Origin of the sequence: Pseudaminobacter soli (ex Li et al. 2025), from assembly GCF_029892515.1 — a bacterium.
Lineage (GTDB): Bacteria > Pseudomonadota > Alphaproteobacteria > Rhizobiales > Rhizobiaceae > Pseudaminobacter > Pseudaminobacter soli_A.
Map to the genome: position 1 here is coordinate 571,166 of NZ_JARXVF010000002.1, position 115,343 is coordinate 686,508.

Annotated in this window: 90 protein-coding genes, 8 pseudogenes and 1 riboswitch (1 of these 99 cut by a window edge); of the genes and pseudogenes, 44 read left to right on the forward strand and 54 right to left on the reverse strand. The window is 60.9% G+C overall.

Translation table 11 applies throughout. The features are described from left to right. The 9 genes and pseudogenes from M2281_RS13505 to M2281_RS13545 all read right to left on the reverse strand — a co-directional run. A protein-coding gene (locus tag M2281_RS13505) for an AraC family transcriptional regulator (RefSeq protein ID WP_280821662.1) crosses the window boundary here: on the reverse strand, positions 1-256 show its start. Its footprint begins 605 nt before the window's first position; only the first 256 of its 861 coding nucleotides appear in the window; its start codon is at positions 254-256; the stop codon falls past the left edge of the window. A 116-nt stretch (positions 257-372) separates the two neighbouring features. Beyond that, a complete protein-coding gene (locus M2281_RS13510) occupies positions 373-885 on the reverse strand; it encodes an invasion associated locus B family protein (RefSeq protein ID WP_280821663.1) in 513 nt (170 codons plus the stop codon). A gap of 174 nt (positions 886-1,059) precedes the next feature. After that, a pseudogene (locus tag M2281_RS13515) lies at positions 1,060-13,035 on the reverse strand (autotransporter-associated beta strand repeat-containing protein); the annotation flags it as partial. 888 nt (positions 13,036-13,923) lie between these two features. Next, the gene (locus M2281_RS13520; RefSeq protein WP_280821665.1) at positions 13,924-14,928 is read right to left on the reverse strand and encodes a 1-aminocyclopropane-1-carboxylate deaminase/D-cysteine desulfhydrase; all 1,005 of its coding nucleotides are present in this window, start codon (positions 14,926-14,928) and stop codon (positions 13,924-13,926) included. Positions 14,929-14,965: 37 nt separating this feature from the next. Then, a complete protein-coding gene (locus M2281_RS13525; protein ID WP_280821666.1) occupies positions 14,966-15,652 on the reverse strand; it encodes a helix-turn-helix domain-containing protein in 687 nt (228 codons plus the stop codon). Positions 15,653-15,664: 12 nt separating this feature from the next. Continuing rightward, the gene (locus tag M2281_RS13530) at positions 15,665-16,381 is read right to left on the reverse strand and encodes an amino acid ABC transporter permease (RefSeq protein WP_280821667.1); all 717 of its coding nucleotides are present in this window, start codon (positions 16,379-16,381) and stop codon (positions 15,665-15,667) included. Beyond that, a complete protein-coding gene (locus M2281_RS13535; protein WP_280821668.1) occupies positions 16,378-17,085 on the reverse strand; it encodes an amino acid ABC transporter permease in 708 nt (235 codons plus the stop codon). The genes M2281_RS13530 and M2281_RS13535 overlap by 4 nt, the downstream gene beginning before the upstream one ends. Positions 17,086-17,154: 69 nt before the next feature. After that, positions 17,155-17,952 (reverse strand): transporter substrate-binding domain-containing protein, encoded by a 798-nt coding sequence (locus tag M2281_RS13540; RefSeq protein ID WP_280821669.1) that lies wholly within the window; start codon positions 17,950-17,952, stop codon positions 17,155-17,157. A 47-nt stretch (positions 17,953-17,999) separates the two neighbouring features. Continuing rightward, entirely contained in the window at positions 18,000-18,785 is a 786-nt protein-coding gene (locus M2281_RS13545; protein WP_425537722.1) for an amino acid ABC transporter ATP-binding protein, read from the reverse strand. A gap of 241 nt (positions 18,786-19,026) precedes the next feature. Between M2281_RS13545 and M2281_RS13550 the strand changes: the two genes are divergently transcribed. The 5 genes and pseudogenes from M2281_RS13550 (at position 19,027) to M2281_RS13570 (ending at position 20,858) form a co-directional block, all read left to right on the forward strand. Further along, positions 19,027-19,551 (forward strand): DUF4142 domain-containing protein, encoded by a 525-nt coding sequence (locus M2281_RS13550; protein ID WP_280821670.1) that lies wholly within the window; start codon positions 19,027-19,029, stop codon positions 19,549-19,551. A gap of 9 nt (positions 19,552-19,560) precedes the next feature. Continuing rightward, positions 19,561-19,878 (forward strand): cupredoxin domain-containing protein, encoded by a 318-nt coding sequence (locus tag M2281_RS13555; protein WP_280821671.1) that lies wholly within the window; start codon positions 19,561-19,563, stop codon positions 19,876-19,878. A gap of 31 nt (positions 19,879-19,909) precedes the next feature. Then, positions 19,910-20,095 (forward strand): annotated as a pseudogene (locus M2281_RS13560) (hypothetical protein); the annotation flags it as partial. Between the two features lie 68 nt (positions 20,096-20,163). Beyond that, positions 20,164-20,409, forward strand: a complete 246-nt coding sequence (locus tag M2281_RS13565; protein WP_280821672.1) for a type II toxin-antitoxin system Phd/YefM family antitoxin — start codon at positions 20,164-20,166, stop codon at positions 20,407-20,409. Then, the gene (locus M2281_RS13570; RefSeq protein WP_280821673.1) at positions 20,406-20,858 is read left to right on the forward strand and encodes a PIN domain-containing protein; all 453 of its coding nucleotides are present in this window, start codon (positions 20,406-20,408) and stop codon (positions 20,856-20,858) included. The genes M2281_RS13565 and M2281_RS13570 overlap by 4 nt, the downstream gene beginning before the upstream one ends. 217 nt (positions 20,859-21,075) lie before the next feature. Here M2281_RS13570 and M2281_RS13575 read toward each other — a convergent pair whose 3' ends face one another. The 4 genes from M2281_RS13575 to M2281_RS13590 all read right to left on the reverse strand — a co-directional run bounded on the left by M2281_RS13575 (position 21,076) and on the right by M2281_RS13590 (position 25,922). Next, positions 21,076-22,485, reverse strand: a complete 1,410-nt coding sequence (locus M2281_RS13575) for an NAD-dependent succinate-semialdehyde dehydrogenase (protein ID WP_280821872.1) — start codon at positions 22,483-22,485, stop codon at positions 21,076-21,078. A 205-nt stretch (positions 22,486-22,690) separates the two neighbouring features. Then, the gene (locus M2281_RS13580; protein WP_280821674.1) at positions 22,691-23,896 is read right to left on the reverse strand and encodes an MFS transporter; all 1,206 of its coding nucleotides are present in this window, start codon (positions 23,894-23,896) and stop codon (positions 22,691-22,693) included. 41 nt (positions 23,897-23,937) lie between these two features. Further along, entirely contained in the window at positions 23,938-25,248 is a 1,311-nt protein-coding gene (locus tag M2281_RS13585; RefSeq protein ID WP_280821675.1) for a sensor histidine kinase, read from the reverse strand. 14 nt (positions 25,249-25,262) lie between these two features. Further along, positions 25,263-25,922 (reverse strand): response regulator transcription factor, encoded by a 660-nt coding sequence (locus M2281_RS13590; protein ID WP_280821676.1) that lies wholly within the window; start codon positions 25,920-25,922, stop codon positions 25,263-25,265. 155 nt (positions 25,923-26,077) lie between these two features. Between M2281_RS13590 and M2281_RS13595 the strand changes: the two genes are divergently transcribed. From M2281_RS13595 to M2281_RS13630, 8 genes are all read left to right on the forward strand, one after another. Then, positions 26,078-26,359: a PepSY domain-containing protein gene (locus M2281_RS13595; RefSeq protein ID WP_280821677.1), complete on the forward strand. Its 282-nt coding sequence runs from the start codon at positions 26,078-26,080 to the stop codon at positions 26,357-26,359. Positions 26,360-26,362: 3 nt separating this feature from the next. Beyond that, positions 26,363-26,902 (forward strand): cytochrome b/b6 domain-containing protein, encoded by a 540-nt coding sequence (locus M2281_RS13600; protein ID WP_280821873.1) that lies wholly within the window; start codon positions 26,363-26,365, stop codon positions 26,900-26,902. Between the two features lie 148 nt (positions 26,903-27,050). Then, positions 27,051-27,755 (forward strand): VIT1/CCC1 transporter family protein, encoded by a 705-nt coding sequence (locus tag M2281_RS13605; protein ID WP_280821678.1) that lies wholly within the window; start codon positions 27,051-27,053, stop codon positions 27,753-27,755. Between the two features lie 279 nt (positions 27,756-28,034). After that, entirely contained in the window at positions 28,035-28,916 is an 882-nt protein-coding gene (locus tag M2281_RS13610; RefSeq protein WP_280821679.1) for an MBL fold metallo-hydrolase, read from the forward strand. A gap of 5 nt (positions 28,917-28,921) precedes the next feature. Continuing rightward, positions 28,922-29,263: an ArsR/SmtB family transcription factor gene (locus M2281_RS13615; protein ID WP_280821680.1), complete on the forward strand. Its 342-nt coding sequence runs from the start codon at positions 28,922-28,924 to the stop codon at positions 29,261-29,263. A gap of 4 nt (positions 29,264-29,267) precedes the next feature. Then, positions 29,268-29,696: a YeeE/YedE family protein gene (locus tag M2281_RS13620; RefSeq protein WP_280821681.1), complete on the forward strand. Its 429-nt coding sequence runs from the start codon at positions 29,268-29,270 to the stop codon at positions 29,694-29,696. A 2-nt stretch (positions 29,697-29,698) separates the two neighbouring features. Then, positions 29,699-30,130, forward strand: coding sequence for a DUF6691 family protein (locus M2281_RS13625; protein ID WP_280821682.1), 432 nt, complete (start codon positions 29,699-29,701; stop codon positions 30,128-30,130). Between the two features lie 173 nt (positions 30,131-30,303). After that, complete coding sequence (locus tag M2281_RS13630) at positions 30,304-31,086, forward strand: sulfite exporter TauE/SafE family protein (RefSeq protein ID WP_280821683.1); 783 nt, start codon at positions 30,304-30,306, stop codon at positions 31,084-31,086. A gap of 123 nt (positions 31,087-31,209) precedes the next feature. On the opposite strand, the gene M2281_RS13635 is transcribed toward M2281_RS13630, so the two are convergent. Next, complete coding sequence (locus M2281_RS13635; RefSeq protein WP_280821684.1) at positions 31,210-31,920, reverse strand: hemerythrin domain-containing protein; 711 nt, start codon at positions 31,918-31,920, stop codon at positions 31,210-31,212. Positions 31,921-32,056: 136 nt separating this feature from the next. Between M2281_RS13635 and M2281_RS13640 the strand changes: the two genes are divergently transcribed. Then, positions 32,057-32,533: a hypothetical protein gene (locus M2281_RS13640; RefSeq protein WP_280821685.1), complete on the forward strand. Its 477-nt coding sequence runs from the start codon at positions 32,057-32,059 to the stop codon at positions 32,531-32,533. Beyond that, positions 32,530-33,867: a GAF domain-containing protein gene (locus M2281_RS13645; RefSeq protein WP_280821686.1), complete on the forward strand. Its 1,338-nt coding sequence runs from the start codon at positions 32,530-32,532 to the stop codon at positions 33,865-33,867. Before M2281_RS13640 ends, M2281_RS13645 begins: the two co-directional genes overlap by 4 nt. Positions 33,868-34,106: 239 nt before the next feature. On the opposite strand, the gene M2281_RS29135 is transcribed toward M2281_RS13645, so the two are convergent. Genes M2281_RS29135 through M2281_RS13665 form a run of 4 tightly spaced genes read right to left on the reverse strand, consistent with a single transcriptional unit; the run spans position 34,107 to position 35,392 of the window. Next, positions 34,107-34,370, reverse strand: coding sequence for a helix-turn-helix domain-containing protein (locus tag M2281_RS29135; RefSeq protein WP_342394255.1), 264 nt, complete (start codon positions 34,368-34,370; stop codon positions 34,107-34,109). Positions 34,371-34,430: 60 nt separating this feature from the next. Then, on the reverse strand, positions 34,431-34,601 hold the full coding sequence (locus M2281_RS13655) for a hypothetical protein (protein WP_280821687.1): 171 nt from the start codon (positions 34,599-34,601) through the stop codon (positions 34,431-34,433). After that, a complete protein-coding gene (locus M2281_RS13660; protein ID WP_280821688.1) occupies positions 34,594-34,902 on the reverse strand; it encodes a hypothetical protein in 309 nt (102 codons plus the stop codon). The genes M2281_RS13655 and M2281_RS13660 overlap by 8 nt, the downstream gene beginning before the upstream one ends. Next, positions 34,895-35,392 carry a MucR family transcriptional regulator gene (locus M2281_RS13665; RefSeq protein ID WP_280821689.1) on the reverse strand — a complete coding sequence of 166 codons (498 nt, stop codon included), beginning with the start codon at positions 35,390-35,392 and terminating at the stop codon, positions 34,895-34,897. Before M2281_RS13665 ends, M2281_RS13660 begins: the two co-directional genes overlap by 8 nt. A gap of 724 nt (positions 35,393-36,116) precedes the next feature. On the opposite strand from M2281_RS13665, the gene M2281_RS13670 reads away from it, so the two are divergent. Further along, positions 36,117-37,817 (forward strand): tetratricopeptide repeat protein, encoded by a 1,701-nt coding sequence (locus tag M2281_RS13670; protein ID WP_280821690.1) that lies wholly within the window; start codon positions 36,117-36,119, stop codon positions 37,815-37,817. A 161-nt stretch (positions 37,818-37,978) separates the two neighbouring features. On the opposite strand, the gene M2281_RS13675 is transcribed toward M2281_RS13670, so the two are convergent. The 4 genes from M2281_RS13675 to M2281_RS13690 form a co-directional block, all read right to left on the reverse strand. Then, on the reverse strand, positions 37,979-38,572 hold the full coding sequence (locus M2281_RS13675; RefSeq protein ID WP_280821691.1) for a histidine phosphatase family protein: 594 nt from the start codon (positions 38,570-38,572) through the stop codon (positions 37,979-37,981). Between the two features lie 139 nt (positions 38,573-38,711). Further along, positions 38,712-38,960, reverse strand: a complete 249-nt coding sequence (locus M2281_RS13680; protein ID WP_280821692.1) for a hypothetical protein — start codon at positions 38,958-38,960, stop codon at positions 38,712-38,714. Continuing rightward, complete coding sequence (locus M2281_RS13685) at positions 38,951-40,081, reverse strand: ribonucleotide-diphosphate reductase subunit beta (RefSeq protein WP_280821693.1); 1,131 nt, start codon at positions 40,079-40,081, stop codon at positions 38,951-38,953. The genes M2281_RS13680 and M2281_RS13685 overlap by 10 nt, the downstream gene beginning before the upstream one ends. Positions 40,082-40,104: 23 nt before the next feature. Beyond that, positions 40,105-42,987, reverse strand: a complete 2,883-nt coding sequence (locus tag M2281_RS13690; RefSeq protein WP_280821694.1) for a ribonucleoside-diphosphate reductase subunit alpha — start codon at positions 42,985-42,987, stop codon at positions 40,105-40,107. A 104-nt stretch (positions 42,988-43,091) separates the two neighbouring features. Next, positions 43,092-43,303, reverse strand: a riboswitch (cobalamin riboswitch). Between the two features lie 358 nt (positions 43,304-43,661). On the opposite strand from M2281_RS13690, the gene M2281_RS13695 reads away from it, so the two are divergent. The 3 genes from M2281_RS13695 to M2281_RS13705 all read left to right on the forward strand — a co-directional run bounded on the left by M2281_RS13695 (position 43,662) and on the right by M2281_RS13705 (position 47,308). Continuing rightward, positions 43,662-44,357: a hypothetical protein gene (locus M2281_RS13695; RefSeq protein ID WP_280821695.1), complete on the forward strand. Its 696-nt coding sequence runs from the start codon at positions 43,662-43,664 to the stop codon at positions 44,355-44,357. A gap of 248 nt (positions 44,358-44,605) precedes the next feature. Further along, the gene (locus M2281_RS13700; RefSeq protein WP_280821696.1) at positions 44,606-46,039 is read left to right on the forward strand and encodes a basic amino acid/polyamine antiporter; all 1,434 of its coding nucleotides are present in this window, start codon (positions 44,606-44,608) and stop codon (positions 46,037-46,039) included. A 15-nt stretch (positions 46,040-46,054) separates the two neighbouring features. Further along, positions 46,055-47,308 (forward strand): arginine deiminase, encoded by a 1,254-nt coding sequence (locus tag M2281_RS13705; RefSeq protein ID WP_280821697.1) that lies wholly within the window; start codon positions 46,055-46,057, stop codon positions 47,306-47,308. Positions 47,309-47,383: 75 nt separating this feature from the next. Here the strand turns inward: M2281_RS13705 and M2281_RS13710 are convergent, their stop codons facing one another. Beyond that, positions 47,384-48,712: a hemolysin family protein gene (locus tag M2281_RS13710; protein WP_280821698.1), complete on the reverse strand. Its 1,329-nt coding sequence runs from the start codon at positions 48,710-48,712 to the stop codon at positions 47,384-47,386. Positions 48,713-48,982: 270 nt separating this feature from the next. Here M2281_RS13710 and M2281_RS13715 point away from each other — a divergent pair, with 270 nt between their 5' ends. The 4 genes and pseudogenes from M2281_RS13715 to M2281_RS13730 all read left to right on the forward strand — a co-directional run bounded on the left by M2281_RS13715 (position 48,983) and on the right by M2281_RS13730 (position 55,230). Continuing rightward, positions 48,983-51,805 (forward strand): xanthine dehydrogenase family protein molybdopterin-binding subunit, encoded by a 2,823-nt coding sequence (locus M2281_RS13715; RefSeq protein ID WP_280821699.1) that lies wholly within the window; start codon positions 48,983-48,985, stop codon positions 51,803-51,805. Next, a complete protein-coding gene (locus tag M2281_RS13720) occupies positions 51,802-52,347 on the forward strand; it encodes a (2Fe-2S)-binding protein (RefSeq protein ID WP_280821700.1) in 546 nt (181 codons plus the stop codon). Before M2281_RS13715 ends, M2281_RS13720 begins: the two co-directional genes overlap by 4 nt. 5 nt (positions 52,348-52,352) lie before the next feature. Beyond that, positions 52,353-53,645, forward strand: a complete 1,293-nt coding sequence (locus M2281_RS13725; RefSeq protein ID WP_280821701.1) for a c-type cytochrome — start codon at positions 52,353-52,355, stop codon at positions 53,643-53,645. 191 nt (positions 53,646-53,836) lie between these two features. Beyond that, positions 53,837-55,230, forward strand: a pseudogene (locus M2281_RS13730) (ISNCY family transposase). Here the strand turns inward: M2281_RS13730 and M2281_RS13735 are convergent. Next, a complete protein-coding gene (locus M2281_RS13735; RefSeq protein ID WP_280821702.1) occupies positions 55,217-55,954 on the reverse strand; it encodes a hypothetical protein in 738 nt (245 codons plus the stop codon). The pseudogene M2281_RS13730 and the gene M2281_RS13735 overlap by 14 nt on opposite strands. A 313-nt stretch (positions 55,955-56,267) precedes the next feature. Here M2281_RS13735 and M2281_RS13740 point away from each other — a divergent pair. Next, positions 56,268-56,699, forward strand: a pseudogene (locus M2281_RS13740) (transposase); the annotation flags it as partial. An 87-nt stretch (positions 56,700-56,786) separates the two neighbouring features. Here the strand turns inward: M2281_RS13740 and M2281_RS13745 are convergent. The 4 genes from M2281_RS13745 to M2281_RS13760 form a co-directional block, all read right to left on the reverse strand. Further along, the gene (locus M2281_RS13745; RefSeq protein ID WP_280821703.1) at positions 56,787-58,316 is read right to left on the reverse strand and encodes a response regulator; all 1,530 of its coding nucleotides are present in this window, start codon (positions 58,314-58,316) and stop codon (positions 56,787-56,789) included. A 2-nt stretch (positions 58,317-58,318) separates the two neighbouring features. Next, positions 58,319-58,666 carry an Hpt domain-containing protein gene (locus M2281_RS13750; protein ID WP_280821704.1) on the reverse strand — a complete coding sequence of 116 codons (348 nt, stop codon included), beginning with the start codon at positions 58,664-58,666 and terminating at the stop codon, positions 58,319-58,321. 43 nt (positions 58,667-58,709) lie between these two features. After that, complete coding sequence (locus M2281_RS13755; RefSeq protein WP_280821705.1) at positions 58,710-59,474, reverse strand: transporter substrate-binding domain-containing protein; 765 nt, start codon at positions 59,472-59,474, stop codon at positions 58,710-58,712. A 126-nt stretch (positions 59,475-59,600) separates the two neighbouring features. Then, complete coding sequence (locus M2281_RS13760) at positions 59,601-62,318, reverse strand: hybrid sensor histidine kinase/response regulator (RefSeq protein ID WP_280821706.1); 2,718 nt, start codon at positions 62,316-62,318, stop codon at positions 59,601-59,603. A gap of 384 nt (positions 62,319-62,702) precedes the next feature. Between M2281_RS13760 and M2281_RS13765 the strand changes: the two genes are divergently transcribed. Both M2281_RS13765 and M2281_RS13770 read left to right on the forward strand, forming a co-directional pair. Beyond that, the gene (locus M2281_RS13765) at positions 62,703-63,128 is read left to right on the forward strand and encodes a transporter substrate-binding domain-containing protein (protein WP_280821707.1); all 426 of its coding nucleotides are present in this window, start codon (positions 62,703-62,705) and stop codon (positions 63,126-63,128) included. Between the two features lie 367 nt (positions 63,129-63,495). Further along, positions 63,496-63,831 carry a hypothetical protein gene (locus M2281_RS13770; protein ID WP_280821708.1) on the forward strand — a complete coding sequence of 112 codons (336 nt, stop codon included), beginning with the start codon at positions 63,496-63,498 and terminating at the stop codon, positions 63,829-63,831. A gap of 106 nt (positions 63,832-63,937) precedes the next feature. On the opposite strand, the pseudogene M2281_RS13775 reads toward M2281_RS13770, so the two are convergent. Then, positions 63,938-64,061, reverse strand: a pseudogene (locus tag M2281_RS13775) (IS6 family transposase); the annotation flags it as partial. Positions 64,062-64,284: 223 nt separating this feature from the next. On the opposite strand from M2281_RS13775, the gene M2281_RS13780 reads away from it, so the two are divergent. From M2281_RS13780 to M2281_RS13810, 7 genes are all read left to right on the forward strand, one after another. Beyond that, a complete protein-coding gene (locus M2281_RS13780) occupies positions 64,285-66,294 on the forward strand; it encodes a CocE/NonD family hydrolase (protein ID WP_280821709.1) in 2,010 nt (669 codons plus the stop codon). 15 nt (positions 66,295-66,309) lie between these two features. Continuing rightward, positions 66,310-67,260 carry an ABC transporter permease gene (locus tag M2281_RS13785; RefSeq protein WP_280821710.1) on the forward strand — a complete coding sequence of 317 codons (951 nt, stop codon included), beginning with the start codon at positions 66,310-66,312 and terminating at the stop codon, positions 67,258-67,260. Then, positions 67,253-68,131 carry an ABC transporter permease gene (locus M2281_RS13790; protein WP_425537723.1) on the forward strand — a complete coding sequence of 293 codons (879 nt, stop codon included), beginning with the start codon at positions 67,253-67,255 and terminating at the stop codon, positions 68,129-68,131. The genes M2281_RS13785 and M2281_RS13790 overlap by 8 nt, the downstream gene beginning before the upstream one ends. Next, complete coding sequence (locus tag M2281_RS13795) at positions 68,128-69,093, forward strand: ABC transporter ATP-binding protein (RefSeq protein ID WP_280821712.1); 966 nt, start codon at positions 68,128-68,130, stop codon at positions 69,091-69,093. The genes M2281_RS13790 and M2281_RS13795 overlap by 4 nt, the downstream gene beginning before the upstream one ends. Continuing rightward, positions 69,090-70,115, forward strand: a complete 1,026-nt coding sequence (locus M2281_RS13800; protein ID WP_280821713.1) for an ABC transporter ATP-binding protein — start codon at positions 69,090-69,092, stop codon at positions 70,113-70,115. Before M2281_RS13795 ends, M2281_RS13800 begins: the two co-directional genes overlap by 4 nt. A gap of 1 nt (position 70,116) precedes the next feature. Then, positions 70,117-71,679 (forward strand): ABC transporter substrate-binding protein, encoded by a 1,563-nt coding sequence (locus M2281_RS13805; protein WP_280821714.1) that lies wholly within the window; start codon positions 70,117-70,119, stop codon positions 71,677-71,679. A gap of 112 nt (positions 71,680-71,791) precedes the next feature. Then, complete coding sequence (locus tag M2281_RS13810) at positions 71,792-72,472, forward strand: TetR/AcrR family transcriptional regulator (protein ID WP_280821715.1); 681 nt, start codon at positions 71,792-71,794, stop codon at positions 72,470-72,472. A 41-nt stretch (positions 72,473-72,513) separates the two neighbouring features. On the opposite strand, the gene M2281_RS13815 is transcribed toward M2281_RS13810, so the two are convergent. Beyond that, positions 72,514-74,052 carry a trimethylamine methyltransferase family protein gene (locus tag M2281_RS13815; protein WP_280821716.1) on the reverse strand — a complete coding sequence of 513 codons (1,539 nt, stop codon included), beginning with the start codon at positions 74,050-74,052 and terminating at the stop codon, positions 72,514-72,516. An 11-nt stretch (positions 74,053-74,063) separates the two neighbouring features. Then, positions 74,064-76,118: an FAD-dependent oxidoreductase gene (locus tag M2281_RS13820; RefSeq protein ID WP_280821717.1), complete on the reverse strand. Its 2,055-nt coding sequence runs from the start codon at positions 76,116-76,118 to the stop codon at positions 74,064-74,066. Positions 76,119-76,727: 609 nt separating this feature from the next. Between M2281_RS13820 and M2281_RS13825 the strand changes: the two genes are divergently transcribed. Further along, positions 76,728-77,117 carry a GNAT family N-acetyltransferase gene (locus M2281_RS13825; RefSeq protein WP_280821874.1) on the forward strand — a complete coding sequence of 130 codons (390 nt, stop codon included), beginning with the start codon at positions 76,728-76,730 and terminating at the stop codon, positions 77,115-77,117. A 543-nt stretch (positions 77,118-77,660) separates the two neighbouring features. Continuing rightward, entirely contained in the window at positions 77,661-78,377 is a 717-nt protein-coding gene (locus M2281_RS13830) for a DUF1614 domain-containing protein (RefSeq protein ID WP_280821718.1), read from the forward strand. Positions 78,378-78,423: 46 nt separating this feature from the next. Here M2281_RS13830 and M2281_RS13835 read toward each other — a convergent pair whose 3' ends face one another. The 3 genes from M2281_RS13835 to M2281_RS13845 are packed head-to-tail and all read right to left on the reverse strand — an operon-like array spanning position 78,424 to position 83,874. Beyond that, entirely contained in the window at positions 78,424-81,684 is a 3,261-nt protein-coding gene (locus M2281_RS13835; RefSeq protein ID WP_280821875.1) for an error-prone DNA polymerase, read from the reverse strand. Next, positions 81,684-83,198, reverse strand: a complete 1,515-nt coding sequence (locus M2281_RS13840; protein ID WP_280821719.1) for a Y-family DNA polymerase — start codon at positions 83,196-83,198, stop codon at positions 81,684-81,686. The genes M2281_RS13835 and M2281_RS13840 overlap by 1 nt, the downstream gene beginning before the upstream one ends. Further along, a complete protein-coding gene (locus M2281_RS13845; RefSeq protein ID WP_280821720.1) occupies positions 83,116-83,874 on the reverse strand; it encodes an ImuA family protein in 759 nt (252 codons plus the stop codon). The genes M2281_RS13840 and M2281_RS13845 overlap by 83 nt, the downstream gene beginning before the upstream one ends. A gap of 336 nt (positions 83,875-84,210) precedes the next feature. Between M2281_RS13845 and dinB the strand changes: the two genes are divergently transcribed. Next, entirely contained in the window at positions 84,211-85,299 is a 1,089-nt protein-coding gene (gene dinB, locus M2281_RS13850; protein WP_280821721.1) for a DNA polymerase IV, read from the forward strand. A gap of 311 nt (positions 85,300-85,610) precedes the next feature. Continuing rightward, complete coding sequence (locus M2281_RS13855; RefSeq protein ID WP_280821722.1) at positions 85,611-87,017, forward strand: MFS transporter; 1,407 nt, start codon at positions 85,611-85,613, stop codon at positions 87,015-87,017. 225 nt (positions 87,018-87,242) lie between these two features. Here M2281_RS13855 and M2281_RS13860 read toward each other — a convergent pair whose 3' ends face one another. Together M2281_RS13860 and M2281_RS13865 are read right to left on the reverse strand one after the other, a co-directional pair. Continuing rightward, the gene (locus M2281_RS13860; protein ID WP_280821723.1) at positions 87,243-87,821 is read right to left on the reverse strand and encodes a TetR/AcrR family transcriptional regulator; all 579 of its coding nucleotides are present in this window, start codon (positions 87,819-87,821) and stop codon (positions 87,243-87,245) included. After that, positions 87,818-88,354 (reverse strand): dihydrofolate reductase family protein, encoded by a 537-nt coding sequence (locus M2281_RS13865; protein ID WP_280821724.1) that lies wholly within the window; start codon positions 88,352-88,354, stop codon positions 87,818-87,820. Before M2281_RS13865 ends, M2281_RS13860 begins: the two co-directional genes overlap by 4 nt. 352 nt (positions 88,355-88,706) lie before the next feature. Here M2281_RS13865 and M2281_RS13870 point away from each other — a divergent pair, with 352 nt between their 5' ends. Next, positions 88,707-90,644, forward strand: a complete 1,938-nt coding sequence (locus tag M2281_RS13870) for a hypothetical protein (RefSeq protein ID WP_280821725.1) — start codon at positions 88,707-88,709, stop codon at positions 90,642-90,644. 258 nt (positions 90,645-90,902) lie between these two features. Next, positions 90,903-91,373, forward strand: a complete 471-nt coding sequence (locus M2281_RS29140) for a chemotaxis protein CheW (RefSeq protein ID WP_342394256.1) — start codon at positions 90,903-90,905, stop codon at positions 91,371-91,373. A 253-nt stretch (positions 91,374-91,626) separates the two neighbouring features. Here M2281_RS29140 and M2281_RS13885 read toward each other — a convergent pair whose 3' ends face one another. Beyond that, positions 91,627-91,860: a hypothetical protein gene (locus M2281_RS13885; protein ID WP_280821876.1), complete on the reverse strand. Its 234-nt coding sequence runs from the start codon at positions 91,858-91,860 to the stop codon at positions 91,627-91,629. 175 nt (positions 91,861-92,035) lie between these two features. Between M2281_RS13885 and M2281_RS13890 the strand changes: the two are divergent. Then, a pseudogene (locus tag M2281_RS13890) lies at positions 92,036-92,227 on the forward strand (HdaA/DnaA family protein); the annotation flags it as partial. 35 nt (positions 92,228-92,262) lie between these two features. Here the strand turns inward: M2281_RS13890 and M2281_RS13895 are convergent. After that, entirely contained in the window at positions 92,263-92,691 is a 429-nt protein-coding gene (locus tag M2281_RS13895) for a hypothetical protein (protein WP_280821726.1), read from the reverse strand. A gap of 793 nt (positions 92,692-93,484) precedes the next feature. Here M2281_RS13895 and M2281_RS13900 point away from each other — a divergent pair. Next, positions 93,485-93,826: a hypothetical protein gene (locus tag M2281_RS13900; protein WP_280821727.1), complete on the forward strand. Its 342-nt coding sequence runs from the start codon at positions 93,485-93,487 to the stop codon at positions 93,824-93,826. Positions 93,827-94,739: 913 nt separating this feature from the next. Here M2281_RS13900 and M2281_RS13905 read toward each other — a convergent pair. Next, positions 94,740-95,525, reverse strand: coding sequence for an HpcH/HpaI aldolase family protein (locus M2281_RS13905; RefSeq protein ID WP_280821728.1), 786 nt, complete (start codon positions 95,523-95,525; stop codon positions 94,740-94,742). Between the two features lie 73 nt (positions 95,526-95,598). After that, on the reverse strand, positions 95,599-97,080 hold the full coding sequence (locus M2281_RS13910; RefSeq protein ID WP_280821729.1) for an aromatic amino acid ammonia-lyase: 1,482 nt from the start codon (positions 97,078-97,080) through the stop codon (positions 95,599-95,601). 218 nt (positions 97,081-97,298) lie between these two features. Here M2281_RS13910 and M2281_RS13915 point away from each other — a divergent pair, with 218 nt between their 5' ends. Continuing rightward, on the forward strand, positions 97,299-98,087 hold the full coding sequence (locus M2281_RS13915) for a DNA-binding transcriptional regulator (RefSeq protein WP_280821730.1): 789 nt from the start codon (positions 97,299-97,301) through the stop codon (positions 98,085-98,087). 28 nt (positions 98,088-98,115) lie between these two features. Here M2281_RS13915 and M2281_RS13920 read toward each other — a convergent pair whose 3' ends face one another. From M2281_RS13920 to M2281_RS13930, 3 genes are all read right to left on the reverse strand, one after another. Beyond that, a complete protein-coding gene (locus M2281_RS13920; protein WP_280821731.1) occupies positions 98,116-99,006 on the reverse strand; it encodes an amidohydrolase family protein in 891 nt (296 codons plus the stop codon). A 78-nt stretch (positions 99,007-99,084) separates the two neighbouring features. Continuing rightward, a complete protein-coding gene (locus M2281_RS13925) occupies positions 99,085-99,894 on the reverse strand; it encodes a hypothetical protein (protein ID WP_280821732.1) in 810 nt (269 codons plus the stop codon). A 12-nt stretch (positions 99,895-99,906) separates the two neighbouring features. After that, positions 99,907-100,557, reverse strand: coding sequence for a flavin reductase family protein (locus tag M2281_RS13930; RefSeq protein WP_280821733.1), 651 nt, complete (start codon positions 100,555-100,557; stop codon positions 99,907-99,909). A 253-nt stretch (positions 100,558-100,810) separates the two neighbouring features. Between M2281_RS13930 and M2281_RS13935 the strand changes: the two are divergent. Beyond that, positions 100,811-100,996, forward strand: a pseudogene (locus M2281_RS13935) (hypothetical protein); the annotation flags it as partial. A gap of 181 nt (positions 100,997-101,177) precedes the next feature. Here M2281_RS13935 and M2281_RS13940 read toward each other — a convergent pair. Next, positions 101,178-101,702, reverse strand: a complete 525-nt coding sequence (locus M2281_RS13940; RefSeq protein ID WP_280821734.1) for a VOC family protein — start codon at positions 101,700-101,702, stop codon at positions 101,178-101,180. A 209-nt stretch (positions 101,703-101,911) separates the two neighbouring features. On the opposite strand from M2281_RS13940, the pseudogene M2281_RS13945 reads away from it, so the two are divergent. Beyond that, a pseudogene (locus M2281_RS13945) lies at positions 101,912-102,159 on the forward strand (IS481 family transposase); the annotation flags it as partial. Positions 102,160-102,261: 102 nt separating this feature from the next. Here the strand turns inward: M2281_RS13945 and M2281_RS13950 are convergent. The 10 genes from M2281_RS13950 to M2281_RS13995 form a co-directional block, all read right to left on the reverse strand. After that, a complete protein-coding gene (locus M2281_RS13950) occupies positions 102,262-103,356 on the reverse strand; it encodes an amino acid ABC transporter permease (protein ID WP_280821735.1) in 1,095 nt (364 codons plus the stop codon). A 3-nt stretch (positions 103,357-103,359) separates the two neighbouring features. After that, the gene (locus tag M2281_RS13955) at positions 103,360-104,508 is read right to left on the reverse strand and encodes an amino acid ABC transporter permease (RefSeq protein WP_280821736.1); all 1,149 of its coding nucleotides are present in this window, start codon (positions 104,506-104,508) and stop codon (positions 103,360-103,362) included. A 141-nt stretch (positions 104,509-104,649) separates the two neighbouring features. Then, complete coding sequence (locus M2281_RS13960; protein WP_280821737.1) at positions 104,650-105,684, reverse strand: amino acid ABC transporter substrate-binding protein; 1,035 nt, start codon at positions 105,682-105,684, stop codon at positions 104,650-104,652. Between the two features lie 736 nt (positions 105,685-106,420). Further along, positions 106,421-107,629 carry an NAD(P)/FAD-dependent oxidoreductase gene (locus M2281_RS13965; RefSeq protein ID WP_280821738.1) on the reverse strand — a complete coding sequence of 403 codons (1,209 nt, stop codon included), beginning with the start codon at positions 107,627-107,629 and terminating at the stop codon, positions 106,421-106,423. Next, a complete protein-coding gene (locus M2281_RS13970; protein WP_280821739.1) occupies positions 107,626-108,441 on the reverse strand; it encodes an NAD-dependent epimerase/dehydratase family protein in 816 nt (271 codons plus the stop codon). Before M2281_RS13970 ends, M2281_RS13965 begins: the two co-directional genes overlap by 4 nt. A 3-nt stretch (positions 108,442-108,444) precedes the next feature. Beyond that, complete coding sequence (locus tag M2281_RS13975; RefSeq protein ID WP_280821740.1) at positions 108,445-109,647, reverse strand: pyridoxal phosphate-dependent aminotransferase; 1,203 nt, start codon at positions 109,645-109,647, stop codon at positions 108,445-108,447. Continuing rightward, a complete protein-coding gene (locus M2281_RS13980) occupies positions 109,644-111,263 on the reverse strand; it encodes a hydantoinase B/oxoprolinase family protein (RefSeq protein WP_280821741.1) in 1,620 nt (539 codons plus the stop codon). Before M2281_RS13980 ends, M2281_RS13975 begins: the two co-directional genes overlap by 4 nt. Next, positions 111,260-113,356: a hydantoinase/oxoprolinase family protein gene (locus M2281_RS13985; RefSeq protein WP_280821742.1), complete on the reverse strand. Its 2,097-nt coding sequence runs from the start codon at positions 113,354-113,356 to the stop codon at positions 111,260-111,262. Before M2281_RS13985 ends, M2281_RS13980 begins: the two co-directional genes overlap by 4 nt. After that, on the reverse strand, positions 113,353-115,023 hold the full coding sequence (locus tag M2281_RS13990; RefSeq protein ID WP_280821743.1) for a thiamine pyrophosphate-binding protein: 1,671 nt from the start codon (positions 115,021-115,023) through the stop codon (positions 113,353-113,355). Before M2281_RS13990 ends, M2281_RS13985 begins: the two co-directional genes overlap by 4 nt. Positions 115,024-115,129: 106 nt before the next feature. After that, a complete protein-coding gene (locus M2281_RS13995; RefSeq protein WP_280821744.1) occupies positions 115,130-115,318 on the reverse strand; it encodes an FAD-linked oxidase C-terminal domain-containing protein in 189 nt (62 codons plus the stop codon). Positions 115,319-115,343: the final 25 nt, after the last annotated feature.

The window sequence follows — 115,343 nt, forward strand, 5'->3', positions numbered from 1 at the left end:
TCGTAAGGGGCTCGCCTCCGGCAGGAACGATACCAAGCGCGCCCGCGGGCACGTCGAACTCCTGAGTAACGCTGCTACTTACAGAAGCCCTCACGTTCTTTGCGGAGGTAAAGAAAACGGTCGCGTAGTGGCTCTCTGCAACGAAGGACAGCGAGTCGCCGGAGCGGATCGAATGTGTAGCCCCCCCGCTGACCGTCGCAATCCGGCTGCGATCCTTGTCTGGAATAAAGTCGAGTACATTGCCGATAATGTTCATGGAGAGACGCCGCTGCGGTATTCTCTGCTGGCAGTACCCCTGAGACCATCAGCAATGCACTTTGGTTTCGTTCCGAAGTGACTTTCGATGCGGCCGCCCCCCTCGGCCTTTTCCCGTCACTTGCCCGTGTTTGCGCCCAACTCGACCAAACGCTGATACGCCGGCTTGAAGCCCTTGAGCGAGATATCCGTCTTCACCTGCTGGCCGGAAATTGCGGTCATCAAGACGCTTGCCGCCTCGGCGCTTCCGAATTTCTCGATCACCTCTTTCGGCAATTCGATCTCAGCCACGCAGCCGGCAGGTAAGCATGTACGGTAGGGACCTTGCAGGACGTCCTCGTCGCCGATCTGAACGCGAACGCCCTCCGACAGGAGCAGGCCGAACGGCAAGACCAAAGTCGCCTTGGCGGCCTGTTCGGCCTTGCCGATGGCAAACATCAGCACGCGCTGGCGTGATTCCTGCTGGATGAGCTCCTGGCTCATTTGGCATGTGCGCTGCGACTGTTCGCCTTCCACCCTGCTCACGCACTGCACCGTCCAGGCTTCATAGGTTTCGGACAGTGATGTCGGGCCCTGCGTACTAATTGCCTCTTGGGCCATGGCATTTGAGGCCGTCAGCGCGCTGGTCAAAACGAACAGCAAGTGCCGTGCAAGTTTGGATCTTCCCATGATGTCTTTCGTACCCGTCCTTGGGGGATTGTCATTGGCGGGGCCAAGTTGCCGTAAACATGGCCCCAGAAGTTGCGATTGGGCGCGGCAGCCTTTCAGACACGCCGTGCCGATCCTGTTCTTGCGTGTCGGAGACTACCAGCGCATGCGGAAGCCGACCGTGCCGCCTATAGCATTGTTGTTGCCAAAGTTCTCCAGGCTCGTGTTCACTTGCGCCTCACCATAGAGCGAATATTTGTCGTCGGCCCAGTTGAGCGTGCCGCCGACGCCAATGCCCCCATGCAGACGGTCGTTCCGGCTTGAGAATGCGGACCCCGCAACATCCACCTTCGACGCACCGGCAAAGCCATAATAGAGATTGGCGATGCCGTAGAGATGCGTAGAGGCCAGGCGTCCTTCTGAATCCCGCCATTCGACGTCGTGGTTGACGGCCATGCCCAGGCGACTGACGAGATTGCGGCTTTTGCGCAGAGAGACGTCGGCCCCAAAGACATCGGTAAAGTCGTCGAACTGCACCGCCGAATAGGTGAGTTGGGCCTGCGGCGTCAGCGACCAGTTGCCGCCAAGCTCGATCCGCTGACCGGCTTCGATGCTGAGGCTGTAGCCCACGCCGCCATTGCCGTCCACGAGCTTGCGTCCCGCCGTCGCCGACCGGAGATCGCTGTTGAACCAAGTGACTTGCGCCAGACCATCCACATAGAACCCGTTCTCGCCATACCAGGTCAGCGTCGCACCCAGGCCATAGCCGGACGTGTCTATGCTGCCGATGCCATAAGGCGACCAGACGCCAGATGAGCCGGTGCCATATTGGACATACAAGCCGCCGATGAAGCGCCCCGCCTCATTCTGTAGAAGGAGGCCATCAATGCCGGTCTGGAATTTCCAGGTGCTGGCATCATAGTTTGCGTTGCTCGTCGAGGCATTCGGCTCGAACTTGGCGTGCGCAGCCTCGATACGTGCCCAGACGCCGTTGCTGTTGGTAACCCTGTCTCCCTTCGCGTCCGCGTTTGCGCTCTCCGGCCGCGTCCCCCAGACCCGGTTGCCGATGCGCTGCTGCAAGGTGCCGGGTTTGTTGAGCTCCTGAAGCGAGCCCGCATAGCTTTCATAAAGCGGCACCCCCGGCTGATAGAGCGGTGTGCCGGGACCCTGCGGATCGAGAAGTGCCGAACGCAGATACCAGTCGCCATCCATCGGCGTGCTGACGCCGCCCTTGTACAGGCGATAGCCATAGGCACCGGCAACCACGGCTTGTTGCCCCTCGAACAGATAGTCGCCGTCGAGCGTGAAGATGCCATTGGAGGCACCGGCAACGTCGATGATCTTGATACCCTCGATCGTCTGCGCGCCGAGCCCGCCGCGGTTGGTCACGCTGATCTGCGTCGTGCCCGAGGTCGAGCCTTTGACCACCAGACGACTGGTCGCGGAAGTGTCGTTTCCAAGCACCGTTGCAATCTCGAGGCGCCCGCCATTGCCGGCATAATCACCGTCTATGGTAAGCGTGCCGACACCGCCTAGGCCGGACGCGATGACGCCAGCGTTGGTGGTCGTGCCGACATGGCCGATGCCTTCTAGCCGCCCGCCGCTGGCAACCGACAGGCTGCCGCCCAGCACGCCGTTTGCAACCAGCGTACCAGCGTCGACACTCGCGGAACCGCTGTAAGCGCTGCTGTTGGCGGTCAGCACAAGAGTACCGCCGCCGGCTTTCTTGAAGGCACCGGCACCGGAAAGCGCGCCGTTAAGCGTCAGACTGGTGTTAGCATCGGTGAGCAGCGTGCCGGCACCAGTGAACGTGACCGAGCGATCGCTCGTCATATCCGCCGTCGTGCGCAGCGCGCCGCCATCGAAGGAGAGGCCGCCTGCCTTGTCGCCCAACGCGGCATCGGCCGCCACCTGCAGCACACCGCCCGTCATCAACGTGCCACCGGTGTAGCTGTTTGCGCCAGTGAGGACGAGCGTGCCGAGGTCGGACTTCACCAACTCGGTGGACCCGGAAAGAACCGACGCGATCGTCGCGGTCATCACCGCTCCCGCCGATGTGCCGTCGCCCACACGGATACCCGCCTGAGGACCGACAAGCACCAGTTCGCCGCCCTCGATCCGATAGCCATCGACCGCGAATTGCATGCCGGACGCGGTCACCTGGCCAAGGCTGTTGTCGACAGTGACAGTGCCGGCAGCCGCGGTGAAGATCGCGTATGAGCCGTTCGCGTAGGCCGCGTTGATATCGCCACCGGCATCCGTCCAGTTGTCGTTGCCAAGGCTGTTTTGCCAGGTACCATCGCCGCCGGCGATCTTGTGATCGAACCTGCCGCCGGCATCGCCGTCCCAGTAGTTGAGCGTCAGCCCTGCGCCGTTCACAAGATTGATTTGTCCGGTCACCGAGGTTTGGAGGAACACATCGCTGTCATCCGGCATTGCGCCCAGCGCAAGGCCATTGTTGATGAGTGTGCCGCCATAGTTGATCACGCGGTAAATGCCCGCGCCGAACACGCCGCCCGGCGTAACCGATACGTTGAGCGTGCCGCCCAGCGTTAGATCGCCGCCGACATTGACGAGGTCGTTGAGGACACCACCTGCAACATTGGCCTCGCCGAATTGCATGTTCAGCATCGACCCGCTTGTGAGCGACAAGCTGCCCTTGATCGTGAGGGTGCCGGCCGAAGTCGTAGTGCTTCCAGGGGCAAGTGCTGCGCCATCGGCAATCGAGACATCGCCGCCGATGATGCCGGCGCCGCCCAGGGTGGCGCCCATCGCGACCGTGGTTGTGCCGGTTGCCGCCGACTGGTCGCCATTGATGAGCAGCGTTCCGGCGCTGACCGTCGTGGCGCCCTTGTAGCTGTTGGCGCCGGCCAGAATGGTCGTGCCTGTGCCGGCTTGTGTGAACGCACCGCTACCCGAAATCAGGCCATCGAGATTCAAAGAATTCGAACGGTTGGCGACAAGCAACCCGTCATTGACGATACTGCCGGTGAGGCCACCGGAGGTGCCGCCATTGCCAAGTTGCAACGTGCCTTGGGCGATCGTGGTACCGCCCGTATGAGCCGCATTGCCCAGAAGAAGCAACGATCCCGCGCCATCCTTGACGAGGGCGCCCGCGCCGGAAACCGAGCCGTCCAGCGTCAATGTGGTGCTGGCGGCGGTGCGCAATGTCCCGGTACCCGTCAACGTCACGTCACGGCTAGAGGCGACGTCAGCGGTCGTGTGAAGTGCACCGCCATTGAACGACAACCCGCCTGATGCCGCGCCGAGATTGGCGTCGGCCGCGACCTGCAGCGTGCCGCCATTGATCGCCGTGCCGCCGGTATAGCTGTTTGCTCCGGAGAGGATCAGCGTGCCCATGTCGGATTTGACGAGCCGGGTGTTGCCAGTGAGGTCTGACGCGATCCTGGCGGTAATCCCAGCACCGCCTGTGGTGCCGTCACCTACGCGGATCACCGAGGATGTGCCGCCGGCGAGGGTGATCGGGCCTCCCACGATGACATAGCCGTCGGTGAGGAACTGCATGCCCCCAGCTTTGACTACGCCCAGGCTGCTATCGACCGTGACGGTGCCGGCCGCCCCCATGAAGACGGCGAAAGCAGCATCCTCGAAAGGTGCGTTGGCAGTGCCGTCCTCGGTCCAGTTGTCATTGCCTGTGCCGCCGGCATTGGCCTGCCAGCTGCCGTCGCCGCCTTCTATCTTGCCGTTGTTCTTGTTGGCGACGTCCGCGCCGTCCCAGTAGCGCAGCGCCATCCCTGCGGTGTTGACCAGGTTGACCTGATGGTTGATCGATGTCTGAACATAGAAGTTCGAAGACGGGATCGTGCCGATCGCAAGCCCGTTGTTCGTCAGCGAGCCCGTATAATTGATGATGCGATAGATACCCGGATCGAAGTTCCCGCCGCCCGAAGTCTTCACATTGAGCGTGCCGCCCAGAACCAAGTCACCGCCCACATTGATCAGGTCGTTGAGCGCACCGCCGGCTACGTTCGCCTGCCCGAAGCTGTAGTTGAGCGTCGAGCCGCCGTTGAGCGTGAGGTGGCCGTCGATGGTCAGCGTTCCAGGTGCCGTGCTCAGGTCGCCCGGATTGATCGCGCCGCCATTGGCGACCACGACATCGCCGCCGATCGTGCCCTTGCCGCCAAGCGTGCCGCCGGAATTGACGGTGGTGAGCCCAGTCGCAGCCGACTGGTTGCCGTTGATGTAGAGGCTGCCGGCATTGATCGTGGTCGCGCCCTTATAGCTGTTGGCGCCGGCCAGCACCGTCGCGCCGGTGCCGTTGTGATTGACCGAGCCCGCGCCAGAGATCGCAGCGTTGAATTCATAGTTGCTGCTGTCGTGATTGAAGTTGATGCGGTTGCCGGCCGCGCCCATCGTGACCGCAGTTGCTTCCAGCGTGCCGGCATGGGCGGCCGGGCCGCCTTCCGCCCCGCCAATATTGAGCGCAGCATTGCCCAACCCCATCGCCAACGTTCCACTGCCGGCCTTGACCGCACCGCCGTCAGCTATGGTGATGGTGCCCCTGCCGGTGGCAGCATTTGCGAGGGTAAGCGCACCGCGGGTCTCGAAGCGGGAGCTTCCACCCGTAACGAGCAGATCCGCCGAAGCAGCGTTAGTGCCAAAGGCGATGTCTGCTGTTCCGGCAGTCACCAGACCGCCATTGGAAACGGTCATCGCCCCTCTGCGGAATTGAAGGGAATTGACGAAGTCCCACTGCGAGCCTGCTCCCGAAACCGTAACGACAGCACGGTAACCCGCCGTCGGCGGCACGCCGCCGAGAGTGGTCACCCCTGCGCCCGCCGAGATCATCTTGCCACCGTCGAGAATATTGACGGTAGCCAAGCCGTTGGCGCCAAAGATACTCGCACCGGTGGTGGTGACTTGCGAACCGGGGCCGGTGACATTGAGCGTAGCGCTGCTCCCAGCTCCGTTCGCCAGGGTCAAGCCGGCAAACGACGCCGAACCACCGTTGCGCACCGTCAAGGCGCCTGTGCTGGTGTCACCAATAAGGGAATTGCCTGGTCCCGCGACGAGGCGCGAGCCCGTGCCGTCGACGATCATTTCGCCGCCGGCGTTGACGGTGAGGCTGGCTGTCCCGTTGATCTGGCCGCCTGATTGCAAGACGAGCTTGCCGGCGTTGACCGCAGTCGCACCCGCATAAGTGCTGTTCCCGGTCATCGTCAGCGTGCCGGAACCGTTCTGGGTCAGCGTACCGGTGCCGGAAACAGAACCGGCATAGAGGAGCGCATTCGAGCGGTTGAAGATGAGCGCGCCGTTATCGACAATGTTGCCGGCAATGCTGCCCGTCGCACCGCCATTGCCGACTTGCAGCGTTCCTGCCGCAATGGTCGTACCGCCCGTGTGCGAGGCGTCACCGGTGAGCACCAATATGCCCGTGCCGCTCTTGGTGAGCGCGCCGCCACCGGCGACCGTGCCGGAGAGCGTGAGGGTCGTGCTCGCATTGGTGAGCAGGGTTCCTGCACCGGCCAGCGTGACGGCCCTGTTGCTCGTCATGGTCGCCGTAGTGTTCAGCGTGCCGCCATCGAAGCTCAGGCCGCCCGCCGCCGCGCCAAGATTGACGTCGCTGGCGATCCGCACTGTGCCGCCATTGATCGCGGTGCCGCCGGTGTAGGTGTTGGTTCCACCCAGCACCAAGGTGCCGGCATCTGTCTTCACCAGTCGCGAACTGCCGGTCAGCACCGAGGCGATTGTTGCCGTCATGCCCGCGCCGGCAACGGTTCCATCGCCGACCCGAATGATCGACTCCGGCCCGACCAGGGTCAAGGCGCCCCCGCTGATGAGATAGCCGTTGCTGGCAAACTGCATGCCCGAAGCGGCGACCGGGACAAGGCTGTTGTCCACCGTCACAGTGCCGGCAGTGCCCGAGAAGATCGCAAAACCGCCGTCGGCGTAGCCGGCATTGATGGTGCCGCCCGAATTCGTCCAGTTGTCGTTGCCGGCATTGCTCTGCCACAAGCCATCGCCGCCGTTGATGACACCATTGTTTTTCGGTCCGGCCGCGCCGTCCCAGAAATTAAGCGCCAGTCCGGCGGAATTCACGAGATTGACCTGGCCGCCGACCGAGGTCTGGACAACGACATTGCTGCCCGTCGGCATCGTGCCGAGCGCAAGCCCGTTGTCTGTGAGCGTGCCGCCATAATTGAATACGCGGTAGATGCCCGCACCGAAGATACCACCTGCCGGCACCGAGACATTGATCGTTCCGTCGAGAACGAGGTTGCCCCCGACATTGACCAGATCGTTCAGCGCGCCGCCCACCATATCGGCCTGGCCGAATTCGAAGTTGAGCCGCGTGCCGGACGAAAGGTTGAGATTGCCATTGATCGTCAGCGTGCCGGGGCTGTTGCTGCCGGGCGCCAAGGTCGAGCCATTGGCCATGACGACATCGCCGCCGATTGTACCTGAGCCGCCCAGGGTCGCACCGGAGGCAACGCTGGTGAGCCCCGTCGCTCCCGACTGGTTGCCATTCACCAAGAGCTTGCCAGCGTTGACGTTCGTCGCGCCGGCATAGCTGTTGTTGCCGGTAAGCGTGAGTGTGCCGCCGCCAATCTGGTTTACCGCACCGCTACCCGAGATGAGCCCGCCGAAGCTCACATTGTCAGACCGGTTGAATGCCAGCGTTGCGTTGTTGGCGACATTCCCAACGATGCTGCCAGTAGTGCCGCCATTGCCGATCTGCAACGTACCATTCGTGATGGTTGTGCCACCCGTGTAGGTGTTGGCATTCGTCAGGATCGTCGTGCCGGCTCCGATCTGCGAGATCTTGCCGCTGCCCGAAACGATGTTGCCGAAGGTGTAGCTGTCCGAACGATCGAAGGCGAGGGTGCCGTCATCGACGATGTCGCCAATGACGCTGCCGCTGGCGCCACCGTTACCGAGCTGCAGCGTCCCGCCCGTGATTGTCGTGCCGCCGGTGTAAGTGTGGTTGGCCGTGAGCACCGTTGTGCCGGATCCAGCCTGTTCAATCTTGCCGGCGCCTGAAATCACGCCGTTATACGTGTAGGTGTCCGAGCGGTCGAAGACGAGCTTGCTGCCGTTGATCACATTGCTGACGATCGAGCCAGTGGCGCCGCCGCCACCAATTTTCAACGTGCCAGCATTGATGACGGTGTTGCCGGTATAGGTGTCGTTGCCCGTCAGCACCCAGGTGCCGCTATCGTTCTTGGCAAGGATGGTGACGCCGGTGCCGGCATTACCGATCGAGCCGGCAAGCGTGTTGTTGCCAGTATTGGTGCCGCCGAGCGCAATGGTGCGATCCTGGTTGGCATTCGCCAATGTCACAGGGCCGGTGTCGGTGAAGACGATCGCGCCGGTGCCGGAGGATTCGATGAAGGTTACGCCCGCCGAGAGCGTGAACAGGCGGTTGGTGGTATCGCCCGAGCCGGTGTAGCGCAACGTCGAGCCGTTGCCGATCACCAGGTTGGACGCGGCTGCCGAAGATGCACCAAGGCTGCTGGCAAGCCCGGCGTCGGCGAGCTTGTCCACGCCGAGCACGCCGCCGCTGATCGTGGTGATGCCGGTGTAGGTGCTGGCCGGATTGGTCAGTATCCAGGTGCCGGTGCCGGTCTTGGTGAGCGACGTGATACCGGCGCCGTTGTTGGTGATCTGTGCGGCGAGCTTGTTGTCGGCAGTGCTCGTGCCGGTCAGCGTCAAGGTCTGTGCGGTGTTGGCCGCTGCGAAAGTGACCGGGGCGTTGCTGGTAAAGTTGATCGCGCCGGTGCCCGAGGCATCGAGCCCGTTGCCGCCGCTGGCGCCGAGCGTGAAGCGGCGATCCGTGCTGCCGCCGGTACCCACATAGCGCAGCGTGCCGCCATTGAGGACGAGATTGCTTGCTGCCACGCTCGAAGCGCCGATCGAGCTGGCCTGGCCGCCATCGGTCAGGCAGGTCACTTCGATCGTGCCACCGTTGATCGTCGTGGAACCGCTGTAGTCGCTGGCGCAGCTGCTCAGGTTCTGCGTCGCGACACCGTTCTTGATGAGGTTGCCTGCGCCTGTGATCTTACCGGCATAGATTGCACCGTTATACCCGTTGGTGATTGTGAGGTCGGCGCCATTAAGGTTGACGTTGCCGCCGCTCGAACCACCGCCTTGCAGCCAGACGACGGTGGCGTTGTAGCCATTGAGGTCAAGGAGGCCCCCGGCGACATTGTCCAGATACATTGCGCCGGGCGCACCCAACGCCTGCGTGGAGCCCAACCTGAGTATGCCGCCTGTAACCTGCGTTGCGCCCGTATAGCTGTTTGCTCCCGACAGCACGAGCGTGCCGGTACCATCCTTACGTAGCCCGCCTCCGCCAACGATCTGGCCCTTGAACTCCAACGTCGTGGCTGCATTCGCCACGTTAAGGTAGCCAGTCCCAGTCAGCGTAAAGCCGCGGTCGATAGCAACGCTCGAGCCGGTGTAGACCAGCGTACCCCCGTTGAATACAAGATTTGAGGAAGCAGCGCTCGAGGCGCCAATTCCGCTGGCCAAACCGCCATCGGCAAGGCAGTCGGTGCTCAACGCGCCGTTGAGGGTGGTGACGCCGGTATAGTCATTATTGCAGCCGGTCATCGTCTGCGTATAGGAGCCAGCCCCGCGGGTGAAGCCGCCGGCGCCGGTTATCTTACCGGTGAAGATGCCGTTACCGCCCGCCGTTGTGAGCGTATTGGATCCAAGATTGACGGTGCCTGCGCCGATAATGGCCGCGGCTGTTATGTTGAATCCACCAAGATCAAGCGTGCCGCCGCCATTGATGGTCATATAGTTCAATGCGGGGCCGAACGCCTGCGCGGAGCCCGCGCGCAGCGTCCCACCGTTGATGATGGTGCCACCTGTGTAGGCGTTGGCACCGCTCAGGATCAATGTGCCGTCACCCTCCTTGCGCAGTCCGCCGGTACCGACTGCCGTACCGCTCATGGTGAGGATGGAGTTCGCGTCGGTTACGCCGATGCCGCCACCGCCCGTACCAAGCGTGAAGCCCCGATCGCTGCTAGCGGTCGCACCGAGATATTCCAGCGTGCCGCCGGCGAGAACCAGATTGGCCGAGTTCGCGCTCGCGGCGCCGATACCGCTCTCCACGCCACCATTGGCGAGCTTGTTTACTGCAAGCGTGCCGCCGTTGACGGTGGTGCCGCCGACATAATTGTTATTGCCATTGGCAAGCGTCAGCTTGCCCGCACCAGTCTTGGTGAAGCCTGCATCATCACCGCTCACCACTTGGCCGCCGAAGCTGAGATTGGTGCCTGCGTTGGTGACCTCGATGGTCCGCGACGGGCCGCCATTGACGAGGGTGAACCCGCGATCGCTCGAGGTCGACGCACCTGTGTAGCGGAATGTACCGCTCTCGATCACCAGATTGGACGAGTCCGCCGTCGACGCACCGATGGCGCTTGCGACACCGCCATTGGCGATTGTGTTGACCGCGAGCGTGCCGCCACTCAGCGTCGTTGCGCCGGTGTAGGTGTTTGCGCCGGTCAACGTCGCCAGGCCGGTTCCAGCCTTGGTGAAACCTACCGCGCCACCATTGTCGACGATCGTCGAGGCGATGGTGAAATTGCCACCGCCATTCTGCTGCAGGCCAAGGATGCCACCGCCCGCGCTTCCGGTGAGCGACCCGCCGGTGATCGTCTGGTTGTTGTTGCCAACAGTGGCCGCGACAATGATGGTGCCGTCGATGCCAAGCATCTGGCCAGCACCGATTGTAACCGTCGACGCCGCTGCCTGCGTGTAGCGCAAGCCGCCAAGCTGAACGCCGCCGCCCACCGTGTTGTAGAAGCTTCCGGGATGACCGTCATCGTCAGTGACGAACTGGCCGTTTGCCCACAGGCTGGCATTGTCCTGCCCCGTATAGTCGGAAGCCGTGAACGCAGTGATTTTACCGCCGACAACCTTCGCATAGTCGGAGCCATTGACTGTGGCCCAACCACCAAGTGCCGTGTTCGTGGTGGTGATACTGCCGCTGGCGGGCAGGGTGAAATCGATGAGGCCGCCGGTGCGGTTGATCGCACCGAGATTGAGGGTCAGGCTGCCGCCCGTCCCCGAAGTGGCGCCGATGCGGTTGTTGCCCGCAGTGACGTTCACGCTGCTGAAGGTCTGGCTGTTGGCCTTGCCGGCGGCTCCCGTGACGGTCATCACGCCGCCGACCATGTTCAGCGTCGATGCGCTCGACAGGATATCGCTCGTCGGCGCGCCGGCACTGGAAAAATCGAGCACGACTGCGCCGCCGTTTATGGTGGTGGCACCCGTATAGGTGTTCGCGCCGCTCAGCGTCAGCGTGCCCGTGCCACGCTTCAGAAGGTCACCGCTGCCGGTGATGCTGCCGCCATAGCTCGAATTCGTCGATCCGTTCACGGTCATGGTCGCGCCATTCAGCGCAACGCTGCCGCCGGTTCCGGAGAGAGACGTAAAGGTCGTGTCGAAACCGTTGAGGTCGAGCGTGCCCCCGTTGACGATCGCGGCGTTTGGAGTGCTGAAGGCCTGTGCATTACCCGCTGCAAGCGTACCGCTTTCCACCCTTACCGAGCCGGTGTAAGTATTCGCGCCAGTCAGCAGCCAGGTGCCCGAGCCGTTCGAAACCAGGCCGCCGTTTCCAGAAATGACTCCGGACAAGGTGTTGGTGCCAGTGAAGGTGCCGCCAAGCGTCAGCGTATTGGTTCCGCTTGCCGCGAGCGCGAACCCGCCGTTGAGCGCCAGGGATCCCGTGCCGCTATTGGCAACGCCGGCGTTGCCCGCCAGTATGAAATCGCGGTTGCTGCTATCGCCCGTGCCGGTATAGGCCAGCGCTCCATTGCTGATGGAGACATTGCCGTAGGCACCCGTTCCCAGCGCACTGGCGGTGCCGACATTCTTCAGCGTGTTCGCCCGCACCGTCACGTTCTGGATCGCGGCGACACCGCCAAAGGTGTTGGTGCCGGTTACCGTGACACTGCGGTTCGTGCCGCCACCGTTAAAGACAACACCGACTTGGGCGTTATTGCTGCTGATCGTGCCGAGCAACTCAAGGTCGGCCGTTTGCGCGGTGAAGACGACATTGCGAACCCCAATACTAGAGTTCGTGTGAGCGTTGGCAATGTCGCCAGTGAGCGTGAGGGTACCGGTACCCTGGTTTGTGATCCCCGATGTTCCGTACATCCACGACGCCAGTCGCCAGTTACGGTTGGAACTGGCGCCGCTGCCGGTGTAGACGGCGTACGCCGAGGTAGTGCTGCTCACTCCAAGGGAGATCGTGCCGCTGGCTGCATCTGTCGCGGCACCAAGCGCGCTCGCAGTTCCCAGGTTGCCAATCGATGTGAAGGTAAGGGTCCCGCCATTAACGACACCCGTCGCGCCGGTATAGTTGTTGTTGTTGTTGTTAAGCGTGACGTTGCCGTAAACGTTCAGTCCGCCCGCGCCGGTGAAGCGCGCAGAACCCACACCGGCGCCGGCGATCGAAGCCTGCCCGCCCGAGAGAGTGATCACGCGGCTGCTGCTCAGCGCCCCGGAGCTGTTCAGACCGGCTCCGGCGGCGAGTGTCACACCATTGCTCGCCGCACCGAGCGCCGCATCGCCATTGACGTAGAGAGTGCCGCCCGTGACGCTGATGCCGCCGCTGAGCGTGTTGGCGCCGTTCAGATAGAGATTGCCGGCGCCCGCCTTGGTCAGTCCATTCGTGCCGGCAAGAATGGAGTTGATCGTCGCCACGACACTCGTATTCGTCATGATGGTCGGCGTGACACCGCCAAGGGTCAGCGTGCTGCCGTTGAGAATGTAGTCGGTGGTTTCGAAAGTGAGATTGTGGGCGTTGATTGGCGAGGCCAGAGTCACCGTGCCGGCCGTACCGCCAAAGATCGCATTGTCAAATGCGCTGTTGTCCCAGGGCGCATAAGGCCCGCTGACGCCATCGCCGTTCGGGCTCCAAAATGCCCCGGTCAGGTTCCAGGTGCCCGTACCGCCGCGTCCGACCTGCGTTCCGTTGGGATCCCAGTACCGGTCCACTCCCGCCGCGGCGGCACCAATCACCAGGGCTGAGGCAAATGAAACAGGCAGGGCGCGGGCTGATATCCAGCCGATGATCTCGGCAACGTTCGGCGCATAACTTGCCGCCTTGCCTTTCCACTTGGTCATGCGTCCGCCACGCATCACACGCCCCCATGGGGAAGAGCGATGCGATGTTGCCGCCGATACGTTCGGCTGCTCTTTCGATTGAGCGTCGGCGACCGAGACGTTCTGCATGACGGTAAATCCTCTTTCAAATTCAGCCCGCCAGCAGGAGATCGCCGGTCAGACGTATTCAATCGCTGCACTCGAGGTTGACGCTTGTCGTGGGAAATGGCCGGCCATCGCTGCTGCCCGATCGTCTAGGCAGCATGGTAGGTGCGCCAAGGACCGGCCAACCGGCCGATCGAAGCAAGCGCAACTAAGCCGCGATTACGGCAATGCGATCTGCTGTGGTGATCCGCATCGGCCGGGGATCACGCTTCCGCTGCACATCGCGTTTTGGTGATTGCAGCCATCTCAGCCATGGCTGCCTAAAAATGACGTCAAACAGCGTTGAACGCTGCGATCCGATCGCACCGAGCATATTGCCCCCTCGCATTTACAATCATCCGAGATGGGATGCGGGTCTTTTGGGTATCTCGTTGGAAATCCGCCAGGTTCCAACGCCGCATCGATACCCAATCGCATCCGATTCGACTGATTCACACATGGGGATGAATGCACATTCTGAGGGGCGTGTATTTCAGAATAATCCGGTAAATATCAGAAAACTCCGCCCATCTTTTGCCAAGCACATTACGCTCGCCGTTGTGCTTATCCTATCGTTGGCAAGCACGGTGAGATGGCGCGGAGTTGAGGAAATTGCGAAGAGTATATGTGGTCGCCGTCACTTTAGAGAGCAAAGGCGCCATAAGGCGATTTGGCGGATAGTTTGAAAGCCCGTTCCGGAGGAAGGGGCTTGAAGACCGACTTGGTCGGCGGAAAGCTCCACAGGGCGCCGAAGAACTGCGCATCGCACAGTTCCTGGGTACCGCCGTAATGTCAGCCAATCGACTTGAACATACCAAACTGCGAAAACAGAGACGGCGTGCCGCCGGTGTGGATGAGGCAAGCCGGCTCGTCCGCCGGGATGTGGCCGCGCTCGATGAGGTCCACAAAGCCGGCAAAGGTCTTGGCCGTGTAGATGTGCTCGATCAGTATGCCCTCAGTGCGCGCCAGCGAGATGATGGCCTGCTCGGATTGCGGTGTCGGCTGGCCGTAGCCTTCGCCCAGATAGTCCATGTGGTAGTGGACAGGAACGTCGTCGAGATCCGGCACAGCCAGTCCCGTATGGCTGCGTAAATCGTCATAGATCCGGCTGATGCGCGCGGCGAGCTCAGCCTGGCCATATTCGACGCTCACCAGATGTACCTCGAACGGGTTGCCGAGAAGTGCATTGCCGAAAATGAAGCCCGCTTCCGTCGGCCCCATCGATCCAGCAAGAAATACGTGCCGCAGCGGCTTGTCCTCGCGGAGGACCTGATCGTGCATTTCGGCGGCGGCAACGACATATCCAAGCGCGCCCACGACCGCATCGCCGACGATGTACGGCACGCGCCCCTGTGCGGTCAGTTCGGCGGCTGCCTTCAAGATTGCTTCGCCGCGCTGCTGTTCACTGACCGGCCCGAGGTAGCGGACTTCCGCGCCGAACAATTTGTTCAGGAAGGATCTTTGGCGGTTTGTTTCGTTATCGGCGGAGTTGTGGAAGACGATGCAGTTGAAGCCCGTCATTGCGGCTGCCGCCGCAGTGAGGCGGCAGAGGTTCGACATTGCGCCGCCTGCCACCAAAAGCACGTCGGCGCCCGCGCGCTTTGCGGCGCCCAGCCAGAACTCGAGGCTGCGCAGCTTGTTGCCGCCGAGCGCGATTTCCATGAGATCGTCGCGCTTCATGTAGAGCCCGGGACGCTCCAGCTTGGCCTCGAGATAGCCGAGGCGCTGCAGGGGCGTGGGCATGTTCAGCAGGGTATGTCTTGGGTCGCGCAGCAGCGCGCTTGCTCTGTCCGGCATGGAGGCAGGTCCGCTTATTCCAAATTTCTGATGGTACTTACTGGGGTGATCGGGCTTTGCGGACTTGATCGATGTAGTTGTAGATCGAGTATTTCGAGACATTCAGGCTGTTCGAAACGATCTCGACCGCGCCCTTCACGCGAAAGACACCCCTGTCTTCAAGCCGCCGCACGATTTCGAGCCGATATTCCTTTCCGGAGACGCTTCTGGTGCCGTTTCGGCTCTCGAATGTCTCGGCAATGATCGACTCGACGATCTGGCCGATATCTTCCTCGCCACCCGTTTCGGTCGGGCGGGGCTGTTCGTCGATGCCGCAAAAGGTCTGAAGCACATCGATGCTGGAGATCAGATGTTCGATGCAAAAGTCGATCTTCAGCACGCCGATCTGGTTGCCTGTGGCCGGGTCGCTGATCATCGTCAGGGACGAACTCAGCCGCCGACCGTCCGGCGTGGTGGACGTGAACATGATGCGGCCGGAATTGGACCGATTTGCCTGGTTGAGCTTTTCGAGGATCGGCGGCGCCAGACGCGAGCCTATCGGGACATCCATGACGGTGCCAGACACGGCGATAAGTCGGGCCGGCCCCTCGCGCATGTCGTACAGCGACACCTGGCAATTGGTACCGAACTGAGCGACCAGCGTGTCCATGAGCAGGACAAAGGCCTGGAACGTCCGGTCGCCTTGCGGCTCAGGTGAATTCGGATTTCTCTTCTCTTTCGGCATGACCCGCTCCCCCTATGTCCTGACCATTCGCCCGTTCTTCGACCGCTCTTCGAGCCGCCCGACAAGCATCAGAACGGGGAAACAGAAGGCGAAGTAAAGGGCGCCTGCCAGGAAATATATATAGAGAATATCACCTGGGAACCGCACGATCGAGATATCGGCCTGCCGCATAAGCTCGACGATACCCACCACCGACACGATCGACGTCGCCTTGATCAGCGTGACATAGACGCCGCCAAGTGCCGGCAGGATCAGCCCGACGGATTGCGGCAGGATGATCAGCCGCAGCGTCTTGAGCCGGGTGAAGCCGAGTGCGAACGCGCCTTCCCATTGCCCGCGCGGAATAGCGCGAATGGCGCCGCTGACGATTTCGGTCACATAGCTCGACGTATAAATGCCGAGGCTTACGAAAGCGGCTGTCTGCGAGTCCCACTGAAGCCAGGAATAGCCGGTGTTGGGCAGCACGAAATAGATCACATAGAGCTGGACCAGAAAGGGCGTGCCACGCAGCAGATGCAGGTAGGCGCCGATCAGAGGCGTTGCGATGCGGATATATTGGCCGCGAAGAATGCCCAGCATCCCCCCGAATAAGGAGCCCCAGACGATGCCGACCAAGGCAAGCTTGAGCGTCTCCACGAAACCCTTGAGCAGCGCGGGCATCACCGCGGCGGCGATTTTCCAGTAATGGGCGAGATCGCTGCCCAGGAAATCGAGAAGCTGGCTGATCATGCCGGTACCCTCCAGCCGCGCCCCGCCAGACGATCCTCGACCAACCGCGACAGGAAAAGCACCAGCAGATAGATGACGAAGTAGATCGCGGCGATGGTGAGGAATGCTTCGTTCGGTCGGACACGGTCGCTGTTCAGCAGCATGCCTGCGCTGACGAGATCGAAAACCGTGATCAGCGACAAAAGCGAGGTATCCTTGATCAGGATGGCCGTCTGCCCGAGCAGAGCGGGAATGATGTTCACGATGCCTTGCGGCAGGATGACATAGCGATATTGCTGGAAGGTTGTCATGCCGACCGCAATCGCACCCTCCCTCTGGCCATTCGGCACGGAAAGAAGCCCGGAGCGGATGATCTCCGCCATATAGGCACCGGTATGCATGGTCAGCGCTATGATGCCGAGAATGATTTCGGGCAGTCGCCCCATCGACGGAAAGATCGCAGGCAGGCCGAAATAGACGATGTAGATCTGCAGCAAGAGCGGCGTCGACCGGATGATCTGGACATATGCCGCTGCCGGATATGACAGAAACCGCCGACCTGAGATTCTCATCAAGGCAAGCGCAAGGCCGAAGACAAGGGAGAGGGCGAGACTGAAGGCTGCCGCAGTGACCGTGTGGCCAACGCCCCTTGCAAACTCATCGACATATTGGCCGACAATCCGGATGTTATATGCGGACTGGATGGCACTGACGAAATCTTCCACGACCCCTCCCATGCGAGCATCAAGGCTTCGGGCAGCGGTGCGCGCCGCCCGAAGCCTGAGGCAAAGGCTTTACTTGTGATCCTTTTCCCAGGCGGTGGTGTTCCACCAGTAGTCCAGCAGCCTGTCGAGCTTGCGGTCGGCCGTGATCAGATCGATGTAGTTGTCCATCCAGAACTTGAGCTGGATGTTCTCCTTGCGGGTGGCAAATGCCAGCGGCTCGCGCGTGATGACGCCGTCAAGAACCTTCAGATTGTCGAAGCTGGTCGCATAGGCGGCAACGTTGCTGACGCTGGAGACGGCGGCATCGACACGGCCCGAGGCCACTGCCTGGGCCGAGGCCGGACCGCTGGCGAATTCTTTGGCCGTGGCGTTCGGCATGAACTCCTTGATGGCGACGACATAGGTTCCGCCCTGCGTGCCGCCGACGTTCACGCCAGCAGCGTTCAGGTCTTCCCACTTGGTGAAGGGTTTGTCCTTGGCCGTAAACGCGATCGTGTCCTGGTAGAAGAACGGCTTGGAGAACAGCAGCGCGGCGGTGCGTTCCGGCGTCGGGGTCATGTCGGCCGCGATGATGTCGAACTTGTCGGCCAGGAGAGCCGGGATCAGGCCCTTCCAGTCATAGTCCTGGATGACGAGCTTCACGTTGAGGTCCTTCGCCATCATGGTGACGAGGTCGATGGCAAGCCCCGTACGCTCGCCGTTCTTGTCGATGAAGCTGACCGGCTCGCCCTGCGTCTGGACGCCGACCCGCAGCTCGCCGCGCTGCAGAATCCTGTCCATGATGTCGTCGGCATAGGCCGCCGTAGACGCCGCGATTGCGGTGGCAGCAACGACTGCGGTTGCTATAGACTTCAGAATTCGTCTCATTGACTTTCCTCCCACTTGAGACAACTCAGCGCCGGATAAGGACGACGCTATCCAACGAGCGAAAGAAACTTTCGCGTTCGTTCACTCTGCGCATTGAGAAATACTTGCTCGGGCGGCCCCATCTCGACGATCGCGCCGGCATCCATGAAAACCACCCGGTCGGCCACTTCCCGCGCGAAATGCATCTCGTGCGTCACCACGACCATGGTCATGCCTTCGCCGGCGAGTTCGCGCATCAGGTCGAGGACACCGCCGACCGTCTCGGGATCGAGCGCCGATGTGGCCTCGTCGAACAGCATCACCCGTGGGTTCATCGCCAGGGCTCGCGCGATCGCCACGCGCTGCTGCTGGCCGCCGGAGAGCTGCGAGGGATAATTGTTCGCGCGCTCCAGCATTCCGACCTTGGCGAGAAACTTCCTGGCATTCGCCTCGGCCTCGGCGCGTGGGCGCCGCTTGACCGCGACCTGCGGGAGGACGACGTTTTCCATCGCCGTCTTGTGAAGGAAAAGGTTGAAGTGCTGGAACACCATGCCGACCTTCGTCCGAAAGGCTGGCAGGTTCGTCGTCTTGTCGGTCACGACGTCGCCGTTCACGACGATGGTGCCGGAATCGATCTTCTCCAGTGCGTTGAGCGTGCGCAGCAAGGTGCTCTTGCCAGAGCCCGAAGGGCCGATAATGACGACCACCTCGCCGGATTTCACCGTCAAGGAAACATCGTCTAGCGCAACGATGCCGGAACTGTTTGCTGTCGCCGGATAGCGCTTCTTGACTGACTTTATTTCGATCGAAATCGCTCCCGGACATTGTCCGGGCGCGGCAATGGCAGCGCTCAAGTCAGTTCCCCCACGCCCGTCCAATCGGGCAAGAGGGAACCTATCGAAGCGCAATTGTGATTGTCAAACTTTTTTTATTCTAAAAATTTTTTGTAAGATCGATGGCGCCGCTTGCCAGTGATCATCGGAACCGAGCGCTGCGTTGAAACGCCCATTTTCCCTGACTGGCGGCTCAACTCATGATAGACTTTTCCGCGAACCGAATGATTGCCGGTGGTGTCTGCCACCGCGGGAGGTTCTGATGGACATACGTCCAATTGTGATGTTGGCCACGGTCTACCTTATTGGCGCAGCGCCCGTTGCTCTGGCCGCAGATAAGCCCAACGATCCCCAGATCGCACACATCGCCTATACCGCGGGCGTGATCGACGTCGAAGCGGCGAAGCAAGCCCTGGCGAAATCCAAAAACAAGGAAGTTCGGGATTTTGCTCAAGACATGGTGCGCGACCACAAAACCGTGAACGAACAGGCGCTTGCCCTGGTCAAGAAACTCAAGGTTACGCCCGAGGACAATGACACCAGCAAGGCCTTGACCAAAGCGGCCAGTTCAGAGCTCGCCAAGTTGACCAAGCTGGACGGCGCGGCCTTTGACAAGGCCTATATCGAAAACGAGGTCGCCTATCATAAGGAGGTGAACGCTGCGCTCCAGAACGTGCTGATCCCGTCGGCCAGCAATGCCGAACTCAAAAGCCTGCTCGAAACCGGTCTGAAGATATTTCAGGGCCACGAACAGCACGCCGAGCAGGTTGCCGCCGGGCTGAAGTAGGAGGGAGCGATGGTGTCAAGACGGTATCTGTTGGCCACCGCCGTACTGGCGCTGGTCACGAGTGGTGGCGCCCAAGCGGAGACCATTCAGGTCACGATCAAAAAACTGGCGTTCGCTCCGGCAGACATCCATGTCAAGGTCGGCGATACGGTGAAATGGGTGAATATGGATGCCGTCGCTCATTCGGCAACGACCAAGGGCGGATGGGATGTGACCATTCCTCCGAACAAGAGCGCCAGCGAGGTGATGAAGAAGGCAGGAGAGTTCAACTACCACTGCCGCTTTCACCCGAACATGACGGGCCATATTACCGTGGCTGGGCGATAACCGCCTCCAGTAGCGCTGCGAGCCCGGGCCGCGTGGCGGCAAGGCAAGCCCCGAGCAGGTGCAGGAACTCCAGGAAGCCCGTCAATCCTTCGACGAGGCGATCGAGGCCGCTTCTGGCAATACCGCCCGCGCGGTCCGCGCCCTCCAACTCGAAACCGAACTGCGCACCGATCCGCGCCCCCGCGCCGACCTATTCATAGAGCGCTGGCTCAGAATCCTCAGACTTACTTGCAAATTGGCCTGCCCTTGATATAGTAGGCAATATCACTACTGCAGGAGTATCCCATGGAGGAAGCCGTTTCCGCCGCCGATGCGAACCGCAAATTTTCCCTCATTCTGCGCAGCGTCAAGGAGGGCCATAGCTATGTCGTCACCAGCCATGGACGGCCCGTTGCCCGGATCGTTCCCGCAGACAGGCGCGAGACCGTGGCGACGGGTGCGCGCAACGCCCTTCTGTCCCGCCTTGAGCAGCAGCCCGTCGTGAATGCCGGACGCTGGACCCGCGACGAGCTTTACGAGGATGAACGGTGAAGGTCGCGCTCGACACCAATTTCCTGGCCTATGCCGAAGGCGTGAACGGGGCCGACCGGCGCGCCGTTGCGCTGGACCTTGTGAAGCGCTTGCCGGCGGGAAGCGCGATCATTCCAGTTCAGGTGATCGGTGAGTTGTTCAATGTGCTGGTTCGCAAGGCGGGGCGGACGCGCGGCGAGGCGCGCGAAGCCTTGCAGGGCTGGCGCGATGCCTTTCCTGTTGCCGACACGACCGCAGAGGCAATGCAAGCCGCCGTCGATCTGGCTAGCGACCACAAGTTCGGTATCTGGGATGCCGTGATTTTGTCGGTATCGTCGCAGGCCGGGTGTCGTCTTCTCCTGTCGGAAGACATGCAGGACGGCTTTACATGGGGCGGCGTCACCGTGGTGAACCCATTCGCGGCGACCAGACATACATTGCTGGAAGCGCTGTTGTCCGACGCAGACTGACACGGGAGAAAGCTGAACCGAACTGGCGACCCGTCCTATGTGCCGCCGTTCCTTCGCAATCGCCCCACGCTTGAGGTTTATGCCTTCACAGCCTGAATCTCGTGCCGCTTCATGCTTGTTTGTCTTCAATCACAGACAGGAACCGGCATGGAGAACGACGGCGACAAGGAGCATCGCGAATGTCGGTTTCGGTAAATGGCGGGGGGCGTACTATCCTTCAGATGCCGCCCATGCAGAGATATTTCATTTCAAGGTAGTCCTCGAGACCATGGCGGGATCCTTCGCGCCCGATGCCGGACTGCTTCATCCCTCCAAAAGGTGCCGCCTCCGAGGACATGCGTCCTGTATTGATGCCCACCATGCCATATTCCAGGGCCTCTGCCACACGCCACACGCGCTTCAAATTCGAAGCGTAGAAATACGCGGCAAGGCCATAAATCGTATCGTTTGCGGCCCGGACAACCTGATCCGCGTCTTCGAAGCGGATGATCGGGGCCAAAGGCCCAAATGTCTCCTCCTGGGCCACTTTCATCTCATTGGAGACACTGGTGAGGACTGTGGGCTGGAAAAACGTACCGTTTGTGCCGATCCGGTGTCCGCCGCATCGGATTGCGCCGCCTTTTCCGATGGCGTCGGCGATGTGAGCTTCGATCTTGGCCAGAGCGTGCTTGTCGATCAGCGGCCCGATCGCGACGCCCGGATCGAAACCGTCGCCAACCGAAAGCTCACGAACCCTTTCAACGAATTTGTCGACGAACTCATCGTGGACGCCCGATTGGACGTAGAGGCGGTTCGCGGAAACGCAGGTCTGGCCGGCATTGCGAAACTTCGCCTGGATCGCGCCGTCAACAGCGGCGTCGACATCGGCATCGTCGAAAACGATGAAAGGTGCATTGCCGCCCAGTTCGAGGCTGACCTTCTTGATCTGGTCCGAGCACTGACGCATGAGCAGCCGCCCGACCTCGGTCGACCCGGTGAAGCTGATCTTGCGCACCGTGGGGTTGGAACAGAGTTCACGTCCCACCGCCGCGCCTTCGGAGGCGTAGATAAGGTTCACGACCCCGTCGGGGAAACCGGCCTCGGCGGCGAGCGCGAACATGGCCCCGGCAACCAGAGGCGTTTGTTCGGCGGGCTTCAGCACGATCGCGCACCCCGCCGCCAATGCCGGCGAGATCTTGCGCGCCACCATCGAGGCGGGAAAATTCCATGGCGTGATCGTGCCGACAACACCGATCGGCTGTTTGATCACCAGCATGCGACGGTCGGTCGACGGTGCCGAAATCGTCTCGCCATAGATGCGGTTGGCTTCTTCGGCATACCATTGCAGATACGCGGCCGCATGAGACACCTCCGACTTGGCTTCGGCAAGCGGCTTGCCCATCTCTGCCGTGAGAATTGCGGCGAGATCATCGGTATGGGTCACGATCAGCTGATGCCACCGCCAGAGCGTGTCGCTACGATCTCGCGCGGTCAACGCAGCCCATTCGGCCTGCGCGACATAGGCTTTGTCGATCGCCGCACGTGTCTCCTCGACGCCCATGTCGGGGAGTTCTGCCAGCAGTTCACCCGTGGATGGATTTACGACCTCGAATGTGCGTCCGCCGACTGGCGTGCCAAGTGCCGGCATGCGATCGATGGAGCCAAACAGGTCCGGGGATTCCAGGTGACGGATCAGCGGTAGGCACAGGGGCAATACCGGTTCCTCCTCAAAAGCGGCTGACATATCGATTGGTTGAGCGCCGGCATCTAGCCAAAAATGTGGCCTGCTCATAGGGCCTGGAACGACCGGCTGCAGAACCACCGCCCGCAAAACGATTGCTGATCAGTGTAACCTAGGAGCCGGCGAGGATGGTTCTTCGAACGGGCCACAAGCCTGCGAGCGTAACCAAGGCGAACGCTGCACCAGCCACGAAAGTGGCCTGCGGGCCTGCCAGGTCCCAAAGAACTCCGGCAATGAGGCTCGCGGCCAGCAGGGCAACGCCCGTCGTCAAGTTGAACATCCCAAATGCGGTTCCCCGCAGTTCGGCCGGGGCAGTATCGGCGACCAAAGTGGCCAGTAGTCCCTGGGTGAAGCCCATATGGAGCCCCCAGAGTACCGCTCCTACAACGACCCCGACAAAATCGCTTGAAAATGCGAGGAAAAGATCCGCTACGACCAGAAACACGAGGCCGATAGCCAAGAGCACAAGGCGGTTCACCCGATCGGCGAGTACGCCCACGGGGTAGGCCGACAGCGAATATGCGATGTTCATCAAGACGAGAATGATCGGGATGAGCGCAATTGGAAAGCCGACCGATTGCGCACGCAAGACCAGAAACGCCTCGCTGAAGCGGGCCAGTGTAAAAACTGTCGCAATGCCCACCACCCACCAATAGCCAGCGCCAAGTCGGCGCAACTCGTCACGCCTGAGCGGCATGCGAACACGTCGCAACTCCTTCGGGCGATCTGGTTCTTTTACGGCGACGACAAGCAAGCCGACCGCGAGAAACGCAGGCACGACGGCAATCCAGAACACGGTCTGGAAATGATCGGCCGTGAGCCACATAAAGCCGATCGCCATAAGAGGGCCGATGAAGGCCCCGGCGGTATCGAGCGATTGGCGCAGCCCGAAGCTTGCGCCGCGCAGATGCGGCGGCGCAATGTCGGCAATCAGGGCGTCTCGCGGAGCGCCTCGAATGCCTTTGCCTACTCGATCGACAAAGCGCGCGGTAACGAGCCAATTGAGCGACGTGGCCAATGGGAAGACCGGCTTGGTGAGGGCCGCCAAACCGTAGCCAAGCACGGTCAAGAGCTTGCGCTTGCCGAGCCAGTCGCTCAGCGCCCCCGAAAAGACTTTTGTGATCGATGCGGTCGATTCCGCGATTCCTTCGATCATGCCCACTGCGAGCACCGAGGTTCCGAGCGCAGTCACCATGTAGATGGGCAAAAGTGCGTGGATCATCTCGGACGAGATATCCATAAGCAATGAAACAAAGCCGAGTGCCCATATCCCGGGCGGGATGGCTTGCCGTCTACTATTGATCTCCACTTTGGCCATTCTGCACCCAATCGCCCCGATCTGCCGATCGTTGCCATAACTCAGAGCGTCAGCAAGGCCTCAAATCCGTCCGACCGGTTGGCGCGGGGAGATCGCAGATCAAGTGCGCCGCCCATCTGCCTTGCAAGTGTCGCGGCGATGGAGAGGCCGAGGCCTGTTCCTTTGGCATTTGCCGATGCCCTTTGGAATCGTGCGGTGAGTTTTTCGAGCTCTTCTGGCGATACAGTTGGACCTGAGTTGGAAACCGAAATGGTGTCGTGATTTTTTATGGAAATCGTGACGGGATCGTCGGCGGTTCCGTGAATAAGCGCGTTCTCGATCAGGTTGCGCAACACTATCGCGAAGGCGTCGACATCCACCCTTCTGGTCAGCGTGTATGAAGGCTCCATGTCGAGAACAATTCGGCCGGCACCCTCGGCACTACGTTCGAACTCGGCAGCAACCAGACGAATGACGACCGCCAGATCAATAGCCTCTGCGGCCAATCCAATGCCGGCTTCGGCACGGGCAAGTTGAAGCAGCTTTTCTGTGAGACGCGTAAGCCGCATTAGCGATGTTTCGACATTATGCGCGCGAATCCTCGCGCCGCCGGTCGGCAGTTCCAGGGCCAGGCGTTGGACCTGGGCGAGAGCACCGGCAATCGGCGTGCGCAGTTCGTGGGCAGCATTGGCCGTGAACTCACGTTCGGCGTTGATGGCATCGCGGAGGCGAGCGAGCAGGTGGTTGACCGAACTTGCGATCGTTCCCAGTTCGGTCGGCAGCGTCTCGACTTCGATGGGAGAGAGATTTGCGCTATCGCGAGCCGCAATTTCCCGTGTGAAGCTGCCTATTGGCTTCAAAGATTGCCTGACGACCAGCCAGATCACGACAAGGCTGAGGGGCGCAAGTGGCAGCACCGGGACAAGGAGAGAGAATGCGCTTTCCCGCATCGCTTCCCGTCGATGCTCGAGTGGGTCGGCGACTTGCAGAAAAAGCGTGCCGGAAAGTGCCGCCTCGGTGTAGATGCGGTGGGTCGCCGTCTGATGGAAGCCGGTCACCAGCGGCACATCGAACGGCTGTTGCGGGGCATCGTGCGAATGCAACAACACCTGCCCATTTGCGTCGCGCGCCTGGTAGATGAGGTGCTCCTTGTGGGCCAGGGCAGCCTCGTCGATACGCCGCGGATTGGTCGAAGCGCCCCGCTGGTAGAGATCATCCACGACAATAGGCACCAGTCGCTGCGTTGTTTCCTGCAGTGCGCTGTCGAAGACCTCTTGGTACTCATGGTACATGACGAAGGCGGCCAGTCCTGCGGCAGCAAGCCAGAAGAGAACCGCGACGCCGATAAGCCAGCGCATCAGGCGGCGGGTCATGCTGATTGGCCTGCTCATGTGTTGGCAATCCTGTAACCGACGCCACGCACGGTCGTGATGACCTCGCCGCCGAGTTTTTTGCGCAAACGGCTGACATAGACTTCCACGGTGTTGCTCTCCACCTCGGCACCCAACTCGTAAAGAGCATCCTCGATCTGGGTTTTGGAGACTATGGCGCCTTGACGAGAAAGAAGCCGATCGAGCACGGCCCACTCGCGCGCCGTCAGGTCGATGGGGCGATCCTCGCGTGTCACGATCCGCTCGGCAGGGCTAATTCTCAGCGGCCCGATAGCCAGCCGCGGCTGAACATGCTGGCCGTATCGCCTGGCAACGGCATGAATGCGCGCCGAGAGCTCGTCCAGATTGAAAGGTTTGACGAGATAATCGTCGGCACCAGCGTTCAATCCCGCAATCCGGTCGGAAATCTGGTCTCGCGCCGTCAGGACTATGACCGGGACGGCGTCGGCGCGATCCCGAAGGGCGCGGAGAAAGCTGAGCCCATTCCCATCGGGCAGATGCAGGTCGAGAAGCACGAGCTCATATGCAACTACCGACGCGAAATCTCCCGCCTCAGCCAGGGTCTTTGCCCAATCGACTGCGTGGCCCTGGCTGCTGGCATGGTCCCTGACCGCGCCGCCAATCGCCTTGTCGTCTTCGACCAGAAGTATGCGCATCTCGATCTGCTTGCCTCATCACTTGGGTTGGCCCCTTAGATTGAAGAACTGACAGCCACCTGAACGCAATGCCTCACAAAGTCTCGGCCCCGTTCAGGCTGCTGTCAGCATCGCGCTTCACAAGGCCAGCATCGGATCAACCGAAGGAGCTTGAAATGAAGACAATGATCCTCGTACCCGCCGTGTTTCTTGGCATGCTGGCAAGCGCCCCTGCATTCGCAGGCAACAAGTGCGACGTTCCGGTTGGTGAGTGGCAGCCACGCGAAGCACTCGAGGCCAAGTTGAAGTCTGACGGATGGAAGGTCCGCTCCATCAAGACCGAGAACGGTTGCTACGAGGCTTACGCCATCGATGCAGGCGGCAAGAAGGTCGAGGCCTATTTCAACCCCAAAACCCTTGAGCGGGTCGCCGGTTCAAGCGAAGACAGCGAGGGCTGAGTGATGCCTGCCACCGTGAAGATCTGGGATCCGTTCGTCAGGATTTTCCATTGGAGCCTCGTGGCCAGCTTCGCGGTGGCCTGGCTGACCGCTGACGAGCTCAAGAATGTGCATGAGATCGCGGGCTACGCCGCTGGAGTGCTTGTAGCGTCTCGCCTGGTATGGGGGCTGGTTGGTTCCCGCTATGCACGCTTCACGCAATTCATCCGCAGCCCAAGCCAGACGGTCGGCTATGCGAGCGACGTTCTGGCGCGCCGGGAGGCTCGATATCTTGGGCACAATCCCCTTGGCGCGGTGATGATTGTCTGGCTCCTCCTGGCGATGTCGGTCGTGGCTATCACCGGATGGCTGCAGACGACCGACGCGTTCTGGGGAATAGAATGGGTCCAGAAGGTTCATGAAGTCAGTGCGAACTTCATGCTCATCCTGGTCGGCCTGCATGTCGCTGGCGTGGTCTTTTCCAGTGTCCGCCATAGCGAGAACCTCGCGCGGGCCATGCTGACAGGTCGCAAGGCTGCGGCCGAAGTGGGCGATGTTTCCTGACGGCACTTTAGTGCGCTGAAAGACGGAGCAGGTTCAGCCAAGAACGCTGGACCTGCTCCCGTCGTTGTTAAATACTGCCGATAGCCGATGTTATTTCGGCCATAGCTTAGGAAGCGGCAGTGGAGTTGCAGCCCTCGAGGAGGCTCAGATGGTGAGATCTGTATCGCATCGGGAACGGCACCTCGTGCAGCGGATCGGCTGGCTTCGTGCGGCGGTTCTCGGCGCAAATGACGGGATCGTCTCGACTGCAAGCCTGATCGTAGGCGTCGCGGCTGCCTCTACGGGCAAGCCTGAGGTTTTGCTGGCCGGCCTTGCCAGCCTCGTGGCCGGTTCGATGTCGATGGCCGCGGGCGAATATGTGTCGGTGAGCTCGCAGGCAGACACCGAAAAGGCCGATATTGCGCGGGAGCGGACGGAACTGCGCGATTATCCGGAAAGCGAGCTTGAGGAGCTCAAGCAAATCTATGTCGACCGCGGTCTCGACCAACATCTCGCACACCAGGTGGCTACCCAATTGATGGCGAAAGACGCGCTGGGCGCCCATTCGCGGGATGAATTGGGTATCTCCGAGGTCGTTGCCGCCAAACCGGTCCAGGCAGCGATCACCTCTGCCTTGACGTTTGCCGCAGGAGCGGCGCTGCCGATGATCGTGGCCTCGACCGTACCGTTCGGCGTGCTCATTCCTTCGGTGTCGGTCGCATCTCTGGTGTTTCTCGCAGCGCTCGGTGCTGTCGGGGCGAAAACCGGAGGCGCAAGCCCGCTGCTCGGCGCGAGCCGCGTGGCGTTCTGGGGAGCAGCCGCAATGGCGGCGACTGCCGGCATCGGCTGGCTTTTCGGAACTGCAACTGCGTGAGCAGGACCTCGCCGAAACCGGCAGCGCCAAGGCGTAACGGATAGCAGGCTGCATCTGAAAGAACCTCGATCGGCCGATAGCGGCGCGATTTTCAATTCAGCGTCACCGGCACTTATCGATTGCAGGCTCGGGCGCCCCCTAACGGCAGCTTCACAAGCGAGGCAACGCCTGGCAATCGTCATTTGCGAATTATCTATTGCAAAAAAATGCAATCATATATATCTAATCGTCAGCGGCGAGCACCGCCGAGCGCAATGCTACCACCCGATGAGGCTGCCCATGACTTTGAAACCCGACGTTACCGCCTTCTTCGACCCGCGGACATTTTCGGTCCAGTATGTCGTCGTCGATCCGGCCACCCGGAAATGTGCGATTATCGATCCGGTTCTCGATTTCGACGAGAAGTCGGGCTTGACCGCGACCACCAACGCAGACCGCATCCTCGACTTCGTCCGGGAGAGGGGCCTCAACGTCGAGTGGATCCTCGACACGCATCCCCATGCCGACCACTTCTCGGCTGCGCGCTATCTCAAGGCGAAGACCGGGGCGCCGACGGCAATCGGCGAGCGGGTCGTCGACGTGCAAAAGCTTTGGAAAGGCATCTACAACTGGCCGGAGCTCGCTGCCGACGGCTCGCAGTGGGACAAGCTGTTCGCGGAAGGTGAAACCTTCCATGTCGGCGCAATCCCGGCAAAGGTGCTGTTCTCGCCAGGCCATACGCTGGCCTCGATCACCTATGTGATTGGCGATGCCGCCTTCGTGCACGACACGCTGTTCATGCCCGACAGCGGAACGGCGCGCGCCGATTTCCCCGGCGGCAACGCCGCACGGCTGTGGAAGTCCATCCAGGAAATCCTGTCGCTGCCCGACGAAACCAGGCTGTTCACCGGTCACGACTATCAGCCGGGCGGACGCGAGCCCAAATGGGAAAGCACGGTCGCCGAGCAGAAAGCACGCAACACGCATATTTCGAAGTTCCCGACGGAGGCTGAGTTCGTCGCGGTCCGTCAGGCGCGCGACAAGACACTGCCGATGCCGAAACTCATCCTGCATGCGCTGCAGATCAACATCAACGGCGGCCGCCTGCCCGAGCCGGAAGCCAACGGCAAGCGCTATCTGAAATTCCCGCTAGACGCTCTCGAGGGAGCAAATTGGGGGTAGGGACGATGACCAAGGAACAGACCCCAGCAATCGCCGATCTGCTCGAACGGGCCGGAGAAGCTTCGGATTTCCTGAAGAAGCTGGCCAACCCGCAACGGTTGATGATCGTCTGCGCGCTCGTCGAGGGCGAGCGGTCGGTGCGCGAGTTGGAGGACGGCCTCGGCATCAGACAGCCGGGCCTCTCCCAGCAGATTGCCGAACTCCGCGATGCCGGACTGATCGTCGGGCGCAAAGAATCGAAGTCCGTCTTCTACCGTCTCGCCGACGAGCGCGTAAGCGCAACCGTGACGCTACTCTACCGCATGTTCTGCTCCCCGAACGCGGAAACCACATCGATCGAAAGCTAAGGAAATGACCGAATTTACTCCAGTCGCCTCCACCATCGGTGGCGTCCTGATCGGCCTCTCGGCCGTGCTGCTGATGGCCTGGGAAGGGCGCATTGCCGGCATCAGCGGCATAGCTGGCCGCCTGCTGCCGCCATATCTCGACGGCGCCTTCCTGTCCCGCCTTGCCTTTGTCCTGGGTCTCGTCGGCGCGCCACTTCTTTACAGCGTCGCAACGGGCCACAACGTGCTTCAGACCGTTTCGGCCAACCTGCCATTGATGGCCGTGGCCGGCCTGCTCGTGGGCTTCGGCTCGGTCTATGGCAATGGCTGCACCAGCGGCCATGGCGTCTGCGGCCTGTCGCGGCTGTCGGTCCGATCGCTCGTGGCGACATTGACCTTCATGGCAACCGCCTTCGCGACCGTCTTTATCGTCCGGCATATCCTGGGAGTCTGACCATGTCGTTCATCGTCAATCTCGTGCTTGGCCTGCTGTTTGGCGTCGGACTTGTCGTGTCGGGCATGTCCGATCCGGCAAAAGTCCTGAATTTCCTCGACCTGTTCGGCACTTGGGACCCCTCGCTCGCCTTCGTGATGGGTGGGGCAGTCATCACGGCTTTCATCGGCTACCGCATCGTCTTCAAGCGACCGAAGCCCGTGGCGAGCGCATCGTTCCATCTACCGACCCATGTCGATATCGACCGGCGCATCCTGGTTGGAGCGGCCATCTTCGGCGTCGGCTGGGGATTGGGCGGCTTCTGCCCAGGCCCCGCTCTCACGGCTACATCGCTGGGCGCCGCCGGCGCATATGCCTTCCTGCCGATGATGTTCCTCGGCATGTGGCTGGCACGCATGGCCGCCACAAGGAAAGTCGTCACCACCACGACATGACCTTCCGACCGGATTCCACCTCCGTGGAATCCGGTCACCTAGAGCTGGATGATCTAAATTTGAATCGTCATCTCGCTCTAAGCTTTTGTTTTTGAATCATGATCTTGTCCGAAAGGTCTGCAACTTTTCGGGATCATGCTCTAACGCACATGACCGATAGAAAGGCCGGGACCATGTTTCTGGAACCCGTTCAATATGCTTTGGGTGCGCTCTCGGGAGGTCTTGTTGGCCTCACGCTCGGCCTGTTCGGCGGAGGCGGATCTATTCTCGCAGTGCCGCTGATGGTCTATCTCGTCGGCGTCCCGAACGCACATCTCGCCATTGGCACCAGCGCGGTTTCCGTCGCGGTCAATGCCGTGACTGGTCTTGCCAGCCATGCCCGCAACGGCACTGTCAAATGGCGCTGCGCGGCCATCTTTAGCGTCGCTGGTGTGCTCGGCGCCTTCTTCGGCTCGTCGCTCGGCAAGGCGCTTGACGGCAGCCACCTGCTGCTGCTGTTTGCCGGCCTGATGCTCGTCGTCGGCATGCTGATGTTCCGCAGCCGCCAGGATGGGGGCGATCCGGCCGCTGCCTGCACCCGTGACAATGCCCCCAAGGTCCTGGGCTTCGGCGGCGGCACGGGCCTTTTGTCGGGCTTCTTCGGCATCGGCGGAGGGTTCCTCATCGTTCCCGGTCTCGTCGCTTCAACAGGCATGCCGATGATCAACGCCATCGGCTCGTCTCTGGTCGCCGTCACAGCTTTCGGAATGACCACGGCCATTTCCTATGCGCTGTCGGGCATGGTCGACTGGCCGCTCGCCTTCGTCTTCATCGTTGGCGGCATTGTCGGTGGCCTTGGCGGCTCACGCGCAGCCCTCTTGCTGCAGAAGCGCAAGGGCGCGCTGAACATGTCATTCGCGCTGATGATCGTGGCCGTCGCAGGCTACATGGTTTGGCGTAACCTGCAGGGTGTTTAGAGCGGCACCGTGAGAGAAGATGGCGGGAAAGATCCTTGGATGGTGATGTCGTTCACGCGACACTAGAGTGGGAAATGGCGGCCGACATGGCCGCCATTGTGGGTCGATACGCATCGACGGTGCTCACGCCACGAGGTCGAGGCGGCGTGCAAGATCAGCGAATTCGGCCGCCGACAGGTTAGGCCGGGCCGCAAATTCGATTACCGCGTCAAAGGCCTCACGTGGCGCCTGCTGCTTCATGCCACCCAGCATCGCGGCACGTTCCCCTGGGTTGGCCGCCGGGATCATCAGTCGCATGAAGGCCATTGCCTTTTCCGGTGGAAGCGAGCCGACAATGCGGTTTTCGATCGCCATCAATTCCGCATCGGAGAACAGCGACCACAACTGCGGGGCTGCGACTGTCTCCTCCTCGTGCATATGCTCGAGGTCGTGGGCGATATAGATGCCGAAGGCCAGGTACAGCTGACGCCCGAGAGCGGTACGCTCGTCTGCCTTGGCCGCTTCTATGTCCGCCACGAGTGCCTCGAGCCTGGCGAAGGTGGCGCGATGGTCGTCATGCTGATGGTCGAGACGGTCGACGGAAGCAGCGCCGCGCGCACGCAGCGCGTCATGGATTTGACCGTCCTCATGCTCGAGATGGGCGGCGGCAAGCGCCAGAAGCCCGCGCATGTCCGATAGCAGATCCGCCGTCGCGCGGGCATCATTGAAATCGATATTGCCCAGCCGCACTAGAAGATCGCATTGGGCTTTCCGAAGGCCCTTGTGAATAGGGCCATATAGATCATAACGGCCTTTGAGATCCATGATCTCGCTAAGATGATGTGTGTGGGTCATGAAACGCTCCATATGTTGCTGACTATGGAGCAGGGTCTATGGGTAAAGCGCCCACATATCTTCCTAAAATCTTGCTAAACGACTCTTCCACTTCCTAAAAATTTGCTATTCATGGGTGGATACTCTGGAGAATGCGATGATAGGCGCGGATGTCGCTGCATTCATCGAAAGCCCGGTCATGATACTGGTGTCGACGCGCAACCACGCGCATCGGGCCTTCATTGCGCGCGGCTCAGGCGCCCGCTTCGACCGGCGACGCGGACACATTGACGTGCTTATGTGCCGGGGCCAGTGGTCCGATGTAGCTGGCAATGCGGCAAGGGGCGCTCCCATAGCGGTCACCGTCGTGCGTCCAAGCGACTATCGCGCCTTCCAGGTGAAAGGGGTGATCGAGGAGATCGCTTCGGCGTCCGAGGAGGAACAGCAGCGCGCGAGCGCCTATGTGGCGCGCATGTTGGAGATCTTGGCGGAGTTGGGTGTCACGAAGGTCCAGCTTTCGCACACGCTGACCGACAAGGACCTCGTCCGGATCAGTTTCCTGCCTACCGATCTGTTCGTGCAAACGCCCGGCCCGGATGCGGGTCAGCGTTTGGAGCAGGCGAGCCAACGATGATCCGGCTCAGCGATATTCGCGACAGTTTCGAGGGCGTCATTCCGTCGGTGATCGCGACCACGGACGCGGATGGCATACCCAACATCTCCTATCTCTCGCACGTCCACTACATCGACGAACGGCATGTCGCGCTGTCCAATCAGTTTTTCTCCAAAACCGCAGCCAATGTCCGCCATCGTGGTGTGGCGACGGTGATGGTGGTCGACGGGCGGACCGGGCAGCAGCATATTCTCGACCTGCGTTTCGTGAGGTCGGTCGGGGATGGGGAACTTTTCGAACGCGTGGCGTCGCATCTTGCCGTGATGAGCGTTTCTCAGGGCATGGGCGACGTGATGAAGCTACGCAGCCTCGACATGTACGAAGTTGAGGACTGTCGGCCGATCATACCGGTCGAATCGCTCGCCGAGCCGGAAGAGACGGAGCGACCGCGCGATCGCCTCTACGCGGCAGGGCAGCTTTGTGCGGCCATCGCCCAACAGAGTGATGCAGAAGCCATGTTCGATTGCGCGCTGGAGGGGCTGCAGGCGCGGTTCGGCTTCGCCAATGCGGTGGTGCTCGTGCCGGATGAGGAGGGCAGGAAGCTGAGCACGATCGCAAGCCGCGGCTATCCGGCCTTCGGGTTCGGCTCTGAGGCGACAGTGGGGGAGGGTACTATCGGCACGGCCGCAGCGATGCGTCGCCCGTTGCGTATCAGCGACATGCGGCGTGGTCAGCGATACGCTTCGGCAGTGCGCGCCGAGGTTATGCGTAGCGGGCCGGACCACATCCCGCTCCCGTCCCTTGCACAGCCGCGCAGCCAGATGGCGGTGCCAATGTTGAGCCGGGGAAGATTGCTTGGCGTGCTGTTCGTTGAATCGGAAAAAAGCTACGCGTTCAGCCACCGCGACGAAGAGGCGCTGTCGCTTGTCGCCAGCCAACTCGCGACAAGCCTGTTGCTGGCGGAACGGGACAGGTCGGAAGGCTGGGCGGTGCCCGCCAGCCACCAGCCATTGCCGGCTCTGGCGGCGCGGTGCATTCGGGTGCGGTACTTTCCACTCGATGGCAGCATTTTCGTGGACGGCGAGTATGTCATCCGTGGCCTGCCCGGGCGGCTGCTGCATCATTTCCTATCTGCCTTTTTCCAAACTGGGCGCACTGATTTTTTCAATCGCGAGATTCGTCGCGATGGCTCTCTTCAGCTGCCCGATTTCAAGGACAACCTGGAAACGCGCCTCATTCTCCTGCGTCGACGTCTGGAAGAGCGGGGCGGACCGATCCGGCTCTCAAGGCCAGAACGAGGACAAATCCGCCTAGAATGCGACGGCTTTCCGGAGATCGAGATCGCGACTGGCTAAAACCCACCATTGCCTGCCGGCTTCGGAGGCGGGGTAGTACAGCAAGAAGTGGTTCATTCCAGATGCGCCGCGGATGGCAATCAGGGAGGTCCGGCGCACCCGCGACGAAAGCTACATCCAGCCTGTCGGCGCGAACGTGCATAATGATCTCGCGCGCCGTGCCCTCGATGATCTCGATGGCACGGACGAATAGCCGCTACAGTATCGCACAAGCAGATCGTCAAGAAAGCTACCGGGGGTCAAGACATGGACGCCGGCGCGAATCCGCCCCTGACCGCCTCGCGCCAGCCGTCGTCACGGCATGTTCGAGCTTGCCAATGCCGGCGGCTACACCCTCGACAAAATGCCGGGCCGGCCCCGGTCGGGCCGCGCGCATGGCGTTCAAACAGGAGAATTCCAAGCTCACTCTCGAGCGCCTTGATCCGTGCGCTGACGCTCGACTGGCTGACGCCGAGCGCTGCGGCCGCATGGCGAAAATTCAGATACTCGGCGACGGCCGACATCTGGATCAGCGATGCGAGGGGATGCGCGACCCGAGGAGCTGAGGCCTATTGCTGAAGGGGTCATCTTTTTCTCGTCGTCGACGCATCATCTTCCAAACCTTTCAGCGCCGGTTTCAATTCTCCACAGATATCACCCCACAGATTGCGGCTGCCTAACATGGACGAGACGAACCTTCGTCCAATCCATCCATCCAGATCGTCGAGTTTGATCCGGGGAAAATCGTCACGCATGACACGCCTCATCCTCGTTTTCACATCCATCGCAAGTCACTCTACGCCGCCCTCCGCGCTCTCGGCCGTGATGGGATCCGCAAGACATGCAGGTCGACAACGACTGCGTGATAAAGCCCTGCAGCATTCTGTTCAGACGCTGCATCTGCGGCGGCGAGAGGCGGTCGTCATCACATCGCACGTGCAGCCAGCCGCGGTCGCCAGTCAGTTCGATGACGGCGACCCCGGGAAAATCGCGCTCGACAGCGGTGCGCAGAGTGGAGACGAGAGTGAGCCAGCCGCTCGGAATTCTGTCAGTCATCGGTCAGCTTTCCTCGGCGGCCGCGAGGGGATAATTTGTTCCCTGGCTTTGTATCACTGTTCTTAGAGGGGGCAGGTTTACGACCTAAGCGCAATTGCTTGGCAAGCTGCGAACGCTTCGCCGAGTAGCTGGGCGCAACCATTGGGTAGTCTGCCGACAGACTCCATTTGGCGCGATATTGGTCCGGAGTCATATTGTGTTGGGTCATCAAGTGGCGCTTGAGCGACACAAATTGCAGACCATCCTCGAGGCAAATGATATAGTCGTTGTGGACTGAACGTCTTGGGTCTACTGCGGGCTTTTGTGGCTTCCTTGGCGGTTCTTCTGGCACGCCGAGCTTCTCAAGCGCAGCATGCACACTGGCAATCAATTTGGCTAACTCACCAGCCGGCACAGCATTGCTAGAAACGTATGCCAATACAATTTGTGCCATGAGGTCGATATTGTTATTGTCGTCTATGTAATATTGAAGTTCATCTTCGCTGTTCATCAACAAGATCCTAAGATGCTCTCTCTATTCTGCGTGAAGGTAAGTCCCTTGTTTAACGACTGGAGCAGGAGGAGAGCAGGTCTCGGTTCGTCAGCAGCAGCCATTGACCGGCATCTTTACGCCCAGCGGCATGTCATCGAACGCTGCTTCCCTAGGCTCGAGCAGTTCCTCGTGCGCATCTATGGTATTTCTGCAATAGTACCCGGTAGGGGAACCTGAAGTTGTTTGGAATGACCCGGTAGCGTGAGAGCACGACGGCACTCTACTGTCCGCAAGGGATAATCAGGTCGGCAGGTTTACGAGTTAGGAACAATGAAGCGACCTAGAATGCTATCCTGATCCCTGTGTTTGCCGCAAAATTTCTGGGTAAATGTTCCCCAATCCGCTGTCGATCAACACGTTTCCCCGCCCCGCCATAAGTGACGCGTGCCCCTTCCGTCTCTGATCAGGAAGGGGCACGCGCCCACGCGCATCCGGTCCACTTGGGTTGCATTAGTGGCCAGTCGCGCGTCCCCCAATCGCGTGTTCGTGGTTACCTTGATCAAAATCAATGCGATCCAACACGCACTGATGTGAATACTGACGCGCGCCGAATGTGTCCTGAGAACGCAATGAAAATATTCTGAAATTTTTCTGAGAATTGTCCCCTGACTATGGGAGTTCGCGTTTTTACAGGAAAGATGGCGTAAGAAGAATGAGTTTGGCGCATCTCGGGAAAGGAGCCTTGGCGTTGCGCTTTGCTGGATTTGAACTCGATCAGCAACGTGCGGAATTGCGCAGCCCGAATGGCGGCGCGATCCGGCTGCGGCCAAAGACCTTCGATCTGCTGCAGGTGCTTGCGAGCCACCCAGGACGAGTGCTCAGCAAGAACGAGCTGATGGCGATGGTGTGGCCGAACGTACATGTCGGCGAGGACAACCTGTTCCAATGTATCCGCGAGATTCGTACCGCTCTTGGTGATGACAAGCGCCAGCTGATCAGGGTTGTTTCCGGCCGCGGCTACGTGTTCGAAGCCGAGAGATTGGATGAGACGGACTCGGCCACGCGGAAAGATGTTGCTGCCAGACCGCCTGCGAGCACAGGGGTATGTCCGGCACCTGCGCCGGCACCAGGAAGCAGCCCTGCAAATAATCGTCTGGGCATTTTCGTGCGACGCCACATCGCGGCCATAGCCGTAACGCTGGTTGCTCTGGCAGGGATAGCGATCATAGCAGCTACATTCTTCTCGCGCACCATGCCAACGCCCCCACTAACGGTCGTGGCCGTGATGCCTATAAAATCCCTGGGCGAAGACCCCTTGCCCGCTCAGATGGCGGCAACCGTCACCAGCCAGCTCGTCGACGGGCTGACAAAAATCGGGACCATCCGTGTGATGTTCCCCGCATCGCCTGCTCAGGCGGCCGACTTCGTGGTGAGTGGTGAACTGGAGAAGACGCCGCAAGCATGGAATTTGCAAGCCCACATGAGCGAAGCGGCAACCGGCATTGTCAGGTGGGCCGTATCGCGTTCGATCGACCTGACCGAGACAGATGTGCAACTCCAGCAGACCCGACTGACCGCAGGCATAGGCCATGAACTGGCCCTGCGCATCAATGCTCTTGAGAGCGCCGGCACGCGCGCAATTGATAACTTCTCGCTGGCCGCCAACGCGCAGGTTGCAATAGAGCAGGCCACAGCCTCGATCAACCGGACAACGCCCGAACGTTTTCGCGAGGCGCAGGTGATGCTTGAAAAAGCCCTCGCCACCGATCCCGGCAATATCGATCTGCAAGTTGAACTCGCGGCCTTTCGACTGCGCTGGATTGAGATAGCTGGGGCTCCCCCGGATGCTTCCGATGCGGTCGTCGTGGCAGATGCCAGCGCAGCGCTTGAGAGCGCGCTGCGGGCAAAACCCAATTTTATCCCGGCGCTCGAAGCCTATTGTCGGCTTCTGTCGACCACCAATCAGTTTATTGAAAGCTTGTTGGTTTGCGGCAAGGCGCTCAGTCAGGATCCATGGGATGGAGTCGCGCTTAACCTAGTTGGAATCTCGCAAGTTCACCTTGGACGCTTCGATGATGCGCTTGCGACATTCACGCGGGCAGATCAGTTCGATACGCCGCGTGCGACCGGTTGGAGATGGACGATCGGAGCAGGCTGGACCTGTCTGCTTATGGGCCGTGCCGAAGACGCCTTGGTGTGGCTGCAACGCTCCATCGCGATCAACCCTCCAAGTGGGCGAGCGCATATGCTGCTCGCCGCCGCCTATCAGCAATTGGGGCGAACCGACGAGGCCAGGGCCGCCATGACGAAAGGGCTGGAACTGAGACCGGGCGCGACCGCGCGGAACATCCTGCCACCCATCAGGAGTGACAACTCCGACTATCTCAGGGCTTCCGAACGGCTGACGATGCTTATGGTCGCGGCCGGATTGCCTGAAAACTGAACCAACGCAGCACGGTTGATAGCTTTTCTGTGGTTGACCGTGTTGTCACGGTAACCACCTGTTCGGTCCCGTTGCGATAGACGCACGCGCATGAACACCTCGCCCACCCGGGCAAGTACGCGTCCGTCTACACCGCTTCATGAGCTGCGGGTCAGAATTCGTTAGTCGGGAGATCCCTTCAGGTCTAGCGACGGCAATCCATGCGCGCGCAAGACCCACCGTCGACCGTCGCAGCGCAGATCGGTGATGGAGAGCGGCGTCGTATCGATCCTCCAGTATGCCGTCAGCGGCGCTGCAAGAACGTTGAGGATGGCGGCCCGAACCACAGCGGGATGCGTGACCGCGATCACGTGCCCGGATTCCGCGCGCATCTCGTCGAGGAAAGCACCCGTCCTCTCCGCGACGCCAGCGATCGATTCACCCCCTGCGGGGGCATAGTTCGGATCGGTCAGCCATGCAGCGAGCGCCTCGGGTTCGTCCTTCTCGATCTCGGCAAGTGTCTTGCCTGCCCAGATGCCATAGTCCTGGTCCCGCAGGTCTTCATGTATCGTCGCAGCGAGCCCGAGGATCTCGGCGGTCTGACGCGCTCTCAAGGCGTGGCTGCAAAGCGATCGGTCGGGTTCCGCCAGATCATGCCTGAGCGCATGCGCCAATCTTTTGGAACGCTCTTCGAGCCCTTCGTCGCTCGGAAATCCGTGCTTGCGCGTGCCCTGAGTGATCCCGCTGCAGATCAGCGTCAGCCTCATCGCTCTCATGTCTGACGTCCCCCTTGTGCTTTGCCGGCCAGTTGCGGGTGCCCTGTTGTCTAGCTGTGTCTCGCTGACAGGAATAGGCCGCCGCACTACGGTTTTTAGCGGGATCGGGCGGTGATGCCGATGATGAGCACCTTTCGCTTCATTGGAGCCTCCTCGGACCCGAAGCTGCCTTCAACACGAGGCTGAACTCGACGAACAACTCTTTCAACCGACGAGGGCCCTGATGCTCTCCCCGATATCCGTCCAACCGGCGAATTTCGGTGTTGGCGGCATCCATGAGATTGGTGCCGTCGGGCTGTGCGACAAGCCAGGACAGGAACACCTCTTCCGGCTGAGGAAGAGGGGAGGGGCACCGCGCCGCGCGCTGACGTTCGACGCTCAGTCCCATGCCAGTGCACCACCGTTCTGGTATTCGATGACCCGGGTCTCGAAGAAGTTCTTCTCCTTCTTGAGGTCCATCGCCTCGGACATCCAGGGAAAAGGATTCTCGGCTTCGGCGAAAACCGGCGTGAGACCCAGCTGCGCACAGCGGCGGTTGGCGATGAAGTGCATGTACTGCTCGCACAGCGCCGCATTGAGGCCGAGGAAGCCGCGCGGCATCGTATCCCGGCCGTAGGCGGCCTCCAGTTCAGCCGCATTCGCGATCATGCCACGCACCTCGTCCTGGAACGCGCCGGTCCAGAGGTGCGGGTTTTCCAACTTGATCTGGTTGATGACGTCGATGCCGAAGTTCAGGTGGATCGACTCGTCGCGCAATATGTACTGGTACTGCTCGGCAATCCCGACCATCTTGTTACGGCGGCCGAGCGACAGGATCTGCGCAAAGCCGGTGTAGAACCACATGCCCTCAAAGATGACGTAGAAGGCGACAAGGTCGCGTAGGAAAGCTTGGTCGGCCTCCGGCGTGCCGGTGCGGAAGTCGGGATTGTCGAGGTTTTGCGTGTGCTTCAGCGCCCAGGCTGCCTTGTCGGTGATCGACGGCACCTCGCGATACATGTTGAACAGCTCACCCTCGTCCAGCGCCAGGCTTTCCACGATGTACTGGAAGGTGTGCGTATGGATCGCTTCCTCGAAGGCTTGGCGCAGCAGATACTGGCGGCATTCGGGGTTGGTCAGGTGGCGGTAGATGGCGAGCACTATATTGTTCGCCACCAGGCTTTCCGAGGCGGCGAAGAAGCCGAGATTGCGCTTGATCATGCGGCGTTCGTCTTCGGTCAGCCCATCCTTGGACTTCCACAGCGCGATATCTGCCTGCATGGAGACTTCGGTCGGCATCCAGTGGTTGTTGCAGCCGGAAAGGTACTTTTCCCAGGCCCAGCGGTACTTGAGCGGCAGCAGCTGGTTAACGTCTGCGCGCGCATTGATCATGCGCTTGTCGTCGACGGAGACACGCGCGCCGCCGCGTTCGATCTCGCCGAGGCCGGTGGCGTCGGCGGCGGGAGCCGCCGCGCCGTGGGTGGGATTAAGCGCAATTGCGGGAGTGGTTTTCGGTTCGGACCAGTCGAGCATGTTTTTGCCTCCTTCTTCTCTACTCACTGGCACGCTTCGCAATCGGGATCGTCGATGGCGCAGGCCTTGCCCCAGGCCTGACCCGGATCGACCACGATCGGCGCGGCCGCGATGGTTGCCGGCGAGACCGCATTGAGCTTGCCGTCCGTGCCCTTTAGCGTCGACTTCTCGACATGCGTGGCCGAGCGCGAACGCAGGTAGTAGGTGGTTTTCAGCCCCTTGCGCCAAGCCAGCCGGTAAAGTTCATCGAGCTTTCTGCCGCTCGGATTGGCGATGTAGAGGTTGAGCGACTGCGCCTGGTCGATCCATTTTTGCCTGCGTGATGCTGCATCGATCAGCCAGCTGGAATCGATCTCGAAAGCCGTGGCGTAGAGAGCCTTGAGGTCGTCCGGGATGCGGTCTATCTGGCCGACCGATCCGTCGAAATATTTGAGATCCGAGACCATCACCTCGTCCCAAAGACCTCGCGCCTTGAGATCGTGCACGAGTTGCGCGTTCACCACCGTGAAGTCGCCGGACATATTCGATTTGACGAAGAGGTTCTGGTAGGCCGGCTCGATCGACTGCGACACGCCGCAGATGTTGGATATGGTTGCGGTCGGCGCGATCGCCATAGTGTTGGAATTGCGCATGCCGGTCTTCTTCACGCGCTTGCGCAAGGCATCCCAGTCGAGCGTTGAAGCACCGTCCATCTGGACACCTGGACGCGCGTCTTCAAGCAGCTTGATGGAGTCGATCGGCAGGATGCCCTTCGACCAGAGAGAGCCTTCGAAGCTGGCATAGCGACCACGTTCGGCGGCGAGATCGACGGAAGCCGAAATGGCATGATAGCTGATCGCTTCCATGCTGCGGTCGGCGAATTCCAGCGCAGCCTCCGAGGCGTAAGCGATGCGCAATGCCTGCAGCGCGTCCTGGAAGCCCATGATGCCGAGGCCGACCGGACGGTGGCGCAGATTGGAGCGCCGAGCCTCGGGGATCGTGTAGAAGTTGATGTCGATGACATTGTCCAGCATGCGCATGGCCGTGCCGACAGTCTTGGCCAGCCGGTCGAGGTCGAGCCCCTTCTCGGTCAGGTGATTGACCAGATTAACGGAGCCGAGATTGCACACTGCCACTTCGTCCTTCGACGTGTTCAGCGTGATTTCGGTGCACAGGTTGGACGAATGCACGACGCCGATATGGCCCTGGGGCGAGCGGATGTTGCACGGGTCCTTGAAGGTGACCCAGGGGTGCCCGGTCTCGAACAGCATGGTCAGCATCTTGCGCCACAGGTCGACTGCGCGGACTTTACGGAAGACCTTCAAGCCACCCGTCGCGGCCTTCGCCTCATAGGCCTCATAGGCCGTCTTGAACGCAGTCCCGTAGAGATCGTGCAGGTCCGCCGCCTCGTCGGGCGAGAACAGCGTCCATTCGCCGTCGGCTTCCACACGCTCCATGAACAGGTCCGGTACCCAGTTGGCCGTGTTCATATCGTGGGTGCGGCGGCGGTCGTCGCCCGTGTTCTTCCTCAGGTCGAGGAATTCTTCGATGTCGACATGCCAGGTTTCCAGATAGGCGCAGACCGCACCCTTGCGCTTGCCACCCTGGTTGACGGCAATCGCCGTGTCGTTCGCAACCTTGAGGAAGGGCACCACGCCCTGGCTCTCGCCGTTGGTGCCCTTGATGTGGGCGCCGAGGCCGCGCACCGGCGTCCAGTCATTGCCAAGCCCGCCGGAATATTTGGCCAGCAGGGCATTGTCCTTGATCGCCTTGAAGATGCCTTCGAGATCGTCGGAGACCGTGGTGAGGAAGCAGGAGGAAAGCTGCGGCCTAAGCGTGCCCGAGTTGAACAGCGTCGGCGTCGAGGCCATGAAGTCGAAGGACGAGAGGAGATCGTAGAACTCGATGGCGCGGGCCTCGCGATCTATCTCGCGCACCGCCAATCCCATCGCGACCCGCATGAAGAAGGTCTGAGGCAGCTCGAAGCGCTTGCCACGCGTCTGCAGGAAATAGCGGTCGTAGAGCGTCTGCAGGCCGAGATACTGGAATTGCAGGTCGCGCCCGGGCTTCAACGCTGCGCCGAGCTTTTCGAGATCGAAGCGACCGAGTTCGGGGTCGATCAAATCGGCCTCGATACCGGTGCGGATGAACTCGGGGAAATAGGACGCATAGCGCTGCGCCATCTGTGCCTGCGTCGCCTGTTCGGGCCGGCCGAAGACAAAGGTCAGCGCCTCGCGCCGCAGCCGGTCGAGCAGCAGCCGGGCCGAGACGAAGGCGTACTTCGGCTCCTGCTCGACCAGAGTGCGCGCGGCGAGAATAGGTGCCAAAGATAGCTCGTCCAAGGTAATGCCGTCGTAAACGTTGCGCTTCGCCTCGATTAGGATCGGCGCCGCCGCGACATCGCTCAGGCCTTCGCAAGCTTCGTTCACGATCCTAGCAAGACGGGCCTCATCAAGCGGCACGAGGCTCCCGTCATCCATTTTCACGTTCAGCGCAGAAATCGTGCGCTTTGAATCCGTTGCTTCGGCTGAGGTCCGCTCTCGTGCACGCTCCTCACGATAGAGAACATAAGCACGCGCCACCTTGTGATGTTCCCCGCGCATGAGCGCGAGTTCCACCTGATCCTGCACGGCTTCGATGTGGAAGGTGCGGCCTTCGCCGACGCGGCGCGTCAGATTGGACACAATCTGCTCAGTCAGCCCCTCGACAAGGTCGTGAACACGCCGCGAGCCAGCCGCCACAGAACCCTCGACCGCGAGAAACGCCTTGGTCAGCGCGACGGCGATCTTCGTCGCATCGAACGGCGTCACCGAACCGTTCCTGCGGATGACGCGGTATCCGGGCTCGGTCGCTACGCGTTCTTCGTCTTTAAGAGGGATGGGACCCTGAAGTGTCCCGTTCGTATGGAGTGCAGTGGTGGCCGACATCTTTTCCCCGCGGCGTTGAGAGCGGGGGCGACCGGAAACGCATGCCGAACGCGACCATGCAAGGCGCGAACGAGTCAAGCGCACCGCCAGGACACCCCGCCCAAGTTTCGTGCATCGTCAGGGCAGGTCTCCTGGCTCACGGATCATCGCCGCTGTCTGGCCTTCCCGGCGCCCAAGCACCAGTGACACATAAGCGACAGCGACTCGCCGTTTACAGTTGCGGGGGCAGCGCCGGCTTTCCTTGTACAGGGCACCGGCTTCCCTCTTAGCTCCCGAGCCGAACCGACTCGGAAGAACCATGACGCTATATTTGGTAGCTCCGTGAACAATTAGCGTCAAGAATTAGATGGTCGATCATTTTATGTATCAACCGTCGCGTTCATAGATTCCTCGCTTGCACCGAGGCAGCCATTCGTGCGGTGCCTAGACTCGACTGGGAATTTCGCTTTGCTTTCCGGCTAATGAGCAATCGCCACCTCATCGCCCAGCCTCGGTTTCGCGGTCGGAGGTCACTTCGACGTGAGGGCCCTAGAAAACGTCCGGTTCCGTGGAATTTTTCCGCCCGCTTTGCGTTTATCTGGGAGGTCCGATTGAGGCCCAACCCCCACGATCATCGCATCGAGGTCCATTCCCCTACGATCATCGCAGGCCTTGAGCTCCACGGACGACTTTCCTTGGAGAAGACAATGAGACACACTCTCTCAACACTCGCATTCTCAGGGTTGCTGGGCATTGCAGCCCTCTACAGCGCCCCCGCTTTTGCCGAGAGCATCCCCGGCGCCGTTCCCGACATTGCTCCGACGGTCAATGCGGCCGGCGAGGCCTCCCATTCGCTTTCCGCAAAGCCCACTGCAGACGGCCAGATCTGGAATTTGTCCTGCACCACGGCAGCCTGCCAAGGTAAGTTTGAGTCGGCCGTCCTGGTGCGCAAACCTGGTGATCCTGGCGGCGGCGTGCAGCTCGTTCGCGGTGGTGGCGGCGGTCACGGGATGGGCGGCGGCGGCTTCATGATGCATGGCGGCGGCGGCTTTGGCGGCTTCCATGGCGGTGGTGGCTTTGGTGGCTTCCCTGGCGGCGGCTTTGGAGGCTTCCATGGCATGGGGGGCTTTCACGGCATGGGTGGCGGCTTCCCTGGCATGGGCGGCTTACGCGGGTTCGACCGTGGCTTCCATGGCATGGGTGGCTTTCACGGAATGGGCGACTTCCACGGTCGTCGCTTTATTCATGGACGCCGGTTCCGCAACAACAACTTCTTCTTTGACAACGATGGCGGCGCCTTCTTTGGCTTCGGCCTGCCGTTAGGGTATTCGTACTGCGATCCCTACTACTACAACTATTATGGCGTCTGTTATCCGGGGTATGGGTATTAATCGCGGGGCGGCGTCAGCTTGCCCAAATTCGAGAGGACGGCTGCCGCATGACGGTCGGCCGCGCCAGGCATTTGCCCGCCATCTTCTCCTGAGGTGACGGGCATTTCTGAACGTGGGCTCTATATTCGGCGCCCGCCCGGTGAGGAACGACGTCTCACCCGGCGGCCTCGCGAGCATGAAACCAAATCGTGCACGTCGCGTTTCCTGCCATCTCTACGTGAAGCGGTGGGAACAGCGTCGAGGTCATAATGGCTTCCAACGGCACCCAAAAACTGTCGCTGTTGGCACTTACGGGCATGGTTGTCGGATCGATGGTTGGGGCGGGTATATTCTCTCTGCCGCGAACCTTCGGTACTGCGACTGGACCTTTTGGTGCCCTCATCGCCTGGGCCATTGCCGGGACAGGCATGTATATGTTGGCGCGGGTCTTTCAAGCCCTGGCCGAACGCAAGCCTGACCTTGATGCCGGCGTCTACGCCTATGCCAAAGCGGGATTTGGCGATTATACGGGCTTCCTGTCGGCCTTCGGCTACTGGATCGGCAGTTGCATAGGCAACGTCTCTTACTGGGTGCTAATCAAGTCTACCCTGGGACGTTTCTTTCCTGTCTTTGGTGACGGCAATACTCCGATCGCCATAATCGCCGCATCTATCGGCATCTGGCTGTTTCACTTCATGATATTAAGAGGCGTGAGGCAGGCAGCCTCAATCAACACCGTGGTCACGATTGCCAAGATTGTGCCAATCGTGGTCTTCATTTTGTTGCTTGCGGTCGCTTTCAAGGTCGACCTCTTTCGAGCCAATTTCTGGGGCGGCGAAGGTATGCCCGAAGCCAGCCTTTTCCATCAGGTGCGAGCAACGATGCTGGTGACCGTCTTCGTTTTCCTCGGCATCGAAGGCGCAAGCATGTATTCCCGATATGCGGCGAAGAGGTCCGATATCGGAACGGCTACCATCCTCGGCTTCGTGGGCGTCACTGGCCTGATGGTGTTGGTGACGCTTTTGCCCTATGCGGTGCTGCCGCGGGTCGAGATTGCCGGCATGGGCCAACCTTCCATGGCCGGCGTACTGGCTGCCACCGTCGGACACTGGGGCGCCGTCTTCATCAGTGCCGGCGTCATCATCTCTGTGCTAGGCGCCTATCTCGCCTGGTCGCTGATTTGCGCTGAAGTGTTGTTCGTCGCAAGCAAGACCGATGACATGCCCCGGATATTTGCGACCGAAAACCGCAACAAAGTTCCCGCAGCCGCTCTCTGGCTGACCAATATCGTCGTCCAGCTCTTCGTCATCAGCACCTATTGGTCTCAGGACGCCTTCGCCTTGATGCTGAACCTGACCAGTGCGATGTCGCTGATCCCATATTTCCTGGTTGCCGCTTATGGCGTGCTGATCGCTCGACGTGGCGAGAGCTACGAGGTCAGACCTCAGGATCGCAAGCGCGATCTGCTCATAGCCGGCATTGCAAGCGCGTATACGATTTTCATGATCCTGGCAGGCGGCTTGAAGTTCGTTCTGCTTGCCGCACTGCTCTACGCACCGGGCACTGCCCTCTATTTCTGGGTGCGCCGCGAACAGGGCAAGAGGATGTTCGATACAACCATGGAGCGGATTTTGTTCCTCGCCGCGGTTGCCGGCGCGGTGGTGGCACTGGTCGGACTGGTGAGTGGATACATATCCATCTAAAAGCGGAGGTCCCGCATGTCTGCTGCAAATTCCTCTAAGGTCCTGGGCGTCCATTCCGAGGTCGGTCAATTGCGGAAGGTCATGGTCTGCGCGCCAGGCCGTGCCCATCAGCGCCTGACCCCAAGCAATTGCGATGCCCTTTTGTTCGACGACGTGCTGTGGGTCGAAGTCGCCAAGCGCGACCATTTCGACTTCATGACCAAGATGCGTGATCGCGGAATCGAGGTCGTCGAGATGCACAATCTGCTCACCGAGACGGTTGCGATTGCCGAAGCCAGGAAATGGATCCTCGACAACCAGGTCGTTCCGAACCAGATCGGTCTGGGCCTTCTCAACGAAGTTCGCTCCTACCTTGAAGGCCTGCCGAACCGTGAACTGGCCGAAACACTGATCGGCGGGCTTTCGACCTATGAATTTCCCGAGCGTATAGGCGGCGAGCAACTGGCGTTGATCCGCGATGCGGCTGGCGTCAACGAATATCTGCTGCCTCCGCTACCCAACACGCTCTACACCCGAGATACGACCTGCTGGATCTATGGCGGGGTCACGCTCAATGCGCTGTACTGGCCCGCGCGGCACGAGGAGACCATCCTCGCGACCGCGATCTACAAGTTCCATCCGGACTTCGCCGGCAAGGTCAACGTCTGGTGGGGTGATCCGACCAAGGACTGGGGGCTCGCAACCTTCGAGGGGGGCGACGTCATGCCGATCGGGAAGGGCAACGTCCTCATTGGCATGAGCGAGCGCACCTCGCGACAGGCGATCAGTCAGGTTGCTGCTGTTCTTTTCGAAAAGCGCGCCGCCGAGCGGGTCATCGTTGCAGCGATGCCAAAACTACGCGCCGCAATGCATCTCGACACGGTGTTTACTTTCGCCGATCGCGACTGCGTGCTGATCTATCCGGATATCGTGAACGGCATCGACGCCTTCTCCTACCGCCCAGACGGCAAGGGTGGCGTCGAACTTCACAAGGACAAGAGCAACTTCATAGAAACGGTGCGTGACGCACTGGGCCAGAAGAAGCTGCGCGTGGTCGAAACCGGCGGCAATGACTATACGCGCGAGCGAACGCAATGGGACAGCGGCGCCAACCTGGTTTGCGCCTCGCCGGGTGTGGTCTACGCATATGATCGCAACACGTACGCCAACACTTTGTTGCGCAAAGCGGGTATCGAAGTCATCACTATTGCGGGTGCGGAGCTCGGCCGCGGCCGTGGAGGCGGCCACTGCATGACATGCCCGATCATCCGGGATCCAGTAGAATTCTAGAGCCGGCAAAGTGAACATTAGGGAATGGGTCACGGCGTCGGCATCTCCACATATCACCGAACGCCGGACCATGCTTCAAGCGGCTGTCAAACCCTGTACGAGCAGCTTGTCGATCCGCCTCCCATCCATGTCGATGATCTCGAACCGCCAGCCATGGTGATCAAAGCCCTCGCCGACTTCAGGAATATGTCCAAGCTGGGACAGAGCAAAGCCCGCGATTGTATGGAAGTCGTCATCGGGTCCTGCACGCAGGCTGAGCCGATTGAAAGCGTCGTGGACCGGCATCATGCCATCGATCAACAAGGAACCATCGTCTCGTTCGACGATGTCGGGCTCTTCGCCTTCCTCGTCCGGCAGGTCGCCCGCAATGGCTTCGAGAAGGTCCGTCTGCGTGACGATGCCTTCAAGGCTGCCATACTCGTCAACCACGATCGCCAGGCGTACCGGAGCCTTCTTGAACCGATCTAGCACTCGAAAGATTGGCATGGCCTCATGCAGTAGAAGGGGCTCTCTCATGACTGCCAACGGGTCGAGGGGCTTTCCATCGAGATGCTGATCGAGAAGATCCTTCTTGAAGATCATGCCGATCGGGGCGTCGATATCACCGCGTCCAACCAGTAGCTGTTCGTGCCGACACTTGCGAACCGTTCGTAGAATTTCCTCCTGTGGATCGTCGGCATCAATCCAGTCGATATCGCGCCGCGGCGTCATGATGTCGGAAATACGCCGGTCGCCGATCGTCAGCACACGATCGACGACTTCCTGCTGCGCATGCTGCAGCAAACCGGCCTCCTGGCTGGCTGCCACGAGCAGCTTCAGTTCGGCCGGCGAATGCAGCGCATCTTCACCGCTGCCCGGGCGTAGACCGCAGAGACGCAAGACCAGATTACCGAGCCCGTTGAGCATCACGATTGCCGGGCGGAGCAAGAACAAAAAGAGTCCCAGTGGCCGGACAATCCAGAGAGCGGTACCTTCACTGCGCTGGAGTGCCAGGCTTTTGGGGGCAAGCTCGCCGAGCACGATATGCAGTGCCGTGATGATGACAAAGGATATCGCGATCGCGATCGTGTGTGCGCTCACCGTGGCCACGGTTGCCGGCAGCGCGCTTAGAAGCGGTTCGATCAGATGCGCGAGGGCCGGCTCACCGATCCAGCCCAGTGCAAGCGACGAGATCGTGATGCCAAGCTGCGTGGCGGCGAGATTGGCGTCGAGATTATCGACTGCCCGCTGAAGCACATTGGCATTCATCCGGCCCGCGGCGACGAGCTCAGCGACACGACTGCGGCGAACCGCCACAAGTGAAAATTCTGCTGCAACGAAGAACCCGTTTGCCGCAACGAGAACAAGGACCGACAGGATTCCGAGTATGTCGGTCCAACTGCTACTGCCATCGCCGGGGGGCATGATCTCCTCTCAATGTATCTGCGCGTAAGATTCGCACTGTTGATACAACAATTGTGGCTGCCTGCAGACCATTGGCGAACTACTTTTTTGCGCTTGGACGAACCCCTAGCAGCCGTGTCCTTACTTGACGTCCTCGGTCAGGCCCACGCGGCCGACCAACGATAGGCGTCGACGACATCAGGCGCTGGTGCAACTGAATGTGAATTGAATCGTTTAATGCCCAGGCGGCGCCAAGGCATTGGCGGGCTGCTGCCACGCGGGAGTAAGACGATGAACGCGAGGTTTTCTCGCAGGGATTTCCTGAAGGCGAGTATCGCCGCAGGGGTCGCGATCAAGGTGTCTTTCCTTTTGCCCTCCGCGCGTGCCCAGCTGATCGAAACACCGCCCCTTCCAGGACCCGACTGGCTCAATGCCGACGGCAAACCGAGATACCGCCTGGACGCCATCGCCAAGGTCACCGGCCAGAAGACTTTCAGCCGCGACTATCGGGCGAGCGATCTCCCCGGCTGGCCAAAGGAGCAGTCGCACGCCTTTCTCATCCACGCCACGAAAGCGGACCAGGTTTTCGAAGGCATCGACCTCAGCATACTCGGAGACGACCTGAAGCCCGATCGGGTTCTATTGCATGAAGACCTGGTCGCTGACGGGATCGTTATCCCGGTCCTCGGCTTCTATGGTGACGTGTTCCTGGTGCCGAAGGGGCAGACAGCACGGTTACTCGGCCAGCCGGTGGCGCTGCTCATCTATCGCGACTTCGCCCGCTTCGATGCGGCCAAGCGCCTGGTGCGTTTCAACGACAGTGTTGTGCGTTACGGAGAAAAGGCGCCCTACAGCCATCCCGCCAACTATGGCGCTGCCCGCTATGTGCGCATCGGCGGCAGCGATCCGAGTGCCGAGGACCTCTATTCGCCGCTGAAGGATGCCGTGATCTATGGCGGCTTTTCCGGCAACGAGCCGACCTGGCCGGCCGCAGGGGAGGGCGATCCGGTCGCGCGCGGCATGGCCGCAGCCGATGAAATCAAGAAGGAAATCGATGGCGCCGGCGATGCGCTCGTGCTTCGGCGCAGCTATTTTTCGCAATCGGTAGATGCATCGGCCATGGAAGCGGACAATGGCAACGTCTGGTATGACCCGTCCAGCGGAACGCTGCATGCGATGATCGCCACGCAGTCGCCCTACGAAGTGGCCGAAGTCACGGCGATACTGGTCTCGAAATCGAAATTTCCGCTCAAGAATGTCGACCTCAAGGTCGGCTATACCGTCGGCTACGGCACCAAGGACCATGCGATCTTGCCGTTCTACTGCGTCGTGGCGGGGCTTTATGGCGATGGCCGGCCGGTCCGGCTTGCCAATGATCGCTACGAGCAGTTCCAGCTGGGATTGAAACGCCACGCCTTCTGGATGGACAACACGCTGGTCATCGACCGCGCAACCGGCCAGTTCCGCGCCATGACCGGCCACTTCAAGAACGATGGCGGTGGTCGGGCCAACTACTCGTTCTCCGTTGCTATGGTGGGCGCCACGGCGGCGCAATCGATCTACTATTTGCCCAAGAGCGATTTCTCGGCCGCTGCCTTGGCGTCAAGGGCAGTCGATGCCGGCTCGACCCGCGGCTACGGCACTTTGCAGTCCATGTCGGCGACCGAGATGATGGTTGACGAAGCAGCCGAGCTGCTCGGCGTGGATGCTATCGACCTCAGGCTTAAGAACGTCCTCAAGTCGGGCATGAAGAATTCGCAAGGCGCGATCCCTGCCGGCGCCCTGCGCAACGAGGAGATTTTGCGGAAAGCGAGCCAGCACCCGCTGTGGGTTCAGCGCACTGAGAAGAAGGCAAGCTTCGATGCCGCCAATCCCGGCAAGAAATACGGGGTCGGCTTTGGTCATGTGCACAAGGACTACGGGACTGGCGCCGAAGCTGCTCTCGCAACGGTCGAGTTCGATGCCAAGGGTCGCATCAGGCTTGCCCACGTCGCGCACGAGATCGGCACGGGCACCACAACCTCGCAGGCGATCATGGTCGGCGACATTCTCGGCCGGGTGCCGGACGAAACCGAATATGGCAAGGTCCTGTGGCCGCAAATGCCGCTCGAATCCACGGACGAGCCATATACGCTTTCCCAGGCCGACGAAGACCAGCGCAAGCAGAACCCGCGCTGGACGCCGCGCATCACTTCGCCGATGAGCGCCACCAACAGCGTTTACTATCTCGGCCACGCAACGCGCGAAGCCGCGCGCGCACTGGTCGAACTGTCGATCTGGCCGGCGGCGCAGTCGGTCTGGTCGCGCGGGATCGGCGGCGGCGCGCTCGCGCCCTACAGCGTGCGGCCTGACGAGCTTAGTCTCGCAAACGGTATCGTAAATGCCGGCGGCATGCCGTCCCTATCCCTTGCCGATGTGGCGGCGGAGGCGCATCGCCTTGGGCTCATAACTGGGGTTACGGTCCACACCTTCAACCGTTGGCAATGGACGGAAGCCGAATTCGACATACCGGGGGTAGGGCACCGGAAGATGGCGATTGATGCGCTTGCCCTGAAATATGGCGACGGCGCACCCGCCGACAAAAAGGCGCTGATGACGCTGGATGGATGGCAATTCCTGAACCGCGCCGCCGTTACCTATCCGCCCGTCCAGCGCAACAATGCGGGCGTCACCTACTATGCGCCGATGGCAACGTTTGCCGAGATCCTCGTCGACATAGGAACGGGCGAGGTGACGCTGCTTTCGCACCACTCGATCACCGAATGTGGAACGCAGGTGGTGCCAGAACTCGTGTCGGGACAAATCCAGGGCGGTATCGCCATGGGTATCGGCCATGCCCTGAAGGAGTATCTGCCGCTCTATGAGGACGGTCCCGGCGACGGCACCTGGAACTGGAACCGCTACGAGCTTCCGCGCGCGCGGGATGTGGCCGTCTGGTCGCAGACTGCCGAGGTCCTGCCGCCGCTTTCGAGCACCGACGCGCCCAAAGGCCTGGCCGAAGTGGTCATGATAGCCATCGTGCCGGCAATCGCGAACGCGATCACCCACGCCATCGGCAAGCGCTTCTACGAACTGCCAATCACCCCTGAGAAAATACGGGAGGCGCTGACATGACGCTCGCCTCGAAGAAACTGTCCTTAACCGTCAACGACAAGACCATCGACGCGATGGACGTGCCGGAAACCATGATGATGCTGGATTTCCTGCATGAATATCTCAACCTCACCGGCGCGCGCATGGGCTGCGGGCAGGGCATTTGCAACGCCTGCAGCGTGGTGGTCGAGCATGACGACGGCACGCTTCAGGAGGCGCGCACCTGCATCACTGGCGCGCATTGGTTTGCCGGCAAGAAAGTGCGAACGGTCGAAGGCCATGCCAAGCGTGATGCCTCCGGCGCCATCGTCGGGCTGTCGCCGGTTCAGCAGGCCTTCATCGAGCATTTTGCGTTCCAGTGCGGCTATTGCACGCCCGGCTTCGCCACCGGCGCGACCGTTCTCATGGATCAGTTGAAGCGCAATCCGGTCGCGCGGGCCGACCTCGAAAAGACCATTACCGACGCGTTGAACAAGCATATCTGTCGCTGCACGGGCTACGTCCGATATTACGAGGCGGTCCGTGATCTCGCCTTGAACACTCCCGGTCTGGTGAAAGCCTGAACGCCATGAAAATACGGACGCTGCTCTGGATCGGGGTTGGAATTATCGGATGTCTCGCCCTGTTTGCACTCGGCGTCTTTGCCGGCCTTTTCGAGAGAACCGCAGTGGCCAAGGATATCGATCAGCCGCTGTCGGCGGACCAGATGAAGACATTGGCCAAAAGGGGCGCCTATGTCGCCGTGGCCGCTGATTGCTATGCGTGCCATACCGCCAAGGACGGCGCACCATGGGCGGGCGGCTTTGCGTTCGAGACCCCGTTCGGCACCATTTATTCGACCAACATTTCTCCGGACAAGGAGCACGGCATCGGCAATTGGACCCGCGCCGAATTCCACCGGGCGATGCGCGACGGGATAGGCAAGGGCGGCGTCCATCTCTATCCGGCCATGCCTTACGAATCCTATCGCAAGATGACTCCGGAAGACGTGGATGCGGTCTACGCCTACCTTATGAGCCGCGAGCCGATGAATGTGGAAAACAAGAAGAACGATCTGCGGTTTCCCTTCAACATCCGGCAAGTCCTGACCTTCTGGAATTTCGTAAACCTTCCGGGCGGTACGCTGGCTTCCGATCCGGCTCGCTCGGAAACTTGGAACCGCGGACGCTATCTGGTCGACGCGCTCGCCCATTGCGGCGATTGCCATACGCCCCGCAATCTGATGCAGGGGATGAAGCAGAGCGAATATCTCCAGGGTTCGGTGCTGGAGGGCGTTCTTGCGCCCGACATCACCAAGGAGGGGCTCGCGCAGATGGGCTTCGACCCGCATATTCTGTCTGTCTTCATGAAGTCTGGCCTGTCTGCTCAAGGAGCGATGACAGGCCAGATGTTCGACGTGGTCCATTTTTCGACGCAATACATGACTGACGACGATCTTGCGGCGCTGTCGGCCTACCTGTTCGACTTGGATGGCTTGCCGAAGCAATCCACCCCGCCGGCGCCTCCCAAGCCGGTCGAGGTTGCACACGACCTCGCGGAATCCGCACGCGGCACCTACCTCAACCTGTGCTCGGGTTGCCATGGCGTGGATGGCGAGGGGATCCCGCATGTGGTGGTGCCGCTGGCCACCAATGCCTCGCTTCGGCTCGCCAGCCCGCGCAACCTGGTCCATGCCGTGCTCCACGGCATTCCCGCCCAGCATTTTCCGGGGCTCGAGCGCATGCAATCGATGCCCGCCTTCAAGGATGAGCTCAACAACCAACAGCTTGCTGACCTGGCCAACTGGATGCGAGCAGTATGGGGCGGCAAACAGCCAGACGTGAAACCCGAAGACGTCGATCAGGTACGACGTGGGGATTGACTAGCAAATTCAGAGGAAATGAAATCGGCTCATTGAGCGAAAGCACCGAGCTGCCCCACCGTGGCACGACTATAAGTTCCATAAGCTATGTTATGCGACTTTTGGATGTAGCCGCAAAGTTAAAGTGTCCTGATCCTGCAAAGTAAGAATGTCACTCTCCCCGCGTTTTGATGACGTGGGAGAGATTGCGGATGGGACTGATTGCGATGAGCGAGCGCGACCTACAGCGGATTGAGGTTTTGTCGAGGGTCGTCGACGACCGGATGACGATCGTTTCGGCGGCGCATGTGCTGGGCTTAAGCACGCGCCAGGTTCGCCGGCTCTTGGAGCGGATCCGGACGGATGGTGCTGCATCGATCCGGCACAGAGCGATCGACCGACCGTCGAACAACCGGATCAGCGACGGCGTGCGCGACTATGCTGTAGCGATCGTGCGCGAGCGCTATACGGATTTCGGTCCGACGCTGGCCGCCGAGAAGCTGGCCGAGCGCGACGGCCTGACGGTGTCGCGCGAGACCTTGCGCAAATGGATGGCGGAGGCTGGACTGTGGCTGTCGCGCAAGCAGCGCCGCTGCGCCGAGAAGCCTATGGCGAGCTGGTGCAGATCGACGGTTCCGAGCATCGCTGGTTCGAGGATCGCGGTGCCCCATGTTCGCTGCTGGTGTTCATCGACGATGCGACCGGCAAGCTGATGCAGTTGCGCTTCGTACGCTCGGAAAGTGCGTTTACGTATTTCGAGGCGCTGGAGCTCTATCTCAAGGCGCATGGTGCTCCGGTCGCCTTCTATTCCGACAAGCATTCGGTGTTCCGGGTGGCGAAGAAAGACGCCAAGGGCGGCCAGGGCATGACCCAGTTCGGGCGTGCGCTTTCAGAGCTAAACATCGAGATTCTTTGCGCAAACTCGAGCCAGGCGAAGGGCCGAGTTGAGCGGATGAACCGGACGCTACAGGATCGGTTGATTAAGGATCTGCGCTTGGCGGGCATCTGCGGCATGGATGACGGCAACGCTTTCCTGCCTCGGTTCATGGAGCGCTATAACCGGCAGTTTGCCATTCCCCCTGCCCGCCCTGATGATCTGCATCGGTCGCTGAATCTTGCCCCGGATCGGCTGCGCGACGTCCTGTGCAAACGTGAGCAGCGTTATGTCGGCGCGCAACTGACGTTTTCGTTCGAGCGCCAGCGGATCATGCTGGAAGAGAACGAGGTGACGCGTGGGCTGGTCGGCTGCTATGTCGAGACCTACGCTTTTGCCGACGGCCGGCTCGACGTGCGCTGGAAGGGCCATTCCCTGCCCTACCGGGTGTTCGACAAGGATCAGCAGCGGGTGACGCATGCGGCGATCACCGAGAACAAGCGGCTTTCCGATGTGCTAGCCTATATCAAGGAGCGGCAGGATCAGTCGCCGTCGCCGAGGGTCAAGACCAACAGCGACAAGAACGGCTACACGCCGCGGGGTCGCAAGCCGGGCAAACGGACGGATTTCATCAACGATCCGGCCATGATCGCCCGACGTCATCAGGCGCTTTCCCAGCAACGTGCGGTGGAGCTAGGACAACCCTACCCGGCACAGTTCAATGGAGATTGAGTTCGGCTTGCATGTCGGAGTCCAGCTTTAAACAGGCAGCCCACAACGGTGTCTTGTGGTAGGTTCCATCCTGCCAAATGGTCAGTCCCTCGCGCTCTTCGTGCAGCAATCCCAGCCAGCACAGCGGGCGAATGATATCGTAGCGGAGCGCCGACCTTTCCGCCCAGGCTTCGACAGTCATTTCTGCTGGCGCCGGGTACGACTCGCTCGGGAACAGCTCGTTCACCAAGTCGTTCGGCGAACAACCCGTTTTTGCTTTCATATTGATAAGATTGAGAAAGACGTGCCACCAACGCATCCGATCACGGACAGCCGCCTGCGTCTGCCCGTGATGGATATAAGCATAAAGATAATCCGTCGCGATCAGATCGAAGAAGGCCTGCGGTCGCGCCAGAAAGTCTCGGCCGCGTTGGGTTGGTAGCAGTACGTCTTTTCGCCGCCGCAGAAGCCGTAAGTGCTTGAGCATGTCACGGACTGCCAAAAGCGGCGGCATGTCGGCTTCGTTGAGAACCTTGTTGACGCTGTATAGGTCGTCCGACGTGTGGCCGGGCCAATCGAAGTGAACAGCGGCCCAGTCCACGAACTTGCGGTTCATCGCCCCCGATGCGGTCAGACCGATGCCTCCTTGGCTATCGGCGTAGGAAACAGTCATGGCCATGCCGCGAACCAGCGGCGATAGGGCCAGTACATCGACGTCGGCAAGCAGCTCAATTTGTGGAAGCATTAGGTGATCCTGGCAGAACCAACCGGAGTGTCGATCCGATTCAGATCATTCCCCAGGAGCGCGAAGATTGAAACCCTCAAAGCTAACGCCGATGGGTGCCCTTCACCCGCCCCGATCTGCCCTTGCAACCCGGACCAGCCGGTCAGATCGGGGCTGGTCGTCGTGCCGAGTGGCGGACCAAAGGGACATTTTGACTTTGCGCCAGCGCGGACAGTTCAACCTGGCCGCCACATTGGATATTGGTGGGTGGGTTCAAGGATGAAGTGCGACTTGCGAATGATACCAATGGGTTATCACTCGCAAGGAAGATGCAATGAGACGCACCTACTCGCATATTGATCTGGATGAACGGCGCAAGATCACGCGTTGGCGGATGGCTGGTCTGAGTGTTGAGATTATCGCCGAGAAGCTCGGCCGGCATCGTTCGACGATCTTTCGTGAGATCAAACGCAATATGTTCATCGACGCGGTCGTTCCGGATATCACCGGCTACTACTGCGTGGCGGCGCATGGCATGGCCTGCGAGCGGCGCGCCAAACTACGAAAGCTCGCGCGCTTCTCGCATGTCCGCCAGTCGGTGATCGACCGGATCATGCATGGTTATGTGATCTCACTGGTCGAGCGGGTTAGTCGCTTTGCCATCTTCCTGCGCAACAACGATAGGCAGTCCCGGCCCGTTATGGACGGCCTCGTGCAGGCGCTACAGGCCCTACCCCATCTTGCCCGCCGCTCCATTACCTTCGATCACACGATATCCACCAACTTGTTCGCAAGTTTGGGCCTTTCAACTTAGTGCTCTGAATTGCCTCTCACAATCCATGGACGGGCAGTTCTATGTGCCAAAGTCATCGGCAATCGTGTCGAGCAGCGGCGGTTCTTCCTCGGCCTCGCTTTTCGGCTCGACCATGATTAGCCCGACAATGATCAAACCCAGCGCCGCCCACGTCCAGAGGGAAATGTATTCGCCCAGCAGGACAATGCTCCAGCCAATGCCGGCAGCGGTCACCGCATAGGCATTTTGGCTGGCGAAGACCGCGCCGGTCGTCTGGATCAGGTAAATGAACAGGATCATCGCCATTGTCCCCGCGAGCGCCATCAAGACGACCAAAGCCCCGAGTCTTCCGTTCAGGAGAGCTAACGGGATCAAATCGCCCGTTGCTAGCGCAATGACGAACAGCATCGCCATCGACGCCACCAGTGACACACCATAGATCGCTATACTGTCGATGTGTGTAGGCCGCTTTTCCGAAATGTAGAGGTCTTCCAGACCAAAGGTGATGGGTATGGCCAGAACGAGCGCCATCCATGCCCAGGTGTTTTCACCCGACCCGGCATCGGTTTCGCCGTAAATGACAATGACGGTCACACCGGCCAGTCCCAGCGCGAGGCCAAGGAAGCGTTTCAGGCTGGGCGATTCTATCCTCATGACCGCTGCGAACAGGAAGACCATGAAACCTTCCAGTACGATCACAATAGCCACGATGAAGGCGGGCAGTTTACTCGCCATCCAATAAACCAGGACCTGGTTGATCACCGAACTGATGAAGGCGAAGGTAAATACATACGTCCATTCGGCGCGGCCGAAGTCGCTCAGTTTCGGCAATGTCCCGCGCCGCATCGATATCAGGAGACAGATCAGCGCGCCTAAGGTATCGACCAGAAACGCGAGCCCGATAGGATGGATCACAATGTTTGACGCCATCTTCGATAGCGGCACGATCAGACCGAAGAGCGCACCGCATGCGAGAAGCAACAATCCGCCGCGGAACGTCCGGATATTCTGGCGCATCTTGCGTTCGCGCTCATAGACCTTCTGCGCCATGGTGGAGAAGACCTTTGCCAGGCGCCCCAAGCCGTCTGATCGGCTAGCCACATCATTGAGCCCGAGCCGCGAAGGATTGAAGTGACCGGTTTCCAGCGCAGTCGCGACTTTCGTCAGGCGCGCGACCTGCCGGAGATATTCGCGCTCGATGTCCCTCAGTCTCTTCTTCTCGAGGCATGTGCTGACACGCGCTTCCAGCAAGGCAGATTCGAAATCCTTCGGCAGGAAATCCTCCGCGCCCAGTTCTATCGCCTTGACGACGCTCGACATCTCCTCATCCAAGGCGGAAATGACGATCACCGGTAGGTCGCGCGAGTCCCGTGACGATTTCAAAACTCGCAGGACGGCGTAACCGTCCATCTCCGGCATAACAATGTCGAGCAGGACGACGTCAACACGGTTCTCGGCAACATATTCCAGAGCCTGCTGGCCGCTTTCGACCGCGACCGCCTGGTGGCCCAGCGCTTCGACTGCCTTTTGCAACTTCAGCCGAACCATTTTCGAATCGTCGACGATGAGAATTCTGCCGCTCTCGTTCATACTCATGCCCCCTGCTGCAGCAAGGCAGACAGTTCCGTGGCCGCCTGGGCATGGAGCGCCCTCACCTGGCCGATATCGTCGACGGCCGGCGGACTGCCGGCGACATAGCACCCCTCGATGCGTGCGCAGGTCTCGCCGAGTTCCGATGCCCCCATGTCGCGGGCGTTCGATTTCAGGGAATGCGCAGCACGGCGTGCGCCGGCAAGGTCTGACTCGGCGTAAGCGCGCTCCAGGGCAGCGACCAGAACGGGCGCTTCCTCCAGAAAGGATTCAATGAGTTCACGGAGGTCGTCATCACCTCCACCCATCACGCGCTTCAATTTCTCGAGGGCCCGCATGTCGATCGTCAATGAGATGCTCCCAAGTTCACTGAATTGACGTACATCTTCACTTTCATTCGTTGATCATGTCGTACTCGAACCACTTGGTCGAAAGTTTCGACAGGGTCCCGTCGGCTCGCATCGCTTCGACCGTTTTCGCCAGCAGATCCGCGAGTTCCGGATCTCCCGGCAGGATCGCGACGGCACTTGGCGTGTGGTAGAGCGGCTGTCCGATGATCTTGAAGGGTTTGCCCTCCTTAATCAGGGACATGACGATCGGCACGTCGTTGACGAAACCGTCGAGCTCGACGCCGTCGCCCTTGGCAAGTGCACTGAAGACATCGTCCTCATGGTCGAAATTGACGATGGTGGGATTTTCGATCTTGTAAGTGATCGGCGGAACGCCGACGATCCCGAAGGGCTGACGACGGAGATACTGGTCATATTTTGAGGCTTTGAGGGCGCCGATGCGTTTGCCGCTGGCGTCAGCCGGCGTGTGGATCGACGTGTTGTCCCGGTGTACAGCAAGCACCCCGATCGTGTAGTAATAGTTCACTGGGAAGGCGACATGCTCGGCGCGCTTGGCCGTCGGTGTCATGCTGTTGATGACGATGTCGTATTTGCCCTGCCAGTTTCCGGAGGTCTGTTCTTCCCAGGTTATGATCGAGCCGTCCGCGTTGGTGACATAGTCGACCTTCACCCCGATTCGCTTGCCGACTTCGCGGAGCACTTCGACATCGAAACCGTCGAGCTCGCCCTTGTCGTTCTTGATCACCGCCGGCGGCCAGATGTCCGGGAAGGGAGAACGCAGGATGCCAGTCGCGTGGATGTGGTCCAACACTTCTCCTGCCGCTGCAGAATGGGCGGCAAGCGCGGCGCTGGCGAAAATCAGTCCGGCGCATACAACTCTCGGAAAAACATTCATGAGATCGGTCCCCGTCAACATTCGTTACAGTCAATTTTGCTAGCCGGCTCTCCCGAGTTCCCGCTGGGCGCGGTAGCGGCCCGCGCGCTCGATACATGCGAGCAATTCCTCTAGATGGATGGGCTTGCTGAGATAATCGTCCATGCCTTCTGATAGGTAGCGCTCGCGATCTCCCGTCATCGCATTGGCCGTCAGCGCCACGAAGTATGGTGCCGGCTCCGCCGATTGCCGGCGAATTTCGGTCGTCGCTTCGAGGCCGTCCATTTCGGGCATCTCGATGTCCATGAGGACAAGGTCGTAGCTCTTCGCCTGGCATGCATCGACGGCCTGCCGGCCGTCATTGACCAGATCAGGCGCATAACCGAGATTGGAGAGAATCTTGCTGCCCACCTTGCGGTTGATTAGGTTGTCGTCGGCCAGGAGGATGGCAAGCGGTAAGCGCGCCGCGAGTTCATTGTCGAAACCTCTTTCCACGGCTGGTGCGCCCGTTACATTCTGTCTCTTGCTAACAAGGGCGCTCACATGCTCGAGCAGGATCGACGGCTTGATCGGCTTGACGAGCATGTCGGCGTGTTCGAACCTGACGATCCTTTCCCTTTCCGATTTCGCAAACTGCGAAAGCGAACTGTAGATGATAATCGGCAGCGACTTGCCGGCCGGTAGTCCCCGAATTTGCTCGGCGAGTGCGATGCCGTCGGTATCGGGCATGACGAGATCGAGGATGGCTATGTCGTAGCGGCTCCCGGCGGAAAGGGCCTCGATGGCTGCGGACGGCGAGGAAAAGGTAGTGCTTTGCATTTTCCAGGCCGCTGCATGGCCCGTGAGGATCTGGCGGTTGGTGGCGTTGTCGTCGACGATCAGCATATGAAGGCCTTCGACATCGACCTTCGGCCGCGAAGTCTCATGCTCGACTTTCGCCTCGGCGACGGTGATCGAAAAGATGAAGGTCGAACCTTCGCCCGGGCGGCTTTCAGCCCAGATCGTGCCGCCCATTAGCTCGACGAGCCGCTTGCTGATTGCGAGACCGAGCCCCGTGCCTCCAAACCGCCGCGTCGTCGAGGCATCGATCTGGCTGAAGGACTTGAACAGCCGGCCCATCCTCTCCGCAGGAATCCCGACGCCGGTATCGCGCACGGCAAACCGGAGGCGGTAGAATTGCCCCGTTTCTGAGGGGGAAGAGATGCGATCGCGAGAAATTGTCAGTACGATCTCGCCCTGCTCCGTGAACTTCACCGCGTTGTTCAAGAGATTGAGAAGAATTTGCCGGAGCCGCACCGGGTCCACCATGATTCCTTCGGGGCATTCACCCTCAAAGACATAGGCGAGAGTTAGCCTTTTTTCGGCCGCGCGGCTGGCGACAAGATCGAGCGCTGTTTCGACACAATGCCTGAGATCGACGGGAATAGTTTCGAGTTCCATCTTGCCGGCCTCGACCTTGGAAAAGTCGAGGATGTCGTTAATGATCGTCAGCAGCGTCTCGGCCGCGCCGTTCACCGTGTTGCAGTAGTCGCGCTGTTCGGCATCGAGGTCGGTATCCAGCAGCAGCCTGTTCATCCCGATAATCCCGTTCATCGGTGTGCGGATTTCGTGACTCATGGAGGCGAGAAACGTGCTTTTTGCCTCGTTGGCGGCATCTGCGACTTCGCGCGCATGTGTGAGATCCCTCTCCGCCTGTCTGATCGCCGTTACGAAATTGGTGAACTCTGCTGCAAGATTGGCGATCTCGTCATGCCCTCGCGTAAGCTGTCGGAGGCTCCGGGCAAGCTCAGGGTCGCGAATGGCGCTGCCGAGCCTGCGGATACGTCCTACGATCGATCTCTGCATGTAGATGGCAACTGCGATCGCTCCCGCCACCGCGAGCAGCGCTATGGACCAGAGAATGGTTTCGCTCCGCGACAGCTCACCGTCCAGGACGTTCTGCTGCCGCTCCATTTCACGAATGATGCGGTCGGATATGCTTTCAGCGGCGCCGACCAAGTTGCGTGACAGTCGCTCGTTGTCGGCAAGCTGGGTACGAATGTCCTTAAGCAGACCGGCAAGACGCGCCTTCTGGGCAATGAGGCCCTGGGCGCCGAGGAGCGATGCCGTGAGGTTGTCTCCAGCGGGATCCGCAGAAGCAAGCACGGATTCGACCCGAGGCTTGAGCGCATCGACCGCCTCTGCGCTGCCGGCGGTCAGCAGTTCTAGGGTCACCGATTTGAGCCGTTCGGCTGCGCTCCGATCCGGAGGCGAAGCTGCGGCAATTCTGTGGGCGAGCTTGTCAATGGCCTCCTCCGTTGCCGCACGGTCGTAGAGGTTTGTTGCCAGAGCATCGAGATTGCTGAAAAGCTCCTGCATGACGGCTTCGATGCCGCTCATGGGTTCCTCGGAATGCGTCTTCAGATCGTCGATCAACGTCTGCAGGCGTTGTTGTTCCTTGAAACTCTGAAGCGAGAAGTCCAGCAGCGTCTGTTGGTCGAGGCCTTTGGCATAGAGCGAGGGTGCCAGACGCGTAAGCGCCTCCGCACGCTGACGCAATTCGGCCGAGACGCTAATCGTATCCATCTGCCGGTTGACGATGACATCGAGGTTATGGCGAAGGCCGTCGAAGGATCGCAGGGCCGTGAAGCTGACGATGCCGATCATCGAGGCAAGCGCAACCAGGCCGAGGAGAACTCTCGTTGCCAGGCCGAAACTATATCGTCGTGGATGCTTGGTATCGTCCGCCTTATGCGTCCCGTCAGCCAGACCGACGCCACTACTGTCTGCGATCTGCATAGGTTGCCCCAAAACGGATGCTGGCTGCCCACACTGCCGGCGTTATGAATTGGATTGCTAATGCGCGCTGGAAGTATTAAGTGTAACCAGTAATATCACGTCGATTTTTGCTGGAATCAACTATTTTCTCTCCGATCCATGAAGCCGTTTTTTGCATGCCATAGTCTAAATGCCGTGCTCATCTTTCACGCCTTGGGTTTGGAGAGAGTACACCTCGAAATCAATGACGGAACGCGTTGAGGCTGGCTAGGCTTTTCCTATGCGCCGCCCGCAATGTCGCAAGGGACGGGAAGATGTAAGTCTTGCAGAAGATCGGCGCTTTTGGACTAGCCTTTGCCATCACGTCAGCCTCGGCCTGGGCCGGCACGGTGCTCGACCACATTCGTGCAAGCGGCGTCATCCGTTCGCGCCAGACATCTGGCCGCCAGCGGCAAACGCATCGGCGCATTAGCTGGATCGCAATATGATCACTATTTGCGGCGGGAGCCTGTAAATATCGTCGGGGTCTCGGAATTCATCTACAAGGTCGACGATCCCGTGATCGTGAACTACCAGCATGAAGAGGATGTCTATGCTGCCCTGGCCAAGGGCGATGGCATAGAACTGGACGCCCTCGCCAATCTGCTGCCCGCCGTGATGGCGCTGATCAAGGAGGGAAAGCCCTTCAAGATCGTTGGGCAACCGCTCTATCGGGTGCCACATGCCATCGCGATCCTACCCGGCGACGACGATTTTGCAGCGGAAATCAAGAGGGTTGTGGGCGATGCATGCGGATGGCACTCTGAAGGGGCTATCCATGAAATGGTATGATATCGATCTGACGTCCAAATGAAGGAGCCCTCCTGGTCTTTCACGCTCTAAACGACAACCACTTGTTCCATGCCAACAAGCTCAAGCGGCATTCGCTCGGCGCGAAGAATAAGAATCTCAAACGCAACGGCAGTCTTCTTGTGGTGCACAGATGTCGTTGCCTTAAACCAACGCAATGACCGTTTTCGGGCAGAGGCGACAACTGCCTTTATGACCGATAAGGGGCGCAAAGTCGCCCGACCGCTTGGGGCGGTGATCGGAACCAACGCATACGCTTGGCGTTACGTCCAGCACCATTCATGATCCGTCCCCCTGCAGCTCCATAGAGTAGGTTGAGCAGCGGGGGCAGAACAGGTCTATCGGTCGCATGAGTAAGGCACTTGTTTGGGCCGCCGCAGTCGAAGTCGCTACCGGCTTGGCGTTGGTCATTGTCCCGTCGATCGTGGTTCAACTTTTGCTGGGCCATGAACTCGACGGCGTTGCCATTCCGGTCGCGCGCGTCGCGGGGATTGCCTTGATTGCATTGGGGGTCGCGTGCTGGCCAGGGCCGCCGATTGTCGGGATGTTGACCTACGGCATCGTCGTGACCCTCTATCTTGCCTATCTCGGTATTCTCGGCGGGCTGGGCGGTGTTCTTCTTTGGCCTGCTGTCGCGTTTCATGCCGCGTTGTCAATTTTGCTCGGCCGCGCTTGGAGTCGATAGGGCGAGATTGCGTCCGACCTGGGGCGGAAGTGGTCGGCCTGCTTTCAGGGCGACCTCAGCAGGAAGCGGCCCTTCCGCTCACGACCGTAAGACGCCCTCCCCCCTGTTGCCGATAGTACTCGGCCCCGAACTTCTTTCCCCATTTGCGGCTAAGAGACAACGATACCGCGTTCCAGCAGCATCTCCTCGACATGACAAAGGCTGAGTGCAAGTCGGAAATACAGCCACACCGTACGATGATTTGAGCCGGGAAACGATAGGCTTGTCGTTGCCGGTGGGAGAGTTCATTCCTACACGTTATCCCAAAGAGCGCCGACAACCGCTTGAGTTGATAATGCAGTCAGGCGAGTTTTGGCGCCCGAGTAAAAAAGACGGCTACAGCTAAAGCCTCGGTTGCTTGTCAAATGCTCTTGTTGTACGACTTTTCAACAAGGGCATTTGGACACCTCCGGCATGATACGAACCGAGTATCCGTTTCTTGTCGAAACCGTGGATCCGTTCTGGATCACGCTGGCCGATGGCGTTCGGATCGCAACGACCTTGTGGCGTCCGAAGACAGACACGCCGGTGCCGGTCGTCGTCGAGATGGTGCCCTATCGCCGCCGCGACGGCACTGTGGCGCGCGACATCGACATCCATCCCTACCTTGCCGGGCATGGCATTGCCTGCGTCCGTGTCGATATTCGCGGCGCCGGCGATTCCGGGGGCGATCTGGCCGACGAATATCTGCCGCGCGAACAGGAGGACGCCTGCGAGATCATCGCGCAACTCGCTGCTCAAACCTGGTGCAACGGCAATGTCGGCATGACCGGCATTTCCTGGGGCGGTTTCAATGCGCTCCAGGTCGCCGCCAGACGACCTCCGGCGCTGAAGGCCATCATCACGCTATGTGCCAGTGACGATCGCTATGCCGACGACATCCACTATATGGGCGGCGCGCTCCTGACCGAGCAGGAGATGTGGTCGAACTTCATGCTGGTGAAGAAGGCGATGGCGCCCGATCCGCAAATCGTCGGAGAGGCCTGGCGCGCCATATGGGAGGGCCGCCTTGCCGCCACGACCTCGCTGTCGGAAATCTGGCTGGCCCACCAGCGCCGCGACGACTACTGGCGTCAGGGGTCGGTCTGCGAGGATTATTCCGCGATCCAATGCGCGGTCATGGCGGTGTGCGGCTGGGAAGACAGCTATTCCAATTTCGTCCCGCGTCTGCTCGAAAATCTGCCAGGTCCGAAACTCGGCATCGTCGGCCCGTGGTCGCATGTCTATCCTTGTCGCGGCGCGCCCGGGCCGTTGATCGGCTATCTCCAGGAGGCGCTGCGCTGGTGGCGGTACTGGCTCGCCGGCGAGGACACCGGCATCATGGCCGAGCCGCTTTACCGTGTCTGGATTACGGCTGAGGAACGGCCGCAACCCTTTTATCTCCCCAACCATGCCGGATGCTGGGCTGCCGAGGAAAAATGGCCGTCGCCGCGCATCGAACGCCGTAGATTCCATCTCAACGCGACGGGTCTTGGTGAAGAGGCCGTTTCCGGTACGTCCCTCTCCGTGCGTTCGCCGGCAACCGCCGGACGCGACTGCGGCCGCTGGGGCGGCTATGGCGGAAGCTGTCCTGACATGGCGATCGACCAACAGCGCGAGGACGGCCTGGCGCTGTGTTTCGACACGGCCCCGCTTGACCAAGATCTGACCCTGCTCGGCGCGCCGGAGATCGACCTGCTCCTCACAGTCGACCAGCCGCACGTCAACCTTGCGGTCCGGCTCTGCGACGTCTATCCCGACGGCACCTCGGCGCTAATGACCTATGGCGTGCTCAATCTCAGCCACCGCGACAGCCACGAGCATCCCGAACCTTGTCCGGTCGGAACGCCGTTCAAGATCCGATTGAAGCTCAACGATTTCGCCCGCACGGTGCCTAAAGGCCACCGCATCCGGCTCGCGCTAGCCAACCAACATTGGCCGATCCTCTGGCCGCAGCCAAGCCTGTCGACATTGTCTGTCGCCGCCGGCGACAGCAACCTGGTCCTTCCCATTCGCCCGCTGTCGCCTCTGGACCGCGATGTACGCTTCGATCAAGCGGAGACCGCGCCGCCGGTTCCTGCCACGGTTCTGCGGGATGGTTTCGACCGCCGCATCGTCACCGACGATGTCGGCAGCGGCGTGCAGACAATCGCACTGGTTTCCGACCATGGCTGCACCCGCTATGACGACCGCAGTATCATCGTGTCCTCCGCCAACAGCGACACGATGAGCATCCGCGGCGACGATCCACTTTCGGCAAAACTCGTCACGGAATATCGCTGGGCCGTCGCCAGCGGGGAAGCCGACATGGAAAGCATGGCGCGCACCGAACTGACGGCCGACGCGACGCATTTTCATTTGAGTTGGCGGCTCGAGGCTCGAGAACGAGGCCGACTTGTCCACAGCGCGTCGGCGACGCGGCGCATCAGGCGTGATTTTGCCTGAGGAAAGCTAGGGACCATGCTCACATACGCAATCAAGCGCATTGGTCTCGGTCTTCTGATCCTCACCTTCGTCATGGTCGTCATGTATACGGCCGTGTTCCTCGTGCCCGGCGATCCGGCGAGTGTGGCGCTTGGGCCGCGCGCCACACCAGAACTGAAGAAGATGCTGATCGAGCGCATGGGGCTCGATCAGCCGGTGTGGTGGCAGATCGTGGAGTTCTTCCGCAATGCGCTGACCGGGAACCTCGGCTACGATGTCTGGTCAAATCGGCCTGTCTCCACCCTTGTCATGGAAGCGCTGCCCAACACGCTGGTGCTTGGGATTACGTCACTCGCTGCCGCCCTTCTCATCGGCGTTCCTCTCGGATGTCTGTCGGTGGTGCGGCGCGGCACCGCGGCCGACGCCATCATCGGCGTCCTGTCCGTGGGTGTTATCGCGGTGCCGTCATTCGTCGTCGCTATCTATTCGCTGCTGCTCTTCGCCGTGGCGCTGCGCTGGTTACCGGCCATCGGCGCCGGCGAGGCCGGCGACCTCGTCAGCCAGGTCAAGGCGCTTGTCATGCCGGCACTTGCCATCGCGCTCGGCTGGATCGGTTATATCGCCCGCATGGTACGCGCCTCGATGATGGAGGTGATGGGCGAGCCGCACATTCGCACCGCCCGCTCCTTCGGCCTACCGGAATGGAAAATCGTTTCGAAATACGCATTGCGTATCGCAATCATCCCGACCATCTCGCTGGTCGCGGTGGGGCTGGGCAGCATCCTTTCCAGCGCCGTCTTCGTCGAGGCGGTGTTTGCCCGACCAGGCATCGGCAAGCTCGTCACCGACGCGGTCAACACCCGCAACTATCCGGTCGTCATGGGAACGGTTTTAATCATGACCGCCATCTATGTCTCAATCACCATCGCCGCCGATCTGCTGATCGCGCGGCTCGATCCGAGGGTCCGCGATGTCTTTCGTGGCTGAAGCAGCTTCCTCCGGCCAGGGCCGACAACGGTTTCCGCTGCTTCGTGCCCTGCTCGCCGACCCATTCACCTGCACAGCACTCATTCTGGTGGCAGGTTTTCTCATCACCGCCGCATTCGCCCCTTGGCTTACGCCCTATTCGCCGGTCAAGATCGACGTGCTGCACAAGCTGCAGCCACCATCGGCCGAGCATTGGTTCGGCACCGATCATCTCGGCCGTGACCTGCTTTCCCGCATTGTCTTTGGGACGCGCACCGCGCTGACGATCGCCATGGTTTCGGTAGTGATCGCCGGTGCGATCGGCCTCTTGCTTGGATTGATCGCCGGCTATGGACCCCGCTGGCTCGACGCGCTGCTGGTATTGACCTTCGACAGTTTGAATTCGCTCCCCATGATAATGTTCGCGCTCGCCATCATTACTGTGCTCGGCGCCGGAACCAGTACGCTGATCATCGTCATCGCCGCGACCTCGTTTCCGAGCTATGCGCGGCTGATCCGGGCGCAGACGCTGGCGCTGAAAAACAGCGACTACATCCTGGCCGAACGGCTGCTCGACGCCGGACCCGTGCGCATCATCTTCGTACATCTTTTGCCCAATGTGGTTGGACCGTTGATCATCCTACTGTCGATGGACATCCCCGTCGTCATCATGGTCGAAGCGGGCCTGAGCTTCCTCGGTCTTGGCGTGCGCCCGCCCACGCCTTCCTGGGGCAGCATCCTCTATGACGGCTACACCAGCATTCGTTCAGCTCCGTTCATGGTCATCTTCGGCGGCTTGCCGCTGGTGCTCGCCACGCTCGGCTTCACCTTCCTCGGCGAGGGCCTACGGGACTATCTCGACCCTCGCCTGAAGCTAAGGAGGCCAGCATGACAGGCTCGCTTGCTGCCAGCGATCTCAGCGTTCGCTACGAGACCCCGCATGGCAACGTCCACGCGCTGCGCCATGTCGACATCGAGGCACATCCCGGCGAGGTGATCGGCATCGTCGGCGAAAGCGGATGCGGCAAGTCCACGCTGGTCACTGCGCTGGCCAATCTCCTGCCGGCCAACGCCCGCATCGAGGGCTCCATCGCTTATGACGGCGTCGACCTGGTCAACCTGGACGCGCACCGCCGGCGCCTGCTTCGCGGCGACGAGATCGCACTCGTTTCGCAGGACCCCATGACTGCCTTCAACCCGGTGCTGACCATCGGCGACCAGCTCGTAGACTTCCAGCACCACCGCAAGGACCTGGACCGGGCGCAGAAGAAGGCGAGGATCGCCGCGATGCTGACGCGCGTCGGCATATCGGACGCAGAGCGGCGCATGAGGAGCTACCCGCACGAATTGTCGGGCGGCATGCGCCAGCGCGCGGCGATTGCCGCAGCACTTTTGACAGACCCCGGCCTGCTCATTGCCGACGAGCCGACGACCGCCCTCGACGTGACCATGGAGGCGCAGATCATCCACCTGCTGCGCGAACTGCGACGCGAATACAACGGCATCATCATGGTCGTCTCGCATCATCTCGGCGTCATCGCCGAACTCTGCGACCGGGTCTACGTGATGTATGCGGGCGAGGTCGTCGAAGGCGGTGAGGTCGACGCGATCTTCCACGATGCCCGCCATCCCTACACGCGGGCGCTGCTTGCCTGCGATCCCGCGCGTTTTCCCGAAAGGCTCGAGCGTCTGCCGACAATCCCCGGCACACTGCCCAATCTGACGGATCCACCGGCCGGTTGCATCTACGCATCGCGCTGCGAGCGCACCCTTGCGCCTTGCCACAATGTGGTGCCTCCGCGCGTCAAGCTCTCGGCATCCCACATCGCTCGATGCCACGGGGTGCGCGGATGACCCCGCTGCTTGAAATCGAAGACCTTTCGGTGAACTTTGCACGCGGCGGGATGATCAATCGCCTTCTAAACCCGCTGCCGCTGCCCAGCTTCAATATTCTAGACGGTGTCACGCTCTCGCTGATGCCGGGTCAGACAATCGGACTGGTTGGCGAATCCGGTTCCGGCAAGACCACACTCGCCCGCACCATTCTCGGGCTTGTGCGCGCCGCCGCCGGGCGGATCGCCTTCGAGGGCAAGGATGTCCTGACAGGGGCCGATTTCCGTGCCATGCGCCGCAGATCGGCGATGATGTTTCAGGACCCCATTGCGTCGCTCAGCCCGCGCCTGCGCATCGGTTCGCTCTTGACCGAACCTCAACTCATTCAGGGCTTGCCGATGGCGGACCGGCGCACTGTCGCAAAGACACTGTTGGCGCAAGTTGGTCTGCCAGCCTCCTTCATTGACCGGTTTCCCCATGAACTCTCAGGCGGCCAGGCGCGTCGCGTCGGGGTCGCCCGGGCGCTGGCGATGAAGCCGCATCTTCTGCTCGCCGATGAGCCGACTGCCGGTCTCGACGTCTCCGTCCAGGGCGACGTTCTCAACCTGGTCGGGGAATTGCAGCGCGAACTCGGCTTCGCCGCGATGATCGTCACCCACAACCTTGCAATGATCCGCCATGTCAGCGACCGCCTCGCCATCATGTATCTCGGGAGACTGGTCGAGACCGGACCGACGCAGGAAGTGTTTGCAGCACCGATGCATCCTTACACCGCGACTCTGATTCGCTCCGAGCCGGTGCCGGACCCTCGCCAGCGCAGCCACCACCTCGCAGTCACCGGTGAAATCCCGAGCGTGTTCAGGAGGCCTTCGGGCTGCGAATTCCACACGCGCTGCCCGCTGGTTCAACCGCGCTGCCGCCTCGAGCCGCCGGCGTATCGAAGGGCGGGCACCAACCGGATGGTACGCTGCCATTACCCGTTGGAGACATGTGACCAAGAAAAGGAAGCCTTCGCACGCGCTTCCGAAAACAAGGGGAACTGACATGACAGGATGGACCACCGATAGGCGTAGATTTCTCAAGGCCGCGGGGGCGCTCGGCGCCGGGCTTTTGATGCGGCCCGGCTTTGCCTGGTCGGCCGACGGCGACACACTGCGCATCCGTATGGAAGGCGATTTGCAGACGCTCGATCCCGCTTTCATGAATGGCGGCATTGAAGATGTCATCATGCGTGGCATCTATGTGACGCTGAACCGGTTCGGCGATCTTCGAGAAGGCTCGCCCTGGGCGCCCTGGGGCGCAGAGAAGCTTGAACAAAAGGACCCAAAGACCATCGCCTTTACCCTGATCGATGGGCTGAAATGGTCCAACGGCTTTGGCGCCGTCACTGCCGACGACGTAAAATTCTCCTACGAGCGCATCGCCGACCCTGAGCTCGGTTCACCCTGGGCCTACCAGTTCGAGCAGCTCGACCATGTCGAGGTCATCGACGCGCGAAACGGCATCATTCATCTGAAAAGCCCGTACCAGCCGCTCTTCGTGGTCTCGTTGCCTTACTACGGCGGCCACATCCTTAGTCGGGCGGGCATGGAAAAAGCCGGCGGCAAGTTCACCACCGAGCCGCCCGCAACTTGCGGCCCCTATGTTTTCGCCGACTGGCAGCAGAAGCAGAAGGTAACGCTTACCGCTAATCCAGACTGGCCGGGGCCGAAGCCGGCGTTCGGCAAGGTCGAAATCTATATCGTCTCCGACGATCAGGCGGCGCAACTTGCCTATGAGGCCGATGCATTCGACTACACCAAAATCGCTACCTCCGCGACCAAGGCGGTCAAGGCCAGCCCGCCCGCCGACACCACCGTCATCGAGGCGCAGTCGACGCGCTATGTCTGGCTCACCATCAACAAGCTGAGTCCGCGCCTGCAGGATATCAAGGTGCGCCAGGCGGTGCAGCACGGCGTCGATGTTGGCCAGATCCTGACCGGCGTCTATGACGACCTTGTTCCGCGCTCCACCGGCGTTGTTCAACCCGGCAGCAAATTCGCGCGGGCCAAAAACCTCATCGAGGGCGCGGACTACGAAAAATCCGCTACGCTGCTCTCCGAGGCCGGCGTCGCCGACCTGACACTGACCTTAACGGTCATGAACGATTCAATCCGCACCGCCACCGCCCAGATCATACAGGCAAGCCTCGAACAAGCCGGCATCAAGGTCGAGATCCAACCCTATGACGAGGCGGCATTCTGGGGCGTCGGCGACAAGACCCAAGGGGACGGCTACAAAAACATCGACCTCGCGCTGATGGACTTTGCCGGCGGCGTCGACCCGTCCGAAAACCTCGTCTGGTTCCGGCCGGACCAGATCGGCGCATACAACTGGTCCGGCTTCGACAGCCCCGAGTACGAGGCCGCCTATAAGGATCTCGTGGCAGAGATGGATCCGGCCAAGCGCATCGAACTTTCAAACCGGATGGAAGACTTGATGGAACAATCAGGCTGCTTCATGTTCATCTGCCACCAGCCGCTCGTTGCTATTCACAGGACAGGCCTCGAACCGGTCATCTATCCGGATGGCCACCCCAATCCGGTCCTGTTCAAGAAAAAGGCTTGATCGGCACCGCGTGGACAGTCGGGGCATAACGGACTAGACGCCTACTAAAATAGCTGGAGGGTTGGAGCCTTTCCTCTTTCGATCAAGGCGGGAAAGGCTCTAACCAGACTCGATGACAGACAATGAGACCGCAACAGCCAAGCAAAAGCGCGGCGCAAAGAAACCCAAGCCGCGCTTCAGCCGTGAACCGGCCGACGTACGCCGCGCAATGCTGATCGAAGCCGCAACGCGCTGTCTCTCGCGTGGCGGCATCGGCGCGTTCACGATCGACCGTATCTGCAGTGAAGCCAACGTCTCGCGCGGACTGATCAACCATCACTTTGACGGTCGCGACGGACTTCTGGTCGAGGTTTACAAAACTTCGCTCTATGCGACGGTGAATACACAGGTAGCGGAGGCCAAGCGTCGACGCGCAGAACAGTCCGGGTGGTCGCCTGAAGCTTCGCTTCGCGCGCTGGTAAAGTCCAACTTCTCACCCGACTACTTCAGCCGTGACAATCTGCTGGTCTGGTTGTCGCTATGGGGTGAGATCGCAGTCAATCCACGCCTTCAGGCCGCACATCGCGACCTCTATGACGCCTACCGGGCCGAACTCGCCGACGAGATCGAAGCCGTCGCCACGCAACGCGGTCGAAAGGTCGATGCCCGGTCGCTTGCCCGCAATTTCATTGCGCTGGTCGATGGGCTCTGGCTAGAATGGTCTCTCGACGAGACGATCGTTACACCTGAGGCCGCCGAGGCCGCAGGGTTCGAGATGCTCGAAGTGCAGGTAGGACCGCTGCGCGACGCTTGAGCAAGAACCGGCCGCTGGCCCTGCCCTGGATTGTTTGTATTTCAATTGAGCGGTGAGCCGCCCTCGCGCTTGCGACGATCCATGTAATCCCGCAGCGCCTCATCGATGCCGGGGTCGATTGGCGGTTGTTCGTACTCGGCCACCATGCGCTTCCAGATGACATTGGCGCGCTCACGCGCAGTCACCTGTCCGCGCTCCATCCAAGTGTCGTAGTTGTCCCAGTTCGACACCAGCGGCGCATAGAATGCGCGTTCATAGCGCTGCATCGTGTGCGCTGCGCCGAAGAAGTGCCCAGCCGGACCGACCTCGCGCACCGCTTCGAGCGCTAATGTATCAATGTCGACCGCAGGCGGATCGAAATAGGCCGCCATCATCTGCAACATCTCGGCATCGATGACCAGCTTCTCGAATGACGCGGTCAGCCCGCCGCCCAGCCAACCGGCGGCGTGCAGCACCAGGTTGGCGCCACCCATCAGGCAACCCCATAGCGACATCGCGCTCTCGTAAGCCGCCTGCGCGTCGACCGAATTCGCGGCGGTGACGTTGCTGGAGCGGAAAGGAACACCAATCAGGCGGCAGAGCTGGCCGGTGATCTGAGCCGCTTGCGTATATTCGGGGGTGCCGAAGGCCGGAGCGCCGGTCTTCATGTCGACGTTTGAAGTGAAACCGCCATACATAACCGGCACGCCGGGGCGCACGATCTGCGTCAGCGCAATGCCGGCCAACGCCTCGGCATGCTGCTGCGACAATGCGCCGGCGAGTGTAACCGGGCTCATGGCCCCGGCCAGCGTGAACGGGGTGATGACATTGACCTGGCCATGCTGGGCCAGGGTGATCAAGCCCTCAGCCATTGGGTCATCGAGCTGCAGCGGCGAATTGGTATTGATGATGCCCGTAAACACCGGCATTTCCTCGGAGAGCCTTTCGCGCGTCGTGCCGAGTGAGATCGCCACCATCTCCAGCGCGTCGATTGCCCTGCCTCGGCCGAGCGCCTGCGGCTGCCAGTTTTTGTCGAGCAGCGTGATCTCGGCGTAGTACAGGTCGAGATGGCGCGTATTCTGGTGCAGATCTAGCGGCTCGAACGGCCCCCCGCCCTCCTGATGCAACACGTTGAACGACTGGATGAGCTTCAGGTAATCGCACATCTCCGCATAGGTACCGGGACGACGGCCGCGATCATTGTCCATGACATAGGCCGGCCCGCCGACCGAGGAGAGGATGCAGTGCCGCCCGCCGACCTTGACGTTTTTCTCTGGATTTCTGGCGCGTAGCTCGAAGGAGGACGGGACGGTTGCGATGCGCTCCATGATCATCGAGCGGTCGAAGCGCACCCGCATCTCTCCCTCGTCAACCTCGGCACCCGCCGCGCGATAGAGCTGGCGCGCCTCCGGCTTGAGCACGCGCATGCCGATCTCTTCCAGGATGGTCAGGCCCATCTCGTGGATCATTTGAACCTGATCGGCTGATAGAATCTCGATTGGAGCGTAGGGCCGCGTCAGTTGCTTCCACGGCCGCTGGGCTATGGTGCCGACTTCGCGTTGCGGGCGACCGGGTCTACGACGTGCCGAACTGCGTTCCATGATCTGTCTCCTCAGGGCAGAAATGGCCGCTCGCGCAGCGGCACCTCGGCCACAGCCGGCAGGTCAAGCTGGCGGGCGAACTTGTGACCCGAATGCACCGCATCGGCGATTGAGGATGGCGCCAGGCAGTCGCCGATCCGCGTGATCGACCGCAAGGCGCCACGTGCGCTTTCTATCGCCACTGAAAGGTCATCGAACAATGCCTGCTCGGCGAGGCGTCCTGTTACCAGAACCAGCGTGCCGAAGTCGCGGCGTGTGATCCTACCGGTGTAGGCGCAGGCGAATTCGGCAACGCCCTCCGAAGCTGACAACAGGCTCCGTGACAGGAGCACATCGACACCGTTATCCATCAACCGCTTCTGAACGAAAAACTGCTCGTCGGTCATCTGCGTCCAGCTCGAGACCACTGGCAACGGCGTAGCGATTGCGACGTCATGACCGGCAAGGCGGAACTTCTCTGCCAGAGCGCCGCCCATGAAATAATGCTCGTCGTCATAGACCAACACTGGCCCCGCGACCGTTACCCCGGCGAATATGTCGTCCGGCGTCAGGATCGACTGGGAACCGGCAATTTCGGTAGGCACCTCGACACTGGAACCGACGCCATCCCGCCGCCAAATGCTGCCAGTCGCAAGTACCACATGTTCGACGCCGAGCGACAGCACGTCCTCAGCGCCGAGCCGGCTGCCGGGATAAATCTCGACGGTATCGTGTTTGCCCAGCATGTGAACGCGGTGGTCGCGCACGCGCGCCCATGCGCCGAGCCCCGGCAGCGTCGCTTCCCGCGAGACACGGCCGCCAAGCGCATTGCCGGCCTCCGCCAAGAGCACGCCGTAGCCACGCCGGCCGAGCGTCAACGCGCATTCCAGTCCTGCCGGACCGCCTCCAACAACTAGAACCCGCGCCTCCGAACCCTTCCGCGCCAGCCGCTCCGGATGCCAGCCGCGCCGCCATTCCTCGCCGATCGTCGGGTTCTGGGTGCAACGCAGCGGCACGGCCTCGTTGTTGGCGGAGCGGCAGATGTTGCAGCCGATGCACTCGCGGATTTCGTCCTCGCGCCCCTCAAAGATCTTTGTCGGCAAAAAGGGATCGGCGATCGAGGGGCGGGCCGCTCCGATGAAATCTTGGATGCCGCGCCTGATCTGGCCGACCATCGTATCTGGTGAAGTGAACCGCCCGACACTGACGACCGGCTTTGTTGTCACCGTCTTCACGAAGGCAACATGTTCCTCCTGATAGCCTTCCAGACTGAAGCGCGACGATTTGGAATCGTTGCCGAGCGCGCCGGCGACATTGACGTCCCAGAGGTCCGGCAGTTCGGCCAGCATCTCGATAATTTCGCGGCCCTCGCCTTGCGAGGTGATGCCGAGAGGTCCGTGCAGTTCATCGACGGCGAGCCGGACTGCGACCGCGCATGTCGCGCCCACCGTGTCCTTCGTGTCCTCGATCATCTCGCGCAGTAACCGCACGCGGTTCTCGAGAGAACCGCCATATTCGTCCGTACGGCGATTGGTGCGCCGCGACAGGAACTGGAACGGCAGATAGTCGTGCCCCGCATAGCAATAGACGATGTCGAAACCAGCCCGTTTCGCGCGGATGGCCGCTTCGCGCTGCCAGCGGCGAAATTCGCGAATATCCTGCCGATCCATAGCGCGCGCGCCGCCGGGTTGAACGAATTTGGGCGGTTGCGCTGAAGGCGCGATCATAGGCTCGCGCGTCAGCCGGTTGTTGGCGTGGGCGCCGCCATGCCAAAGTTCGACGGCCGCCAGGCTACCATGCGCGTGGATGGCGTCCGCTGTGTGGGCAAGGTCACGTACGTCGTCCTCGTCCCACAGCGACAGGAAGCCAAACGGCGAGTCGTCCGAACTCGGATGTATCGAGCAGTATTCTGTCGAAACAACGCCCCACCCCCCCTCGGCCTTTATGGATCGCAGCGCGGCACTGCTTTGCGGCTTGAGATGACCCATGCCGGTCGCATGCGGCGTCTGGTAGAAACGATTGGGAGCGGTGACCGGCCCTATCCGAACCGGCTCGAACAGTATCTCGTATCGAGGGTTGCAGCCCATCGGCATTCCGGAATGGCCTTGTTGAACAAATGTCAAGCAACGCTATTTCAGTTTCCCGCGGAACGCAATGGCCGGCTCTAGGATCGGCAAGGACCGCATCTCCGTCGGACCAGCCATCGTGATTATTCTCGCACGCTCTACGAGGGCGAGCTCTTTGGCTTCACACATGAGATGGCGATCAATTTCGGCTTGCAGCGCATTCTCGCAGACAGCCGCAAAGTCTATTCCGAACTGCGCAAGCGCGGCGTGCGGACGTTGGTCGACGACGGCACTCGACCGCGATGCCTAGGCTAGTCCCAGCTCGGCGGCAGAATGCTCGGACTTGGTGCCGCGATATCTGCTTCCGGGCGGCGGAGGGAAAATTTGCATCGATGGCCCAAATGCGGCGCATTTCCGACCGGCAGTCTTGGGCCGAAAGCTGTCGGTCGGTTATGGGGAGATTTAGCTAGTAAGTAGACCTTCCGCCGTCGACCCTCTTCCGATCATTCCGAGCCATCTTCCCCGACACGAAAGCGGTGATAGAATGGTTTAATACTGATCCGACCGTTTGAGCCTTTCGACGCTGACGCGCTTGCGACCCTTTTTCATGCATCAGTTCATGAAGCCGGCATCCGCAACTACTCGCCGGAGCAGGTTGCGGCTTGGAGCCCATCGAAGCCCGACCCCGAGAAATACCTGCGCCAAGCCGACGGCCGAATATTCTTCGTCACTGTGGACAGTGACGGTCAGCCAATTGGTTACGGGGATTTGGAGGCGGATGGTCATATTGACCACCTTTACCGCCGCCCAGATATGATCGGAACAGGCGTTGGGTCAGCGCTCTACGCCGCGATCGAAGCCGCCGCGAAAAGCGCGGGCATGACGATCTTGTTCGTAGAGGCGAGCGAGGGCGCACGCCGCCTCTTTGAACGTCGCGGCTTCAGCATCGATGCTCGAAACGACTTCACGATCAACGGCGTCGCGATCCACAACTACCGTAGGTCAAAGCTGATCGCCTGACTTGGAGCAGGCGGAAGTCCGGTGTTGTGCGGCCTGAAAGCCACCCGTCTTCTTTCCACCCAACGAAGCCGATCGCAGTTGCCAATGCGATCGCAAGTTTGGTCATCGTGATTGCTCCTGTTCAGTCATCCAGATTGTCTGGGACAGCCGTTTTAGGGGCGAACTCTCGCTGAGCGAGTTGCCCCTCGGTAGTGCAAGGCTCGTTAGACACCTGTGCAAATGTGCAAAATTGACCATTCCCGTCCGTTACGACGCAGGCCAGCTACAACCATTCTTCCGCGTAGCTCAGCTTCGCCGATCCGCCGGGATCGTAAGTTGGGTCTTGTAGGCACCACGAGCGATACCGTGGGCGCATTGTCCAAAGTTTGGACGGCCGATGCCCGCGACATCCGGATCCGCCTTTGGCAAAAGGATGCCCATATGCGTACACGGCTCAGTGTCCCTAGCGTGAGTTCGAGCTGGCGGGACGCGGTATTGTGTCTTTTCGCGTTCTGCGTGAATATTGGCGGAGCCCACTCACGAGGGTTTGCAGCCGAGGCTCCAATGCAAATGGCTCAGTTTTTCTACCTTCCGGTCGCGCCCGTATTCTTCTTCGTTCTCGTTGCGGTTTGTGTCCTTGTATTGGCTTTTTGCCTGATAAGGCGCGCTTACCTGCAACTGGGCCTGACCCCGGCCCAAGCCATGTTTTTGCTGATCGGTTCCTTGATCGGAAGCTTCATCAACATTCCCGTCACGGTGATTTCGACGAATTCCGTCACGGCGGATCAAATGGTCGAGTTCTACGGCATGAGCTACCCAATCCCGCCAGCAACCGACTGGGGCGGCACCGTTCTTGCGATAAATGTGGGCGGAGCGATCATTCCGGTGGTCATGGCCGTATTCCTACTCATTCGATGGCGGCTCTGGTCGGCAGGGCTGTTGGCGACGGCCGTGGTAGCTGCGATCTGTTACTGGTTCTCGTCCCCCATTCCGGGGATGGGGATAGCCGTACCGGTATTCATCCCGGCGATAGCAGCGACCGTTTTGGCCCTACTGCTGTCACGCCAGAGCGCCGCACCGCTTGCTTACATCGCCGGGTCGCTGGGCGCGTTGATCGGGGGGGATTTGCTGAATTATGGGAAGCTTGCCGATCTTGGTGCTCCCATCTTATCGCTTGGTGGAGCGGGAACCTTCGATGCCGTTTTCCTGACAGGTGTCATTGCGGTACTGATCACCGGCATTTCATCGCGGTGGCAGGGCACAAAGCCAGCAACCTCCTGATCATCGCAGCTATCGGTGCGAAGCCGGCAGGCACTGCGGCCACGGCTCAATGAAAATTCCGGCTTTTCACTGTGAGCCGATCGATATGCAGGTCGGGTATGAAGATGTCCCGCGCTGGCGCGGCCGCTTGCGGCAGCTCGCGCGGATCGGGCGCGCCACTCCCACGCGCGAATTCGTCGCCGCGCCCATGCGGCAGCGGAAACTGGACATCCTGCTCCCCGAGCCGGCCGAGATCTTCCGACAGGTCGAACAGCCGCTGGGCGACGAGATGAACGACATCGCCTTCCCGCTGGATCTTGCCGTTGATCGCCAACATCGAACTCGACAGCACGAGCCGGCGCTGCCGCTCGAACAGCTTTGGCCAAACGATCGCGTTGACGATGCCGGTTTCGTCCTCAAGCGTCATGAACATCACCCCCTTGGCCGATCCCGGCCGTTGGCGAACGAGAACAAGACCGCCCGTCATCAGCCAGCGACCGTCTCGTGCGGCCATGGCCTCGGCACACGTCACGACGCGCCGTCGTTGCAGGTCCTGGCGCAGAAACGCGACCGGATGTTGGCGCAATGTCAGGCCGACATGCGAGTAATCCTCCACGACCTCGTGCCCTGCCCTCATCAAAGGCAAGGCAACGTCCGGCTCCTGCAATTCGGCGACCTGGCGGGCTTCGCGTTCGGCGGCGGCCGCCCAAAGCGCCAGCGGTTCGTCGCGCAGCGCCTTTATCGCCCACAGAGCGTCGCGGCGCTGAAGCTTCAGCGATGGCAAAAACGCGTCGGCCTCGGCGAGCTTCACCAGCGCGGCCGTCGGCACCCCAGACCGCCGCCACAGTTCGTCGGCTGAGGCGAACGGCTCGTCGGCGCGGGCCACAACGATGCGGGCGGCGTCCGCGGTCGAGAGCCCCTTCACCATCCGCATACCGAGGCGGACCGCCTTCATCCCGCCCTCGCCCGCATCCTCGAGCGTGCAGTCCCAGCGTGAGGCGTTCACGCAGACCGGCCGCACCTCGACGCCATGTTCACGGGCGTCGCGCACGATCTGCGCCGGCGCATAGAAACCCATCGGCTGCGAGTTCAAGAGCGCGGCGCAGAAGGCGTCCGGGTGATGGCATTTCACCCAGTTGGACGCATAGGCGATGAGGGCAAAGCTGGCGGCGTGGCTTTCCGGAAAACCGTAGGAGCCAAAGCCCTCGAGTTGGCTGAAGGTGCGCTCGGCGAACTCGGCCGAATAGCCGTTCCTGACCATGCCGGAGACGAGCTTGTCCTTGAACTTCGAGACGCCGCCGGTGAACTTGAAGGTCGCCATGGATTTGCGGAGCTGGTCGGCCTCGCCGCCCGTGAAACCGGCGCAGACCATCGCCACCTTCATGGCAGACTCCTGGAACAGCGGAATGCCGAGCGTCTTGGAAAGAACCGCCTCCAGTTCCGGCGTGGGATAGTCGACGGGCTCCTTGCCTTCCCGGCGACGGAGATAGGGATGCACCATGTCGCCCTGGATCGGGCCAGGCCGGACGATCGCTACCTGGATGACGAGGTCGTAGAAGGTGCGAGGCTTCAGGCGCGGCAGCATCGACATCTGCGCGCGGCTTTCGATCTGGAAGGTGCCGAGCGTATCGGCCTTGCGGATCATCGCGTATGTCTTCGGGTCTTCCGCCGGAATGGAGGCAAGGTCTCGGACATCGCCCTTGTGTTCGGCCATCAGCGCGAAGGCCTTCGACATGCAGGTGAGCATGCCAAGCGCCAGCACGTCGACCTTCATGAACTTCAACGCTTCGATGTCGTCCTTATCCCATTCGATCACCTGGCGGTCGTCCATGCGCGCCGGCTCGATCGGCACGAGATCGTCGAGCCGGTCATGGGTGAGCACGAAGCCGCCCGGGTGCTGGCCGAGATGGCGCGGCGCGCCCATGAGCTGCTGTGCGAGCTCCAGCGTCAGCTTCAGCCGATAGTCGGCCGTATTGAGGTTGTTCTCCCTGAGCTGGCGTTCGGACACCCCTTCCGACCAACCCCACACACCCGACGATAGCTGCCCGATCATGTCTTCCGGCAGGCCGAGCGCCTTGCCCACGTCACGGAGCGCGCCCTTGGCGCGGTAGCGGGTCACCGTCGAACACAGCGCCGCCCTGCTCCGGCCGTAGGTGTCATAGATCCACTGGATGACCTCCTCACGGCGCTCATGTTCGAAATCGACGTCGATATCCGGTGGCTCGTCGCGCTCCCGGGAGACGAAGCGCTCGAACAGCAGGTCATTGGTCTCCGGGTCGATGGAGGTCACGCCAAGGCAGTAGCAGACGGCCGAGTTCGCGGCCGAGCCCCGGCCCTGACACAGGATGTCCTTCGACCGGGCAAAACGAACGATCGAATAGACCGTCAGAAAATAGGGCGCATAGTTCATGGCCCGGATCAGCTCCAGCTCATGCCGCAGGGATTTGCGGACCTTGTCCGGCACACCCTCGGGATAGCGGCCAGCGGCGCCCTCCCAGGTGAACTTGACGAGCGATTGATGTGGGTCGAGGCCGGGCACGATCGCTTCTTCCGGATACTGATATTGCAGCTCGGCGAGATCGAACCTGCAGCGCTCGACAATTTCGCGCGTGCGCGCAAGCGCTTCGGGATACTCGGCAAAGAGCCGGTGCATCTCCTCGGGCGTCTTCAGGTAGCGGTCGGCATGGCGCTCGCGGTCGAAGCCGACATCATCGATGGTCGTGCGGGTACGGATGCAGGTCACGACATCCTGAAGCTGCCGCCGGCTGGGTTCATGGAAGAGTACATCATTGGTGACGACGGTCCTGACCTTGAAGCGGGCGGCCATGGTGGCGATGCCGTGCAGGCGCAGGCGATCATTGGGGCGACGGCGCAGGCACAGGCTGACATAGGCGCGGTCCCCGAACAGCTCGGCCAGCTTGCGAAGCTGCACGCCACAGGCCTCGTCGGCTTCATCGGGCACAAGCACACCAATCATCCCGGCGGCGTGTTCGGCAACGTCGGCGAAATCGATCAAACAATTGCCCTTGCCGCCACGGGCCTTGCCGAGGGAAAGCAGCCGGGTCAGGCGCGAATAGGCCGGGCGGTCCATCGGGTAGACGAGAACCGACATGCCGTCCGTCAAATCGAGGCGGCAACCGGCCACCAACCGCGCGCCGATGGCCTTGGCCGCCTCCCAGGCGCGGACGATGCCGGCGAGGCTGTTGCGGTCGACAACGCCAAGCGTGTCGATGCCAAGCGCCGCCGCGGTGGCGAACAGCTCGTCGGCGCTCGACGCGCCGCGCAGGAAGGAGAAGTGCGTGGTGACCTGCAGCTCGGCATAGCACATCATCCGAACACCCCATGCAGGAACCACAAATGCGAGCCGGTTTCCGGGTCGACTCCATCGCCGGCCCGGTAGACCCAGTAACGCTCGCCGAGCTCGTCCTCGACGACGAAATAGTCCCGCACCGCCTGGAATTCGCGCGGGCGCAGCCACCATTCGCCAAAGATGCGTTCCGGACCGTCGGCGAGAATGACCTTCCGTCGCTTGCCGCGCCAGGTGAAGACCGCGGGCGGCTGATCCGGAAGCAGCGCAATGACCTCGATGCGCTCGGGGCTTGCGAGGAGGCGCGACGGCCGCGGCCACTTGGCGGCCCAGGCCTGCCCGGTATCCGGCGCCGTCGGTGCGATACGTTGGACCGAACGCTCCGGTACATCGGAGGCGACGGGTGCGACCCGGAAGAGCCGATGGCCGCGATTGCCGAGAATGTCGACCAGCGGCGTGATGTCGGCGACCGCCTCCTCGATCAGTGAGGATGCGACCTGCCGCTCCCCCAGCGGCTCGACAGAGATGGCGATGAGAGCCATCTTCTCGATGCCGAAGCCCGGCTCGATCGTGTCGATGCGGTCGCAGAGCAGTTTCGACAGGCGCGCCAGATCGCGGACCGGTTTGGCGAGACCTGCGCGAAGATGCTGGCGCGTGTTGTCGACGCGATGGATGATGAGGTCGCAACGCCGCGCGCCGAGGCCGTTTTGCGCCAGCCGCGTGGAGAGCTGCCCGACCAGCCTCTGGACGTATTTGGCGATGGTTTCCGGCGCCCCGATGGGCTCGGCGAAGGTCTTCGAAACCTCAACAAGTTCCGGGGTTCGGATCGGCTCGATCGGCTCGGCGACCTGGCCGAACATCTGGTCAAGGCGGCGCGCTGCTTCCGGACCGAACCGCAGCGTCAGCGGCGCACGCGGCATGGCCGAGAGCTGGCCGACAGTGTCGACGCCGAGCACCCGCAGCCCTTGGAGAGTTTCCGCGGCTAGCCGCAGGGCTGCGATGGGCAGGTCGATGACCGCCTTCGCAACCTCGCCCCCGCGCACGATGGTTGTCTCCGCTGCTCGTAGCCGGGCGAGCGCATGCGCAGCGCCCCAGGTGTCGGCGATGGCCGCCCGCGCCGTCAGACCGTGGCTGCGCATACGAGTGACGAGACCGCACAGGAGAAGTTCCTCGCCGCCTTGAAGGTGGTCCGCCCCTTCGGTGTCCATGACGAGACCGTCGACGCCGTCCACCGCGACGACAGGGCTGTATTGGCGCAGCACCCAAAGCGCCAACCGCTCCAGCGCCGCTGCGTCGTCGGTCGGCCGCGCGTCGACCATCAGGAGATCAGCAACCATGGCCTGCGCCTTGCTTGCGGGCATTCCCACTCTCAGCCCCAGCTTGAGCGCCGTCGGGTCCGCCGCAGAGATCCAGCGCTTGGAGCCACTACGCGCGATCACCACGAGCGGCTTGTCAGCCGGCAAGGCGTCGCAAGCGTGGCGCCTGATCCGGTCGATCGACAGAAACGGGAAGTAAACAGATACGACCCTTGGCATCGGGGGCTCCAATTTCGAACTCGGCGCACTCACCCGCCTTCACGCGCATCAGTTCCACCAGCCACCGGGCCCTCCCGACGCCCGCCACCGGCAATCGTTCCGATGGCAGCGTGCTGATGCGCCACCGCGTCGTCGAGGCTGTCGGCTGTCCGTAGTCCGACGCTTCGGCCTGTCGTCGCCATCGCCGCAGCACGATGCCTATGCCGCCGGTCTTCTCCGCTGCGAGTTGCAGGCGCCGCGAGGCATTCATCGGTAGGCGAACCAGTTCGCCGACCACTGCGGACAGGCCGCCGAACGAAAGCCCCTCCTCCATCGCCGACAGAACCTCTTCCTCCTTGTCACTCTCGCACCAGACGACACGATCGGGATGAAGTCCGGCCTGCGAAATCGCCGGAAAGAAGAGGTCAGGGCGCGTCATGCACCAGAGCACCTTGCCCCGTGTCCGGGCGGCGATGCCGGCTACGAACAGCGCGGCTGCCGCGCCGTCCACCGTCCCGCCTCCGCCACCGGCGACCTCATGCAGTGCGCCGAAGGCGAGCCCGCCGCCCGGCAAAGCACGATCCATCTCCGGAACCGCAAACGGCAGCACGGATCGGGTGCGTGCCGCTCCACCTTCGAGCTGGCCGATGCGCTCTCGAAGCTCGGCAAGCACAGCATTGACGGCAGGCTTCGACACGGCAGGAATGGCACTCCTTCTGGGGTTTCCAGCAGCTCTTCAAGCTGATATGTTCCCTTTCTGTTCTCAACCTCCTGACGAGTCAATCCACCCCGAACGGCGTTACCAACCATGAAGGTGGCCTTTGACCAGCCTCGCAGGGGGATTCCTTGAGGCCGATCAATGAGATGGAACGGGAACGGGACAGGAATTTTTTCTTAGTTTTTTTTGGGGGGCGGAGATGATGGCAGCCTATATGGAGAAACTGAACGGCTGTCTCGGCAGCGGCGAGCGAAGGCTGCGCGCGCCAAACGAGGATCGCTGTTGGCGCGGGCATGCGCTCGATGTGTAAGTGAGATGACCAAGGAAGTGGCGACACCGACGCGGAAGATCATCCATGTCGACATGGATGCCTTCTACGCGTCGGTCGAACAGCGCGACAACCCGGAGCTGCGCGGCAAGCCGGTCGCCGTCGGCAGTCCGGTAGCCCGCGGCGTAGTAGCCGCCGCCAGCTACGAGGCGCGCGTCTTCGGTGTGCGCTCAGCGATGCCCTCGGTGACTGCGGCACGCCAATGCCCCGACCTTATCTTCGTGAAACCGCGTTTCGAGGTCTATCGCGCTGTCTCGATGCAAATCCGATCGATCTTCGCCGAGTACACGCCGCTGATCGAGCCGCTGTCGCTCGACGAGGCCTATCTCGATGTCACTGAAAATTTGAAAGGCATCGCGATCGCGACAGATATCGCCACGGAGATTCGCGCCAGGATCAAGCAGGTCACGGGTCTCAACGCGTCGGCCGGCATCAGCTACAACAAGTTCCTCGCCAAGATGGCCTCCGACCTCAACAAGCCGAACGGCCAGGCCGTCATCTCCCCCAAGAACGGCCCCGCCTTCGTTGAGGGCCTCCCGGTCAAGAAGTTCCATGGGGTCGGCCCAGCCACGGCAAAGAAGATGGCGGCGCTCGGAATCGAGACCGGCGCGGACCTGAAAGAAAAATCCGTGGAGTTCCTGACAGACCATTTCGGCAAATCAGGCCCCCACTTCCATGGCATCGCGCGCGGCATCGACAACCGACAGGTGAGGCCGGACCGTGAGAGAAAGTCGGTTGGCGCGGAGGACACATTCGCGATCGATATCGCTGACCTCGAAGCCGCGAAACGCGAGCTGGTGCCTCTGGTCGCCAAGGTCTGGCGCTACTGCGCGGGCCACGCCATAGCGGCCAAGACCGTGACCGTGAAGATCCGGTTCGCGGATTTCCAGATCATTACCCGCAGTCGGACGGTTCCGACCGCGTTCCCAAATGAAAACGCGATCCTCACTGCGGCGATAACACTGCTCGAAGCCGCCTATCCGTTTCGGAAGTCGGTGTGGCTGCTGGGCGTGACGCTTTCGAGCCTTGGCCACAGCAACGTGCCGTCGGCGACGCAACTCGAATTCCTGCTCTAGGACACGAGAGGAGGCCGTCAAGCTCGGCAACGCCAGGTGCAGCCAGACGGCAGGAACGATAGACGCCCTTACCCGTTCTCCAACCCTGCTGGAGTAAGCGCGTCATGAGTAGCGTGCGTTCGCTTTGGCGCGCCGATGCCGCGGCCGAAGGAGAGCGTCAAGGATCTGGCCGGCATCGTGCGCAAAAGCCTAGAGGCCGAAGGTTTGGCGCCATCGAAGAGCAAGAAGCCCAAGGCCAAATCGTCAGCCTGAACGATCACTGTTCGACGACCGTCGAAACATCGTGTTGGTGAAATCGCTAAGATGGCGCGATGACCAAAGGCCAAATTCACGCGTCAATCCTTGCGACGACGATTGCTGCGAGCTTCGGTTTCGGACTTATCCAACTCGACGTCACCATCGTCAACGTTGCACTTCCCACGATAGCCAAGACGCTCAATACGACCGTTGCCGGCCTGCAATGGGTCGTCGATGCCTATGCGCTCGTATTTGCTGCCCTTTTGCTGACCGGCGGCTATTTCGGTGATCGCTTCGGCGCAAAACGCTGCTATCTTGCCGGCATCACTCTATTCGCCATTGCTTCGCTGATGTGCGGCGTTGCCCCCTCCGCGACACTCCTGATCGCTGGACGGATGTTTCAAGGGGTCGGCGCAGCTTTGATGTTGCCGTGTTCGTTGGCGCTCATCAACCACGCCGCCGAAGGCCAACCACAGCGCCGGGCACAGGCCATCGGCTGGTGGACTGCCGCAGGCGGCATCATGATCGCAGCAGGACCGATCATCGGCGGTTTGCTGCTTGGCGCCGCAAGCTGGCGCAGCATCTTTCTGGTGAATCTTCCCGTGTGCGTCATCGGCGTGCTGTTCACGCTCAAAGTTGTGGAGACGAACCGGCTTCCGGATGGGCGCGGCGTGGACGTTGTCGGTCAACTGCTTGGGATGGTTGCACTCGGTGCCATCACCGGGGCAATGATCGAGGCCAAGCCGCTCGGCCTTGAAAGCCCGGTCGTGCTGGTGTGTGCAACAATCGGGATCGTTGCGGCTGTCGCGTTCGTTCGATATGAGGCGCGCTCGCCCGCGCCGATGCTTCCGCTTTCGCTGTTCGGATCGCGGGCGTTCTGCGGCGCAGTTATCTTCGGTGCCATCGTCAATTTCACTTACTACGGCGCAGTCTTCGTCCTCAGCCTCTATCTCCAGCGCGTGTTGGGCTATTCGCCCGTCGCGGCAGGTCTCGCATTCCTGCCGCTTACGGCGACCTTTCTGATCGTCAACATCATTAGTGGCTGGTGGGCTGGCGCTATGGGATCGCGGGCACCGATGATCGCTGGCGCGCTGATCGACGCAGGCGGTTTTGCGCTTCTCGCCTTCGTTGCCGCCGAGACGGTTCCCTACTGGCAGCTTGCCATTGCATTCGTATTGATTCCGGCCGGTATGGGCCTCGGCGTGCCAGCGATGACCACCGCCGTGCTGGCGAGCATCGGACGTGAACGTTCGGGCATTGCCTCGGCGGTGCTCAATGCCGCCCGGCAAGCCGCCGGCGCTATGGGCGTGGCGCTGTTTGGCACGCTCGCCGGAGACGCGCCCAGCAATGTTGTCGCGGGCCTCAGAATGTCGGCGACCATCGCTGCCGTCTTGCTGATCGCCGCCGCTGCTCTTGCCGCGACGACGATAGCGCGTCACCAGAGGGGCGCTCATCCATGTAAGCGCGGGTCCATAGCGTGATCGTGAGTGCAATTGCACAAATCCAAGCACGACGGACCGCCTCGACTTCCTCGGAACTGGCCCCCTGAGCGGTCGTTGCCATGCTGATCGCAAAATGACGTGTTTGGGCTGTCTGCGAACGGTCCCCTATCGGGTGGCATTTTTGCAGAAGCTGCGTTTCGGCTCACGACCTCATAACGGTCAGTGCTGCCTGGTACTTAGCGTCCTGGTAGGTCGGCGCTCACACTACTCGTCAAGACGGTCCAGCAGTTCAGAAAGCGCCCGTTCGTAGTTTCCATAGTCCGGATCGATGCCTGCCTGCAGCGCGCTGCCGCTCGTCCCGTCTATCGCCACAGCAAGTGCCGCGCCGTGAGTGTAGTCCACCAGAATATGGACCCAAACCAGAGCCTGCGAAGGCGAAAGGCCAAGGTCGCCCAAGAGGTTCGTGAGGTTGTCAGTGATCCGTCTTGCATGTTGAGGGAACACGGCTGGTCGGTTGAAAATGGCAAGGGTCAAACCCGGATGGCGCACTACCTTCGACCGATATGCCCGCAACAAGCCCTCTATCCGAGATCGGACGGTTCCTCCCGAAGGGGAAGCAACATCGGCATAGACGGAGTCCGCCAATGCGCGGATCAATCCGTCCCGATCCTGGAAGTGGTGATAGATTGTCATAGGATTGACGCCTGCACGCAAGGCGACCGCGCGCATGGTGAGACTTTCAAACCCCTCACTGTCCAGCAGAGCCAGCGCCTCCGAAAGAATCTTTGCCGGCGAGACGCTTTCGTCATCGGCGCGCGGCCTGCCTCGGCTTCGCTTGGTCATTGCGCAATCGTGTAGGTCGATTGCACCAGCCCGGATGGAAACGCGCGGGTGCTCACATGACCGAGACGAATGTCACGCGCCAGCGGGCCGAACAAGGGACGGCCGCTGCCGAGCAGTATGGGAACGCGCGTGACCACCAGATCGCTGATCAATCCTTCCGAAAGGAACGATTGGATGACACGTCCCCCATCGACATAGACACGACGGCACCCTTCCGCTTCGAGCATCGCCATAGCCTGCTGTGGCGACTTTTCCGTGAACCGGACCTTACCGGCAAGATCGGCGGGAACCGACTGGTCCGCCAAGGCGGCTGAAAGGACGAGCACCGGGCGACTATAGAACCACGGTTTCATGTCGCGCATCGCTTCGAAGGTGCCTCGGCCCATTATTATGGCGTCGATGTCCTTTATGAAATCGTTGTAGCCGTGGTCCTCACCTGAAGCGTCATGCTCAAGCAACCATTCAATGTCGCCGTCATCGCGAGCGATGAACCCGTCCAGGCTGGTAGCAATGAAAATATGGCCGGTAATCATCTCGCGCCTCCTAAAATATACAACGTATAAATAATTGTTTGTGCGAACTGTCAATACCCAGTGATGAGTGGGATGATTGAGAGTTGCAGATCAGCGCCCATCGCCAATCGTCGCAAGATTTGGCCGGTCGACATGATGGCTGCGGTTCCGTAGCGGAGGCAGTCGCTCGCCGCCGGTCCGCCGCAGATTGGCTCCGGGTCTCGACCTCTCATTGGCCAACTGGCCAACAAAGTCCGGCGAGGCCGGGAATAAACCCTTTCCGAAACAAGTCTCCTCATAGCGATCCATCTGAAATCGGGGGAGACGGTGTGCTCGCATACGTTTTTCCTATTGATCGCTTGGGAGCGAACCAATGGAAGCCCTGCTGACAAAACGCGGAAGTGGACGTGAACTGGCCATTGTGTTGCATGGCCCTCATGGCTGTCCTGAAGAAATGCAGGGAGTTTCTACAGCGATCGAGGAGCGATCCGAGGATATCGACATCCTTACACCTGTTTTGCCATACGGCGGTTTTTTTGGTCTGTTCAGGACAACGCCAGTCGAGCAAATCGTTCGCGATGTCGTCGAAGAAATCGACAAGGCGCTCGCCGATCGCGAGAGGCGGGGCGACGGCGGCGTTTACGAGCGTCTCATTTTGGTCGGCTACAGTTGTGGGGCTGTGATTGCCCGCAAGATCGCCATAGTCGTGCACGGCGAGACTGCCTCGGCCCCTTTCGTAAAGGACTTGAAACGGCTCGAAAGGACATGGGCCGGAAGCATTGAGCGGATCATTCTTCTGGCAGGAATGAGTCGCGGATGGGCGCCTGAGATTGCTCGCGATTGGTTGCAGTCGGCATTCTGGACGCTCGGCTCCTGGTATTGCGCGATCGCCGCGATGCTTCGACTGCCTGTCCCGACCTTATATGCGATGCGGCAAGGCCAACCGTTCATTGTCCAGACACGTCTTGAATGGCTGGCCCTGATGAGATCGAACCGGCTGGTTGAAAAGCGTGGGGCGCGCGCTCAAGAATTGCGCCGTCGAGGGGGCCGCTTCTCCACTTGCGAGGCTGTGCCTCCGATTTTCGTGGTCCAGCTGCTCGGCGCAATTGATGATCTGGTCTCGCCGGATGATGCGGTCGATATCGTTGTCCACAAGGGCGACAACGCGTCCTTTGTGCTGATCGAGACGCCGGACACCACACATCATGGCGCCATAAATATGCGCAAGCCGGACAAGGACCAGCGCAGAATGCTTGAGGACGCGCTCGGTAGTGTTTTGGTGCCGGACGCCAGATCCCTCGCGGATACATGTCGAGAATTCACTGTGACGGATCAGGCACGATTCCTGTTGCTGGCGAAAGCCGCTGGCGACAGTCATGACGATCTCAGAAAAATCGCCGTCGCTCGCACCCATATGGCCGATACCCTGTCGGCTACGCCTGACGGCATGGTCACCGACGTCGTTTTCGTGATCCATGGCATCCGCGACAAGGGATTTTGGACCCACAAGATCGCGCGCGCCATCAAACTGCAAGCCGAGCGCGAGCAGCGTGTGTTTCGCTCCTTCACGGGTACCTATGGCTATTTCGCGATATTTCCTTTCGTGGCGCCGTGGATCCGCCATTGGAAGACAGGTTGGCTCATGGATCATTACGTGTTGATGCGCGCCCTTTATCCCGAAGCAAAGTTCTCTTATGTCGGACATTCGAACGGCACATATCTCCTGGGGCACGCCCTGCTGCACTATCCGGCGGCGAAATTCCATCATGTCGTTTTTGCGGGCAGCGTCGTGCGTTGCGACTTTCCTTGGAGCGCACTCTTGCCCGACAAATCAGCAAGCATGCCCGGGCAGGTCGACAAGGTTCTCAATTATGTCGCCACCAAGGATTGGGTCGTCGCCATTTTCGCGAAGGCGTTCCAGACCTTCCCGGCAATGTTCGACCTCGGAAGCGCCGGATACGACGGTTTCAACGAATATCGGGGAGAGACGCGGCACCCGGACCTGCACGAAGCCAAATTCATAGTTGGCACACACGAAGCAGGCATTCGAGAGGCCCATTGGGACGATATTGCGCGATTTATTGTGAAGGGCGAACCGCCGACCAGCGATGCACCCCGCGAGGCGCCGCCCGAATGGAAATCCGTTCAGCCCAGGCTGTTGCGTTTTGCGAGTTCTGGGGCGCCGGCGCTTTTAGTCGTTTGGGCGTTGCTGGGCGCTCTTTTCATATGGTCGCTCGCCACGATCGCATGGGAGGCCTGGCTTCCAGTGCTTTATTGCGCGGCCGTTTATCTCTTCGTCACGCGATTCTGAAGAGCTGAATGCAAACCAGGCGCGCCAAAAACGCGCGGGACGTTCGGCACGCGCTTCCTATCTGGCAAAGTGCAACGGGCGCTATCTCATACAAGTCCATTTCGCCGTCCAACGTGCGCAGCTTGTCGGTAACCGCCCGATCGCACCTCGCTCGGCACTATCGACTTCCGCCTGGCCCGCTAAGGCTGGCAGAGCAGAGGATAAACGACAGCATCGATTAGGCGAGCAACGACTTGGTTGCCTGTCAAAGGGTATCTCATGCCTGAGCGCACTCGAAGAGCTGGGGGGCCTGCAGACGACCTCGACACTGGCGGCGGCGATCTGCATTTCGAAAGATGTCAAGTTGCGCGGCTGGGTCTACGTCGGAGCCACGAAGTATATGCCATCACGCGGGCGTTGCCCTCATCAAACGATCACATCAAAGGCTGCACGATCCGCGAACAGGCCGCCGCCGCCCGCCTCGGCTTCGCCCCGCCCGAGCCGACGGTGCGTCACGTCATCATGATGGCCCAGGTCGGCCACCAGGTGGTCGGGCTGCTGGTCGACGCCGTCTCCGACATCTTGTCGGTGACCGACGACGCCATCCAGCCGACCCCCGACGTCGCCTCCGACATGGCCAGCTCCTTTGTCCGCGGCGTGCTCGCGCAATGGCAATCCGTTGGCGCTGACCGCCGGAGAGATTGGCGCCACGTTCTTCGAGCACGGTGTCATCGCCCGACTTCAGCTTGACGATGAACTCATGCGCACCGGACAGTTTTGCCGCTTCGATCACCCGCTCCAGCGGCAGCGCCGGATCGGCCAAGGCAGAGGTCACAGGTTCGAATCCTGTCGGGTGCGCCAGCAAAATCAATAACTTGCAGCGAAATCATTTCCCAAGCCCTTAGGGCTACTCACCAAATACTCACCGATTTCCATGACGCCAGGCGCCATTTCTCGGACCTGGCCGGCCACGGCGTACGCCTTCGGAAGGATTGACCGGAGGCTATGCTCCCTTCCGGTAACGCCCCTGCAAGGCGTCAATGATGTTGACCTTGCCATCATCCGGAAGATCGGTAAATGCCTCGTCTAGCTGGATACGATCCCAGATAACCCGGCCATCGATACGCTTCGGCTTAGGCATTCGACGATCGGCAACGAGTTGATCGAACTTGGTCGTGCTAGCGCCGATGTAGCGAGCTGCTGCTTCACGGTTCAGCCCACGAGGGGGTAAGAAAATGGGTCTGGACGTAACATCATCACCTCCTTGGCCGCAGGCACCCGATAGCCATTTCGCTATCCAGCGACACGACTTGAACATTTTCAGTCACTTAGGTGCCTTTTTAAAACCGAAATGGGAAATCAAAAACCGGGAATATGCGGAAAGCGTGGCCGTGCCGCCTACCCGCATTGCCCGTCGGGTCGAGGAGGACCCGGCCGTCGTGCAATATCTGGTCCGGCGCATCGAGCGTTCGCTGTCGACGGCGATCGGCGTGGTCGACCGGCTCGACGGGACAGCGCTGGAGCAGAAGACGCGCATCACCCGCGCGCTGGCCGCTGAGGTGCTGAACGCCCTCGACGAGGGGCAGGCCGAGTTCGATCTTTAGGTTCTGACCTCGGACTTTAAGGTGCTGCCCGTTCGTTAGACGTCATCCACGGTGATGAATGACCATGCGTTCAGCACGCCAAGCCATATCAGGCCGAGGAAGGCACCTGCCACAAGGTACATGCCGCCGCCTGCGCCGATCAGTAGGCTGAAGCCACCCAAGGCGCCGAGGCTCCACAGTGCCATCCCCGTTAGCATGCGAGGCAGCGGAATGGGGTCATGCTGGCGCCAGAGATCTATCACCGCACGCACCGGCACGAAGAGGAGCAGGAAAGCGTTGAGCACGATGATCTCAAGCGCGAGCCATGCTGATGGCTGGGGCATCATCACCAGCGCGGATTCGATCAACAAGCCCACGAACGCAAAGATGTTGCCGAACGCCCTGGTCCGCCACCGCGGGACCTGGCGGATCACGTCGATCTTGATCGATAGCGCGACGAACAGGAGGCCAGCCAGTGCGGCCACCGCCCCTCCGAGCATGATGTATACCTCGCGCCAGGCCTCAGGCTCATATGCAAAGCTCACGGCACACCTCCGACGGGTTGAGCGTCGGATGATCCGCTGAAGGTGTTAAATGTGCAATGAGGGCGGTCGGCAGGCCCTGGACTGGCGCGGACGCGCAGGCGGTTCTCACTTTCGACTTTCTGACTGTCGCCTGCGTCGGGGTAGGGGCACTCATTGGCAACGCCGCGGCAGGTCTGTGGCTTGCCATCGATCTACTGCTCGGCACGCACACCATCGAGCCAGAGGGTGGCGACGAGCAAACAGCGACCAAACCCGAGACGAGGAGATAGCTTCTCATGCCGGCACGTCCCCCTCCTCGGTCTGGTGGATCTTCCACCAGCCATAGACGGCGTAGAGCGTAAGCCCGACACCGATCACGCCCGCGCCCGCTAGCATCGCATTGGCGGCCGTCTTGGCGATCTGGGCGTCGATATCAATGAGATGTCCGGCAGCTTCGGTGATCTCGTTGCGCGCGGTGGTCAGCAGGGCAAGGACACCGACACCCTTGGTGGCGCTAGGCGCGCAGCATGGGCCCGCACCGCGTTCACGGTCGGCTGATCGAACATGGCAGTTCCTTTCCCGCCGTGAGGCGTGATTGTTGAAGTGGAGTTGGTTTAGCCGATGAGATCGTATTGCTGGCGGAACTGACTTGCCGTCCTGAACCTTCAGCTTGGCCCCGATCTAGGTGACACAGGTATGGTGGACAAGGACGGGCATTTCGGCAAAGTTCCAGTCCGATTTGGAGGGGCTTGATATGAATTTTGATAATTGGCGCACCAAGCGGAATACATCGCTGATTTTGGGCGCTGCAGCTGCGGCGCTTGTGGGAGCGGCGTATTTGGCGGGGTTCGGTGGCCACACCTGCACGGGGCTGGTGAAGAACGTTGTTGAGGACGACAAAGGCCGGGACACTCTCTTTGGCATCAGGATCATTGATGTCATCGACGTGCAAACGGTGGCGCAGTACCCTAATCGCCTGGATTGCAAGGGCCTCGCCCTTTTCAATTCCGGCGAGCCTACCCCGATTGAATATTTCGCATATCAAGTACAAGGAGAGTGGCACGTGGTATACGAATTGGTGACCAAACCGTTCTAGACGCGCCCAAATCAATTTGGACCGGTTTCGCTGCCCCGGACGGGATCGGAATTGCCGTCAGATAATCCGCTCGTAGCCTTCGCGCCTGGCTTCGATTCCTCTTTGCGCTTCGCTTCGATTCGCTTCGATTCTGGCTGGCTCCGGTGAGGCGTGATTGCAGATTTCAGATGACGCGGTGTGAGATCGCTACTACGCTTGGCGCATGTAAAGGTCGGCGAGCGCAAACCGAAGCGCAGGGGTCACCAAGGCCACATTTGTGGCGAGTGCTTACATGCGACGGTAACGCACCAAGCTAGCTCGGATAGGCACCCGTGTGCTGACACTGCGGACATCCTTTCACTGGCCGCACCTAGAGACAGCACGCGCTGCCGCTCCACCCCCATTTCCTTTTCAACCAGCTGCTTAACGCCAGTGCAACCAAAGCTTGCTAGCACCGAGTGCAAGTGATGATCGGGGGACGGTTGATATGCATCGGCTGCCTTGGAGTAACAGCGCGTTCACAGTTACCAACCTCGCGATTGGCATAACGGGCATTTTGTTGCGCCCCCTCTATCCGAAGAGCATCTTTATCGCGATGTTTGTTATGTCCGCATCAATCGCGGCTTTTGCATGCCGGCTAGCGCTTCAGGCACGAAAAAATTGGCCAGCAGCATCGAGGTCCGAAAGGGGCTTCGCCGCCACGGTGCTTCTAATGACCATGGGCATAAGCACGTATGCGATGTATCTGACCGTACTTTCCATATTGAGCTAAAGGGTTTCTGGCGTATCTACGGCTCACAGGCGGATGAATGCAACGATCGGTCAGAATGGCGGCAAGCTGCAGAGCCGTCCAGCGCGCTCATGCTCTTTTTAACGCCCTCGCCTCGACCGAGAAGGCCGCGTGACCAACGGCGCCACGCAGAAATCCGGCTGGCTAACCTTGGACAATAGAAAGACGCACCTCGTGTGCGGCCGCAGCAGCAGCCTTTCGCAAGAGCGCCTGGTCGGAGGACACGATGACGGCGGTGGCGCCGCTCGCCAAAAATGTCTGAGCTTCGGTGCCGCTGTCGACCATGACCCACACGGCCTTGTCGGCCACGCGCGCTGCCTCAAAAATGCGGTTGATGGCCCGCACGACAACCTCATCATTACGGTTAGCCGCGCCAAAGGCCACGGTCAGATCGCCGCGTCCAATGAAGACACCGTCCAACCCCTCCACAGCTACGATCTGCGCGATGTTGTCGAGAGCAACGGGATCCTCGATCATGGCAATTGTGGCAATACTCGCATCGGAAATATCGATGTGGTTCCACATTGCTCGGGCGCCATAGCCGCCAGCCCGCGTCACCCCCGAGAAGCCCCGCCGGCCCTGACGATAGCGGCATGCCGCCACGAGCGCGCGGGCGTCATCGACGGTGGTGACATGCGGCGCAAGGATGCCGGTGGCGCCGCCGTCCAGAGCCGCGAGAATGGCGTCAGATTTCACCTCCGGCACCCGTACGACGGCGGCAATCCCGGCTGCTCGGGAAGCCAGGAGCGCGAGGTTTATCGCCGCCCTGTCGAAAGCACCGTGCTCCTGGTCGATCACCACGAAATCAAAGCCTGCATCGCCAAAAATTTCGATGGAGGACGTATCCGTCATTTTCACGAAGCTGCCGCACATCAATTCGCGTTTGGCGACCCGCGCGCGAAGGCTGGCCTTACCGGCATGCACGGACATATGCTTTACCTTCAGATATTTTTGGGAGCGATTTCAGCCATCTCGCAATGCCGGCTTTGTTCTTGAATGAGCATTATTTAAGCATCAGATCGTCGAGAAGTCTGGTGAACTTTTCGATGTGCTCAAGCAAGGGCTGGACATTGGGGGCGCTCTGCCCTGCTGCGGCAAAAGGCACGGCCTGCCGGACAAACGCTAAGAGCAGTTGCGTCGTGCCCCCGAGCGGCAGGCGCCCGCGCAGTTCGACAGCTTGGGCCGCAACCATGAGCTCCATAGCAATGGCAGACTTGCCGATGATATAAAGCTCGGCGCTTCTGCGGGCGCTCAGCGCGGCCAGAGACGCGCGATCCATCACGCCGTTGGAATGGCTCGAACTTGCCAGCTCGCCGACGACGGGCGCAGTCAACAATCGCGCCTCCGATGCAATGGATTTGTGGAACAATGCCGCTCCGTTGAAGCCGGGAGCACCAACCCCATCTTCCTCGATCAGACTTGGTGCCAAGCCAGACCAGGTGGTATCCACCAGCTTCGCCACGCGCTCTGTCGAGCTGGTGACGAGAGGCGCGAAACCAAGTCGCATCACGTCGAGAGCCATGCACAGCGACACCATGTCGAAATTCGCGACGGCGGCAAGACTCCCCTCCTCGATCGAGATGACTGGGTTGCCTTGGCTGGCATTGAGTTCGCGCTCGATCTGCCCGCCCGCGAACGCCAAATTGTCGTGCGCGACGCCCTGGATCATAGGCAAGGAGCGAAAGCACAACGGATCTTGAAGGTTTCTTGGCCCGTCCTTGGACAGGATGTAACTTCCATTGATGTAGCGTCTGATCGCTTCGCCCTGTATACGCAGCCCTTTCAAGGGCCTCGATTCCAGGGCGATCGCTGAAACGATGGACGGGTTGGCGGCATAACCTTCCATGCTGAGAGCGCTGACAAGAGTCGAAAAGCGCAACAGACGCCCGAGATCGATCAGCGTCAGGGCCGCCATCCCCGTCGACATCGCACTTGAATTGAGCAGTGCGAGAGCCTCGCCCGCTGCGAGCTCTATGTCAGCGAACAGATCAAGGGCAATGTCCGACATCGAAGACATGTCGCTCTGCCCCATTGAGCCCCATACATGCATCTTGACAGGCCGGTCGGAGTTGAGCGCTTCAACGATCACCTCCGCCACCAAGGGGCGCACGCCCGTGCGCCCGCTCACAACAGAATTCAACAGGACCAGCATGGTCGCCCGCACGGCGTCTCGGTTTGCCAAAGGGCCGTGGCCAGCGTTGTGAGTTCTCAACAGGCGTCGGTTGAACTCACCGACATTGGCCTGGCTGATTGGCGACGAGGTCTTGGGGCCCACACTCGTGGTCGCGCCGTAAATCCGTTCTCCGCGTGCGATGGCATCTTCCAGGATCTGCCTGCCTCGCTTAATCCGCTCAAGCCCCGAATGGCCGATCGCGACCTTCTTTCCTTCGCGCGCGACAGCGATGATCTCATCGAGAGTCAGGCTAGTGCCGGTGACGTCAATGCTCGTTCCCACTGCGCCGACGACCATCAGAAAGCCTTTCAAATCTCTCGGGTTTTAGGGCTGCGGCGCCGGTCCGCCTCGGCCGGCAATTCGGAGCGCCCAATGGCGAATATCTGGGTAAGATCGCAGGAGTGGAGTAACAAGCCGATATCGTTTATGTTTCACTGTGTGAAATGTGGCGTGCGCTCCTTCGCCTCGCCGCCGGCGGTTCTGGTATCACAACAGTCGGGTCGAAAAAAGCGACATTTGGGGACTGATATATGGCATTTGCTCCGGTTCAGGCGGTCACAAAAGCCCTAGAGATACTGGCTGCGCTCAATCGCAATGGCCTCGCATCGGTGGGAGAATTGCACGGGACAACAGGCATCCCAAAGCCAACAATTGTACGATTGCTGCAAACGCTTGTCGCCGCCGGTTATGTGAGCCGGGACGAGAAAACCCGTGGCTATCATGTCACCGCAGCCGTGGGGCAACTGAGCTCCGGCTTCCATGGCTCGCCCATGGTTATTGAAGTTGCGCGACCTTTCGCCGACAAGCTGACAAAGCAGATCCTGTGGCCCTGCGCAGTTTGCACCCTTGATCTCGACGCGGTGGTGATCAATTACAGCACGATACCAGATAGTCCCATATCCCCCTTTCACGCGTCGCTCGGCCGGCGCCTCAGCATAGGCGGCAGAGCCCTTGGACGGGCCTATATTTGCTTCTGTCCAGAGGACGAGCAGCGCGTTCTTCGCAATGTGATGAGGGCATCGCAAGATCCGGAAAACAACCGGATCGACGACGAAACCTTTGCCTCGATTCTCGCCAGAACGCGAGCCGATGGCTTTGCCAAGCGCGACGCGCACCTCGAGCCGCGTTCCTCCGGCACGATCGCCATGCCGATCAGAATGGGGAACCGTGTGCTCGCAACTTTTGGCGTCACCTATTTCAAGTCGGCCTTGAAAGAAGTCCGGAGCCAGAAGGCGATCATCGACGCTATGCGTTTGACGATCGCGCAGATCGAAGAACGTCTTGAGGAGCAGCCGCTGCAGCCGCGCGGCTGTTCTTGATCGACAGGGACCGCGTGACCGTTGCGGTTCAATCTTCGAGCGCTCGCGGTCGGCGATGGGCTGTTTGACCGAATTGGTAAAGACGAGCGGGATTCTCCACCATTATCTTGTGCGCTATTGTTTCGTCTGCCACCCAAAGACGGAATAGATCCAGCAATTGCTCAATCGATGGAAGCTTGCCCGGATATTGCACAAAGGGAAAGTCGCTCGCCCACACCAGATGATCGCAGCCGGCCTCGACAATATCGTCGTGGAAAGGCCGGATGGCCTCGAAGTCCCCTCCGATGGCGCGGCGGCAGATCGCCAGCTTGACCCAGACTGCGCCCTCTCGCAGCAGGCCCAGGAGGCGTTGGAAATCCTTGTGGTTTCTGCCTGCCCTTGGATCAAACCCACCCATGTGATCGAGAACTATTGGGATTCCGGCTTTCTCCAGTTGGCCCCATCGCGAAAGCGTTTCCGACAATGGGGCCCACAGTTCGGCATGCATGCCAAGCTCGTTGAGCTTGGGAGCAAGGCTGTCGCAGAGCGCATCAAGCGACACGGTGCCGGATATTGCCGTCCCATCGGCACGCCGCGTTTCGACAAAACGCAGGGCGGTGACGCCAGCGTCCTGCAGGCGCGCGAGTCCTGTTATGTCGGTCGACGGGCCGGCAACTCCAACGCCTTTGGCACTTTGGCTCAATTTCGCCAACGACGCTTCCAGAAGTGAAAGATCATCGCCATAGGGCGTGGGCTGCACCAAGACGAAGCGAGAAACACCTGTAGCATCAATTGCTTCGAGCAATGCGCTGACGGGCGAGATCGGTGGCTCGTAATAGGGCTTGACCTTGAATGGGAAGAGGTTGCTCGCCTCGAAAACATGGAGATGGCAATCAACAACCTGCCCGTTGGTCGAAATCCGCGACGCCGATGTAGTCATGCCCAGAACCTGCCCTTCAGCTATCCACTACTCGGCGAATGTCACTCCCACGCGCATCGTCGTGTCGACACAAGTCGCCTAGGACACATAGTCATCGGCATTGTGGACCCAGCCCTTGGCTATGAAGTCCTCGCGCGGCGGCGCAAAGACGTCGATGAGGATATGCTGCCCCTCGCCTACGCCTTCCGTCGTGTGAATGAGCTCGGGCGGGATGACCAACATACTATCGGCCGAAGCCTTGATGTGTTCATCCTCACGCCACTGAGTGGCGTCCGAGACCCAAGGTGTGCGGATGTGATGCAGGAAGGATCCTGTGATCGCCAATGAACCCTGCTCGAAATCATCATGCGCATGCGGAGACAATTGGGTGCGGTTCCGCGGACCGTGATACTCAACCCAATTCACACTCATGGTTGCCGTCTGAAGGAATTTCAAGCGCGGATTACCCGCCGGGAATGGGATATCGTCGATCCGATAAATGCGCACCCGGTCACACTGATGCGCGGCGACGGCGAGAGGTTCTACGACCGGCTTAACACGTGGGTCGCGCTCGCGATATTGGGCGGCGTTGATTATCAATTCCGGGTCCGCTTGCCGGGCACCAGTGATCAAAGCATAGGCCCGACCAGGGCCGGAAAGGCTCAATTCCGCCTCGCTGGGCGGGACGATTACGAAGGCGCGCGGCGGAATTTGGTGGACCTCGCCAGCGATCCTGAGTTCACCGCCGACTTCCGGGAAAATGAGCAGGATCTCATCGTCGCTCGCGATGGAATGCCTCTCGCCGGGCAGGTGGACGAAGCGCCACACGGTATAATTCTGGCCACGTATGACGCCATGTCCTTTCGGCGCCTGATCGAAATGGGATAGGGATGCCGGACGGAATGTCATTCTCTTGTGACCTCAATAGGTGTTCTCATTCGCGCGGGTAAATTGCCGTGCGAGATTGAACGCTGGTTGGGAGATCGCATATTCCGCGCCACCGAGCCGCGTGACAGGGCGGGCTAGATCAGTCAGGAAGTGGCCGTCATCCTCGAGATAGCCTGCCTGGATATGCATGCCAACTACCCTCCCAAAGGTAACGTTGACCTCCGGACCTCCAACATCATTGGTGATCTTGAGTGTGTTTATGACTTTGCACTCCAGGGACACCGGTGAACGCGCCACGCGCGGAGGCTTGACGAATTTGCAGGCGGCCTTCTCAAGCCCGGCATGTTCGAATTCATCCGCGCCCGGCGGCAGCGGCGATGACGTCATGTTCATCTCATGGACGAGTTCATAGCTAACCAGATTGAAAACGAATTCTCCGGTTTCGCGAACGTTCTTAAGCGTATCCTTGGAAGGTCGATCCTCAGGCGTGTTACAGGAGAACACCAGAACAGGCGGATCGTTGGACATGATATTGAAATAGGAGTACGGTGCCAGGTTTACGCATCCCTCGGCGTCTATCGTGCTCATCCAGCCAATCGGGCGCGGTGCGATGATCGCGTTGAAGATGCCGCGTTTAAAGTTTCCCTCCGCGATATCAATAAAAACTGGCTCTGAGTTACGCATGAGTTCTACTCCTGATATAGCTGCCGCACAGTGCAAGAGCGTGGTTCCTCGCCCTGGAGCGCGTCTCCAATTCAATAAATGACGGGAACCCGTTGTCGGAATTGTTTCGCGGCCGCGTCGCACCCACTGAAGCATGAGCTGCATTGGGCGGTGATATTGCAGCGCGCGGCCGTTACACTACTTTCTCCAAGAACTCTCGTGTGCGCTGCGATGTCGGATTGCCGGAGCGTTTCAACCGCAAGCAAATAGCACGTCGATGAGACCTCATGGCCGGCCCGACCGCATCGACATCGACGCCAGCCAGACCAATCAGGAAGCTATTGTCTCCTGTGACACACAAGTCGCTTGCGGCATCCACATGATGCTCAAGCTATGGGCGAGATATGCCTTCAGTCCGAACCCATCCCTGGCCGAGCAGTTCGAAATTCTTGCCGCGTGATTGGCCTTGCATCAGGCGCTCTTCGCGCTTCCACTCGGCCGTTGCAACAGAACCCGATCGGTAGCGTCAGGTGGGAAAGGGTTTCCGGGTCAGAGCTTGGTGCGAAAAGACGAAAACGCCTATCAGCACACTCGATCTAACCCGAAACAACCTCCTGAATGCTTACGCTAAGGGCTGGATCCTAGATTGCGGGCTCGCGCAGCAAATCGTCGAGATCAAGCGGGCTCTCGGTCATCGTCGGGATGCCGTCGGCGCTGCGGGGCCACTGATCCCGCGGGCGGTCCCAGACGAGTTCAACGCCGTTGCCGTCGAAATCCTCCAGATAGATCGCCTGGCTGACACCATGATCGGTGCCATGATCGACCGCCACGCCAGCTTTCATCAGCCGCCGCAGGGCATCGGCGAGCGAGGCGCGGGTCGGATAGAGAATGGCGAGGTGAAAAAGCCCGGTCGAGCCGGGAGGGGGCGGCGTGCCGCCCTTACTCTGCCAGGTGTTGAGGCCGATATGATGGTGATAGCCACCGGCGGAAATGAAGGCCGCCTCATCGCGGATCCGCTTGTAGATTTCAAAGCCCAGAATGTCGACATAAAAGGACAGGGCGCGATCGAGATCGGCTACTTTCAGATGCACATGGCCGATGCGAACTCCGGCGTCGATCGGCGCAGTGCTGGTCCGCGAAGCCGGTGAAATTTTCGCCTCTAACATGAACTAACTCCCTTTGAATCGCTATGAGTGAACAGCATGATCGGCTCTATAGCAACGAGCGCCGCCTCTGTGGGACGCACCTCGCGACGTTTCATCAAGTGAAACATTGATACCGATCCGACCCTTGGGCTTCCCTGCCTTCCGAAACGAAGGAAAGGTATGGACCAAGTTCCTTCATGGGAGCTCCACGACGACAGAAGCGGCCCTTCGAGCAGCAAGCGATCATCGTTGCTTTCCGGCGCTACTCACTGCGGCACTTGATGACTACCTCTATGCGCTGCAGCCGACGATCCGGCATCTGACGCGCTCGTCATTACATCGCTGACTGCAACGCCACGGCATCGGCCGGCTGCCGGATGTCGAAAGCGACGGGCCGGCGAAGAAGAAGTTCAAGAGCTACCCCGTCGGCTACTTCCACATCGACATCGCCGAAGTGCGCACCGCGCAGGGCCGCATCACGACCCATACGCTTCACACTCAACCCGCTCCAGCAAATACCGGGAATAAACAGCTAATCGGGGAGGCAAGCGCCGTGCCCGCAAGCCGACCTTCGACTACGTCAATCGTGTCCGGCGCGGAAACGGCGCTCGAGGAAACGCGAATAGGCGCTCATGATGGCACTGAACAGGCAATAGACCGCCGCTGCGAAGAGATAACCCTCGAGCACGGCGATGCCCTGCCAGTTCGGATCGCGCATGGCGCCACGCACCGTGGTCAGGAAGTCAAGCAGGCCGATGATGGTGACCAGCGTCGTATCCTGGAAGAAATTTATGCAGGTGGAAACCAGAGCCGGGATCATCGCTTTGATCGCCTGCGGCAGGATCACCAGCCGCATCATCAGCCAGTAATGCAGGCCCATGGCTTGCGCCGCCTCGAACTGCCCGCTGGGCAGCGATTGCAGGCCGCCGCGCACCGTTTCGGCAACATAGGCAGCGGCGAACAGGATGACCGCGACTTGCGCCCGCAACAATGTGGCGACCGACATGCCTCCCGGCATGAAGAGCGGCAGCATTACGGAGGCCATGAACAACACGCTGATGAGCGGCACACCGCGCATGAATTCGATGAAGACAATGGAGATCACCCGGATCGCCGGCAGGTTCGACGTGCGCCCGAGCGCCAGCAGGATGCCAAGCGGGAAGGCGCAGGTGAGTCCGACAAAGGAGAGCATGAAGGAGAGCGGCAGACCGCCCCATTTCGTCGTCGGCACCGCAGTCATGCCGGCAAATCCGCCCGTCATGACAAGATAGCACACCACCAGCGCCGCCACCCATAATAGGAGCAACCGCGCGCTCCACATGCGCGGCACCATGGAGAGGCCGCACATGCCGACGAACAGCAGAAGGGCGCTCAACGGGCGCCAATGCTCATCGTAAGGAAAATAGCCGAACAGCATGAAGCGCAATTTATCGCCGAAGAACGGCCAGCAAGCGCCTTCGCCAATTTTGCAGGCTTCGGGCCCCCCCGACCAGACGGCGTCGACAAACAGCCAGGCAAAGGCGACTTTGCCGATCAAGAACAGCGCAATCATGCAAAGGAGCGTGATCGCAGCATTGGCCGGCGTGCCGAAATATCGGCGCACCGCGCCGTCTTTAGGGACGCGCCACGCTTCGCTCAACGCGACGGGCTTGTCGAAGACATCCAACTCCGCCATCGCTTAGCGCTCCTTCAGCGCGACATGCGCATTGTACCAGTTCATGAACAGCGAGATGGTGATCGACAGGCTCAGATAAATGAGCATCAGCAGTGCGATGCCTTCGATTCCCTGGCCGGTCATATTGATGGTCGAGTTCGTGACCATCACCACATCGGGGAAGCCGATTGCGATGGCGAGCGAGGAGTTCTTGACGAGGCTCAAATATGTGTTGGTCAATGGCGGGATGATCACCCGCACGGCCTGCGGCAGGATGACGAGCCGCATGGTCTGGCCGCGTGTGAGGCCGAGCGCGAAAGCCGCCTCGCTCTGCCCTTTGCGGATAGTCATGATCCCAGCCCTGACAATCTCGGCGATGAAAGCGGAGGCGGTGGTCGAGAGGCCGAAGGCGAGCACCGTGAATTCCGGTTTGAGCTGCATGCCGCCTGTGATGCGGAAGCGACCCTTCTCGGCGATGTCGAAGACGAAATCGGGATGAAAGAAGAGATAGGCGATGAGTACAGGCGCGAAGGTCAGCAGCAGAAGATGCGGCCAGATCAGCCGCTGATTGCCGCTTTCGACGCGCGCGGCCAGCAGGCGCTTGCGGACCTGCCAGGCGAGGATGAGGCCGACGGCCAGTGCGAACAGCATCCAGCGATGCCCGGCCTCCCATTGCAGCGAGGGGATGACAAGGCCGCTATTGCTGATGAACACGCTCGGAAGCAGTTCCACCGCGTCGCGAGGGCCCGGCAAAACCGAAATAATGACGGCGTGCCACAGGAAGAGTTGTAAGAGCAGCGGCGCATTCCGCAGCGCCTCGACATAGAGCATCGTCAGCCGCGCCAGCAGCGGGTTCTTCGACAGGCGGGCGACGCCGACAACGGTGCCGATCAGCGTCGCGAAAATCACAGAGACGATGGAGACGTGAATGGTGTTGAGGATGCCGGCGACCAGGGCGCGCGCATAGGTGTCGCTCGGTTGAAAATCGATGACGCTCTCGCTCAGCAATAGCCCGGATTCGCGATTGAGATAGTCGAAGCCGGTGGCGATGTTGTGCGCCTGCAGATTAGCCCTGACGTTCGAATAGAGATACCATCCTGTGAGGATCACGCCAAGAACGGCGACGACCTGATAGAGCCAGGCGCGGAAACGAATGTCAAAGATGAGACGCATTGCCTCGAAGCGTCGAGCCCGCATGGCGATCCTATAGGTGAACCAAATTCTTTCGCGCGGATGCAACGCGCACACTGCATCCGCCCGAAAAGGAAAGAGGGATGCCGCGAGGGCGGTGGCCCTCGCAGCGATGTGCGACGCTTAGCGGAACGGCGGGGCGTAGAGCAGGCCGCCCTTCGTCCACAGCTGGTTCTCGCCGCGGCTCAGGCCGAGCGGCGTCTTCGGGCCAATGGTGCGGTCGAAAATATCCTCATAGTTTCCGACCTGCTTGATGGCGTTGTAGAGCCACTTGTTGTCGAGGCCGAGCATCTTGCCGAGGTCGCCGGTCACGCCCAGCATGCGCTGGATTTCCGGATCCTCGCTGGTCAGAAACGTGTCGACATTCGCCTGGTTGATGCCTGCCTCCTCAGCGGCAATCAACCCGTAGCTGACCCAGGTCACGATGTCGCGCCAGTTGGCGTCGCCCTGGCGGACCGTCGCCGCTGTCGGCTCCTTTGAGATGGTCTCTGGCAGCACGACGAAATCGGCCGGGTTGTTGGCGACGGCGCGCACCGAGGCGAGATCGGACAGGTCGCTTGTGATGGCGTCGCAACGGCCGGCGAAGAAGGCCCTGCGCCACTCGTCGCCGTTTTCAACCACCACCGCCTCGAACTTGATGTTCTTGGCGCGGAAATAGTCGGTGAGGTTCTGGATGGTCGTGGTGCCCGGAAGCACGCAGACCGAGGCCCCCTTCAATTCCATGGCGCTCTTCACGCCGAGCTTGGCGGAAACCATCAGCCCTTGGCCGTCATAGAAGAGTATGGGCGAGAAATCGAGGCCGAGCGAGGCGTCGCGCGAAAACGTAACCGTCGCATAGCGGGACAGAAGATCGACCTCGCCCGATTGCACCGCCTCGAAGCGAACATTCGGATTGAGATGCACGAAATCGACCTTACCCGGATCGCCGAAAATCGCGGACGAAAGAGCGCGACAGATGTCGGCGTCGAAACCCTGGACGACACCTTTGCTGTCGGGAGCGCCGAAACCGGCCGAGGGCATCGGGATGCCACATAGAAGCTTGTCGCGCTTCTTGACGGCTTCGAGCGTCGCCTGCGCCGAGGCGGAGGCCGCGCCCAGCAAGGCGATGCCGAGCGCGGCGATGCCGACCGCCAGCGATTTAAGAACAGTATTCTTCATTGATGTTTCCTCCGATTAAGTTGCCTTTTGAGCTCTCATCGTCTTGGCGCGATGTTGAACAGATCGAGTAGAACCGGGCGGAAGCTCGGGAGAGCGGACCTTGCTAGGCAGGATGAAATCGGGCGCGCGCCTGGCGCGTTGCTGCACCTTCTCAAGTGCCGCCCACGCGCGGTCTGCAAGAATGCAGCCGCTTCCGTTCTGACCAAAACGACTGGCAGGAGCATCCATCTCTCCCGATGATGGGGGTCTGGCCCGGTGGAACTGCCCATGTGGGCGCTCCTTGGTATGCGCTCGTTCCTTCTGTCGCAAGCGACCCCGTCAGTCATTTCAACAGGTGAAACAAGCTTCTCCTACCCCTGCCCCGGCCGTCTCAAGCGGTTGGCATACGCCATCGGAGAGCACCGCCAAAGGCATATCAAAACCAGCAGATATGAGGCCGGGAGCGGAAGGCGCAGCCTATACGCGGGAGAACGCAATCAGCAGTGCGAAGGATAGAGCGGTGAAGGCTACCGGAAGACGCCACGGCGGTCGCAGTTCGCGCCCAATAAGAAAGGCGAGGAAGCCATAGACAATGAGATTGACCGTGGGGGCCAGCGCGATGAGACCGATCTGGTACGCCGAGCAAGCAGGCCTCTGCCGCTTTAGGCGGTCGTCGCCAATCAAACTACTCAGCAGGCGCTAGGCTAAGAGAAGTCTGACGATAGGTTGGCTCCCCCATTGCATCGCTCGGGTCGGGTCAGATCACCGCCTTCTCCAGGAAGGGACGGTTTTCCACAACGCGCTCATAACCGACCTCGGACAGGTCTAGTGTGCGGAAAGCGCCGTAGATGATCAGCTCCGAGACGCCGCGTCCCGCCGCGGGGCCCTGTTGCAGGCCGTGCCCCGAATAGCCATTGGCAAAGATGAAGTTGCGCACCTCGGGGTGCGGTCCAACAATCAGATTGTGGTCGAGTGTGTTGAAATCATAATGGCCGGCCCACTGGTTGACGGCCTTGATCGCCTCGAAGGCCGATGACCGTTCTGCCAGCGCGGGCCAGATAATCTCCTCGAACTCCTCATAGCGCGGTTCGAAATCATCCCAGTCGGCGCACGGGTCCTCCAGCGGCGGGCAGCCGCTGAGGAAGAAGCGCCCCTCGGGCCGGCAGAACACCCCTGATGGATCGATCATCAGTGGCAGGCGGCCCTTGTTCACATTGGCCGAGCCTTCCGGCGTTCGCGCGCAGTCGAAGACGAACAGCGTGCGCTTGCGGGGCTCGATTGGAACATCGAGGCCGGCCATGCGTGCGGTCAGCGCCGCACGGGGACCGGAAGCGTTGACGATTGTGCCTGCGCCTACCACTTGTCCTGATTTCAACGTGACCGAACTCACCTTGCCGCCTTGCCGTGCGATGGCGACTACCTCATCGGTCACATAGTCGACGCCGCCGAGCGACCGCGCCTTGTTCTTGAACCCGTACATCAGCCCAGTGTTGTTGAACCAGCCTTCGCCCGATCGACCATATGAGGCCAGGACGATGTCGTCGACGTTGAGATGCGGAAAGGCTCGGGAGAGCTCGTTCTTGTCCCACAGCACGACATCTGCGCCACAGGCGCGCTGCACGGCGTGATTTTCGCGCAGCGTCCGGGCCTGGTCCTGCGTGCTGGCCAGGAACAGATAGCCGCCTTCATGGAAGTTCAGGTCGGGCCTGTCCGCTCCGATCTGCATGGTCTCGGCGAAATTGCGGATGAACTCGGTGCCGAACTGGCTGATGCGGACGTTGACGGGATTAGAAAACTGGTTGCGGATCGACGAGGAGGACAGCGAGGTCGACGCCTTGGCGTAGGTCGGATCCTTTTCCACCACCAGCACCGATCCGTCGAAGTCAGGGTTCGCCGCGAGGAAATAGGCCACGGCGGAGCCGATGACGGCCCCGCCGATGATGACGATGTCGTAGCGCTGCTTCATTTTGCGGGCTCGTCGTCGGGATGCCCGAGTTCACAGAACCAGCCGCCCAGGTACTTCACCGACGACGACTTCGGGTCCGGAATGGGCGTCCTCGCCTCGACAGCGGCGCGGAATGGCTCCGAACTGTCCCGCGGCACGAAGCCTAGATGGTTAGCGCCGCTGTTGTCGACCGTCTTCACCTTGTTATCCGATATGCCGAATGAGATCGTATGTCCGACGCACGGCGCCGTCAGCGCTGCCTCAACCAGTCGGACGCAGTCGGCGAAGGAAAGATACGACCACAGCATGCGGCGATCGGCCGGCTCTGGGAAGGACGAGAATATCCGCAGGCACACCGTCTCAATGCCGAACTTGTCCCAGTACAGCCTGCTCAAGCTTTCGACGAAATTCTTCGACACACCGTAGAGGCTGTCGGGGCGCACCGGTGCATCGACGGGGATGTGCGCTTCGACCTCGTGATAGCCGATGGCATGCACCGACGAGGCATAGATCACCCGCTTGGCGCCGTGTTTCCGCGCGCCTTCATAGATGTGATAGGAGCCGCGGATATTGGAATCCAGGATCGTCTCCCACGGACTTTCCATCGGCGCGCCGCCGAAATGCACGATCGCGTCGCAATCCTTCGTGGCCGCGATGGTCGCTTCCATGTCGGAAAGATCGAAAACCGCTTGCTCTTCGTTCGCGGCGAGGTCGTCGAACGGGTCGCGTGCGGCTAGCCGTATCGTGCTGGCTAGCGGTGCGAGACTCTTGCGCATCTGGGAGCCGAGACGGCCTGCAGCGCCGGTGATGAGGATGCGTTCGTAGTGCGGCATGGTCTACTCCAAATCCGCCACGGCGGCCTTGATGCGCGCGATGGCCTCGGTCAGGATTTCCTTGCTAGTGGCGGTGGAGATGCGGAAATAGGGCGAAAGCCCGTACGCGACTCCAGGCACGGAGGCCACGCGCGCCTCATTGAGCAGGTAGGACGCCACGGCCGTATCATCCTTAAGGACGGCACCGTTGGGCGTCTTGCGGCCGATCAGGCTGGCGCAGCCTATATAGGCATAGAAGGCGCCTTCGGGCGGCGAGAGCTCAAGGCCGTCGATCTGGCTGATGCCTTCGACCACCAAGTTCCTGCGCTCCTCGAAGGCTCGGCGGAAACGGGACACCTCGTCCTGCGGTCCGTTCAGCGCCGCCACCGACGCGGCCTGGGCGATCGAACACACCGACGTGACGGACTGGCTCTGGATCGTCGCCATTGCTTTGATCAGCGGCGCTGGGCCTGCGGCATAGCCGACGCGCCAGCCGGTCATCGCATAGGCTTTGGCAACGCCGTTGACGATGAGGCTACGGTCCCTGAGGTCCGGACACGCCTTCCCGAACGACACGAAGCGGCGCCCGTCGAACAGGATGTGTTCATAGATCTCGTCGGACAGGATGAGCACCTGCGGATGCTCAGCCAGAATCGCGCCCAGCGCCTTAAGATCATCAACCGAAAAAACCGCGCCGGACGGATTGCCCGGCATGTTCAGGAACAGCCATTTGGTCTTCGGCGTGATCGCCTTCTTCAGGAGCTCTGGCGTCAGCCTGAAGCCCATGCTCCCCGGGCATTCGACCGTGACGGGAGTGCCGCCAAGCAGCTTCACCATCTCCGGATAGGACACGAAATAGGGTGCAGGCAGGATCGCCTCGTCGCCGGGCTCCAGTGTCGCCATCAGCGCGTTGAAGATGATCTGCTTGGCCCCATTCGACACGATGATGTCGTCTGGGCCGTAGTCGAGGTCGTTCTCGCGCCTGAACTTGTCGGCAACGGCCTGGCGCATCGCCTGCGTGCCGGTCGGTGCGGTATAGAGCGTCTCGCCTGCCTTGGCCGCCTGGTAAGAGGCCTCGACGATATGTGCGGGCGTTGGGAAATCTGGCTCGCCCAGCCCGAGGTCGATTACGTCGACGCCTTTGGCCCGCAACGCCTTGGCGGCCTGCGACACCGCCATGGAGGCGGAGGGCTTGACCGCTGACAAACGCGAGGAAATGTAGCTCACCGACTTTTCTCCAAAATATATCCCTTGGAAATGTCCTGTGCCCGTGCCGCTGTACTGCGCAGGGCGGGATCGCCATAGCCGCCGCCACCGGGAAGTTCCAGAACCAGACGACGTCCGGCCGGGACATGCTGCCAGCCCTTCGGGCGCATCAGCATGCCATCATCGAGCCTGACAACGCCGGGGATCCCGTCCTTGCCGCCATTGCGCCCCTTGGCTGGATGCTTGACCCGGTCGAACATGGCGGAGAAGTCGAACTCGTGGCCTTCGGTGGCGGCGATTTCAAGGATCTGGCCGAGGCCGCCGCGAAATTCCCCGTCACCGCCGGAGTCGGGGCGCAGCTCCTTACGCCAGATGACGATCGGCCCGGTGTGCTCGGTCGCCTCAATCGGCATCGTGTGGACACCGGACGGAAATGCTGTGGCGGAAAGCCCGTCGAGCGTCGGGCGCGCGCCCATGCCGCCGGAATTGAACATCAGCACCTCGGCGCGGCGTCCGTCGCCGCCCCCGACCGGCCGTGCCGAAATGTGGATGTTCCAAAGTGCTGCCGCCCCTTCGGCAAGGATCTGACCCGGCAGCGCCTTGGACAGCGCGCCCAGCACCAGGTCGGGCACCATGTGACCTATGACGTGCCGAAGTGACACCGGCGCCGGCCTTACGGCGTTCAGGATGTTGGTCGGCGACGACACGGTGAATAGCGCGAGCGACGCTGCATTGTTCGGGATCTCCGGCGCCACCACGCATTTCAGGGCGTAGCAGGCATAGGCCTTGCTGTAGATGGCGGGAACATTGATGCCCCAACGGCTCATCGGATCCGTGCCGGAGAAATCGACGTTCAGATGATCGTCGCCAATCGAGACGGCGGCAACCAGTTTGACGGGCGTATCGTAGCCGTCGGTCACCAGTTCGTTCGACCACGTGCCCTTGGGCAACGCCTTGATGCGCTCCAGCGTCGCGTCATGCGTGTGCGTGAAAATGAATTCTGCCAGCCCGTCCAGCGATGCCAGACCGACCTCGCGCATCATGTCGACGAGCCGGCGATGGCCGACCTCGTTGCATGCGGCCAGCGAATAGAAGTCGCCGACAACCTGGTTCGGCTCGCGCACATTGGCGCGCAGGATCCTCACCAGGTCGAGATTCACCTTGCCCCGTTCCGCGAACTTCATGATCGGGATCTGGATGCCCTCCTCGTAGACGGACTTTCCGTCGGCGCCGAAGCCGCGGCCGCCGACATCGACCACATGGGCGGTGCAGGCTAAGAACGCCACCAGTTCACCGTTCAAGAATGACGGCGAGACCATCGTGATGTCGTGTAGATGACCCGTGCCTTTCCATGGATCGTTTGTGACATAGGTGTCGCCCTCGTACATCTCCTCGCGCGGGATCTCGTTCGTGAACTGAAGCACCGCCTCCGCCATGGTGTTTACATGTCCGGGCGTGCCGGTGACGGCCTGCGCCAGCATCTCGCCGCGCGCGTTGAATACGCCGGACGACAGGTCACCCGATTCACGCACCGACGTCGAAAAGGCGGTGCGCAACAGGGTCTGCGCCTGCTCCTCGACCACCGAGATCAAGCGATTCCACATCACCTGCATGCGAATTTCTGCAATGTCGCTCATGCCTTGACCCCTTTGCGAACCAGGAGGATCGATCCGTCGCTCTGCAGCACGGCATCGAAGAGGGTGGTGACGACCGTCGAGGTTTCGCGCTCGACGATAACCGCCGGGCCGCTAATGCGATCCCCCGGCGAAAGTTCGGCGCGCTCAATGATGCCTGAAATCTGCACAGTTCCCGTTGCCGGATCGAAAACGCCGCGCATCTGCGAAGCCTCGACAGTCCTGGTCCCGATGGTGATCTCGTGTTTGGCGGGAGCGGACCGGACGTCCTGCGCTTTCACCGACCAGGTGACGACCTCAATCTCCAGCCCGTCGAGACCATCGATGGCGCGGCCGAAGAAGCGCGCGTAATTGTCCCGGAAGGCATCCTTGAGCCTCACCACATCGCCGGGCTTGAACGCCCGGTCGGGCAGCGGCACAGGGATTTCCCACCCCTGGCCCGCATAGCGCATGAACGCGGTGATCTCGCGTGTGATGGCGCCGTCGGTACCCGCCCGCACGAAGCTCTCGGCAGTGGCCTTCAGCCCGTCGAGCAACGCATTCACCTCGCAGGCATCGAATTGCGACAGCCGCATCAGCTTGGACGCCAGCGCCTCATAGCTGAACGGTGCCTTGAGGAAGCCGATGGCCGAGCCCACGCCGGCGCCTTGCGGAACGAGGCATTGTTCGACGCCAAGCTTCTCGCACAGCCGCGCCGCGTGCAGGGGCGCGGCGCCGCCAAAGGCAATCATCACGTTGTCGGAAATATTCTTGCCGTTCTCCACCGCGTGGACGCGGGCGGCATTGGCCATGTTCTCGTCGACGACCTCGCAAATACCGAAGGCGGCCGAAACGAAATTGAGCGAAAGCCGGGTGCCGACATCCCGCGTGATGGCCTGCTCCGAAGCCTGCGTGTCGAGCCTGATGGCGCCGCCGGCGAAATTGTCGGGGTCGAGCTTGCCTAGCACCAGGTCGGCGTCGGTGATGGCCGGGCGGGTGCCGCCGCGCCCGTAGCAGGCGGGACCGGGTTCGGACCCGGCACTTTCCGGGCCGGTCTGGATGCGCCCCATCGCGTCGACCCAGGCAATCGAGCCGCCGCCCGCGCCGATCTCGATCATCTCGATCACCGGGATCGAGATCGGCATACCTGAACCCTTGCAGAAGCGGTAGGTGCGGGCAACCTCGAAGGTCCGTGCCGTGCGCGGCGAATAATCCTCGATCAGGCATATCTTGGCGGTCGTTCCGCCCATGTCGTAGGAAACGACGGACTCCAGATCGAAGCGCCGCGCCACATCGGCTGCGAAGATGGCGCCGCCGGCAGGGCCGGACTCCACCAAACGTACCGGGAATTCGGACGCGGTTTCCAGCGAGATCAGGCCGCCGCCCGAGTGGATCATGAACACGGGGCAGTTCGCCCCCATCTCCTTCAGCCGCACCTGGAGGCGCACCAGATAGTCCGCCATCTGCGGCTGCACATAGGCATTCGCGCAGACCGTGTTGAAGCGTTCGAACTCGCGCATTTGCGGCGAGACCTCGGCGCTGATGGAAATCGGTATGTCCAGTTTCCTGGCGAGGATATCGCGTGCTCGGCGCTCATGCGACGGGTCCATGTAGGAATGGATGAAGCCGATCGCGACCGCGCCGAAGCCGCCGGCGGCGATGTTCTCGGCGATCTCGTTCAGCGCCGCTTCGTCCAGCGGCTGCAGTTCCTGCCCTTGCGCGCCGATGCGGCCCTTCACTGTATAGCGGTGCTCGCGCGGGATCAGCGGCGCCGGCAGCTTCAGGTTCAGGTCATACTGTTCGAACCGGTTTTCCGTCCGCATCTCGATGACGTCGCGAAAGCCCTCTGTCGTCACCAGTGCCGTCTTGGCGCCGCGCCGCTCAATGAGCGCGTTCGTCGCCAGCGTGGTGCCGTGGATAACGATGTCGAGGTCCGCCAGCGAAATGCCGGCGTCGCGCATGACGATCTCGATACCGTCAAGGATGGCCTGCTCGGGCGCGGCATAGTTGGTCAGGATCTTGGTCGAAAAGATCGTGCCGCGCACGTCGACCGCGATATCGGTGAAAGTGCCGCCGATATCTGCACCGAGGCGGATGTCATTTGCCGTACTGGTCATGCATTTGCCTTCTGCGAAGCGAGCGCTGACTCGCGCATCTGGGAAAGGGTCTGGCGCGGCACGATGGCCTCTGGGGAAACTACCAGCTCCAGGACGGCGCCGGTCGTGGAAGCGAGCGCCCTGCCGAAAGCATCAGCGAAATCCCTGGTTGCGCCGACGCGTTCGGCGTGGAAGCCGTAGGCCCGGGCAATCCCGACGAACTCCGGATTCTCGATCGTCGTTCCGGACACGCGCGCCGGATAGTTCCGCTCTTGGTGGGCGCGGATCGTGCCGTACATGCCGTTGTTCAGGATTAGGATGATCGGCTGCGCGCCGGCCTGCATCGCCGTTCCCAGCTCCTGGCAGTTCATCTGGAAATCGCCGTCGCCGGCAAAGCATATGACTGTGCGGCCGGGATACGTGACCTTGGCCGCGATCGCGGCCGGCAGGCCGTAGCCCATGGCGCCGGATTGCGGGGCAAGCAGCCGCGACTTCGGCCCGAACTTGAAGAACTTGTTTGGCCAGACGGTGAAATTGCCTGCGCCATTGGTCAGAATCACGTCTTCGGGCAGCGTCTCGCGCAGCCACCGGCTGACCTCGACCATGTCGACCGGACCCGGCTGGGTCGGCGCGATGAACGTGCCCTCATAGCTTTCGCGCGCCTGCGACCGCCAGTCGGCCCAGCCGCCCCTGACTGGCGAAAGCGACCTGACGAAGGCATTCGGCCCGGCATGGATTCCAAGCGACGGCACATAGATCTTGCCGATCTCGCGATCCGACCCGTGCACATGGATCAGCTTTTGCTTCGGCACCGGCACGGACAGCAGCTTGTAGCCATCCGTGGTCATCTCGCCAAAGCGCACATTGATCGCTAGGATCACGTCTGCGTCGCGGATCAGCTTCTTGACATGGGGGGCCATGCCGACACCCGCCTCACCGACGAAGACCGGCGAGCTGTTGTCGAACTGGTCCTGGAAGCGGAACGTTGCGACCACCGGAATGTCGGATGCTTCGGCGAAGGCCTGGAGCTTGGCGCGCCCTTCGGCGGACCAGTTGGTGCCGCCGATCAAGATGACCGGCCTGCGGGACGTCGCAAGCATGGCCTGTACCTCGGCCAGCGCGCCATCATTGGCCGCGGCCTCGAACACCTTGGCCGGCCCGCTCAGCGCTGGGACATCGGTTAGCGTCGTCAGCATGTCCTCGGGCAAAGCGATCACGACCGGGCCGGGCCGCCCGGTCAGCGCGGTCGTCCAGGCCCGCGCAACGATTTCGGGCAGGCGGGCGACATCGTCGATCTCCACCGCCCATTTCGCCATTGTGCCGAACACCGCGCGGTAGTCCACTTCTTGAAACGCTTCGCGACCCCGCATGTCGGTGCCAACCTGGCCGACGAAGAGGACCATGGGCGAACTGTCCTGCATGGCCGTGTGCACGCCGATGGAGGCGTTGGCGACACCGGGGCCGCGCGTCGCGAAGCAGATGCCCGGAGAGCCCGTCAGCTTGCCATAGGCCGACGCCATGAACGCGGCGCCGCCCTCGTTGCGACACAGCACGTAATCCAGTCTTCCGGCGGTGTCGTGCAGCGCATCCAGAACGGCTAGGTAGCTTTCCCCCGGCACGCCGAAACTCTTGCTCACACCGAGCGCCAGCAAGCACTCGACAAGAAGCTGGCCTCCATTGCGCATCATAGATTCACTTTCTGTTGGCCCGGACGAAACGCCAGAACTGATTGCAGCCAAATCTGCACGTTGCGGCCGCTCGGCGAAATCAAGAAATCTGATTCATTGGAAAGTTCTACTTTCCCGACGGGTCCGCGATGATCGCGCCGAGATTCTTCTTGCACCGCGGATCCATAGCCTGTTTCAGCCCGGCCGATAGGATCCGTTCCACGGGGCCGCCATTGCGGTCGACCAGGACGATCGTTGCCCGGCCCAACCCATGCCTGGCGGCAATGCTGCCACCCATCTCGGTGGCGAGCGCCACCAGTGCCTGGCTCGTTCTTCGGCGC

Coding starts and splice junctions, on each gene's coding strand:
- M2281_RS13635 (WP_280821684.1), bottom strand. CDS start 31,920: ATGACCCACACACATCATCTTAGCGAGATCATGGATCTCAAAGGCCGT.
- M2281_RS13665 (WP_280821689.1), bottom strand. CDS start 35,392: ATGAACAGCGAAGATGAACTTCAATATTACATAGACGACAATAACAAT.
- M2281_RS13725 (WP_280821701.1), top strand. CDS start 52,353: ATGAAAATACGGACGCTGCTCTGGATCGGGGTTGGAATTATCGGATGT.
- M2281_RS13985 (WP_280821742.1), bottom strand. CDS start 113,356: ATGACCAGTACGGCAAATGACATCCGCCTCGGTGCAGATATCGGCGGC.
- M2281_RS13520 (WP_280821665.1), bottom strand. CDS start 14,928: ATGCCGGACAGAGCAAGCGCGCTGCTGCGCGACCCAAGACATACCCTG.
- M2281_RS13810 (WP_280821715.1), top strand. CDS start 71,792: ATGACAGACAATGAGACCGCAACAGCCAAGCAAAAGCGCGGCGCAAAG.
- M2281_RS13780 (WP_280821709.1), top strand. CDS start 64,285: ATGATACGAACCGAGTATCCGTTTCTTGTCGAAACCGTGGATCCGTTC.
- M2281_RS29140 (WP_342394256.1), top strand. CDS start 90,903: ATGCCTGAGCGCACTCGAAGAGCTGGGGGGCCTGCAGACGACCTCGAC.
- M2281_RS13860 (WP_280821723.1), bottom strand. CDS start 87,821: ATGACCAAGCGAAGCCGAGGCAGGCCGCGCGCCGATGACGAAAGCGTC.
- M2281_RS13645 (WP_280821686.1), top strand. CDS start 32,530: ATGATCCGGCTCAGCGATATTCGCGACAGTTTCGAGGGCGTCATTCCG.
- M2281_RS13580 (WP_280821674.1), bottom strand. CDS start 23,896: ATGGCCAAAGTGGAGATCAATAGTAGACGGCAAGCCATCCCGCCCGGG.
- M2281_RS13990 (WP_280821743.1), bottom strand. CDS start 115,023: ATGATGCGCAATGGAGGCCAGCTTCTTGTCGAGTGCTTGCTGGCGCTC.
- M2281_RS13900 (WP_280821727.1), top strand. CDS start 93,485: ATGAATTTTGATAATTGGCGCACCAAGCGGAATACATCGCTGATTTTG.
- M2281_RS13815 (WP_280821716.1), bottom strand. CDS start 74,052: ATGGAACGCAGTTCGGCACGTCGTAGACCCGGTCGCCCGCAACGCGAA.
- M2281_RS13625 (WP_280821682.1), top strand. CDS start 29,699: ATGTCGTTCATCGTCAATCTCGTGCTTGGCCTGCTGTTTGGCGTCGGA.
- M2281_RS13655 (WP_280821687.1), bottom strand. CDS start 34,601: ATGCGTGACGATTTTCCCCGGATCAAACTCGACGATCTGGATGGATGG.
- M2281_RS13855 (WP_280821722.1), top strand. CDS start 85,611: ATGACCAAAGGCCAAATTCACGCGTCAATCCTTGCGACGACGATTGCT.
- M2281_RS13735 (WP_280821702.1), bottom strand. CDS start 55,954: ATGCTTCCACAAATTGAGCTGCTTGCCGACGTCGATGTACTGGCCCTA.
- M2281_RS13615 (WP_280821680.1), top strand. CDS start 28,922: ATGACCAAGGAACAGACCCCAGCAATCGCCGATCTGCTCGAACGGGCC.
- M2281_RS13905 (WP_280821728.1), bottom strand. CDS start 95,525: ATGTCCGTGCATGCCGGTAAGGCCAGCCTTCGCGCGCGGGTCGCCAAA.
- M2281_RS13720 (WP_280821700.1), top strand. CDS start 51,802: ATGACGCTCGCCTCGAAGAAACTGTCCTTAACCGTCAACGACAAGACC.
- M2281_RS13950 (WP_280821735.1), bottom strand. CDS start 103,356: ATGGCGGAGTTGGATGTCTTCGACAAGCCCGTCGCGTTGAGCGAAGCG.
- M2281_RS13835 (WP_280821875.1), bottom strand. CDS start 81,684: ATGTGCTATGCCGAGCTGCAGGTCACCACGCACTTCTCCTTCCTGCGC.
- M2281_RS13590 (WP_280821676.1), bottom strand. CDS start 25,922: ATGCGCATACTTCTGGTCGAAGACGACAAGGCGATTGGCGGCGCGGTC.
- dinB (WP_280821721.1), top strand. CDS start 84,211: ATGACCAAGGAAGTGGCGACACCGACGCGGAAGATCATCCATGTCGAC.
- M2281_RS13745 (WP_280821703.1), bottom strand. CDS start 58,316: ATGAACGAGAGCGGCAGAATTCTCATCGTCGACGATTCGAAAATGGTT.
- M2281_RS13870 (WP_280821725.1), top strand. CDS start 88,707: ATGGAAGCCCTGCTGACAAAACGCGGAAGTGGACGTGAACTGGCCATT.
- M2281_RS13690 (WP_280821694.1), bottom strand. CDS start 42,987: ATGTCGGCCACCACTGCACTCCATACGAACGGGACACTTCAGGGTCCC.
- M2281_RS13595 (WP_280821677.1), top strand. CDS start 26,078: ATGAAGACAATGATCCTCGTACCCGCCGTGTTTCTTGGCATGCTGGCA.
- M2281_RS13930 (WP_280821733.1), bottom strand. CDS start 100,557: ATGCGTAACTCAGAGCCAGTTTTTATTGATATCGCGGAGGGAAACTTT.
- M2281_RS13620 (WP_280821681.1), top strand. CDS start 29,268: ATGACCGAATTTACTCCAGTCGCCTCCACCATCGGTGGCGTCCTGATC.
- M2281_RS13980 (WP_280821741.1), bottom strand. CDS start 111,263: ATGAGCGACATTGCAGAAATTCGCATGCAGGTGATGTGGAATCGCTTG.
- M2281_RS13525 (WP_280821666.1), bottom strand. CDS start 15,652: ATGCCGAAAGAGAAGAGAAATCCGAATTCACCTGAGCCGCAAGGCGAC.
- M2281_RS13840 (WP_280821719.1), bottom strand. CDS start 83,198: ATGCCAAGGGTCGTATCTGTTTACTTCCCGTTTCTGTCGATCGACCGG.
- M2281_RS13565 (WP_280821672.1), top strand. CDS start 20,164: ATGGAGGAAGCCGTTTCCGCCGCCGATGCGAACCGCAAATTTTCCCTC.
- M2281_RS13820 (WP_280821717.1), bottom strand. CDS start 76,118: ATGGGCTGCAACCCTCGATACGAGATACTGTTCGAGCCGGTTCGGATA.
- M2281_RS13640 (WP_280821685.1), top strand. CDS start 32,057: ATGATAGGCGCGGATGTCGCTGCATTCATCGAAAGCCCGGTCATGATA.
- M2281_RS13630 (WP_280821683.1), top strand. CDS start 30,304: ATGTTTCTGGAACCCGTTCAATATGCTTTGGGTGCGCTCTCGGGAGGT.
- M2281_RS13915 (WP_280821730.1), top strand. CDS start 97,299: ATGGCATTTGCTCCGGTTCAGGCGGTCACAAAAGCCCTAGAGATACTG.
- M2281_RS13675 (WP_280821691.1), bottom strand. CDS start 38,572: ATGAGAGCGATGAGGCTGACGCTGATCTGCAGCGGGATCACTCAGGGC.
- M2281_RS13680 (WP_280821692.1), bottom strand. CDS start 38,960: ATGGGACTGAGCGTCGAACGTCAGCGCGCGGCGCGGTGCCCCTCCCCT.
- M2281_RS13770 (WP_280821708.1), top strand. CDS start 63,496: ATGAGTAAGGCACTTGTTTGGGCCGCCGCAGTCGAAGTCGCTACCGGC.
- M2281_RS13585 (WP_280821675.1), bottom strand. CDS start 25,248: ATGACCCGCCGCCTGATGCGCTGGCTTATCGGCGTCGCGGTTCTCTTC.
- M2281_RS13685 (WP_280821693.1), bottom strand. CDS start 40,081: ATGCTCGACTGGTCCGAACCGAAAACCACTCCCGCAATTGCGCTTAAT.
- M2281_RS29135 (WP_342394255.1), bottom strand. CDS start 34,370: ATGTCGGCCGTCGCCGAGTATCTGAATTTTCGCCATGCGGCCGCAGCG.
- M2281_RS13700 (WP_280821696.1), top strand. CDS start 44,606: ATGGCTTCCAACGGCACCCAAAAACTGTCGCTGTTGGCACTTACGGGC.
- M2281_RS13955 (WP_280821736.1), bottom strand. CDS start 104,508: ATGCGTCTCATCTTTGACATTCGTTTCCGCGCCTGGCTCTATCAGGTC.
- M2281_RS13800 (WP_280821713.1), top strand. CDS start 69,090: ATGACCCCGCTGCTTGAAATCGAAGACCTTTCGGTGAACTTTGCACGC.
- M2281_RS13530 (WP_280821667.1), bottom strand. CDS start 16,381: ATGATCAGCCAGCTTCTCGATTTCCTGGGCAGCGATCTCGCCCATTAC.
- M2281_RS13600 (WP_280821873.1), top strand. CDS start 26,363: ATGCCTGCCACCGTGAAGATCTGGGATCCGTTCGTCAGGATTTTCCAT.
- M2281_RS13550 (WP_280821670.1), top strand. CDS start 19,027: ATGGACATACGTCCAATTGTGATGTTGGCCACGGTCTACCTTATTGGC.
- M2281_RS13805 (WP_280821714.1), top strand. CDS start 70,117: ATGACAGGATGGACCACCGATAGGCGTAGATTTCTCAAGGCCGCGGGG.
- M2281_RS13660 (WP_280821688.1), bottom strand. CDS start 34,902: ATGACTGACAGAATTCCGAGCGGCTGGCTCACTCTCGTCTCCACTCTG.
- M2281_RS13785 (WP_280821710.1), top strand. CDS start 66,310: ATGCTCACATACGCAATCAAGCGCATTGGTCTCGGTCTTCTGATCCTC.
- M2281_RS13925 (WP_280821732.1), bottom strand. CDS start 99,894: ATGACATTCCGTCCGGCATCCCTATCCCATTTCGATCAGGCGCCGAAA.
- M2281_RS13605 (WP_280821678.1), top strand. CDS start 27,051: ATGGTGAGATCTGTATCGCATCGGGAACGGCACCTCGTGCAGCGGATC.
- M2281_RS13710 (WP_280821698.1), bottom strand. CDS start 48,712: ATGCCCCCCGGCGATGGCAGTAGCAGTTGGACCGACATACTCGGAATC.
- M2281_RS13575 (WP_280821872.1), bottom strand. CDS start 22,485: ATGCCGGCACTTGGCACGCCAGTCGGCGGACGCACATTCGAGGTCGTA.
- M2281_RS13960 (WP_280821737.1), bottom strand. CDS start 105,684: ATGAAGAATACTGTTCTTAAATCGCTGGCGGTCGGCATCGCCGCGCTC.
- M2281_RS13610 (WP_280821679.1), top strand. CDS start 28,035: ATGACTTTGAAACCCGACGTTACCGCCTTCTTCGACCCGCGGACATTT.
- M2281_RS13965 (WP_280821738.1), bottom strand. CDS start 107,629: ATGAAGCAGCGCTACGACATCGTCATCATCGGCGGGGCCGTCATCGGC.
- M2281_RS13705 (WP_280821697.1), top strand. CDS start 46,055: ATGTCTGCTGCAAATTCCTCTAAGGTCCTGGGCGTCCATTCCGAGGTC.
- M2281_RS13555 (WP_280821671.1), top strand. CDS start 19,561: ATGGTGTCAAGACGGTATCTGTTGGCCACCGCCGTACTGGCGCTGGTC.
- M2281_RS13760 (WP_280821706.1), bottom strand. CDS start 62,318: ATGCAGATCGCAGACAGTAGTGGCGTCGGTCTGGCTGACGGGACGCAT.
- M2281_RS13940 (WP_280821734.1), bottom strand. CDS start 101,702: ATGTTAGAGGCGAAAATTTCACCGGCTTCGCGGACCAGCACTGCGCCG.
- M2281_RS13715 (WP_280821699.1), top strand. CDS start 48,983: ATGAACGCGAGGTTTTCTCGCAGGGATTTCCTGAAGGCGAGTATCGCC.
- M2281_RS13970 (WP_280821739.1), bottom strand. CDS start 108,441: ATGCCGCACTACGAACGCATCCTCATCACCGGCGCTGCAGGCCGTCTC.
- M2281_RS13865 (WP_280821724.1), bottom strand. CDS start 88,354: ATGATTACCGGCCATATTTTCATTGCTACCAGCCTGGACGGGTTCATC.
- M2281_RS13920 (WP_280821731.1), bottom strand. CDS start 99,006: ATGACTACATCGGCGTCGCGGATTTCGACCAACGGGCAGGTTGTTGAT.
- M2281_RS13830 (WP_280821718.1), top strand. CDS start 77,661: ATGCAAATGGCTCAGTTTTTCTACCTTCCGGTCGCGCCCGTATTCTTC.
- M2281_RS13540 (WP_280821669.1), bottom strand. CDS start 17,952: ATGAGACGAATTCTGAAGTCTATAGCAACCGCAGTCGTTGCTGCCACC.
- M2281_RS13795 (WP_280821712.1), top strand. CDS start 68,128: ATGACAGGCTCGCTTGCTGCCAGCGATCTCAGCGTTCGCTACGAGACC.